Source organism: Streptomyces sp. NPDC031111, from assembly GCF_055570675.1.
Window position 1 is genome coordinate 221171 of sequence record NZ_JBVIGS010000002.1, and the last position, 111110, is coordinate 332280.

Below are 111110 nucleotides of genomic sequence, written 5' to 3' on the forward strand. Positions count from 1 at the left end.
CCGGCGCCCCGGGGGCCGGAGGCCCTCGCCGTACCCGCTCGGCGTCCGAGGGTTCGGTGAGCCAGTCGGCCGCGCCTGAGTCCCCGGCCGAGCCCTCGTCCGCGGAGGGCTCCGCGAGCCAGGCGGGGGAGGCGCGCCCCGACGCGGCCGGTACCCCGGCGCGTCGGACGCGCACCGCGTCCGAGGGTTCCGCGGGTCGGCGTGCCGAGGCGCCGGACGCGCCCACGGGAGCGGGAGGCCAGTCCGCCCCTGCCCCCACCGAGGGCCGACGCGACCGTAAGCCCCCGGCGGCTCCCCGCAGCGCGGACGCCCCCTGGCACCACGCCCGTCCCGCCTTCGACCGGCCCGAAGCGGCGGCCGATACCGAGCCGGCCGCCGACGAGGCGGAAACGCCGTCGGCTCCCGAGCCCGGTCCGGAGCCCGGACGCGGCGCCGGACCGGCCGTCGAGGCCGATTCCGAAGCCGCCCCCGGCCCTGGGTCGGCGTCCGAGCGCGGCCCGAATCCGGAGGCCGGTCCGGACCCTGACGCCGAAGTGGCCCCCGAGCCCCGCTCGGACCCCGGCTCGGAGCCCGACCGCGGCGACCCCGAGAACCCCACCCCCGAAGACCCCTCAGGAGGCCCGCGGTGAACGACGTGCTGGACGTCGCCCTGCGACTCCTGGTCGTGTTCGTCGTCTTCCTCACCTTCCCCCTGATCGTGGGTCAGACCGAGCACAAGGTGATGGCCCACATGCAGGGCCGCCTCGGCCCGATGTACGCCGGCGGCTTCCACGGCTGGGCCCAGCTCATCGCCGACGGCGTGAAGTTCGCGCAGAAGGAGGACGTGGTCCCGGCCGGCGCGGACCGCCGTATCTTCCAGCTCGCCCCCGCCGTCGCCCTCCTGCCGTACCTCCTCGTGCTGCTCGCCATCCCGATCGGCCCGGGCGAGGGCGCGGTCGGGCAGGTGCTGGACGCCGGCGTGTTCTTCGTCCTCGCCGTCATGGGCGTGGGCGTCCTCGGCTCGCTCATGGCCGGCTGGGCCTCCGCCAACAAGTTCTCCCTCCTCGGCGGCCTGCGCACCGCCGCACAGCTCCTCGCCTACGAACTCCCGATGCTGCTCACCGCCGCCTCCGTGGCGATGGCGGCCGGCACGGTCTCCCTCATCGGCATCCTCGACGCCTTCGAGTGGTGGTGGCTGCCCTGGCAGATCACCGGCGCGCTCGTCTTCTTCGTCGCCGGCCTCGCCGAACTCCAGCGCCCGCCCTTCGACATGCCGGTCGCCGACTCGGAGATCATCTTCGGCGCGTACACCGAGTACACCGGCCTGCGCTTCGCCCTCTTCCTCCTCGCCGAGTACGCCGGAATCGTCATCCTGTGCGGCCTGACCACCGTCCTCTTCCTGGGCGGCTGGCACGGCCCCTGGGGCGCCGACGGACTCGGCTGGGTCTGGACCCTGCTGAAGACCGCGATCCTCGCCTTCCTCGTCATCTGGCTCCGCGTCACCTATCCCCGCCTGCGCGAGGACCAGCTCCAGAAGCTCTCCTGGACCCTCCTCGTCCCCCTCTCCCTCGCTCAGATCGCCCTCACCGGCATCGTCAAGGTGGTGTTCCTGTAATGGCCCCCATCCCCGGCTCCGGCCTGGCCAAGGGCCTGGCCGTCACCCTGCGGACGATGACGAAGAAGTCCGTCACCGACCAGTACCCGGACACCCAGCCCGACCTCCCGCCCCGCACCCGCGGAGTGATCGGCCTGTTCGAGGAGAACTGCACGGTCTGCATGCTGTGCGCCCGCGAGTGCCCGGACTGGTGCATCTACATCGACTCCCACAAGGAGACCGTCCCGGCGGCGACCCCCGGCGGCCGCGAACGCAGCCGCAATGTCCTCGACCGGTTCGCCATCGACTTCGCCCTGTGCATGTACTGCGGTATCTGCATCGAGGTGTGTCCTTTCGACGCCCTGTTCTGGTCCCCCGAGTTCGAGTACGCCGAGACCGACATCCGCGACCTCACCCACGAACGCGACAAGCTCCGCGAGTGGATGTGGACCGTGCCGGCCCCGCCCGCCCTCGACCCCGGTGCCGAGGAACCGAAGGAACTCGCCGCCGCCCGCAAGACCGCCGACAAGCTGGCCGCCGCCCAGGCCGAACCGCAGGAGGAGGATTCGTGACCCTCGCCGCAGCCGCAGGAACGGCCGCGCACGCCACGACCACCGCCGCCGGAACGCACGGCTTCCTCTCCCCGACGGGCGTGGAGATCGCCTTCCTCCTCGTCGGCCTGGTCACCCTCGGGGCCGCCGTCATCACCGTCACCACCCGGCAGCTGGTGCACGCCGCCCTGTGGCTGGTGGTGGCCCTCGGTGGCCTCGCCGTCGAATACCTCCTGCTCACCGCCGAGTTCATCGCCTGGGTGCAGGTCCTCATCTACGTCGGTTCCGTCGTCGTCCTCCTCCTGTTCGGGCTCATGCTCACCAGGGCCCCCATCGGCCGCTCACCGGACGCCGACTCCGGCAACCGCTGGGTCGCCCTCGCCGTGGCCGTGGCCGCCGCGGCCGCCCTGGTGTGGGTGGTCGTGGACGCCTTCCGGACCACCTGGATCGACCTGGACGGCGCCCCCGCGGGCTCCACCGACGTGACCGGCGCCAGCCTCTTCCAGCACTGGGTCCTCCCCTTCGAGGCCCTCTCCGTCCTCCTCCTCGCCGCCCTGGTCGGCGCGATCGTCCTGTCCCGCAAGGCCAAGGCCGACACCGCGGCCGGCGCGGCGGACACCCGGCGCGACACGGAAGGGGCCCGCTGATGCACCTCGCCTATCCCGCCGTTCTGTCCGCCCTCCTCTTCTGCACCGGCCTGTACGGCGTCCTCGCCCGCCGCAACGCGATCCTCGTCCTGATGTCGGTCGAGCTGATGCTCAACGCCGTCAACCTGAACCTGGTCGCCTTCGACGTCTGGCTCAGCCGGACCGCCGAGGACACCCTGCACTCCGGGCAGGCCCTCACCCTGTTCACCATCGCCATCGCCGCCGCCGAGATCGGCATCGGCCTGGCGATCGTCCTCGCCGTGTACCGCAACCGCGGCACCTCGGACATCGACAAGCTTCGCGACACCGCCGAGGGCCACGACCCCGACGACCCCGACGGCGACGTCACCGGCCGCGAAGCCCCCGCGCCCCGGACGGCCGGCGAGAAGGCTGAGGCCACCGCGTGACCACGACCACCCTCGCCGTCCTCGTCCCCCTCCTTCCCTTCCTCGGCGCACTCGCCGGGCTGCTCCTGGGCCGCACCGCCCCCGGCTTCGTCCGCCCGCTCGCCGTCCTGCCGACACTCGTCTCCCTCGCACTGGCCGCCACGGTCGCCTGGCGCCAGGGCGGGGAACAGGCGGTCGACGCGGCCACCGAACTCACGCCCACCGGCTCGGTCCCGATCGAACTCGCCCTGCACATCGACGGCTTCGCCGCCCTCACCGCCGTCCTGGTCGGCGTGGTCGCCACCTGCGTACAGATCTACTCGACGGGCTACCTGCGCGACGACCCGCGCTACCCCTCCTACGCCGCCCTCGTCTCCCTGTTCACCTCCGCGATGCTCCTGGTCGTCTACTCCGGCGACCTGATGGTGCTGCTGGTCGGCTGGGAAGTCATGGGCATCTGTTCCTACTTCCTCGTCGGCCACTACTGGGAGACCCCCGAGGCCCGCGCCGCCTCCCTGAAGGCCTTCCTGGTCACCAAGCTCGGCGACGTCCCCTTCCTCATCGGCCTGTTCGCCCTGGCCACCGAAGCCGGGTCCTTCCGCATCACCCGCGTCCTCGGCGCCGTCGCGAACGGCGGCATCGAACACCCCACGCTGATCGCCCTGCTGCTCCTGGCGGGCGTGGCCGGCAAGTCGGCGCAGTTCCCGCTGCACACCTGGCTCCCCGACGCGATGGCGGGCCCGACCCCCGTCTCCGCGCTGATCCACGCCGCGACCATGGTCGCCGCCGGTGTCTACTTCATCGCCCGTCTCCTTCCGCTCTTCGAGGCCTCGCAGGCCGCGATGGTCGTCCTCGCCGTCATGGCCGCCGTCACCATGACCGGCTCGGCGCTGGCCGCGCTCGCCCAGGACGACATCAAGCGCGTCCTCGCCTACTCGACGATCGGCCAGCTCGGCTACATGACCGGCGCCCTCGCCGTCGCCGACCGCGGCGCCGCCGTCTTCCACCTCCTGTCCCACGGCGCCTTCAAGGCGCTGCTGTTCCTCGCGGCCGGCGTGATCATCCACGCCGCCGGCACCAACTCGCTGGCCGCCATGTCCCGCATGGGCCATCTGCGGGACCGCGTCCCCGACGCCTACTGGACGATGACCGTGGCGCTCCTCGCGCTCGCCGCGATCCCGCCGTTCAGCGGCTTCTTCTCCAAGGAGGCCGTCCTCGGGGTCGCCGAGCACGTCGTCACCGGCCACACCGAGCACACCCCCGCCGCGGCGGGCTGGCTCGTCCTCCTCGCCGGTCTGCTCACCGCCCTGCTCACCGCCGCGTACGCGATGCGCCTGTGGCTGCTGGCCTTCCGCGGCCACGGCACCGAAGCGCCCGACCACGGCAGGCAGCCGCTGACGATGACCGTGGTGCTGTGGGTGCTCGCCGTCCCGTCCCTCGTACTCGGCGGGTTCGCGTTCCGCGTCCTGCCCGACTGGTTCGACGGCCACGACCTGACCCCGACGCTCACCACCTCCGTGCTCGGCACGGGCGTGGCCCTGGTCGGCGGCATCATCACCTACGCCACCTGGCGGCACACCACCGCGCACGCCGCCCGCGTCCCCCTCGGCGCCGTCGCCGCCCACCCCGAGGGCGATGCAGGACTGGTCGAGGCGGAGGCCATCGCGAGCCACGAACCGGCCTACGGCGACATCGCGTACGCACCCGATCCGTCGGATCCCGGGCGGCTGCTCCTCGGCCCGCTGCACCGCCACGCGGCGGCCGGCTTCCACCTGGACGCCGTCTACTCGGCCCTCTTCGTCCGCCCCGTCCGGGCCGGCGCGAGCCTCGTGCGGTTCCTCGACCGCGAGGTCGTCGAGACCTACGTACGCGGCGCGGGCACGCTGCCCCGCTGGCTCGGCGCCGCCGTACGACGGGGCCAGACCGGCAATGTGCAGACCTACGTGAGCGCGCTGCTCGCCGGCACCGTCGTCCTCGCGGTCGCCGCCGTCCTCGTCGCCACGGGAGCGTGAGCAGGCGTGATCGATATCAACGAGTCCGTGATGCAGATCCTTCTGGCGTTCCTTGTCGTCGGCCCGCTCCTCGGCGCCGCCGCCGCTCTCCTGCCGGCCCCGCCCGGACTGAAGGGGAAGTCACCCGAGCAGGCCGTGCTCCGCCACGGCGTGACCGTCACCGGCGCGATCCTCGCCGCGGCGATCGTCCTCGCGCTCGGCTTCGACCACGACCAGCCGTCGAAGATGCAGGCCACGACCGACATCAGCTGGATTCCCGCACTCGACGTGCGGATCCACCTCGGCACCGACGGCATTTCCCTCCCCCTTCTCGTCCTGACCGCGCTGCTGACCTTCCTCTGCGCGCTCCACTCGTACTTCAAGCCGCCCGCGGGACCGTCCCCGAAGGCCTTCGTCGCCCTGCTGCTCGTCCTCGAGTCCGGCACCCTCGCGACCTTCGCCGTCCTCGACCTGATCCTGTTCTTCCTCGCCTTCGAGATGGTCCTCATCCCGATGTACTTCCTCATCGCCCGCTGGGGCGGCGAGGGCCGGGCCGAGGCCGCCTGGAGGTTCATCCTCTACACGCTGCTCGGCTCCGTGGTCATGCTGCTCGGCCTGCTCCTGATCGGAATCGAGGCGGGCACATTCGACATGGTGGCACTCGCCACTGACAACGGCCGGTCGCTGACCACATCCGTGCAGGTCATCGCCGTTCTGGCGATCGGGATCGGGCTCGCGGTGAAGACCCCGATGTGGCCGCTGCACAGCTGGCTGCCCGACGCCCACACCGCCGCGCCGACCGTCGGCTCGGTCCTGCTGGCCGGTGTCCTGCTGAAGATGGGTACGTACGGGTTCGTCCGGATCCTGCTGCCCGCCGCGCCGGACGGCTTCCGCACCTTCGCGCCCTACCTCGCCGCCTTCGCCGTCGTCGGGATCATCTACGGATCCCTCGCCTGCCTGGCCCTCGCCAAGCAGGGCGCGAAGGGCGACCTCAAGCGCCTCATCGCCTACTCCTCCGTCGGTCACATGGGCTTCGTCCTCCTCGGCATCGCCACCATGACCCCGACCGGCGTCAACGGCGCCCTGTTCGCCAACATCGCCCACGGCCTCATCACCGGCCTGCTCTTCTTCCTGGTCGGAGCCCTCAAGGACCGCACCGGCAGCACCGACCTCGACACCCTCGCCGAACAGACCGGCGCCGCCCTCTACGGCAAGGCCCCCCGCCTCGGCGGACTGCTCGCCTTCGCCGCCGTCGCCTCCCTCGGCCTGCCCGGCCTGGCCGGATTCTGGGGCGAGATGCTGGCGCTGTTCGGCGCCTTCGACCCCGCCGCCGGCCTCAGCCGCCCCGCCTTCCTCACCTTCATGGCGATCGGCGCCTTCGGCACCCTGCTGACCGCCGCCTACCTGCTGATCGTGGTCCGCAGGGTCTGCATGGGCGCCGCACCCCAGGACGCCCCGAAACTCACCGACGTGCGCTCCTACGAGTTCGCGGCCTGGACCCCGCTCGTCGTCCTCACCGTCGTCGCCGGGCTGTGGCCCCGGGCCCTCCTCGGGCTGACCGACCCGGCCGTGCAGCAGCTCCTCGCAGGAGGCACCCGATGAGCTCCCTCGTCCAGTCCGTCGACTGGCTGGCCATCGCGCCGCCCACCATCGCGGCGGTCGTCGGACTCGTCGTGCTCGTCGCCGACCTCTTCGTGAGCGACGCCAGGAAGCCGCTGCTCGGCTGGCTCTCGGTGGCCGGACTCGCCGCCGCCACGCTGATGCTGCTGCCCCTCCTCGACGCCGACCGCAGCACGTTCTGCCTGGTCGGCGACGCCGGCGTGTGCAGTTACACCGCCGACCGGTTCACCCTGGCCATCCAGTTCCTGGTCCTCGGCGGCGCCCTCCTGGCCGCCCTCCTGTCGGTCACCGCCCTCAAGGACGCGGGGAAACGGCTCCCGGAGGGCGAGTACTGGTTCCTGTTCCTCTCCTCCGCGGCCGGCGCCGCCCTCCTGCCCGCCTCCCGCGACCTCGCGACCCTCATCGTCGCCCTGGAGGTCGCCTCCCTGCCGGCCTTCGCCCTGGTCGGCCTGCGGCACGGCGACCGCAGGTCCTCCGAAGCGGCCCTCAAGTTCTTCCTCTCCTCCGTCACCGCGACGGCGGTCAGCCTGCTCGGCGTCAGCTTCGTCTACGCCGCCACCGGGACCCTCCACCTCACCCTGATCGCCGAACGCGTCCAGAACGTCGACGGACAGCTCCACACCCTCACCCAGACCGGCGTCGTCCTCACCCTCGTCGGCTTCGCCTTCAAGACCGCCGCCGTCCCCTTCCACTTCTGGGTCCCCGACACCTACGTCGGAGCACCCCTGCCGATCGCCGCCTACCTGTCGGTCATCGGCAAGGCCGTCGGCTTCACCGGCCTCGTCCTCGTCACCGTCGTCGCCCTCCCGTCGTACGCCGACGTCTGGGGACCCGCGCTCGCCGCCCTCGCCGCGCTCACCATGACCGTCGGCAATGTCGGCGCCCTCCGGCAGCAGGCCACGCGCGCGTACAGCGCGGTACGGCTCCTCGCCTGGTCGTCCGTCGGCCAGGCCGGCTACCTCCTGGTGCCGATCGCCGCCGCCGCGTACTCCGGCGACGCCGAGAAGTCGGTCGGCTCCACCGTCGCCTACGCCCTCATGTACGGCGCGGTGAACCTGGGCGCGTTCGCGGTGGCCGCACTCGTCGGCCGCGCGCACCGGCTCAACCGCGTCGCCGACTACCGCGGCCTGTACGCCTCCAGCCCGCTCACCGCGCTCCTCCTGGGCTTCTTCCTGCTCTGCCTCGCCGGACTCCCGCCGGGCATCATCGGCCTCTTCGCCAAGGTCACCGTGTTCTCCGCGGCCGTGGACGCCGGACTCGGCTGGCTCGCCGTCGTCATGGCCGTCAACGTCGTCATCGCGCTGGTCTACTACCTCCAGTGGACGGCCCTGCTGTTCCGCGCCCCCGAGGGCGAACCGGTCGAGCACCGACTCCCCGCCCCCGTCACCGCCGCGATGGCACTGACCGGCGTCCTCGGCATCGCCCTGTCCGGCGCCCCCCAGCTGGTCCTGCGCTTCACCGACACCGGACTCTTCTGACCCCCGGGCACGGGCCCGTTCCGGCACGCGCGCGTGCCGCCCCCGGCCCGCTCGGGGCGGCCGTCACCCGGACGGTTGACACGCGCCACCGCGCGCACAAGGGAACTAGTGCCCGTCGCCTGGCGTTGACCGGTACGGGAGGGTCCACTGGACGTGACACCACGAGACCAGTGGGCAGCGCAGGTCAGAAGGAAGATCAGCAAGCAAGGGTCCCCCTGAAGCACGATTTGGAGGGCGTACCGTGCACCGCCGGCACAACGGGCTCAGGACCGCAGTCCTCCTCGGGGGACTGTCCGCACTCATCATCGTCATCGGCAGCTTCTTCGGCCGCATGGGGCTCGTCGTCGCCGTCCTGATCGCCCTGGGCACCAACGCGTACGCGTACTGGAACAGCGACAAGCTGGCCCTGCGCGCGATGCGCGCCCGACCGGTGAGCGAGTTCGAGGCCCCGGGCCTGTACCGCATGGTCCGCGAGCTCTCCACCCAGGCCCGTCAGCCCATGCCCCGCCTGTACATCTCCCCGACGGAGGCCCCCAACGCCTTCGCCACCGGCCGCAACCCGCGCAACGCCGCCGTGTGCTGCACCGAAGGCATCCTGCGCCTGCTCGACGAGCGGGAACTGCGCGGTGTCATCGGCCACGAGCTCAGCCACGTCTACAACCGCGACATCCTGATCTCCTCGGTCGCCGGCGCCCTCGCCTCCGTGATCATGTTCCTGGTCAACTTCGCCTGGCTGATCCCGATCGGCCGCTCGGACGACGACGACGGCCCCGGCATCCTCGGCATGCTGCTGATCATGATCCTGGGGCCGCTCGCCGCGTCCCTCATCCAGTTGGCCATCAGCCGCTCCCGGGAGTACGAGGCCGACGCCGCCGGCGCCCAGCTCACCGGCGACCCGCTCGCCCTCGCCGGTGCCCTGCGCAAACTGGAACACGGAACCAAGCAGCTCCCGCTGCCCCCCGAGCCCCGCATCGAGACGGCCAGCCACATGATGATCGCCAACCCGTTCCGGCCGGGCCAAGGGCTCTCGAAGATGTTCTCCACCCACCCGCCGATGACGGAACGCATCGCCCGGCTCGAGAAGATGGCAGGTCACCAGTGAAGACCATCCTGAATCTCATATGGCTCGTCTTCAGCGGATTCTGGCTGTTCCTCGGCTATCTGCTGGCAGGCCTGCTGTTGTGCGTCACGATCATCGGTATCCCCTTCGGCGTGGCCGCGTTCCGTATCGGTGTCTACGCCCTGTGGCCCTTCGGGTACACGACGGTGGAGCGCCGGAGCGCGGGAGCGCCGTCCTTCGTCGCCAACGTGCTGTGGCTGCTCCTCGCGGGGTGGTGGCTGGCGCTCGGCCACATCATCACCGGGATCGCCCTGTGCGTGACGATCATCGGAATCCCGCTGGGGATCGCCAACTTCAAGCTGATCCCGGTGTCGCTGGTCCCGCTGGGTCGGGAGATCGTGCGGACGGACCGGCCCTTCACCGACACGGCGCGCTGGTAGGGCGGAGGCCGGCCCCGCCGGTCACGTCCGGACCCCGGCGTTGTCCACAACCCGGGAGTTGTCCACAGGCCCGCACGACTGTCAGTGGCGGCCCGCATGATGAACCCATGACCGAGCACGAGCAGTTGCTGACACAGGTGGCGGACAAGGCCCGCGACACCCGCCCGTGGGGCTGGCCCTCCCTCCCCGACCCCGTCGACGCGGCCACACTGGCACGCGCCGAGGCCACGCTGGGCTTCGCCCTGCCACCCCTGCTCGCCGAGCTCTACCTGCGCATAGCCGACGGCGGCTTCGGTCCCGAGTACGGTCTGCTGCCCCTCATGGACAGCGCGCCCTCCGGTGAACCCGCCGCCGTGGCCCAGTACCTCGCCAACCGCGCGAGCGGCCGTGAGGACCCCGACTGGGCCTGGCCCGAGGGGGTGCTGCCGATATCCCACTGGGGCTGCGGCATGTACGCCTGCGTCGACTGCCGCTCACCCCGGGCCACCGTCCTCCTCTTCGAACCCAACCCGGGCGACCCCGACCTCGCTTGGTACGTCGACGCCCCCGCCCTCACGGACTGGCTCCACTCCTGGATCCGGGGCACGGGCTGGTACGAGGAGGAGAACGAGGGGACGGACCTGGCCCCCTGGACCGGCTTCCGCGGACCCGCGACACCGGCACCCGCGCCGACACCCATACCGGCGCCCTGACCGCGCCCGCCGCGCCCGAGGACCCCGCAACCCGCGCCACCCGCCACGGCTACCGGCTGCCGCCGGCCGCCCTCGACCGCCGCACACCGTAGGCCACCGCACCCAGCAGCAGCACGCCCGCGCCCACGGCCACCGAGATCCACGGCAGCGAGAACGCCAGCACCAGGCACCCGGCGAGTCCCACCGCCGGCACCAGCCGCACAGCCGGCCGCGAATCCAGCGTCCAGGCCGAAGCGTTGGCCACCGCGTAGTACGTCAGCACACCGAAGGAGGAGAAACCGATCGCACCCCGCACATCCACCGTGGCGGCCAGGACGGCGACCACCGCGCCCACCGCCAGCTCCGCCCGGTGCGGCACCTGGAACCGCGGATGCACGGCGGCGAGGGCACCCGGGAGATGCCGGTCCCGGGCCATGGCCAGCGTCGTCCGCGAGACCCCCAGGATCAGGGCGAGCAGCGAACCCAGCGCGGCCACCGCCGCACCCACCCGCACCACCGGCACGAGCCCGGGCATCCCAGCGGCCCGCACCGCGTCCGCCAGCGGCGCGGTGGCGTCACCCAGCCCCGTCGACCCCAGTACCGAGACGACAGCCACCGCGACAGCCGCGTACACCACCAGCGCGATGCCGAGGGCCAGCGGGATCGCCCGTGGGATGGTGCGTGCCGGATCCCTGACCTCCTCGCCGAGGGTCGCGATACGGGCGTACCCGGCGAAGGCGAAGAACAGCAGACCGGCCGCCTGAAGCACCCCGCCGGCCCCGCCCGAGAGCCCGATGTCCAGCCGTCCGGCATCGGCCCGCCCCGACGTCAGACACACGACCACCACGGAAGCGAGGACAGCCAGGACCACGGACACGATCGCCCGCGTCAGCCAGGCGGACTTCTGGACACCGCCGTAGTTGACCGCGGTCAGCGCCACCACCGCGGCGACCGCCACGGCGTGCGCCTGCCCCGGCCAGACGTACGCGCCCACGGTGAGCGCCATCGCCGCGCAGGAGGCGGTCTTCCCGACCACGAACGCCCAGCCCGCGAGGTAACCCCAGAAGTCCCCGAGCCGCTCGCGCCCGTACACGTACGTGCCGCCCGAGGCCGGGTACAGGGCGGCCAGGCGCGCCGACGACGTGGCGTTGCAGTAGGCGACCACCGCGGCCACCGCCAGACCGAGGAGCAGCCCGGAACCGGCCGCCTGCGCGGCGGGGGCCAGGGCGGCGAAGATCCCGGCGCCGACCATCGAGCCGAGACCGATGACCACGGCGTCACCGACGCCGAGCGTGCGCCGCAACTCGGCACCGGACTTCTGTGTCATGGCGTCGCACCCTACCGGCCGAGTGCAACCGCCACGTGTACGGGTGACGTCTGTCAAGGTTGCGGGAACAGCGGGAAAGGGCAGGTGCACGGCATGACGATCATCAGCTGGATCATCCTGGGACTGTTGGCCGGAGCGATAGCCAAGTTCCTGCTGCCGGGCCGCGACCCGGGCGGCCTCATCGGCACGACCCTCATCGGCGTCGCCGGCGCGTTCATCGGCGGCTGGATATCCGCCCGTTGGCTCGACCACCCGATCAGCAAGGACTTCTACGACGGCACCACCTGGGTCGCCGCGATCGGCGGCTCGCTGGTCCTCCTGATCGCCTACCGCATCCTGTTCGGCCACTCGCGCGACTGACGCGGGGGGTGGGCACCGCCCGGGTGCCCACCCCCTCTCGTCCTCTCGTCCGCGTCCGGCCTACCGGTAGTTCACGAACTGCAGTGCGAAGTCGAAGTCCTTGCCCTTGAGCAGCGCGATGACGGCCTGAAGGTCGTCGCGGCTCTTGGAGCTGACCCGCAGCTCGTCGCCCTGCACCTGGGCCTTCACACCCTTCGGGCCCTCATCGCGGATGATCTTCGCGACCTTCTTCGCGTTGTCCTGGGAGATGCCCTCCTCGATCGACGCGAAGATCTTGTACTCCTTGCCCGAGAGCTGGGGCTCACCCGCGTCCAGGGCCTTCAGGGAGATGCCCCGCTTGATCAGCTTGGACTGGAAGACGTCGAGGACAGCCTTCACCCGGTCCTCGGAGTTCGCCTCCATGAGGATCTTCTCCCCGGACCACGAGATCGAGGCACCCACGCCCTTGAAGTCGTAGCGCTGCGAGATCTCCTTGGCGGTCTGGTTGAGGGCGTTGTCGACCTCCTGCCGCTCGACCTTCGAGACGATGTCGAAACTGGAGTCGGCCATGTCCTGTGGCTCCTTGTATCGGGGTGCGTATCGGGCTGCGCACCGGATGCGTACCGGCGTACGTGAGGCGGCCACCGGGCCCGGCGTCGGTCCCGGGCCGCATCCGGTCCAGCCTAGTCACCCCCCGGCCTCCCGGTGGCGATCAATCGGGTGGCGAAGCACCCCTGTCCATCGGGTATTGTTTACGTCGTTGCCACGGAGCACCGCCGAAAGGCGGTTCGAGGGCAGCAACCCCGGCGGTGTGCCCGAGCGGCCAAAGGGAGCAGACTGTAAATCTGCCGGCTCAGCCTTCCCAGGTTCGAATCCTGGCGCCGCCACACTGGGGAAGACCCCCTCCGGACTGCGGAAGCAGTGCGGAGGGGGTCTCTTCGTGTCCGCGGGTGCTTGCTGTTCGGGGGCGGAAGGGCCGGGGCACACTGACCTCATGTCGTCCCGTCGTCGCCCCTGCCCCGAGTGCCGTCGTGAGATCGCCGTCGTCGCCGGGCGGTACGCGCGGCACGACCCGCCCGGCGCGCGGGGGAGCGGGGAACTGACCTCCTGCCCCGGGTCGCGCAGGCACGCCCCGCTGGGGGCGGAACAGCCCTCGCTGGACGGGTACGTGGTGCCCGAGTTCCCGGGGCAGATGCCGCTGTTCTAGCGGCTGCGGCGCGATTCAGCCGCCGGCCACCGACTTCACCGCCACCGACACCGGTGCGGGTCCGCTGATCAGCTCCAGGGTCAGGCCGGCCGTCGCCGGGGTGTCCACCAGTTCCGCCAGCACGGCGGCCACGTCGTCGCGCGGGACCGGGCCGCGGCCCGTGTGGGCCTCCAGGCGGACCAGACCGGTCCCCGCGTCATTGGTGAGCTGTCCCGGCCTCAGGACCGTCCAGTCCAGGGCGTCCAGACCACGCACGTACGCGTCCGCCTCACCCTTGGCGCGCAGATACACGTCGAAGACCTCGTCGCCCTCGTGGGCCGGGTCCGCGCCCATGGACGACACGATCACGAAACGCCGTACGCCCGCGCGGACCGCCGCGTCGGCGAAGAGGACCGCCGCGGCCTTGTCCACCGTCTCCTTGCGGCCCGCGCCGCTGCCCGGACCGGCGCCCGCCGCGAACACCGCCGCGTCCGCGCCCTCCAGCCGCTCCGCGACCTCCTCCACCGACGCCGACTCCAGGTCGAGCACGACCGGTTCGGCTCCCAGCCGGCGCAGTTCGTCGGCCTGTTCGGGCTTGCGGATGATGCCCGCCGCCTCGTCCCCGCGCGCGGCGAGCAGCCGCTCCAGCCGTAGCGCGATCTGACCATGACCACCAGCGATGACAATGCGCATGCCTCCGACCGTACGCCGGGGCGACCTGATCCGCCGCGCAACGCCCTCGGGTCCCACCCGCCGTTACGCTGGCCCCCGCCCCTGCCGCGGCAGACCCGGTTCCACCTCCACCTCCACCTCGACCTCCGCCGCCGAACCGCAGTACTCCCGCACCGCACTCGTCCGGGCCACCACCCGCCCCGCGTGCACCACGATGCGGCTGTACGCCAGCGACAGCGCCCCCGGGAGCCCGTCCCCGCGGACCGCCAGCAACTCGGCCGGGAACCCCGCCTCCACCCGTACCTCGGGCAGCCCCAGGGCCGCCCGCGCCGACGAACTCACCGCCGCGTAGGCGTCCTGGGCGGACAGCCCGTGCCGGGAGGCCAGCAGATACGCCGCCTCCAGCGGATCGCCCCGGCCCACCGCATTCGACACGTCCCGCAGGGCACCGCTCCCGGCGGCCACCCGCACTCCGGCCGAGCGCAGCAGCCGTACCGGAGCCACGCCCCGGCGGTCCACGGCGCCGCAGCCGCCCTGCGGCAGGCACACCACCGTCACCCCGGCCGCCGCGAGCCGGTCCGCGGTCCGCGCCGCCACCTCGGCGGGCAGCCGGGCGAGACCTCCGCACGGGCCGAGCGCCACCCCGGGCCGCAGCCCGCCCGCCATCGCCGTCAACCGGGCCAGGCGGGCCGGGTCGCCGGCGTCGGTGTGCAGGTCGACGGGGCAGCCGTGTTCGGCGGCGACCTCCAGCACCGCCTCCACATATCCCGTGGGGTCGGGGTCGAGATCCGGACAGCCGCCCACCACGGACGCGCCCATCTTCAGCGCGTCCCGCAGCACCGCGAGCCCGTCCGCCCCGGCCACCCCGGTCAGCACGCGCGGCATCGCCACCGTCGTCAGCTCCGCCAGCCCGCGCAGCGAGCGCCGCGCCCGCAGTACGGCGGTCAGCGCGCCGAGCCCGGCCACATCGCCCACCCGCACATGCGCCCGTAGGGCCGTGGCCCCGTGCCCGAGCTGGAGCAGCGCCGCCTCCGTCGCGCGGCGCCGCACGTCCCCGGGGTCGTGGGAGACGGGGCCGTCGTCGGTGGCGGACAGGGCCGTGTCCGCGTGGGCGTGGGGTTCGGCGGGGGCCGGCAGGAGCAGATAGCCGGTCAGGTCGACCCGGGTGCCGCACGCGCGCGTGCCGTCCGCCGTGAGACTGCCCGCCGTACCGACCGCCTCGATGCGCCCGCCTCCCAGCCGCACGTCCACGATCCGGCCGTCGGTGAGACGCGCACCCGACAGCAGCAGCGGGGCGGGGTCGGCCGGACCCGGGCCCGAGGACGAGGGCGGTCGGGCCGGTGGCTGCGGCCGGCTGTCGGGCATCGCGCTCCAGGGGCTCGGGCTGCGCACGGAGGGCAAGGTCACGCAGGCAAGATCACGCAGAGTGAGTCGAGCCTAGGCCGACGGCCCGCCCCTCGCCGGGAGGAGCCCAATAGTCGTACCGGCGTGGTCCCGCGCCGGAGACAGGGGGCCGAAACGGATTTGGGCGAACGGCGGCGGACCGTGTAATGTCTTCATCGCTCGCCCCAATAGCTCAGTCGGCAGAGCGTCTCCATGGTAAGGAGAAGGTCAACGGTTCGATTCCGTTTTGGGGCTCTGGTGTGTGAGGTTCCCGCCGCGAGGCGGGGCCCGATCGCATCAAAGCGGTGTAGCTCAGTCGGTAGAGCAAGCGGCTCATAATCGCTGTGTCACCGGTTCAAGTCCGGTCACCGCTACAGACAGTAGCCGATTGCGGGGTCGGTCCTTCGATCGGCTACTCTTCTTGCGTTAATACAGTCAATCCGTTCGTCAAGGAGCACTCACGTGGCTGCCACCGACGTCCGCCCGAAGATCACGCTGGCCTGCGTGGAGTGCAAGGAGCGGAACTACATCACCAAGAAGAACCGGCGTAACAACCCGGACCGTCTTGAGATGAAGAAGCACTGCCCGCGTTGCAACGCGCACACCGCGCACCGCGAAACGCGATAAAACAGGCTCGTACACGAGGCCGTCCCCCCACTCGGGGGGCGGCCTCGTGTCGTTTTGCCCACCGGCCGACCATGGTCAGGACCGGCCGCCCGCAGTCAGACACAGGAGGTGCCGCGCGCATGGCGCTCGACCAGTCCTTCGTGGGGCGGAGCTATCCGCCCACCGAGCCCTACGAGGTGGGCCGGGAGAAGATCCGCGAGTTCGCCGAAGCAGTGGGTGACAACAACCCGGCCTACACGGACGCGGAGGCCGCCAAGGCGCTGGGCCACCCCGATGTGATCGCCCCGCCGACCTTCGTGTTCGCCATCACCTTCAAGGCCGCCGGTCAGGTCATCGCCGACCCGCAGCTCGGCCTCGACTACAGCCGGGTGGTGCACGGCGACCAGAAGTTCTCCTACCACCGGCCGGTGCGCGCCGGCGACCGGCTCAGCGTCACCTCGACCATCGAGACGATCAGGTCGATGGCCGGGAACGAGGTGCTGGACATCCGGGGCGAGGTGCACGACCAGGCCGGCGAGCACGTCGTGACCGCCTGGACCAAGCTGGTCGCCCGCGCGGCAGAGGAGGCGTGAACACCACCATGACGGCGAAGATCTCCTACGCCGACGTCGAGGTCGGCACCGAGCTGCCCGCACAGACGTTCACCGTGACCCGGGCCACCCTCGTCCAGTACGCGGGCGCCTCCGGCGACTTCAACCCCATCCACTGGAACGAGAAGTTCGCCAAGGAGGTCGGCCTCCCCGACGTCATCGCGCACGGCATGTTCACCATGGCCGAGGCGATCCGCGTGGTGACCGACTGGGTGGGCGACCCCGGCGCCGTCGTCGAGTACGGCGTCCGCTTCACCCGTCCCGTCGTCGTCCCCAACGACGACCAGGGCGCCACCATAGAGGTCCGCGGCAAGGTCGCCGCCAAGCTCGACGACAACACGGTCCGCGTCGACCTCACCGCGATCCACGGCGGACAGAAGGTCCTCGGGATGTCGCGGGCGGTCGTCCGGCTGGGCTGACCCGAACCGGTCGGGGGAGGGGGCTGTCGGTGCCGTCTCGTAGTCTTGAGCGCGTGCAGGAACTCCACGACGCCCCCCTCGCCCCGCTGACCACCTTCCGGCTGGGCGGTCCCGCGACCCGGCTGGTCACCGCGACGACCGACGACGAGGTGATCGCCGTCGTCCGCGAGGCCGACGACAGCGGCACACCGCTGCTGATCATCGGCGGCGGCTCCAACCTGGTCATCGGCGACAAGGGCTTCGACGGCACCGCCCTCGTCGTCGCCACCAAGGGCTTCACCCTGGACGGCACGCGTCTGGAGCTGGCGGCAGGCGAGGTTTGGACCGACGCCGTCGCCCGCACCGTGGAGGCGGGCCTGGCCGGCGTCGAGTGCCTGGCCGGCATCCCCGGATCGGCGGGTGCCACGCCGATCCAGAACGTCGGGGCGTACGGCCAGGAGGTCTCCTCCACCATCACCGAGGTCGTCGCCTACGACCGCCGGGCCGGCGAGGCGGTCACCCTCGGCAACGAGGAGTGCGCCTTCTCGTACCGCCACAGCCGCTTCAAGGCCGACCCCGAGCGTTATGTCGTCCTGCGCGTCCGCTTCGAACTGGAGGACGCCGGCGGTCTCTCCGGTCCCGTCAAGTACGCGGAGACGGCCCGCGTCCTCGGTGTCGCGCCGGGCGACCGGGTGCCCCTGGCCACGGCCCGCGAGACGGTCCTGGGGCTGCGCGCCGGCAAGGGCATGGTCCTGGACCCCGACGACCACGACACCTGGTCGGCCGGTTCCTTCTTCACCAACCCGATCCTCGACGACGAGGCGTTCGCCGCGTTTCGCACGCGTGTGCGGGAGCGGCTCGGTGACGGGGTCGAGGCCCCCGCGTACCCGGCGGGCGAGGGCCACACCAAGACCTCCGCGGCCTGGCTGATCGACAAGGCCGGCTTCACCAAGGGGTACGGTCATGGGCCGGCCCGCATCTCCACGAAGCACACCCTCGCCCTCACCAACCGGGGCGACGCGACCACCGAGGACCTCCTGGCCCTCGCCCGCGAGGTCGTCGCGGGTGTGCGCGAGGCGTTCGGCATCACCCTGGTCAACGAACCGGTCACGGTGGGCGTGAGCCTCTAGGGGCCTCTCGGCGATCACGCCGGGCCCCGCGGGGCCGTGTCCGCGGCCCAGCAGCGAAATCCCCGTTGCCGCCCGGCGCGCGTGCCCGCGATCCTGGGGCCGTGAGGCCCACCGCATGCGCCTGAGACTGCGCCAGTTCCGTCCCCGTACGGGCCCGCGCGAGCACCGCGTCGTCCAGCCCCGGCACCCCCTGCGCCACACGTCCTTGCGCGCCCCGGAGCCCATCGGCCTGCTCCTCGGCGACCACGACGGACTGAACCGCCTCGCCGGCCTGTTCTCTTTCGCCGCCTACTCCCGCCACACGATCGTCCACGTGCCCCTGCGCGACGGCGTCCCACCCGACGAGGGCCACGGCGAACCGGTCGACCTCGTCCTGGCCCACCACTCCTACGGACTGCGCCCCAGCACGTGGCCCAGGCTGCGCCGCTCGCTGGGACCGGGCACGCCCCTGACCGTCCGGACCGACGAGGCGCGCACGGACCGCGACGCCGCAGCCTGGCGCCGACGCGCAGGACGCCCCGACCACCCGGACGAGCTGCGGCACACCCACCACGCACGCACGCTGTTCCTCTTCGGCAGCCGGGACGTCTTCGCCGAGGCCGCCATGTCCTGCGCCTACGCGGCGGGCTGGGGGCCGCGCCAGAAGGGCGTCGCCCAGGGCCGGGCGGCCCTCGTGACGGGGATCCCGGGCCTGACGCAGCAGCCCGGCGGCGGACACCCGCACGAGATCCTGCTCTGCTTCAAGCCGTATCCGCCCTACGCCCACTTCAAGCGGCCGGGGTGACCCGGGGCGGGCGGAGTGACGCTCCCGGCGCTCGCGCGGTGCCTCCCCCACTCTTACCTCCCGCTCGAGCGGGAGGTACCCCCACCGCCCACCCTCCCCCACTCTCGGCTTCGCTCGAGCGGGAGGTACCCCCGTCGCCCTGGGGGTACCTCCCAGGCCCTTGAGGCACTGGGGGAGGCACGACTGCCCGCAGCTACGTGGTGAGCCAGGCGTCCACGCCTGACAGGAGCTTCGCCTTCACGTCCTCCGGGGCCGCCGAGCCGCGTACCGACTGGCGGGCCAGTTCCGCCAGCTCCGCGTCCGTGAAGCCGTGGTGGAGGCGGGCCAGTTCGTACTGGGCCGCCAGGCGGGAGCCGAAGAGGAGGGGGTCGTCCGCGCCGAGGGCCAGGGGGACCCCCGCCTCGAACAGGGTGCGCAGGGGGACGTCCTCCGGTTTGTCGTACACGCCCAGCGCCACGTTCGAGGACGGGCACACCTCGCAGGTCACCTGGCGGTCCGCGAGCCGCTGCAACAGCCGCGGGTCCTCCGCCGCCCGCACGCCGTGCCCGATCCGGTGAGCCTCCAGGTCGTCCAGGCAGTCCCGCACCGACGCCGGCCCCGTCAGCTCGCCCCCGTGCGGCGCGGACAGCAGCCCGCCGTCCCGGGCGATCGCGAACGCCCGGTCGAAGTCGCGGGCCATCCCACGCCGCTCGTCGTTGGAGAGCCCGAACCCGACGATCCCCCGGTCGGCGTACCGCACCGCCAGCCGGGCCAGCGTGCGCGCGTCCAGGGGATGCTTCATCCGGTTCGCGGCCACCAGCACCCGCATGCCGATCCCGGTGTCCCGGGCCGCCGTGTCCACAGCGTCCAGGATGATCTCCAGCGCCGGGATCAGCCCGCCCAGCCGGGGCGCGTACGACGTCGGGTCCACCTGGATCTCCAGCCAGCCCGAGCCGTCCCGCAGGTCCTCCTCCGCCGCCTCCCGCACCAGCCGCTGGATGTCCTCGGGCTCCCGCAGGCACGAGCGCGCGGCGTCGTACAGCCGCTGGAAACGGAACCAGCCCCGCTCGTCCGTGGCCCGCAGCCTCGGCGGCTCCCCGCTGGTCAGCGCGTCGGTCAGCGCCTCGGGCAGGCGCACGCCGTACTTGTCGGCCAGTTCCAGCAGGGTGGTGGGCCGCATGGACCCGGTGAAGTGCAGGTGCAGATGGGCTTTCGGCAGCTCAGAGACATCACGTACACGCTCCATTCGCCGATCCTGCCGCACGCCCCCGCCGTCCCGGTAGCGCTTTCCCCTTTCGTGGTCTTGCTCGCACAAACGAACAGGGGCGCCCGGAGTCAATCCGGGCGCCCCTGGAGCAAGGAGAGGTCAGTCCCGTGCCTCCGCCAGCAGCTTCTGGATCCGGCTCACGCCCTCGACGAGGTCCTCGTCGCCCAGCGCGTACGACAGCCGCAGATAGCCCGGCGTACCGAACGCCTCACCGGGCACCACCGCGACCTCGGCCTCCTCCAGGATGAGCGCCGCCAGCTCGACCGAGTCCTGCGGCCGCTTGCCCCGGATCTCCTTGCCGATCAGCGCCTTCACCGAGGGGTAGGCGTAGAACGCGCCCTCCGGCTCCGGGCAGACCACGCCGTCGATCTCGTTGAGCATCCGGACGATGGTCTTCCGCCGGCGGTCGAAGGCCTCGCGCATCGTCGCGACCGCGTCCAGGTCGCCGGAGACGGCGGCGAGAGCGGCCGCCTGGGCGACGTTGGAGACGTTGGAGGTGGCGTGCGACTGGAGGTTGGTCGCGGCCTTCACCACGTCCTTCGGGCCGATGACCCAGCCGACCCGCCAGCCCGTCATCGCGTACGTCTTCGCCACACCGTTGACCACGATGCACTTGTCGCGCAGCTCGGGCAGGAGCGCCGGCAGCGACACGGAGACGGCGTCGCCGTAGACCAGGTGCTCGTAGATCTCGTCGGTCAGCACCCACAGGCCGTGCTCGACGGCCCAGCGGCCGATCGCCTCGGTCTCGGCCTCGCCGTAGACCGCGCCGGTCGGGTTGGAGGGGGAGACGAAGAGGACGACCTTCGTCTTCTCCGTGCGGGCCGCCTCCAGCTGCTCCACGCTCACGCGGTAGCCGGTCGTCTCGTCGGCGACGACCTCGACCGGGACACCGCCGGCCAGCCGGATCGACTCGGGGTACGTCGTCCAGTAAGGCGCCGGGACGATGACCTCGTCGCCCGGGTCGAGGATCGCGGCGAAGGCCTCGTAGATGGCCTGCTTGCCGCCGTTGGTGACCAGGATCTGGGACGGGTCGACCTCGTAGCCGGAGTCGCGCAGCGTCTTGGCGGCGATGGCGGTCTTCAGCTCCGGCAGACCGCCGGCCGGCGTGTAGCGGTGGTACTTGGGGTTCTTGCAGGCCTCGATCGCGGCCTCGACGATGTAGTCCGGCGTAGGGAAGTCCGGCTCACCGGCGCCGAAGCCGATCACCGGCCGCCCGGCGGCCTTCAGTGCCTTGGCCTTGGCGTCCACGGCGAGGGTGGCCGACTCGGAGATGGCGCCGACTCGGGCGGAGACCCGGCGCTCGGTGGGAGGGGTTGCAGCGCTCATGGGGCCCATCGTTTCAGACCGGAAACCCACGCGGCACGGGGGTTTCACAGACTGAACAGGACCGGGCAAACCACTGAACACCAGTCCGGATCGACCCCGGCGGGGCCATGTGGCCAGGACGATCTTCCGCCGTTGTGCCACCGGGGTGATCCGTCGCGGCCACTTTCTGTTCGACGCCCGGCCCAGGAACACGTACACTCTCACCTCGTTGGCCTTCAGCGGCCCGCGATCAGCCGGTGCACACCAAGCATCCGGTTGGATGCGGTACGTTGGGGGACACACAAAGGGTCGTAGCTCAATTGGTAGAGCACTGGTCTCCAAAACCAGCGGTTGGGGGTTCAAGTCCCTCCGGCCCTGCTACACACACCTTCGCCAGGATGTGTGCGCATGTACGTACAGCAATGCACCGCCGTGCGGCTCAGACCGGGCGCGGCACGGCCACGACCCGGAATCAGGTGAGGACGAGTGACGGACGCCGTGGGCTCCATCGACATGCCTGATGCCCAGGACGAAGCGCCGGATTCCAAGAAGACCCGCAAGGGCGGCAAGCGGGCCAAGAAGGGTCCGCTGAAGCGCCTCGCGCTCTTCTACCGCCAGATCGTCGCGGAGCTCCGCAAGGTTGTCTGGCCGACCCGCAACCAGCTGACGTCGTACACGACCGCAGTGATCATCTTCGTCGTGCTGATGATCGGCCTGATCACCCTGATCGACTATGGCCTCAGCCACGCCGCCAAGTACGTCTTCGGCTGAGCCGAGAGCGAAGAGCGCCGAGGTACCCGGCGCTCCTTTCGCATGTTCCACCCCTATGTATCCAGGAAGAAGCAGCCACCGTGTCTGACCCGAACGTGAACGACGCCGTCGAGCCTTACGGCGAAGGGGCCGAGTCCGCCGAGGACGCGCTCGCCGCCGTCGAGGGCGCGGACGTCGAGGACACCGAGGCCTCCGCCGAGGCCGAGGCTGCCGGCACCACCGAGGACGAGACCGCCGAGGCGGACGAGACCGAGGAGGCCGCGGAAGCGGCCGAGGAGGAGCCCGAGGACGACCGCGACCCCGTCGAGAAGCTCCGCGAGGAACTGCGGACGCTGCCCGGCGAGTGGTACGTCATCCACACCTACGCGGGCTACGAGAACCGGGTGAAGACCAACCTGGAGCAGCGCGCCGTCTCGCTGAACGTCGAGGACTACATCTTCCAGGCCGAGGTGCCGCAGGAAGAGGTCGTCCAGATCAAGAACGGCGACCGCAAGACGATCAAGCAGAACAAGCTCCCGGGTTACGTCCTGGTCCGCATGGACCTGACGAACGAGTCCTGGGGCGTCGTCCGCAACACCCCCGGTGTCACCGGCTTCGTGGGCAACGCCTACGACCCGTACCCGCTGACGCTGGACGAGATCGTCAAGATGCTCGCCCCGGAGGCCGAGGAGAAGGCCGCCCGCGAGGCCGCGGAGGCCGAGGGCAAGCCCGCTCCGCAGCGCAAGGTCGAGGTCCAGGTGCTGGACTTCGAGGTCGGCGACTCGGTCACCGTCACCGACGGTCCGTTCGCCACGCTCCAGGCGACCATCAACGAGATCAACCCCGACTCCAAGAAGGTCAAGGGCCTGGTGGAGATCTTCGGCCGCGAGACGCCGGTCGAGCTCTCCTTCGACCAGATCCAGAAGAACTAGCCCTTCTGGCACACAGCGTCCGAGCAGGTCGGGTGAACGGTCGCACGTTCGCCTGACCTGCTCGGTTTTTGGCCGCGCATCCATACCCGTTATCGTTGTGCGGTATGCCTGCGTCCGGGTTGTCCCCCTGACGCGGGCAGGACCCGAATCGAAAGGACCCGGAGAGCCATGCCTCCCAAGAAGAAGAAGGTCACGGGGCTCATCAAGCTCCAGATCCAGGCCGGTGCCGCGAACCCGGCCCCGCCGGTCGGCCCCGCGCTGGGTCAGCACGGCGTGAACATCATGGAGTTCTGCAAGGCCTACAACGCCGCGACCGAGTCGCAGCGCGGCTGGGTCATCCCGGTGGAGATCACGGTCTACGAGGACCGTTCCTTCACCTTCATCACCAAGACCCCGCCGGCCGCCAAGATGATCCTCAAGGCCGCGGGCGTGGAGAAGGGCTCCGGCGAGCCGCACAAGACCAAGGTCGCGAAGATCACGCGTGACCAGGTCCGTGAGATCGCCACCACCAAGATGCCCGACCTCAACGCCAACGACCTGGACGCCGCCGAGAAGATCATCGCCGGCACCGCCCGTTCCATGGGCGTCACGGTCGAGGGCTGACCTCCACCCCCGTAAGCCAAGCAGTAGTGGAAGGGCCGGCTCGGCCCGGACCACGACTCCTCAGATTCCACAGGAGCTTTCAGTGAGCAAGCGCAGCAAGTCTCTCCGCGCTGCGGACGCCAAGATCGACCGGGAGAAGCTGTACGCCCCGCTCGAGGCCGTCCGTCTCGCCAAGGAGACGTCCACGACCAAGTTCGACGGCACCGTCGAGGTCGCCTTCCGTCTGGGTGTCGACCCGCGCAAGGCCGACCAGATGGTCCGTGGCACCGTGAACCTCCCGCACGGCACCGGTAAGACCGCCCGGGTCCTGGTCTTCGCGACCGGTGACCGTGCCGAGGCCGCGCGTGCCGCGGGCGCCGACATCGTCGGCGCCGACGAGCTGATCGACGAGGTGTCGAAGGGCCGTCTGGACTTCGACGCCGTCGTCGCCACCCCGGACCTCATGGGCAAGGTCGGCCGCCTCGGCCGTGTGCTCGGTCCCCGTGGTCTGATGCCGAACCCCAAGACCGGCACCGTGACCCCGGACGTCACCAAGGCCGTCAACGACATCAAGGGCGGCAAGATCGAGTTCCGCGTCGACAAGCACTCGAACCTGCACTTCATCATCGGCAAGACGTCGTTCGACGACACCAAGCTGGTGGAGAACTACGCCGCGGCGCTGGAGGAGATCCTCCGTCTGAAGCCGTCCGCCGCCAAGGGCCGCTACATCAAGAAGGCCGCCATCACCACCACGATGGGCCCCGGCATTCCGCTCGACTCCAACCGCACCCGCAACCTCCTCGTCGAGGAGGACCCGGCCGCCGTCTGAGCCGGGCGGGCCTGACAACCGGCCCGTGCATGCTGTGAAAACCGGTCCCGTGCCCTCAACGAAGGCGCGGGGCCGGTTTTTTGTTACGCCAGTGTCAGTCGGGTGGGTTACGGTTCCTTTGCATTCACAGACGTAGCACAGCGAACAACCAGGGGTGGGATTCATGGGCATGGCCGCATGGAAGCGCGCGGGTGTCTCTCTGACGGCCGCGGCCGTCGTCGTGGGCCTCGCGGGCTGTCAGGACGGTGACGGGGGCGGGAAGAAGAAGGCCGCCGACTCGTCCGAGTCCAAGGTCCAGACGCAGAACCAGGCGACCGAGGTGCTCCAGGCCGCCTTCAAGAAGACCTCGGAGGCCAAGTCCTCCAAGGTCCGGATGACCATGACGATGCCGGCCGGGGTGGACGGCGGCGGCACCATGGAGATGTCCGGCGTACAGGGCTGGGACCCGGCCGTGATGGACGTCACGATGAAGGGCTCCATGCTCACGGCGGGCGACCCGGAGGCTCCCGAGCAGGTCCGCATGATCATGCTCGACAACGTCATGTACATGGACATGGGGGCGGCGCAGGCCGCCGAGATGGACGGCAAGCGCTGGATGAAGATGGACTTCGCCGCCATCGCCGAGGCGTCCGGTGACGCCGAGATGCAGAAGCAGATGACCGGTGGCCTGGAGAACATGAACCAGGACCCGGCACAGCAGCTCGCGCTGCTGCTCGAGTCGCCGAACCTGAAGCACGTGGGCCCGGAGAAGGTCGGCGGCGTCCAGGCGCAGCACTACAAGGGCACCCTGAGCTTCGAGGAGATGCTCGACGCCAACAAGAACACCGACAGCCTGCTCTCCGCGGAGGAGCGCGAGAAGCTGATCGCCAACGTCGAGAAGACGGGGCTGAAGGGCTACGACACCGAGGTCTGGGTCAACGAGGACAACTACCCGGTCCGGATGGTCGTCGGCATGCAGATGCCGCAGGGCACGATGAAGATGACGGCCGACTACTCCGACTACGGTGCCAAGGCCGACGTCGAGGCGCCGGCGGCGAAGGACACCTTCGACCTCATGGAGATGCTGGAGGGCCTGGAGGAGCTGGGCGCCGACTCCGAGGCCGGTCTCGGAGCATGACGCCTCCGGGGCTCCGATGCCCCGGCTCGGCCGATTTGCCTGACGCCGATCCGTTCGCGTACTCTTCCACGGAAGCCAAAGACCGCTGGTCGTTGCCGTGCGCTCGTCAGAGGGCGCGGTGGCCGAAGGATCCGCTGAACTGCGGACGACCCGCGCAGGTGTCAGTGGAAGAGTTCCCGGAGCTCGCTGCCGCGAGTACGCGAGTGACCGGTTGAGCTACGCCCCGTGCGCCTGCGCCCGGGGCGTTTCGTTTTCCCCAGTCCTCCTTCGGGTCCGCGCGGTCCGAATCACCCGGAAGGAGGCCGAGGCTCTATGGCGAGGCCCGACAAGGCTGCCGCGGTTGCCGAGCTGACGGACAAGTTCCGCAGCTCCAACGCCGCCGTGCTGACCGAGTACCGCGGTCTCACCGTGGCGCAGCTCAAGACGCTGCGCCGTTCGCTCGGTGAGAACGCCCAGTACGCCGTGGTGAAGAACACGCTGACCAAGATTGCGGCCAACGAGGCCGGGATCACGCTCGACGACCAGCTCTTCGCTGGCCCGACGGCTGTCGCCTTCGTCACCGGTGACCCGGTGGAGTCGGCGAAGGGTCTTCGTGACTTCGCCAAGGACAACCCGAATCTCGTCATCAAGGGCGGTGTCCTTGACGGCAAGGCGATGTCCGCCGACGAGATCAAGAAGCTTGCGGACCTCGAGTCCCGCGAGGTTCTGCTCGCCAAGCTGGCGGGCGCTTTCAAGGGCAAGCAGACGCAGACTGCTCAGCTCCTCCAGGCGCTCCCGTCGAAGCTCGTCCGCACCGTGGACGCGCTCCGTGCCAAGCAGGCCGAGCAGGGCGGTGCCGAGTAATTCGGCTCGCTTTCCGATCCTCGCCGCGTGAACCGCACGCAGTGAGGGTCGATGCGGGCCCGACGTACGCCCGCCTCACCCCGTACATCCGGCACCTGCCGATTTAGTGGAAGGACCGCCATCATGGCGAAGCTCAGCCAGGAAGACCTGCTCGCGCAGTTCGAGGAGATGACCCTCATCGAGCTCTCCGAGTTCGTGAAGGCCTTCGAGGAGAAGTTCGACGTCACCGCCGCCGCCGCGGTCGCCGCCGTCGCCGCCCCGGGCGCCCCGGGTGCCCCGGCCGAGGCCGAGGCCGAGAAGGACGAGTTCGACGTCATCCTCACCGGCGCCGGCGACAAGAAGATCCAGGTCATCAAGGTCGTGCGTGAGCTGACCTCCCTGGGTCTGAAGGAGGCCAAGGACCTCGTCGACGGCACCCCGAAGCCGGTCCTCGAGAAGGTCAACAAGGAGACCGCCGACAAGGCCGCCGAGTCCCTCAAGGGCGCCGGCGCCTCCGTCGAGGTCAAGTAAGACCTTCCGGGTCCCACAGGGCCCCCTGCGCGTCCCCAGGGACGTGTAACGCTCAAGCGCTGAGGAGCGATCATCCATCCGGGTGGTCGCTCTTCGGCGTATCGGGGGGTCCGGCGGCGGCTGCCTTGCACGCGTGACGGCGAGGGGTATGGTGATCTTCGTTGTGCCTCCCGGGGGCCGCGAGGATCGGCCTGGTGGCAGGCGGTTCCGGCAAGGGGGGCCTTGACGAACCGCACGCAGCGCGCAATTCTCAGGACGCGTCGTCACAAGGATCCGAATCCGAGGCATGGATCGACGGCAAAGAGGGCAGTATCAACGTGCGTTGAGGGCAGCGCCTTGTCGCAGGAGTTGAGAACAACGAGGGCCTCCACCGGTCTCGTAAACCGGCATTGGACATCAGTGTGCCAAGTGGCTACACTGACCCTTTGCGCTGCCTGTTAGCTGTCCCCTGCCCGTCACCAGGGGCATGCCCTCACTCGAGCATTGACGACTAGATCATCTCTGACCTGGGATGTCTGTCTCTCTGCCCAGTGGGGGGCCGGTACGCGCGTAGTGAGTCCGAGCCCTCGGAAGGACCCCCTCTTGGCCGCCTCGCGCAACGCCTCGACCGCGAATACGAACAACGGCGCCAGCACCGCCCCGCTGCGCATCTCCTTTGCAAAGATCAAGGAGCCTCTCGAGGTTCCGAACCTGCTCGCGCTGCAGACCGAGAGCTTCGACTGGCTGCTCGGCAACACCGCCTGGCAGAGTCGGGTCGAGGAGGCTCTCGAGAACGGGCAGGACGTCCCCACCAAGTCCGGTCTGGAGGAGATCTTCGAAGAGATCTCCCCGATCGAGGACTTCTCCGGGTCGATGTCCCTGACCTTCCGTGACCACCGCTTCGAGCCGCCGAAGAACTCCATCGACGAGTGCAAGGAGCGCGACTTCACGTACGCGGCCCCGCTCTTCGTCACCGCCGAGTTCACCAACAACGAGACCGGCGAGATCAAGTCCCAGACCGTCTTCATGGGCGACTTCCCGCTCATGACGAACAAGGGCACCTTCGTCATCAACGGCACCGAGCGTGTCGTGGTGTCCCAGCTCGTCCGCTCGCCCGGTGTCTACTTCGACTCCAGCATCGACAAGACGTCCGACAAGGACATCTTCTCCGCCAAGATCATCCCCTCCCGGGGTGCCTGGCTGGAGATGGAGATCGACAAGCGCGACATGGTCGGCGTCCGCATCGACCGCAAGCGCAAGCAGTCCGTGACCGTCCTCCTGAAGGCGCTCGGCTGGACCACCGAGCAGATCCTCGAGGAGTTCGGCGAGTACGAGTCCATGCGCGCCACCCTGGAGAAGGACCACACCCAGGGCCAGGACGACGCGCTGCTCGACATCTACCGCAAGCTCCGTCCGGGCGAGCCCCCCACGCGTGAGGCCGCGCAGACCCTGCTCGAGAACCTCTACTTCAACCCCAAGCGCTACGACCTCGCCAAGGTCGGCCGCTACAAGGTGAACAAGAAGCTCGGCGGGGACGAGCCGCTGGACGCCGGTGTGCTCACCACCGACGACATCATCGCTACCATCAAGTACCTGGTGAAGCTGCACGCCGGCGAGACCGAGACGGTCGGCGAGTCCGGTCGCTCGATCATGGTCGAGACCGACGACATCGACCACTTCGGCAACCGTCGCATCCGTAACGTCGGCGAGCTGATCCAGAACCAGGTCCGTACGGGTCTCGCCCGTATGGAGCGCGTCGTGCGCGAGCGCATGACCACCCAGGACGTCGAGGCGATCACGCCGCAGACCCTGATCAACATCCGGCCGGTCGTCGCCTCCATCAAGGAGTTCTTCGGCACCAGCCAGCTGTCCCAGTTCATGGACCAGAACAACCCGCTGTCGGGCCTGACGCACAAGCGTCGTCTCAACGCCCTCGGCCCGGGTGGTCTCTCCCGTGAGCGGGCCGGCTTCGAGGTCCGTGACGTGCACCCGTCGCACTACGGCCGCATGTGCCCGATCGAGACGCCGGAAGGCCCGAACATCGGTCTGATCGGCTCGCTCGCCTCGTACGGCCGGATCAACCCCTTCGGCTTCATCGAGACGCCGTACCGCAAGGTCGTCGAGGGCCAGGTCACCGACGAGGTCGACTACCTGACCGCCGACGAGGAGGACCGCTTCGTCATCGCGCAGGCCAACGCCCCGCTCAACGACGAGCTGCGGTTCGTGGAGAACCGGATCCTGGTCCGCCGCCGTGGCGGCGAGGTCGACTACGTCCCCGGTGACGACGTCGACTACATGGACGTCTCGCCGCGCCAGATGGTGTCGGTCGCGACCGCCATGATCCCGTTCCTCGAGCACGACGACGCCAACCGTGCCCTCATGGGCGCGAACATGATGCGCCAGGCCGTGCCGCTCATCAAGAGCGAGTCCCCGCTCGTCGGCACCGGCATGGAGTACCGCTCCGCCGTCGACGCCGGCGACGTGGTCAAGGCCGAGAAGGACGGTGTGGTCCAGGAGGTCTCCGCGGACTACATCACCACCGCCAACGACGACGGCACGTACATCACGTACCGCCTGGCCAAGTTCTCCCGGTCCAACCAGGGCACCTCGGTCAACCAGAAGGTCATCGTCAACGAGGGCGACCGGATCATCACCGGCCAGGTCCTCGCCGACGGTCCCGCCACGCAGAACGGCGAGATGGCGCTCGGCAAGAACCTGCTGGTCGCGTTCATGCCGTGGGAGGGTCACAACTACGAGGACGCGATCATCCTGTCGCAGCGCCTCGTGCAGGACGACGTCCTCTCCTCGATCCACATCGAGGAGCACGAGGTCGACGCCCGTGACACCAAGCTCGGCCCCGAGGAGATCACCCGGGACATCCCGAACGTCTCCGAGGAGGTCCTCGCCGACCTCGACGAGCGCGGCATCATCCGTATCGGTGCCGAGGTCATCGCCGGTGACATCCTCGTCGGCAAGGTCACGCCCAAGGGTGAGACCGAGCTGACGCCCGAGGAGCGCCTGCTCCGCGCGATCTTCGGTGAGAAGGCCCGTGAGGTCCGTGACACCTCGCTGAAGGTGCCGCACGGCGAGACCGGCAAGGTCATCGGCGTGCGCGTCTTCGACCGCGAGGAGGGCGACGAGCTTCCCCCCGGTGTGAACCAGCTGGTGCGCGTCTACGTCGCGCAGAAGCGCAAGATCACCGACGGTGACAAGCTCGCCGGCCGTCACGGCAACAAGGGCGTCATCTCCAAGATCCTGCCCATCGAGGACATGCCGTTCCTCGAGGACGGGACCCCGGTCGACATCATCCTCAACCCGCTGGGTGTGCCGTCCCGAATGAACCCGGGACAGGTCCTGGAGATCCACCTCGGCTGGCTCGCCAGCCGCGGCTGGGACGTCTCCGGCCTTGCGGAGGAGTGGGCCGAGCGGCTCCAGGCGATCGGCGCCGACAAGGTCGAGCCCGGCACCAACGTGGCCACCCCGGTCTTCGACGGTGCGCGTGAGGACGAGCTCGCGGGTCTGCTCCAGCACACCATCCCGAACCGCGACGGCGAGCGCATGGTGCTCCCGACCGGCAAGGCGCGGCTGTTCGACGGCCGCAGCGGTGAGCCGTTCCCGGACCCGATCTCGGTCGGCTACATGTACATCCTGAAGCTGCACCACCTGGTCGACGACAAGCTGCACGCCCGTTCGACCGGTCCGTACTCCATGATCACCCAGCAGCCGCTGGGTGGTAAGGCTCAGTTCGGTGGCCAGCGGTTCGGCGAGATGGAGGTGTGGGCACTCGAGGCGTACGGCGCCGCCTACGCGCTCCAGGAGCTGCTGACCATCAAGTCCGACGACGTCACCGGCCGCGTGAAGGTCTACGAGGCCATCGTCAAGGGCGAGAACATCCCCGAGCCCGGCATCCCCGAGTCCTTCAAGGTCCTCATCAAGGAGATGCAGTCCCTGTGCCTGAACGTGGAGGTGCTGTCCAGCGACGGTATGTCCATCGAGATGCGTGACACCGACGAGGACGTCTTCCGCGCTGCGGAGGAGCTCGGCATCGACCTGTCCCGGCGCGAGCCGAGCAGCGTCGAAGAGGTCTGACGGGAGTGGGGTGGCCCGGTGAACTCCGGGCCGCCCGCCCCAGGACCCCCGTTTCAGACCCCAAGACTTACGACCCTGAGAGGGATTGACGCATAGTGCTCGACGTCAACTTCTTCGACGAGCTCCGGATCGGCCTGGCCACCGCGGACGACATCCGTCAGTGGAGCCACGGCGAGGTCAAGAAGCCCGAGACCATCAACTACCGCACCCTCAAGCCCGAAAAGGACGGACTCTTCTGCGAGAAGATCTTCGGTCCGACCCGGGACTGGGAGTGCTACTGCGGCAAGTACAAGCGCGTCCGCTTCAAGGGCATCATCTGTGAGCGCTGCGGCGTCGAGGTCACGCGCGCCAAGGTGCGCCGTGAGCGGATGGGCCACATCGAGCTGGCCGCCCCCGTCACGCACATCTGGTACTTCAAGGGCGTTCCGTCGCGGCTGGGCTACCTGCTCGACCTCGCCCCGAAGGACCTGGAGAAGGTCATCTACTTCGCGGCGTACATGATCACGTACGTCGACGAGGAGCGCCGCACCCGCGACCTGCCCTCGCTGGAGGCCCACGTCTCCGTCGAGCGCCAGCAGATCGAGAACCGCCGGGACGCCGACCTGGAGGCCCGCGCCAAGAAGCTCGAGACCGACCTGGCCGAGCTGGAGGCCGAGGGCGCCAAGGCCGATGTGCGCCGCAAGGTGCGCGAGGGTGCCGAGCGTGAGATGAAGCAGCTGCGCGACCGCGCGCAGCGCGAGATCGACCGCCTCGACGAGGTGTGGAACCGGTTCAAGAACCTCAAGGTCCAGGACCTCGAGGGCGACGAGCTGCTCTACCGCGAGCTGCGCGACCGCTTCGGCACGTACTTCGACGGCTCGATGGGTGCCGCGGCGCTCCAGAAGCGCCTGGAGTCCTTCGACCTCGACGAGGAGGCCGAGAAGCTCCGCGAGATCATCCGTACCGGCAAGGGCCAGAAGAAGACCCGTGCGCTCAAGCGCCTCAAGGTCGTCTCCGCGTTCCTGCAGACCAGCAACAGCCCCAAGGGCATGGTGCTCGACTGCGTGCCGGTCATCCCGCCGGACCTGCGTCCGATGGTGCAGCTGGACGGTGGCCGCTTCGCGACCTCCGACCTGAACGACCTGTACCGCCGTGTCATCAACCGCAACAACCGCCTGAAGCGGCTTCTCGACCTCGGCGCGCCCGAGATCATCGTGAACAACGAGAAGCGCATGCTCCAGGAGGCCGTGGACGCGCTCTTCGACAACGGCCGTCGTGGCCGTCCGGTGACCGGTCCCGGTAACCGCCCGCTGAAGTCCCTCAGCGACATGCTGAAGGGCAAGCAGGGCCGCTTCCGTCAGAACCTGCTCGGTAAGCGTGTGGACTACTCCGCGCGTTCCGTGATCGTCGTCGGTCCGCAGCTGAAGCTGCACCAGTGCGGTCTGCCGAAGGCGATGGCGCTGGAGCTCTTCAAGCCGTTCGTGATGAAGCGCCTGGTCGACCTGAACCACGCGCAGAACATCAAGAGCGCCAAGCGCATGGTCGAGCGCGGCCGCACGGTCGTGTACGACGTGCTGGAAGAGGTCATCGCGGAGCACCCGGTCCTGCTGAACCGTGCGCCCACGCTGCACCGCCTCGGCATCCAGGCCTTCGAGCCGCAGCTGGTCGAGGGCAAGGCCATCCAGATCCACCCGCTCGTCTGCACCGCGTTCAACGCGGACTTCGACGGTGACCAGATGGCCGTGCACCTGCCGCTGTCCGCGGAGGCGCAGGCCGAGGCCCGCATCCTGATGCTGTCCTCGAACAACATCCTCAAGCCGGCCGACGGCCGTCCGGTGACGATGCCGACCCAGGACATGGTCCTCGGTCTGTTCTTCCTCACCACCGACGGCGAGATGCGCGACCTCAAGGGCGAGGGCCGTTCCTTCGCCTCGGTCGCGGAGGCGATCATGGCCTTCGACGCGGGCGAGCTGTCGCTCCAGTCGAAGATCGACATCCGCTTCCCGGTGGGCACCATCCCGCCGCGCGGCTGGACCCCGCCGGCGCGCGAGGAGGGTGAGCCCGAGTGGCAGCAGGGTGACAGCTTCCGGCTGAACACCACGCTGGGCCGCGCGCTCTTCAACGAGCTGCTGCCCGAGGACTACCCGTTCGTCGACTACGAGGTCGGCAAGAAGCAGCTCTCGGAGATCGTCAACGACCTCGCCGAGCGCTACCCCAAGGTCATCGTGGCGGCGACGCTCGACAACCTGAAGGCGTCCGGCTTCTACTGGGCCACCCGTTCCGGCGTGACCGTGGCCATCTCCGACGTCGTCGTTCCCGAGGCGAAGAAGGAGATCGTCAAGGGCTACGAGGCGCAGGACGAGAAGGTCCAGAAGCAGTACGAGCGCGGTCTGATCACCAAGGACGAGCGCACGCAGGAGCTCATCGCGATCTGGACCAAGGCGACCAACGAGGTCGCCGAGGCGATGAACGACAACTTCCCGAAGACCAACCCGATCTTCATGATGGTGAACTCGGGCGCACGAGGCAACATGATGCAGATGCGTCAGATCGCCGGTATGCGTGGTCTGGTGTCGAACGCGAAGAACGAGACGATCCCGCGTCCGATCAAGGCGTCGTTCCGTGAGGGCCTGTCCGTGCTGGAGTACTTCATCTCCACGCACGGTGCCCGTAAGGGTCTGGCGGACACCGCTCTGCGTACCGCCGACTCGGGTTACCTCACCCGTCGTCTGGTCGACGTCTCCCAGGACGTCATCATTCGCGAGGAGGACTGCGGCACCGACCGCGGTCTGCGCCTCAAGATCGCGAGCCGGGACGAGGCGGGCGTGCTCCGCAAGGAGGGCGATGTCGAGACCTCCGTGTACGCGCGCTGCCTCGCCGAGGACATCGTGGTCGACGGCCAGGTGCTGGCCCCGGCCGGCACCGACCTGGGCGACGTCCTCATCGAGGAGCTCGTCTCCCGCGGCGTCGAGGAGGTCAAGACCCGCTCGGTCCTGACCTGCGAGTCCGCCGTCGGCACCTGCGCGATGTGCTACGGCCGTTCGCTGGCCACCGGCAAGCTGGTCGACATCGGTGAGGCGGTCGGCATCATCGCCGCCCAGTCCATCGGTGAGCCCGGCACCCAGCTGACGATGCGTACCTTCCACACCGGTGGTGTGGCCGGTGACGACATCACCCAGGGTCTGCCGCGTGTCGTCGAGCTCTTCGAGGCCCGTACCCCGAAGGGTGTCGCCCCGATCTCCGAGGCCTCCGGCCGCGTGCGGATCGAGGAGACCGAGAAGACGAAGAAGCTCGTCGTCACCCCGGACGACGGCAGCGACGAGACGGCGTACCCGATCTCGAAGCGCGCCAAGGTCCTGGTCGGCGAGGGCGACCACGTCGAGGTGGGCCAGCAGCTCACGGTGGGTGCCACCAACCCGCACGACGTGCTGCGCATCCTGGGTCAGCGTGCCGTCCAGGTCCACCTGGTCGGCGAGGTCCAGAAGGTCTACAACTCGCAGGGCGTGTCGATCCACGACAAGCACATCGAGATCATCATCCGGCAGATGCTGCGCCGTGTGACGATCATCGAGTCGGGCGACGCCGAGCTGCTGCCCGGCGAGCTGGTCGAGCGTTCGAAGTTCGAGACCGAGAACCGTCGTGTGGTCCAGGAGGGCGGTCACCCGGCCTCCGGTCGTCCGCAGCTGATGGGTATCACCAAGGCCTCGCTGGCGACGGAGTCCTGGCTGTCGGCCGCCTCCTTCCAGGAGACGACCCGAGTGCTGACGGACGCGGCGATCAACGCCAAGTCCGACAGCCTCATCGGCCTCAAGGAGAACGTCATCATCGGTAAGCTCATCCCGGCCGGTACGGGTCTGTCCCGTTACCGCAACATCCGGGTCGAGCCGACCGAGGAGGCCAAGGCCGCGATGTACTCGGCCGTCGGCTACGACGACATCGACTACTCGCCGTTCGGCACGGGCTCCGGCCAGGCCGTTCCGCTGGAGGACTACGACTACGGTCCGTACAACCAGTAAGGCGTACGTCTGAAGCACTGAGGGGCGGTCACTCCGTACGGGGTGGCCGCCCCTCGGCGTTGCCCGGTGCCGAACCCGTGCCGGATCGTCCGCCCGAGCGCATCATGGAGGGACCCGGATCGACGGGGGAGATGGTGCTCGGTGTCGTATTCGCCGTATCCGCAGGGGCAGCCCTGGCAGCGAGGGCCCGGTGTGCCCCAGCCCTGGGGCGGGCAGCCGTGGGGCGGGCAGGTCGCCGCCCCGTCGATGCGCGCCTCGCACGCCGACCGGGAGCGGGCCGTGGACGTCCTGAGAGCCGGATACGGCGAGGGACGGCTGGAGAAGCCCGAGTTCGACCGGAGGGTCGCGCGGGCGTACGAGGCCCGTACGGTGGGGGAGCTGGCGCTGCTGGTGGCCGACCTGCCGCAGGGGCCCGTACCGCACGCCGCGCCCGCCGTTCCGGCGGTGTTCCTGCCGGCGCCCCGGGTGCGGGTGAACGGCAAGGCGGTCGCCTCCGCCGTGTGCGGCGGGCTCTGCCTGCTCACCTTCGGGCTCACCGGCATTCCGGCGGTGATCCTGGGGCACGCGGCGCGGGCGGAGATCGCCCGCACGGGTGAGGAGGGCGACGGACTGGCCCTGACCGGCCTGGCGCTCGGCTGGCTGGCGAACGGCGCGTGGGCGGTTCTGATGCTGCTGTCGTTCGCGCTGGCGCTGGCTTCCGGTTGACAATGGAAGATCATTGGCGGGTTACGTATTTGACGCGGCGCGCATGGTCATGCGGGTCGGCCCCATTTGTTTTGACCGCAGCGAATGCGATAGGTACGCTCAGACCTTGTGCCTGGGGTGTGCCCTGGCCCTCGTGCGTGCCATCACACCGCACCGGGGCTGAGTAACGGCCACCGCAATCCGCGCTTCTTTCTGCCTTGCGGTGGAAGTCCGCGGCATTCGACACACCCGACCGCGTGGGTCGGCGACGTTCCAGGTTAGCTGTACCCATCGGCACACAGAAACCGGAGAAGTAGTGCCTACGATCCAGCAGCTGGTCCGCAAGGGCCGGCAGGACAAGGTCGAGAAGAACAAGACGCCCGCACTCGAGGGTTCCCCTCAGCGCCGTGGCGTCTGCACGCGTGTGTTCACGACCACCCCGAAGAAGCCGAACTCGGCCCTGCGTAAGGTCGCGCGTGTGCGTCTGACCAGCGGCATCGAGGTCACGGCCTACATTCCGGGTGAGGGACACAACCTGCAGGAGCACTCCATCGTGCTCGTGCGCGGCGGCCGTGTGAAGGACCTGCCGGGTGTTCGCTACAAGATCATCCGCGGTTCCCTCGACACCCAGGGTGTCAAGAACCGCAAGCAGGCTCGCAGCCGTTACGGCGCCAAGAAGGAGAAGTAAGAATGCCTCGTAAGGGCCCCGCCCCGAAGCGCCCGGTCATCATCGACCCGGTCTACGGTTCTCCTCTGGTGACCTCCCTGATCAACAAGGTGCTGCTGAACGGCAAGCGCTCCACCGCCGAGCGCATCGTCTACGGCGCCATGGAGGGTCTGCGCGAGAAGACCGGCAACGACCCGGTCATCACGCTCAAGCGCGCTCTCGAGAACATCAAGCCGACCCTCGAGGTCAAGTCCCGCCGTGTCGGTGGCGCCACCTACCAGGTGCCGGTCGAGGTCAAGCCCGGCCGTGCCAACACCCTGGCGCTGCGCTGGCTGGTCGGTTACTCCCGCGCCCGTCGCGAGAAGACCATGACCGAGCGTCTGCTCAACGAGCTCCTCGACGCCAGCAACGGCCTGGGTGCCGCTGTGAAGAAGCGCGAGGACACGCACAAGATGGCCGAGTCCAACAAGGCCTTCGCGCACTACCGCTGGTAGTCGCAGACCCCATCGAGACCGAGAGAAGACTGAAGCCTTATGGCTACCACTTCGCTTGACCTGGCCAGGGTCCGCAACATCGGGATCATGGCCCACATCGACGCGGGCAAGACGACCACCACCGAGCGGATCCTGTTCTACACCGGCGTTTCGTACAAGATCGGTGAGGTCCACGACGGCGCTGCCACCATGGACTGGATGGAGCAGGAGCAGGAGCGTGGCATCACGATCACGTCTGCTGCGACCACCTGTCACTGGCCGCTCGAGGACAACGACTACACGATCAACATCATCGACACCCCGGGGCACGTCGACTTCACCGTCGAGGTGGAGCGTTCCCTGCGTGTGCTCGACGGTGCCGTGACCGTGTTCGACGGTGTCGCCGGTGTCGAGCCGCAGTCCGAGACGGTGTGGCGTCAGGCCGACCGTTACGGCGTGCCCCGCATCTGCTTCGTCAACAAGCTGGACCGTACCGGCGCCGAGTTCCACCGTTGCGTGGACATGATCTCGGACCGCCTGGGCGCCCAGCCGCTCGTCATGCAGCTCCCGATCGGTGCCGAGGCCGACTTCAAGGGCGTCGTGGACCTGGTCCGCATGAAGGCGCTCGTGTGGTCCGCCGAGGCGGCCAAGGGCGAGATGTACGACGTCGTCGACATCCCGGCCACGCACACCGAGGCCGCCGAGGAGTGGCGCGGCAAGCTGGTCGAGGCCGTCGCGGAGAACGACGAAGAGATCATGGAGCTGTTCCTGGAGGGCCAGGAGCCCACCGAGGAGCAGCTGTACGCCGCGATCCGTCGCATCACCATCGCGTCCGGCAAGTCCAGCGACACCACGGTCACCCCGGTGTTCTGCGGCACCGCGTTCAAGAACAAGGGCGTCCAGCCCCTGCTCGACGCGGTCGTGCGCTACCTGCCGACCCCGCTCGACGTCGAGGCCATCGAGGGCCACGACCCGAAGGACGCCGAGACCGTCGTCAAGCGGAAGCCGTCCGAGGACGAGCCGCTCGCCGCGCTGGCCTTCAAGATCATGAGCGACCCGCACCTCGGCAAGCTCACCTTCGTCCGGGTCTACTCGGGCCGCCTGGAGTCCGGCACCGCGGTGCTGAACTCCGTCAAGGGCAAGAAGGAGCGCATCGGCAAGATCTACCGCATGCACGCCAACAAGCGTGAGGAGATCGAGTCGGTGGGCGCCGGCGACATCGTCGCCGTCATGGGTCTGAAGCAGACCACCACCGGTGAGACGCTGTCCGACGACAAGAGCCCGGTCATCCTGGAGTCCATGGACTTCCCGGCGCCGGTCATCCAGGTCGCCATCGAGCCCAAGTCGAAGGGCGACCAGGAGAAGCTGGGCGTCGCGATCCAGCGTCTGGCCGAGGAGGACCCGTCCTTCCAGGTCCACTCGGACGAGGAGACGGGCCAGACCATCATCGGTGGTATGGGCGAGCTGCACCTCGAGGTGCTGGTCGACCGTATGCGCCGTGAGTTCAAGGTCGAGGCCAACGTCGGCAAGCCGCAGGTCGCCTACCGTGAGACGATTCGCAAGACCGTCGAGCGCGTGGACTACACCCACAAGAAGCAGACCGGTGGTACCGGTCAGTTCGCCAAGGTGCAGATCGCGATCGAGCCGATCGAGGGCGGCGACGCCTCGTACGAGTTCGTGAACAAGGTGACCGGTGGCCGCATCCCGAAGGAGTACATCCCTTCGGTGGACGCCGGTGCCCAGGAGGCCATGCAGTTCGGCATCCTGGCCGGCTACGAGATGACGGGCGTCCGCGTCACGCTCATCGACGGTGGCTACCACGAGGTCGACTCCTCCGAGCTCGCGTTCAAGATCGCCGGTTCGCAGGCCTTCAAGGAGGCCGCGCGCAAGGCTTCGCCCGTGCTCCTGGAGCCGATGATGGCCGTCGAGGTCACCACGCCCGAGGACTACATGGGTGAGGTCATCGGCGACATCAACTCCCGCCGTGGCCAGATCCAGGCCATGGAGGAGCGGGCCGGTGCCCGCGTCGTGAAGGGTCTCGTGCCCCTCTCGGAGATGTTCGGTTACGTCGGCGACCTGCGCAGCAAGACGTCCGGCCGCGCCAGCTACTCCATGCAGTTCGACTCCTACGCCGAGGTTCCGCGGAACGTCGCCGAGGAGATCATCGCGAAGGCCAAGGGCGAGTAACGGACTCCGTTTAACGGACCCCGTTCACACGCTTTAGGCTTGACCCCGGAGCCTGCAGGGGACATTCCGCCGCCACCCCGGCGGAATGTCCCGGGCCCGGGTTTCCCAGCAAAGATCACCTGGCGCCGATGAGTAAGGCGTACAGAACCACTCCACAGGAGGACCCCAGTGGCGAAGGCGAAGTTCGAGCGGACTAAGCCGCACGTCAACATCGGCACCATCGGTCACATCGACCACGGTAAGACGACCCTCACGGCCGCCATTACCAAGGTGCTGCACGACGCGTACCCGGACCTGAACGAGGCCTCGGCCTTCGACCAGATCGACAAGGCTCCCGAAGAGCGCCAGCGCGGTATCACCATCTCCATCGCGCACGTCGAGTACCAGACCGAGACGCGTCACTACGCCCACGTCGACTGCCCCGGTCACGCGGACTACATCAAGAACATGATCACGGGTGCGGCGCAGATGGACGGCGCCATCCTCGTGGTCGCCGCCACCGACGGCCCGATGCCGCAGACCAAGGAGCACGTGCTCCTGGCCCGCCAGGTCGGCGTTCCCTACATCGTCGTCGCCCTGAACAAGGCGGACATGGTGGACGACGAGGAGATCCTGGAGCTCGTCGAGCTCGAGGTCCGTGAGCTCCTCTCCGAGTACGAGTTCCCGGGCGACGACGTTCCGGTCGTCAAGGTCTCCGCTCTGAAGGCCCTCGAGGGCGACAAGGAGTGGGGCAACTCCGTCCTCGAGCTGATGAAGGCCGTGGACGAGTCCATCCCGGAGCCCGAGCGCGACGTCGACAAGCCGTTCCTGATGCCGATCGAGGACGTCTTCACGATCACCGGTCGTGGCACCGTCGTCACCGGTCGTATCGAGCGCGGTATCCTCAAGGTCAACGAGACCGTCGACATCATCGGCATCAAGACCGAGAAGACCACCACCACGGTCACCGGTATCGAGATGTTCCGCAAGCTGCTCGACGAGGGCCAGGCCGGTGAGAACGTCGGTCTGCTGCTCCGCGGCATCAAGCGCGAGGACGTCGAGCGCGGCCAGGTCATCATCAAGCCCGGTTCGGTCACCCCGCACACCGAGTTCGAGGCCCAGGCCTACATCCTGTCGAAGGACGAGGGTGGCCGCCACACCCCGTTCTTCAACAACTACCGCCCGCAGTTCTACTTCCGTACGACGGACGTGACCGGCGTCGTGACCCTCCCCGAGGGCACCGAGATGGTCATGCCGGGTGACAACACCGAGATGAAGGTGGAGCTCATCCAGCCCGTCGCCATGGAGGAGGGCCTGAAGTTCGCCATCCGTGAGGGTGGCCGGACCGTGGGCGCCGGCCAGGTCACCAAGATCAACAAGTGAGCTTGCTGATCTGACCTGGTAGCTCCTGCTGCGAGCACCTGAGAGGGCCCGCACGACTTCGGTCGTGCGGGCCCTTTCGTTGTGCGGGTGCTCGTTGCCGTCAACTGCGGTGCCGGGGAGGTCGTTCGTTCGCGTGAACGGACCGGCATATGTGGGCGGCGTATGCCATTCCGCCCGTACGTTCGCCGCATGGTCAGCTCATCCCATGAGGCCCTGCACCGGATCTTCCAAGAGGTCCCGGGTCTCTTCGCGCGCGTCGCCAGAAACCTCGGCGCCGCCTTCCCCCCACCCCTCTCCACGGTCGAGCTCTCCACCGACCTCACGGAGACCCGGCCGTTGGAGCGCCGGGTGGACACGCTGCTGCGGATGGACACCGAGGACGGCAGTTTCCTCCTCGCGGTCGAGTCACAGGGCGAACCGGACCCGCGCAAGCCCGCGAGCTGGGCGTACTACCTCTCGTACGCGTACGCCAAGTACCGCATCCCGCCGGTGCTCCTGGTCGTCTGCGCGGACCGGGGGACCGCCGCGTGGGCAGCCCGGCAGTTCGACATCGGCCCCCGGCAGTGGCCCACGCTCAGCTTGCGTCCCCTCGTCCTGGGGCCCGACGACGTACCGGTGATCGACAGCCCCGACGAGGCCGCCCGCGACATCCCGCTCACGGTCCTGTCGGCTGCGCTGCACAGCCGTGACCCGGAGGCCGATGCCATACTGGCCGCACTGGCAAAGGCACTCAAGGGCTTGTCGGCCGACGACGAGGAATCGGCAGTCTTCTTCATCGAACTCACGGAACAAGGCCTCGGCAAGACGCCGGCCGCGGACATCTGGAGGCACCTCATGGCCGTCGACCTTTCCTTCTTCCAGTCGCAGACCGCCCAGAAGCTTCGGGCCGAGGGCGAGGAGAAGGGCCGGGAAGAGGGCCGGGCAGAGGGCCGGGCGGAAGCTGTTCTGGTTCTGCTGGGTCACCGGAGCGTCGAGGTCAGCGAAGAGGACCGGGAGCGCATCGTCGGCTGCGGCGACCCTGACGTACTGGACCTGTGGCTCACGAGGGCCCTGACCGCGAAGTCGACGGCGGAGGTCTTCGCGTCGGTCGGTGAGACGGGGCTTGCGGACTGATGGACCTTTCCTTCTTCCAGTCGCAGACTGCCCAGCAGCTTCGAGCCGAGGGGCGGGCCGAGGGGCGGGCGGAGGCCGTACTGCTTCTGCTGGCTCATCGGGGTGTCGAGGTCACAGAAGGAGACCGGGAGCGCATCGTCGGCTGCGGCGACCCTGACTTGCTGAGTCATTGGTTCAAGCGGGCCCTCACCGCCACGTCGGCGGCCGGCGTATTCGACGGCGAGCCGGTCTGAGGTACTCGGCGTGCAGCATGGACCGGCCCCGGGCGCGCGGTCAGGTGCGTGCCCGGGGCCGGTCCGGTTCCCCCCGTTGGGATGGTCAGGTGTGGGTCAGACGCGCTGCCAGAGGGCCGGGACGTTCGAAGGCTCCCAGCCCACCTGGGCCTGGTGGCCCTGGAGGCAGCGGTAGGTGGCGCCGCCGTAGGTGACCGTGTCGCCCGGCTGGTAGACGGTGCCGGCCGCCCAGGTGCCGCCCGGCTCCTCCTCCCCGGGCGGCTCCTCGCCGCCGCCGTTCGTCTTCAGGGTGAGGCCGTAGTTCTGGAGCAGCGGGTTGATCGGCTGGAAGAAGGTCGTACCGCCGCTGCTGCAGTTGCCCGAGCCGCCCGAGGTGACGCCCTGCGCCTGGCTGCCGGAGATGTACGAGCCGCCCGAGTCGCCGGGTTCGGCGCACACCGAGGTCTGGGTCACGCCGGAGATGGTGCCCTCGGGGTAGGTCACGCTGGTGTTCAGCACCTGGATGTTGCCGCAGTGCCAGCCGGTGGTGGAGCCGGAGCGGCACACCGACGCGCCGACCGTGGCCTGGGTGGAGCCGGTGACCTGGACGTTCTGGCCGCCGGAGCCCTTCACGTAAGGAGTCGCCGTCCACTGGGAGTTGGTGGCCACCCACGCCATGTCCCGGCCCGGGAAGATCGAGCCCTGGAAGGTGCCCTGGGCCACCCGGTTGTGGCCGCTCGTGCTGTTGCCGGTCCGGCCGCAGTGGCCGGCCGTGGCGTAGCCCTGCTGGGTGCCCTTGGTGACGGGGAAGCCGATCGAGCAGCGGCCGCTGTTGTTGATGTAGTACGCCTCGCCGCCGCGCAGGTCGTACAGCGCGCGGGGCCGGTCGGCCGTCTTCTCGATCCGGGTGAGGGAGCTGTCGACGCCGGCCGCCGACAGCAGGGCGCGGGCCGCGGAGGGGCGTATCGCCTGGACGGTCACCGTGTTCGTGCGGACGTCGACGTACCAGACCGGGGCGTCGGTGGTGTCGTTCCGCTGTGCCGCCCGGTCCACGCGGGCCTTGGCGGCATCCAGGTCGGCCAGGGAGTGGCGTACGACGCTGGCCTTGGCGCCCCGCGCCTCGATGGCCCGTACGTCGGCGGTGTCGGTCGTCGCCACCGTGAGCGTGCCGGACTCGGCGCCGCTCACCCAGGCGCCCGCGAAGTCGGAGCCCAGCGCGGCGCGGAGGCGGCCGGCGGTGGCGCCCGCCTCCGCCTCGTTCGCCAGGCGGCGTTCCGCCTGCGCCCGGTCCAGTCCGAGGTCGCGTTCCATGGCCTTGAGGAGCGCGGGCGGGGCGGCGTCCGTGCGCAGTGCCTGTGCCGCCGAGGTGGTCGGCTCCGCGCTCGCGGAGCCGCTGAGCCCGGCCACGAGCAGGGCGGCCGTCGCCGCGACGGCGGCACCCACGGCTCTGGTGCGTCGGGGGAGGTGTCGATGGGGCATGGGGCATCTCCTCGGTTCGGTGGGGAGGTGCCGAAACCGTAGGGAGGGGCGACCGGGCGTCGTAAGACGTCGGTCGGCCCCCTCCCCGGTGTTATGGAACGGGTTTGGCGGCGAGCCACTCCGTGTAGCTGTCGCTGCGCGCCGCGACGCCCGCGTGGGCCATCCGGGCCTGTTCGAGGACGGTGGCGGCGGTCTCCGCCCGCTGGGTCACCCGGTGCCAGCCCAGCAGATGCCGCCAGGTCAGCGGGGTGCCCTTGAGCGGCCGGGTGATGATCCCGGGCGTGGTCGGGAAGGTCGCCCGGCACAGCCCGACCGCCCGGCCGACCTGCACCAGATGGACCAGCGACGAGGTGTCAGTCTCGTACATGCGGCGCGGGGTGAATCCGGCGCGGGCGCAGGCCGCCGTGAAGCAGTCCCCGAAGCAGCCGTCGCCGGGTACGCAGGCCCACTCCTCACCGGCCAGCTCGGTCAGTTCGACCTCGCCCGGGCGGGCGAGCGGGTGGCCCTCCGGCACCATGACGAACACCGGGTCGACCGCGACCTCCTGCCAGACCAGCCCCTCCGCGCTGGGCGGCGCGGCGGAGCCGCACGTCCCCGCGAGGGCGAAGTCCAGGCGCCCCTCGGTCAGCAGTTCGGCCAGCTCTCGCTCGGACCAGGAGGTGCAGGTGGTCACCCGGGCGTCGGGCGCCTTGTCCGCCAGCCGGTCCACCAGGGCGCCCAGCAGGGGGCCGTGGGTGCCGCCCAGCCGGAAGCACGCCGTGGCGCGCGGAGCCCTCGCGAAGCGGGCCGCCTCCTGCTGTAACTCCGTCACCGCGGGCAGGACGATCCGGCTGCGTTCCAGGACGAGTTCGCCCAGTGCGGTGGCCCGCACCCCGTGCCGGCCGCGCTCGAACAGCTCCCCGCCCAGGGCGCGTTCGATCCGTTTGAGCTGTGCGCTCAGCGCGGGCTGGGCGAGCCCGAGCGCTGTCGCCGCCCTGGTCAGGCTGCCGGCGTCGGCAATCGCCCGGATCGTCTTCAGATGCCGCAACTCCAGCTCCATGAGGGGAGCTTGCGGCTTGGGAGGGGCAGGGGCAAGAGGTTGGTACGGACCTCTGTCCGCGGCCCTGGCGTCGGTGCGCGCGGCCGGGTGTCAGTGCGGGCGGCGCAGCCCGTCGACGAGGACGCCGGCCAGTCGGCGCGCGTCGTAATCGGGGTCGCTCTCCGCGCCGATGCAGAGGTTTCCGACGCCGCGCATGAGGGTGAGGGCGTCGACGTCGTCGCGGATGCCGTCGGCGGTGACCGCGGCGTCGAGCAGCTGGGCGCAGACCGGCACGAGGCGGTCGAGGAAGTAGACGTGCAGCGCTTCGAAGCCGGATTGGTCGGAGCGCAGGACGGCCGCCAGTCCGTGCTTGGTGACCAGGAAGTCGACGAAGAGGTCGATCCACTGCCGCAGGGCCGCGTGCGGGGTCGCGGCGGAGGCCAGGAGGGCCGGGCCGGCCTCGGCGCAGGCTTCGACCTGGTGCCGGTAGACGGCGATGATCAGGTCGGACCGGGTCGGGAAGTGGCGGTAGAGGGTGCCAAGACCCACGCCGGCCCGGGACGCGATGTCGCGCACCGGGGCGTCCACGCCCGACGCGACGAAGGCCGCGACGGCCGCCTCGAGCAGCGTCTCCTTGTTGCGCCGGGCGTCCTTCCGCCGTGACGGGGCCCCGTGCCCGCCGACCTCGTCGCTCTGGTTCACCGCGTTGTTCCTCCACCTCTCGCGCGCTCCCGCATGGTCTCACGCACGCCGGCGCACGCCTACTTGCCAAAACGGAACAGTGTTCCGTATCGTTCCGGGTGTACCGGAACGTTGTTCCGTTTCTACCCGTGAGGAGACACTGCCATGCAGTACCGCACTTTGGGCCGCACCGGCGTACAGGTCAGCACCCTCGCGCTCGGCGCGATGAACTTCGGCGCGATCGGCCGCACCACCCAGGACGAGGCCACCGCCATCGTCGACGCGGCCCTGGAGGCCGGCGTCAATCTCATCGACACCGCCGACTGGTACGGCGGCGGCGAGTCGGAGGAGATGGTCGGCAAGGCCATCGCCGGCCGCCGCGACGACATCGTGCTGGCCACGAAGGCGACGATGCCGATGGGGGAGCGCAACCGTCAGGGCGGCTCGCGCCGCTGGCTGGTCACCGCGCTGGACGACAGCCTGCGGCGACTCGGTGTCGATCACGTCGACCTCTACCAGATGCACCGCTGGGACCCGACCACCAGCGACGAGGAGACTTTGTCGGCCCTGACCGACCTCCAACGCGCCGGAAAGATCCGCTACTTCGGATCCTCCACCTTCCCCGCGTACCGCATCGTGCAGGCCCAGTGGGCCGCCCGCGAGCTGCGTCTGAGCCGGTACGTCACCGAGCAGCCCAGCTACTCGATCCTTCAGCGCGGTGTCGAGGCCCACGTCCTGCCCGTGACCGAGGAGTACGGGCTCGGCGTGCTGGTGTGGAGCCCGCTGGCCTCGGGCTGGCTGTCGGGCGCGGTCCGCAGGGGACGGGACATCACCACGCACCGATCGGCGGTCCTGCCGGACCGCTTCGACCTCTCCCAGCCCGCCAACCGGACCAGGATCGACGCCGTCGAGCGGCTGGCCGCGGTCGCCGACGAGGCCGGGCTGACGATGATCCAGCTGGCCCTCGGCTTCGTGACCGCGCACCCCGGCGTGACCGCCGCACTCATAGGTCCGCGCACGCCGGAGCACCTGCGGGCGCAGCTCGCCGCCGCCGACACCGTGCTCTCCGTCGACGTACTCGACGCGATCGACGAGATCGTCGCCCCCGGCGTCGACCTGGCCGCGCACGAGAAGCACGACACCCCGCCCGCGCTGCTCGACGCGTCGTTGCGCCGCCGCTGACCGCCCGGAGGACCACGGCCCATGTCAGCCCCACCCGCACCCCGACCCCGTTTCGGGATCATGACCGCCCCCTCGCAGGTCGACTACCAGGACATCCTGCGCGTCTGGAGTGAGGCGGACGCGGTCCCGGAGATCGAGCACGCCTGGCTGTTCGACCACCTCATGCCCATCTTCGGCGACCCGAACGGGCCCACCTACGAGGGCTGGACGCTGCTCTCGGCCCTCGCGGCGCAGACCCGGCGGCTGCGGCTCGGTGTGATGGTGACCAGCAACCGGTTCCGGCCGCCCGCGCTGCTCGCCAAGATCGCCACGACCGTCGACATAGTCTCCGGCGGACGGCTCGACTTCGGCATCGGCGTCGGCTCCCGCCCGAACCCGCCCCAGGCCTGGCGCGAGTACCCGGCGCACGGCCTGCCCTTCCAGCCCCCGGCGCAGGCGGTGGAGAGCCTCGCCGAAGCCTGCACGGTGATCCGGCGGCTGTGGACCGAGAAGGAACCCTTCGACTTCCACGGCACCCACCACCGACTCACCGGGGCGTTCGGCAGCCCCAAGCCCGTGCAGCGGCCGCACCCGCCGATCCTCATCGGCGGACGCTCCTTCGCGACGCTGCGCGTGGTCGCCGAGCACGCGGACCTGTGGAACATCCCCGGCGGCGACATCGACGACGTGGTGCGGCGCAGCGTCCTGCTGGACCGCTACTGCGCGGACATCGGCCGCGACCCGGCCTCGATCGTCCGGTCGATCCACCTGCCCGTCGACTACGACAGGCCGGGGGCCGTGCGGGAGGCGATCGAGGAGGCGGTCGACGCGGGCTTCGGGCACATCGTCCTCGGCTTGGGGGCGCCGTACCCCGAGGGCGTCGCGCGATGGGTCGCCGACGAGCTCATCGGGACGTCGTAAGGGACGAGTTCACCGGGACGTCGTAAAAAACGGCGGCGCGCACGGGTATTGACGCGCCGCTCGGCCAGACCTTACGGTCCGCCCATCCCTAATGTTTCGGAGTGTGTTTCGAAACATTCGAGAATCGATGGGAATGAGACTCCCCGCATGAGATCCATTCGTTTCGCCACCGTGGCCCTCGCCACCGCCGCCCTCACCGTGCCGCTCATGACGGGCTCGGCCGCCGCCGACCCGTCGGCCGGCCGGGAGGCCGCGCCGCACTCCAACGCCAAGTTCGACCGGCTGCGTGCGGCCGCCCCCGAGGGCTTCGTCGTGGGCACCGCCGTGGCAGGCGGCGGCCACCACCTGGAGCAGGACTACCCGGACCCCTTCACGTACGACAAGGAGTACCGGAAGGTCCTGGGACGCCAGTTCAGCTCGGTGTCCCCCGAGAACCAGATGAAGTGGGACTACATCCACCCCGAGCGCGACCGCTACGACTTCGGCCAGGCCGACGCCATCGTCGAGTTCGCCAAGCGCAACAAGCAGGTCGTACGCGGCCACACCCTGCTGTGGCACAGCCAGAACCCGGCGTGGCTGGAGCAGGGCGACTTTTCCAAGGAGGAGCTGCGCTCGATCCTGCGCGAGCACATCACCACCGTCGTCGGCCGCTACGCCGGCAAGATCCAGCAGTGGGACGTTGCCAACGAGATCTTCGACGACCAGGGCAACCTGCGCACCCAGGACAACATCTGGATCCGTGAACTGGGTCCGGGCATCGTCGCCGACGCCTTCCGGTGGGCCCACGAGGCCGACCCCAAGGCGAAGTTGTTCTTCAACGACTACAACGTCGAGGGCCTCAACGCGAAGAGCAACGCCTACTACGCCCTCATCCAGGATCTGCTCGAGCAGGGCGTGCCCGTGGACGGCTTCTCCGTGCAGGGCCACCTGAGCACGCGTTACGGCTTCCCGGGCGACCTGAAGGACAACCTGGCCCGGTTCGACGCGCTCGGCCTGGAGACCGCCGTCACCGAGCTGGACGTCCGCATGGACCTGCCGGAGAGCGGTGTGCCCACGGCGGAGCAGGAGCAGAAGCAGGCCGACTACTACCAGCGGACGCTCGAGGCGTGCCTGGCCGTCGACGGCTGCAACTCCTTCACCATCTGGGGCTTCACCGACAAGTACTCGTGGGTGCCGGTGTTCTTCGAGGGGGAGGGCTTCGCGAACGTCATGACCGACGACTACGACCGCAAGCCCGCGTTCTACGCCCTCCGGGACACGCTGAAGGAAGCCCGTCACGGCAACTGAGAGAAGAAGCGCCGGTAGCCACCGGCCCCCGCCCCCGGACCGGCAGCTCGCGCCCGGTCCGGGGGCGTTCGCCGTTTCAGAACCCCAGATAGGTGATCTGGAGGATGTACACCCGCTCACTGCGTACAACGATCTGATAGGTGAACATTCCGCCGCGAACGGTGATGTCGCCGCCCTTCGGGTCGTCCTCGTCATACGCGCGGCCGTGCAAGAACCGTGCTTCGGCCGCCCTGACCAGTTCGGCTGCCTTGTACTCCACTTCGGCCAGGAAAGCGGTCGGGGCTGTACGGGCGGCTTGCTCCGCGCCGAAGGCGTACTCCCACGCCCAGCTCAAGCGTGTACTGCCTTCATGGCCTCGTCCAGGACCGCGGTCAGCTCCCGCAGGGCCTCCCGGGCGGTCGCCGCGTCCTCGTGCTCCAGGTTGCCCCTGGCGCGGGCGTGACGGGCGGCGAGGTCGGGGCGGCGGGCGATCTCGATGTCGCGCGCCCAGGTGAGGACCCAGCTTCGTACAGGACTGAGGGACTGCCACTCCACGGCCTTGGCGAAGGCATCGTCCTTGGTCCGCTGCATCTCCGGGAGGCGTCCCGGGTCGACCACGGCCAGGGCGGCCCGCAGGGCGTCCGGGGTCTGCTCGGGGCGGGGAACCAGCTCGTGTCCGTGGTCGGCCTGCGTGCTCATGGAGTCCTCCCGGGAGTGCACTGGCCAGGGTAGTCGTCCGGGGCGGCTGGGGTACTCGGGCGCGAACATCGTGGTGTCCTTCCTCCGCTCAGTGAGGAGATGAAGCGGCCGGGCGGCAGGCGCGGCAGAGGGTTTCGGGTTCGGGGGCGCGGAAGGCGTGGTCGCAGCCGTCGCAGTTGCGCAGGGGGTGGCGGGGCGGTGGTGGGGGGTCGGCCGGGGTTCGGTACGGGGGTGGGGGTGGGAGTTGTGCGGTGAGGCGGTGGGCGAGGAGGGCGGCCGGGCGGTGCAGGGGTTCGTCCGGTAGGTCGGTGGTGAGGGCGTGGCGTAGGGCGGTGGGGGTGACCTCGCGTTCCAGCCAGGCGATGACTCCGGGCGTCAGGTGCTCGGTGTCGGTGGCTGAGAGCAGGAGGCGGGGGTCGTGGCGGCGCAGGCCGGTGAGGAGTTCGGTGGCCTGCTGGTGGAGTGCGGTGGCTGCGGCGCGGGTGGGCTGGGGGACGGCGGGGAGGGCCTTGCGGGGGCGGGGCCGGGGTGTGCGTTCCCTCGGCGGCCGGGGCTGCGGGGTGGGGCAGTCGGTGTCGGCCGGCTCGCGGCGGTGTCCCGGCTGGTTGCAGGAGACGGTGCGGGTGATGATGCGGCCGGTGGCGGTGCGGACGCGTTCGCGGCGGAGGTAGCCGTGGGCTTCCAGTTCGCGCAGGGCGGCGGCGATGCGGGTGGGGCCTTCGGGGAAGCGTGCGGCGAGGCTCTTGATGTCGGCGCCGGCGCCGGTGGGCAGCGACTGGATGTGGCAGCCGAGGCCGATCGCCAGGAGCGACAGCTCCTTGTGCTGGGTGAGGTGGTTGCCGATCACCACGAAGCGGGTGGTGTGGCGGGTGTTCTCGTGGATGATGCCGCCGCCGGTGTGGTGACGCGATCGGGTCGGATTGCCGGCGGTGGCTGACTGGGCGCGCGAGGGCGCGCTAGGGTTTTGCGTATCCATCGGGAAGGTCCAGCTTCCTGGGTGGTCAGGCCCTCGCACTGGGACGGCAATCCCGGCGGGGGCCGAAGTCTTTTTGTGGTTCTGTGCGCTGAGCGTAGAGGCGTTGGGGGTTCGAAAATCCAGCTGAGCCCGTGATGTTCACCCGCCCGAGTGATCGGCCTCCTCGGGCGGGAGGGGTGGGGCTTGGTGGGGTTCTTTCCCCCCGAGTTCTTGTTTGGGAAGGCGCCGACGGCACCGGAGCCTCAGGACGTGGGTTCCGGTGCCGTAAGGCGTAGTTCGGCCCAGACGACCTTGCGCGGGAAGCGGTCCTCGGTCACACCCCAGCGGTCCGCGAGCGCGTCCACGAGGAGCAGGCCCCGGCCCGACTCGGTGTCGGGGGAGGGCGGTTGGAGCTGGGGCAGGCGTTCGCCCCGTGTGTCGGTGACCTCGATACGGAGTGTGTGGTCCACCACGTAGAACTCAAGACGGAAGTCCCGGCCCGGGACACGGCCGTGGGTGACGGCGTTGGCCGCCAGTTCGGCCACGACATGGCGTGCCGCCTCCGAGTCGTACCCCCAGTCGCGGAGGTGGGCGTCCGCGAGGAGACGGGCGAGGCGGGCACTGCGCGGGGTGGCGGACAGCAGCACGCTGAAGTGGGGGAAGGGGCTGGTCGGTTGAGCCGTGATGCCGGCGGTTTCCTGATGCACGGCAATCAGAGTGATGGCTCACATCCGTCGCCATGCGTGATTATGGAGGTGCGTGCCGTGACTGTCGGTGATGTGCCCGAGGCTGTCGGCGTTGTCGGCTCGACTGTGTGAGAGCGCCGTCTCTGCGCGCCGCGTCTGCCCAAGATCACATGCGGAGCGGTGGGGCCGGGGGATCGCCCGTCCAGTCGGCGGCCGGCCAGCACCTAGTTGGTGCATCGCCCTTCACGATTCAACTTCCGGCAGCAACCCGCACCAGGGGCCTCAGCCGCGGCGCGCTAACCGACGGCGGGAAGCGCGGCCGCTCGAAGGTGTGAATTGTACGTTCAGCCTGCACTGGGGTTCATGTCGCGATCTAGCGTGAGTGGTGGTGGATCTCCCTATGTGTGGTGACTGTCCGCTGGTTGTCCGGTGCTGTCCGGGCTGTCGGGGTGGTTGGTACGGGTAGGGCGCCGCGGTACGGCGCGGGACGACGGAGGGGTGCGGCATGTCTGTGGACGGTGAGGCGGTACGGCTCAAGGGGGAGGCGGACGAGCCGGGGTGGGAAGTGGATCCGGATGATGAATGGGGCGTCGCCGTCATCACCACGGTGGGGCGGCAGTTGAAGCTGCGGCGCGAGGCGGCGGGGTTGCGGGCCGGCCAGTTCGGGGCGGCGATCGGGTACGGGGAGGACCTTGTCTACAAGGTCGAGGGCGGGAAGCGGATCCCTCAGCGGGAGTATCTGGACAGGGCCGACGAGGTGTTGGGGGCGGGTGGGTTGCTCTCGGCGGCTTGGGAGGACGTGAAGAGGGTCCGGTATCCGAAGAGCGTGCGGGCACTGGCGGAGCTTGAGGCCAAGGCGGTCGAGCTGGGGGTGTACGTCGGCCTCAGCATCCATGGGTTGTTGCAGACGCCGGAGCATGCGCGGGCCTTGTTCGACGCATGGCAGCCGCCGTACTCGGAGGAGGAGGCGGAGGGCCTGGTCGCTGCTCGGATGGCCCGAAAGTCGATCTTCGAGCGGTCTCCGGCTCCGGCTCTCAGCTTCGTCCTGGAAGAGGCGACGCTGCAACGGCGCGTCGGGGGCACAATGGTGTGGCGACGGCAGCTCGAACACCTGCTGGAGGTAGGGCGGTTGCGTAACGTCACCTTGCAGGTGATGCCTACCAGCGCGGGAGCTCACCCGGGGTTGGACGGCAGAATCGAGGTGTTGAAGTTCGTCGACGGCGCTGCGGCAGGCCGTTCCGACGGTGCTTTCGGCGGCCGACCGACCTTCGATCCGAAGCAGCTGCGGATCCTTGAGCTGCGATATGGGACGATCCGGGCGCAGGCTCTCACCCCTCGGGAGTCGCTGGCCTTCATCGAGCAACTGCTGGGAGAGACATGATCCGCAAGGCTTCTGCCGGGGACGCTTTCGAGCTGGTCTGGTTCAAGAGCAGCTACAGCGACGGCCCTGATGGCAACTCCTGCGTGGAGATCGCGATAGCGCCCCGCACCGTCCACGTCCGCGACTCCAAGGACCTCGCAGGCCCTCGGCTCGCCCTCACGCCGGACGCGTGGGCGAGCTTCGTGACGTACGCGTCGCGGCGCTGACCTCCTCCGGACTCCGTGCGCCCCGTCCAGATAGCGGACAATCCGGCCCGGCCCTTGGTGTCGCGTTAACACAGGAGTAACACTGGGAGGGTCGGCCGGCCTGTCGTATACGAGCGGGGCGGCCGCTGTCCTGCGCGCGGCAACGGCGCCGAGCGCCCATCACCGGTCCCCGTACCGGTGTCAGCCGCGCCAGAGAGGGACCACGTGAGCACACTGTCCGACCCCAAGGCCTCGCTCGACCTGCTGCGTGTCGAGATCGAGCGTCGGAATCCGGCGGAACCCGAGTTCCACCAGGCCGCACGCGAGGTACTGGAGACCCTCGCCCCGGTGCTCGCGGCGCGCCCCGAGTACGCCGAGCCGGGGCTCGTCGCGCGGCTGGTCGAGCCGGAGCGGCAGATCATGTTCCGGGTGCCGTGGCAGGACGACAACGGGCGGGTTCACGTCAACCGGGGCTTCCGGATCGAATACAACAGCGCCCTCGGCCCCTACAAGGGCGGACTGCGTTTCCACCCCTCCGTGAACCTGGGGATCATCAAGTTCCTCGGCTTCGAGCAGATCTTCAAGAACGCGCTGACCGGGCTCGGCATCGGCGGCGGCAAGGGCGGCAGCGACTTCGACCCGCAGGGCCGCAGCGACGCGGAGGTCATGCGCTTCTGCCAGTCGTTCATGACCGAGCTGTACCGGCACATCGGTGAGTACACCGACATCCCGGCCGGCGACATCGGCGTAGGCGCCCGCGAGATCGGCTACCTGTTCGGCCAGTACCGGCGGATCACCAACCGCTGGGAGGGCGGCGTACTGACCGGCAAGAGCGCCGGCTGGGGCGGCTCGCTGATCCGTCCGGAGGCGACCGGGTACGGCAACGTGCTGTTCGCGGAGGCCATGCTGCGCGCCCGCGGCGAGGACCTGGAGGGGCAGACCGCGGTCGTCTCCGGCTCCGGCAACGTCGCGATCCACACCATCCAGAAGCTGGTCGCCCTCGGGGCCAACCCGGTCACCTGCTCCGACTCCGGCGGCTATGTCGTCGACGAGAAGGGCATCGACCTCGATCTGCTGCGTCAGATCAAGGAGGTGGAGCGGGGCCGGGTGAGCACGTACGCCGAGCGTCGGGGCGCCTCCGCGCGGTTCGTGCCCGGCGGGCGGGTGTGGGAGGTCCCGGCGGACGTCGCCCTCCCGTCGGCCACGCAGAACGAGCTGAACGCGGACGACGCCGCCACCCTCATCCGCAACGGCGTGAAGGCGGTCTCCGAGGGCGCGAACATGCCGACGACGCCCGAGGCCGTCGACCTGCTCCAGCAGGCCGGCGTCGCCTTCGGCCCCGGCAAGGCGGCCAACGCCGGCGGGGTCGCGGTCAGCGCGCTGGAGATGACGCAGAACGCCTCGCGCACCGCGTGGAAGGCCGACCAGGTCGAGAACGAGCTGGCCAGGATCATGACCGACATCCACACCACCTGCGCCGAGACCGCCGAGCGCTACGGCGCCCCCGGCGACTACGTGACCGGCGCGAACATCGCCGGTTTCGAGCGGGTGGCGGACGCGATGCTCGCGCAGGGCGTCATCTGACGCGGACCCGCCGCGTCACGGTGTGGGGATGCCGGCCGGGCGGGCCGGGCGTCCGAAGCGGGCGGGGACGCCCGGTGAGTACAGCACGCTCACCGGCTCCCCGGCCGGCCTCGGCAGACCGGCCGCGGTGACCAGGTCCTCCTCGCACTCCACCAGCTCGGCCCGGTGCAGGGGCCAGCGCGGATGGGCGTTGGGCAGGTACATCGACCGCCCGAAGAACGCGCCGTGCATGCCCCAGCGGGCGGTGAGGAAGTGCTCCAGCGCGGTCGGCTCCTCGATCGGCGCGCCCCGCCGTACGGTGATACGACAGCCGGCGCCGCGCGGTCCGGGCCAGCGCCGGGAACCGGTGTACCTCACCGTCTCGCCGTCGAGGTGGTCGACGCGCATCCGGGACCACAGGTACGGCATCCGGAACCCGAGCCGGCCCACCGCCACCGGGATCAGCCGGGAGGCGTCCAGGGAGAGGAAGACGACCCCGCGCCGCCCGAGGGCATCCACCGAGTAGAGACGGACGTTGGTCTCCGGGAAGTTCCCCAGATACGGCACACCGGGCAGGCGCAGCCAGCCCACCCTGTGCATCCGGAACGCGACGAGACCGACGTACGTGACACCGTCCAGGGTGTCGGGCACCGTGCCCGGCGGCAGCAGACCGGCCACCTCCGCCGGGTCCACCGCCCAGTGCAGGAACGTCAGGTCCAGCCACGACTGGGTGAGCAGCGGCCGCGCGATCGCCTCCGGCGGGTCGGGCGTTATGGGCTGCGGGGACGGTGGTGTCGGCGGCACCGAGCCAGTATCGCGGAGCGCGCGGACCGCCGTACGGCACCGCGGGCGAACGTGGCGGACACCACGGTCCACCACCCCACATGGCCCTGCCGATCCCAAGACCCCCGCCCGTCTCGCAAGTTGGTTCGTTTCCCGTGCAACTCTTCGGCCCCCTCGATGGTCTCTTCTGTGCTCTCGACCCGCCGCGCTCTCTGGAGGAGCCTCGTGCGCACTCGTACCCTGCTGACGTCTGCTGTCATGCTCGCCTCAGGACTCACACCGCTCGCGGCGACAGCGGCCCACGGGGCGGCGGGCACCCCGGGTGACATCAACAAGGACGGCTACCGCGATGTCGTCGTCTCGGCGCCGGACGCCACGGTCGCGGGCCGCGCCAAGGCCGGTGCCGTGATCGTCATGTACGGCACGGCCCGCGGCATCGACACCACCAGACGCACCGTCGTGACGCAGAACTCCACAGGCATCCCTGGCAGCGCCGAGGCGGGCGACCGCTTCGGCGCTTCCGTCGTCGTGCACGACCTGAACGCGGACGGGTACGCCGACATGGTCGTGGGCGCACCGGGCGAGGAGGTCTCCGGGGACGTGGGCGGCGGGTCGGTCACGGTCGTCTGGGGCACCGCCTCCGGCCCGACCAGGGCGAAGACGGTCGCCGACCCCTGGCCGAACTCCCACGACGCCTACGGCAGGACGCTGTCCGTGGCCACCCACAACTCCCTCAACCCGGTGAACGACGGCAAGCTCTCGATCGCCATCGGCGCCAACGACGGGGAGGTGACCTTCATGCCGGCGGACCTGTCCGGGCAGGTCGGCACCAGCGGCACCGGCACCCCCTTCAACCCGGGGCACGGCATCGTCGCCCTGACCGCGGTCGACATCCCCAACACCGACAACGACCGGCTGATGATCCACGGCCGCGGCACCTCCGACGGCGGGTGGGGGTACGACGGACAGGGCGACGACCCCGGAACCTGGATCACCACCCCCGGAGACTTCGACGACAGCGCCCTTCCCGCCGGGACCGTCTCCGCCGTCGGCAACCTGGACGGCAACGGCTCGCCCGACCTCGTCATCGGCAACCCGGAGGACCCCGCGCAGAGCCCCGGCACCTCGCTCGGCGGACGGGTCACCGTCTACTACGACGCCGCGTACGGCTCCCCGAGCCGAGTCCAGACCATCAGCCAGGACACCGCGGGCGTGCCCGGTGCCGGTGAGGCGGGCGACCGCTTCGGTGCCTCGGTCGCGATCGGCGACACCGACAAGGACGGGCGGGCCGACCTGGTGATCGGCACCCCGGGGGAGAACAGCGGCACCGGGGCCGTCATGGTCGTACGCGGCACCAGCGGTCCGCTGGACACCGCCCACGCCCGCGACTGGACGCAGAACAGCGGCGGCGTCCCCGGCGCGTCCGAGAAGGGCGACGCGTTCGGCAGCGCCGTGCGGCTCGTCGACACCAACAAGGACGGCTACGCCGACTCGCTGATCGGCGCACCGGGCGAGAACGGCGGCGCGGGCTCCGTGTGGTCCCTGCGCGGCTCGGCCGCGTCCGTCACGGCGACCGGGGCGGTCACCTTCGGCGTCGGCGGTGCGGGGCTCGGCTCGGCGGGAGCCGCCCGCCTCGGCGGGGTGGTGACCGGCCCGTGACCCCCGCACGCTCTCCCCGCGCCCTCACGTCGTCCCCGCAGGCCCTCACTCCCGGAGCCGTCATGCCCACCTCCAGCACCCAGCCCGCCCGGTCCGCCTCGCCCGCCCCGGGCACCGCCGGATCCCGCCGCCTCGCCGCCGCCGTCGCGGTCGGGGCCGCCGCCGCCCTCACCGCCGTGGTCCTGCCCGCCCACCCCGCGGTGGCCGCCGCGCCCTACCGCGGCGCCAACACGGCCGCCGTCCAGGACGACTTCAACGGCGACGGCTACCGCGATCTGGCCGTGGGCGCTCCCGGCGCGTCCAACGGCTCGGTCGACGCGGCGGGCGCCGTCGTCGTGCTCTACGGCTCCGCGAACGGTGTCGCGGCCTCCCGCCGCACGGTGATCACCCAGGCGACCAGCGGGGTACCGGGCGTGTCCGAGGAGTGGGACCGCTTCGGCACGGCGGTCGCCTCCGCCGACCTCGACCGCGACGGCTACGCCGATCTGCTGGTCGGCACCCCCGGGGAGGCGGCGGGCACCATGTGGGGGACCGGCTCGCTCACCGTGGTGTGGGGCGGTTCCACCGGGCTGAAGGGCGGCGCCTCGATCCCGACGCCCACCGGCCTGGACGAGGGCTGCGGCTTCGCGTCCGGCGTCGCCGCGGGCGACGTCACCGGCGACGGCGCCCCCGACCTCGGCGTCACCGGCCACTGCGGCGGGACCACCTACACGGGCCCCTTCACCCGCACCGGGACCCCTGCTCGCAGGGCGTTCGTGAACGCGCTCGGCACCAACCGGGGCGTCGTCATCGGCGACGTCGACGGGGACGGAACGGCCGAGCGGTTCTGGCTGCCCGGCCCCACCAGCGGAGACGTCAGCGGACCCGTCCACCTCGACAACGGCGACGGCACGTACACCGAACTCCCGCTCGCCGACGGCCTGTCCGGGAAGATCGGTGACATCAACGGAGACGGATACGGCGACCTCGTCACCGGCGTCCCCTACGACGCCTCGCTGATGCCCGGGGACACCCCCGCCCACCGCGGCGGCGAGATCCAGGTCCTCTACGGCAGCGCGCAGGGCATCACCACCGGCCAGCAGCCCCAGGTCATCCACCAGGACACCACGTCGGTGCCGGGCGGGGGCGAGGACGGCGACCTGTTCGGCTTCTCCCTCGGCGTCGGGGACACCAACGGCGACAAGTACGCGGACGTCCTCGTCGGCAGCCACGCGGAAGCCGTCGGTTCCGTCGGCCACGCGGGCTCGGTGACGCTGTTGCGCGGATCGTCCAAAGGGCTGACCACGACCGGTTCCACGGGCTACACGCAGAACACGAGCGGCGTGCCCGGCGCCGCCGAGGCGGGCGACATGTTCGGCGCCTCCACCCACCTCGTGGACCTGAACAAGGACGGCCGCGCCGAGACCGTCGTCGGCGCTCCCGGCGAGAACTCCGACGGACTGGTGTGGATCGCCCGGGGCTCCACCACCGGTCCGGTCGCGAGCGGCTCGACCGTCATCGGTGGCACCTCGGCGGGAGCGACCCGCCGCTACGCCGACGTCGACTTCGGCGAGGCCCTGCCCGGCGCCCGCTCCACGGTGTAGGGCCGGCCGGTCCAGCCCGGCGGCCGGGGGAGTGGCACGATGGCGGCACTGGTGGCCGGCGGCAGCCAGGTCCTCGACCTCGCGGACTCTTCACGTCGACGTTCCGATTCGTGGACCGCCGGCCGCGGGGGCCGGTGAACGGGGAAGGGGAGGAGCATGGACGCGGAGGACACGACTCGGCGGCTGCGGGCGATCGTCGGTGAACTGTCGGACCGGTTCTACGAACGTGCCGACGTCGTACGGACGTTGGTGGTGACGCTGCTGGCCGGTCAGCATTCGCTGGTGCTCGGCCCGCCCGGGACGGCGAAGTCCGAGATGGCACGGGAGCTCACGGGCCGCATCGACGGCGCGGCCTACTGGGAGATCCTGCTGTCGAAGTTCACCGCGCCGACGCGCATGTTCGGCCCCATCGACGTCGCCGCGCTGGCCCGGGGCGAGTACCGCCAGGTCTACGACGGCCGCGCCACGACCGCCCACGTCGCGTTCATCGACGAGATCTTCAAGTGCTCCACGGCGGCCCTGAACGAGACCCTGGGCTACCTCAACGAGCGGATCTACCACCCCGAGAACGGCGGCGAACCGATCCGCTGCCCCCTCATCGGGGCCATCACCGCGAGCAACGAACTGCCCAGCGGGGAGGACTCCGCCGCGATCTACGACCGGCTGCTGGTGCGGATCGAGGTCGGCTACCTGGAGGACCCGTCGAACTTCGCCGCACTGGTCCGCTCCGCCGTCCACCGCCCGGAGCCACCGGCCCGCACCACGGTCGAGCTGGCCGCGCTGCGGCACGCCGTGACCGAGGGCGTCCCGGCCGTGGAGGTCCCCGACGCGATCGTGGACGCGGTGTGCACGCTGCGGGCCGCCCTGCGCCGCAAGGAACTCGTCGCCTCCGACCGCCGCTGGCGGCAGGCGGTGGGCCTGCTCCAGGCGTCCGCGTTCCTCGACGGGCGTACGGCGGTCGCCGAGACCGACCTGTCGGTGCTGACCCATGTGCTGTGGGACTCCCCGGCGCAGCGACCGACCGTCGAGCGCGAGGTGCTGCACCTGGTCAACCCCGACGCCAAGGAGGCGCTCGACCTGGCCGACACCATCGACGAGCTGGAGGCCCAGCTCGACGCCATGGCCGGGCAGTCCCGGGAGGCGCTGAGCGAGTGGGTCATCAAGAAGGCCCACCACCAGCTCGCCATGGCCGGGAAGCGGCTGGAGCAGCTGAGAGCCGAGGCGGTGGCCGCCGGCCGCTCCACCACCGCCATCGACCGCGTCTCCGGCCGCCGCCGCGCCGTCCGCGCCCGCGTCCTCACCGAGGCCCTCGGCGTGGACGCGAGCACGGTGCAGGCCCAGCTCTGAGCGGCACCATGAGCGGGATGGGCGGCGGGCTGGACGGCGGGCTGAACGGCGGGCCGGACGGCAGGATGGACAGCGGGCTGGACGAGCTGGCGACCCGGGCCGGGAGGTGGCTGGCCCTCTCCGCCGCCGCCCCCGAACGGCACACCGCGGCCGTCGTCGCGGACCGGTTCGACCGGATCACCTGGCGCGACACCTACGAGCAGTCGGCCGCGCTGCGCGAACTGGCCGCGGAGCTGGGCGACCGCCACGACCACACCGCCGACCTCCTGACGGACGTGTACCTCGCCGCGTACAAGGCCGGTCCGCGGCTGCGGGAGCCCGCCGCGATGGACCCGTCCCGGCTGGTCAACCACCAGATCGTCGCCGCGCTGCTGGAGTCACCGGGGTTCACCGAGCTGCGCCGGGAGACGGCCGGGGACCCCTACGCCGCCGCCATGGCCGTACTCGCCCAGGCCGGCGCGCTGCGCGGGCTGCTGGAGCGCGCCCGGGACGCGCAGGAACGGGGCGACGAGGCGAAGCGGGCCCAGCGGGCCGCCGAGGACGCGGCGACCGCGGTCGGCGAGGCGCTCCAGCAGGCCGCCGACGAGGCCGACGAGGACGGCACCGTACCGGCGCCGGCCGCCGACGCCGTACAGCGGGCGATCGAGTCCGCCCGGTCGGCGGAGGCCGCAGCCCAGCAGGCCGCCGGGTCCGCCGCGACGGCCGTCCCCGGTCTGCGCGCCACCGTACGGACCGCCGCCGCGAAGGCCGCCGAGGCCGTCCGGCAGGAGGCCGCGCTGATGCGGGCCTGGGGCGTCGGAGCCGGTGAACTGGAGCGGATGCCGTTCGCCGAACGGGCCCGGCTCGCCGAGCGGCTGCGCACCGGCCGCCTCGCCCAGTGGGCCGACCTGATCGGACGCTTCCGGCAGATGGCCGACGGCGAACGCGCCCGCAAGGTGGAGAACGCCACCGGGGAACTGGTCGGCGTCACACTCGGCGACGACCTCTCCCGCGTCATCCCCTCCGAGCTCGCCAACCTCGGCCTGCCGGAGCTGCGCGCGGTGTTCGCCGCCCGCTACGCCGCCGGGGAGCTGATGCTCTACGACAGCCAGGGCGAGCAGACCACCGGCAAGGGCGCCGTCATCGCCTGCGTGGACACCTCGCACTCCATGTACGAGGAGGGGCCCGGCGGAATCACCCGGGAGGCGTGGTCCAAGGCGTGCGCCCTGGCCCTGCTGGACCAGGCCCGCGAGGCGGGGCGCGACTTCGTCGGCATCCTCTTCTCCGCCCCCGGCAAGCTCCAGGTCTTCCGCTTCCCGGCGGACCAGCCCACCGGCCTCGACCTCACCGTCGACTTCGCGGAGACCTTCCTCGGCGGCGGCACCAGCTACCAGACCCCGCTGTCCGCCGCCGCCGACCTGCTGGAAGCGGAATTCGACGACACCGCCCGCGCCCGCGGCGACATCGTGATGATCACCGACGACGACTGCGGCGTCACCGAGAAGTGGATGCGCGAGTGGAACGACACCAAGCGCCGGCTGGACTTCCGGGTCTTCGGCGTGGTGATCGGCGCCCCGCGCGCCGCCGCGGCCGACTCGGTCCTGGAGGCCCTGTGCGACAACCTCCGCCTCATCGAGGACCTCACCGACGTCCACGCCGCCGCGGACCTCTTCCGTGTGATCTGACGACCGGCGGCCTTCCCATGAGGGACGGTGCGGCGCCGCGTTTGATCCCGGACGCCTCCGGGGTACTCTCTTCGGCTCGATTGGCCAGCCCGCCGCCCTCTGTGGCAGACTGTCCGAGTTGCTCGGTCGAGTGTTGATGCTGCGCGCCTCCCGCCGGGAGGACCGGAAGCGAGTCCCACAGTACTCGTCGTCCCTGATCAGGGGCGGACGTACGGGAATCTTCCGGGAAGCGTGGGCGCGGCACCGGCCAGGCGCCCGGTGGGTTTTTCGCCCCTGGTCCGCGGTTCTGGTAGGGCCGTGTCAATCCCGCAGGGATGTTCGAACAAGGGACATTCATGTCAGCGGGAGTGCGACACGCCCGACCGCGTGGGTCGGAGGACGGGAGTTGGAACACCGGGTTCCAGAGCGTAAAGAGAGACAGGACTACGAAGTAGCCATGGCGGGACAGAAGATCCGCATCCGGCTCAAGGCCTACGACCACGAGGTCATCGACAGCTCGGCGAAGAAGATCGTCGAGACGGTGACCCGCACTGGTGCGTCGGTCGCGGGCCCGGTGCCGCTGCCCACTGAGAAGAACGTGTACTGCGTCATCAAGTCGCCGCACAAGTACAAGGACTCGCGCGAGCACTTCGAGATGCGCACGCACAAGCGCCTGATCGACATCCTCGACCCGACCCCCAAGACCGTTGACTCTCTGATGCGACTCGACCTCCCGGCCGGTGTCGACATCGAGATCAAGCTCTGAAGGCCGGTGATCTGAGAATGGCTAAGCAGATCAAGGGCATCCTGGGCGAGAAGCTCGGCATGACGCAGGTGTGGGACGAGAACAACCGTGTTGTTCCGGTCACCGTCGTCAAGGCCGGCCCCAACGTCGTCACCCAGGTCCGCACGAACGACGTCGACGGCTACGAGTCGGTCCAGATCGCCTTCGGCGAGATCGACCCGCGCAAGGTGAACAAGCCCCTCAAGGGCCACTTCGCCAAGGCCGACGTCACCCCCCGTCGTCACCTCGTCGAGATCCGCACCGCGGACGCCTCCGAGTACACGCTGGGCCAGGAAGTCACCGCTGAGGTCTTCGAGTCGGGCGTGAAGGTCGACGTCACCGGCAAGAGCAAGGGCAAGGGCTTCGCCGGTGTCATGAAGCGTCACAACTTCAAGGGCCTCGGCGCCGGACACGGCACCCAGCGCAAGCACCGCTCGCCCGGTTCCATCGGTGGCTGCGCCACCCCGGGTCGTGTGTTCAAGGGCCTGCGCATGGCGGGTCGTATGGGCAACGAGCGGGTCACCACCCAGAACCTGACCGTCCACGCCGTTGACGCGGAGAAGGGTCTGCTGCTCATCAAGGGCGCGGTTCCCGGTCCGAACGGCGGCCTCGTCCTGGTCCGCACCGCGGCCAAGGGGGCCTGAGGTAACCGATGAGCACTGTTGACATCCTTTCGCCGGCGGGCGACAAGGCCGGTACCGTCGAGCTCCCCGCGGAGATCTTCGACGTCGAGAAGGTCAGCATCCCGCTGATCCACCAGGTCGTCGTCGCGCAGCTGGCCGCTGCCCGCCAGGGCACCCACAAGACCAAGACCCGTGGCGAGGTCCGTGGTGGCGGCAAGAAGCCGTACCGCCAGAAGGGCACCGGCCGCGCCCGTCAGGGCTCGACCCGCGCGCCGCAGTTCGCCGGTGGTGGCGTCGTGCACGGTCCCGTGCCGCGCGACTACTCGCAGCGCACCCCCAAGAAGATGAAGGCTGCCGCCCTGCGTCACGCCCTCACCGACCGGGCGCGCCACAACCGCATTCACGTCGTCTCCGGCGTGATCGAGGGCGAGACCCCCTCCACGAAGGCCGCCAAGACGCTGTTCGGCAAGATCTCGGAGCGCAAGAACCTGCTCCTGGTCGTCGACCGCGCCGACGAGGCCGCGTGGCTGTCCGCCCGCAACCTGCCCCAGGTCCACATCCTGGAGCCGGGCCAGCTGAACACGTACGACGTTCTCGTCTCGGACGACGTGGTCTTCACCAAGGCCGCTTTCGAGTCCTTCGTCGCCGGCCCGAACAAGGCCAACGACAACGAAGGGAGCGAGGTCTGATGGCTGCCCGTCACCCCTCCATCGCCTCCAAGGCGGCCAAGAAGGCCAAGGCCGCGCGCGTCGCCAAGGCGCGCCGTCACGAGGCCGAAGGCAAGAACACCGTCGTCACCCCGGCGAGCAAGGCGTACACGGACCCCCGTGACGTCCTGCTGAAGCCGGTCGTGTCGGAGAAGAGCTACGCGCTCATCGACGAGAACAAGTACACGTTCATCGTCGACCCCAACGCGAACAAGACCCAGATCAAGCAGGCCGTCCAGGCGGTCTTCGAGGTCAAGGTCACCGGGGTCAACACGATCAACCGCATCGGCAAGCGCAAGCGCACCCGCACCGGCTTCGGCCAGCGCGCGGCGACCAAGCGCGCGATCGTGACCCTCGCCGAGGGCGACCGTATCGACATCTTCGGCGGTCCGACCGCGTAAGCGGTCAGGATCGTTCGATATCGGACGAGGACTGAGAAATGGGTATCCGCAAGTACAAGCCGACGACTCCGGGCCGTCGTGGCTCCAGCGTCGCCGACTTCGTCGAGGTCACGCGGTCCACGCCGGAGAAGTCGCTGGTCCGTCCCCTGCACAGCAAGGGCGGCCGTAACAATTCCGGTCGTGTGACCGTCCGCCACCAGGGCGGTGGCCACAAGCGCGCCTACCGAGTGATCGACTTCCGTCGTCACGACAAGGACGGCGTGCCGGCGAAGGTCGCGCACATCGAGTACGACCCCAACCGCACCGCGCGCATCGCGCTCCTGCACTACGCGGACGGCGAGAAGCGCTACATTCTCGCGCCGCGTGGCCTGAGCCAGGGCGACCGCGTCGAGAACGGTCCCGGGGCCGACATCAAGCCGGGCAACAACCTGGCCCTCCGCAACATCCCGGTCGGTACCACGATCCACGCGATCGAGCTCCGTCCCGGTGGCGGTGCCAAGTTCGCCCGCTCCGCCGGTGCCTCCGTTCAGCTGCTCGCGAAGGAGGGCTCGATGGCCCACCTGCGCATGCCGTCCGGAGAGATCCGCCTGGTCGACCAGCGCTGCCGCGCCACGGTCGGCGAGGTCGGCAACGCCGAGCAGTCGAACATCAACTGGGGCAAGGCCGGCCGTAAGCGGTGGCTGGGCGTCCGCCCGACCGTCCGTGGTGTCGTCATGAACCCGGTCGACCACCCGCACGGTGGTGGTGAGGGCCGTACCTCCGGTGGCCGCCACCCCGTGTCCCCGTGGGGCAAGAAGGAAGGCCGTACTCGTTCGCCCAAGAAGGCGTCGAACAAGTACATCGTCCGCCGCCGCAAGACGAACAAGAAGCGCTAAGGACGGGTTGAGATGCCTCGTAGCTTGAAGAAGGGACCCTTCGTCGACGACCACCTGATCAAGAAGGTGGACGTCCAGAACGAAGCCGGTACCAAGAACGTCATCAAGACCTGGTCCCGCCGCTCGATGATCGTCCCGGCGATGCTGGGCCACACGATCGCGGTGCACAACGGCAAGACCCACATCCCGGTGTTTGTCACCGAGTCCATGGTCGGCCACAAGCTCGGCGAGTTCTCGCCGACGCGCACCTTCCGGGGTCACGTCAAGGACGACCGGAAGTCGAAGCGCCGCTAGTCAGCGGGGTGGATTGACCATGACAAACACTGAAGGGACAACCATGGAAGCCAGGGCCCAGGCGCGGTACATCCGCGTCACGCCCATGAAGGCCCGCCGCGTGGTGGACCTCATCCGTGGCATGGACGCCACGGAGGCTCAGGCGGTCCTGCGTTTCGCCCCGCAGGCCGCGAGCGTGCCGGTCGGCAAGGTGCTGGACAGCGCCATCGCCAACGCCGCGCACAACTACGACCACACCGACGCCGACAGCCTCTACATCTCCGAGGCGTACGTCGACGAGGGCCCGACCCTGAAGCGGTTCCGTCCGCGCGCCCAGGGCCGCGCCTACCGGATCCGCAAGCGGACCAGCCACATCACCGTGGTCGTCAGCAGCAAGGAAGGAACCCGGTAATGGGCCAGAAGGTAAACCCGCACGGGTTCCGGCTCGGTGTCACGACCGACTTCAAGTCGCGTTGGTACGCCGACAAGCTGTACAAGGACTACGTCAAGGAAGACGTCGCCATCCGTCGGATGATGACGTCCGGCATGGAGCGCGCCGGCATCTCGAAGGTGGAGATCGAGCGCACCCGTGACCGCGTGCGTGTGGACATCCACACCGCCCGTCCCGGCATCGTCATCGGCCGCCGCGGCGCCGAGGCCGACCGCATCCGCGGTGACCTGGAGAAGCTGACCGGCAAGCAGGTCCAGCTGAACATCCTCGAGGTCAAGAGCCCCGAGACGGACGCTCAGCTGGTGGCCCAGGCCGTCGCCGAGCAGCTCTCCTCCCGCGTCTCCTTCCGTCGTGCCATGCGCAAGAGCATGCAGGGCACGATGAAGGCCGGCGCCAAGGGCATCAAGATCCAGTGCGGTGGCCGCCTCGGTGGCGCCGAGATGTCCCGCTCGGAGTTCTACCGCGAGGGCCGTGTGCCCCTGCACACGCTCCGTGCGAACGTGGACTACGGCTTCTTCGAGGCCAAGACGACCTTCGGCCGCATCGGTGTGAAGGTCTGGATCTACAAGGGCGACGTCAAGAACATCGCCGAGGTCCGCGCCGAGAACGCCGCTGCCCGTGCGGGTAACCGCCCGGCCCGCGGTGGCGCCGACCGCCCGGCCCGTGGTGGCCGTGGTGGCGAGCGTGGCGGTCGCGGCCGCAAGCCGCAGCAGGCTCCCGCTGCCGAGGCCCCCAAGGCCGAGGCTCCGGCTGCCGCTCCGGCTGAGAGCACCGGAACGGAGGCCTGACCGACATGCTGATCCCCCGTAGGGTCAAGCACCGCAAGCAGCACCACCCGAAGCGCCGTGGTATGGCCAAGGGCGGTACGACGGTTGCGTTCGGCGAGTACGGCATCCAGGCCCTCACGCCGGCGTACGTGACCAACCGCCAGATCGAGGCGGCCCGTATCGCGATGACCCGCCACATCAAGCGTGGTGGCAAGGTCTGGATCAACATCTACCCGGACCGCCCGCTCACGAAGAAGCCGGCCGAGACCCGCATGGGTTCCGGTAAGGGTTCTCCGGAGTGGTGGATCGCGAACGTGCACCCGGGTCGGGTCATGTTCGAGCTGTCCTACCCCAACGAGAAGATCGCCCGTGAGGCGCTGACCCGTGCGGCCCACAAGCTGCCGATGAAGTGCCGGATCGTCAAGCGCGAGGCAGGTGAAGCGTGATGTCGGCCGGTACCAAGGCGTCCGAGCTGCGCGAGCTGGGCAACGAGGAGCTTCTCGCGAAGCTTCGCGAGGCCAAGGAAGAGCTGTTCAACCTCCGCTTCCAGGCGGCGACCGGTCAGCTCGAGAACCATGGCCGTCTGAAGGCGGTCCGCAAGGACATCGCGCGGATCTACACCCTGATGCGCGAGCGTGAGCTGGGCATCGAAACGGTGGAGAACGCCTGATGAGCGAGAACAACGTGACTGAGACGAACACTGAGGCTCGGGGCTTCCGCAAGACCCGTGAGGGCATCGTCGTCAGCGACAAGATGGACAAGACCGTCGTCGTCGCCGTCGAGGACCGCAAGAAGCACGCGCTGTACGGCAAGGTCATCCGCAGCACGAGCAAGCTCAAGGCGCACGACGAGCAGAACGCCGCCGGCGTCGGCGACCGCGTCCTCCTGATGGAGACCCGGCCGCTGTCCGCCACGAAGCACTGGCGCGTCGTCGAGATCCTCGAGAAGGCCAAGTAGGTAATTCCCGCAAGGGAATTCCAACAAGTACGCCTGCGGGCAAACCCGCAGGACAGTTCCGCCAGGCTCCGGGGGCCGTTCGCCTGAACGGCCCCCGGGGAACCGGCAGACAAACAGGAGATAGACGTGATCCAGCAGGAGTCGCGACTGCGTGTCGCCGACAACACTGGTGCGAAGGAAATCCTTTGCATCCGTGTGCTCGGTGGCTCCGGTCGCCGCTACGCGGGCATCGGTGACGTCATCGTCGCCACCGTCAAGGACGCGATCCCCGGTGGCAACGTGAAGAAGGGTGACGTCGTCAAGGCGGTCATCGTTCGCACCGTCAAGGAGCGCCGCCGTCCGGACGGCTCGTACATCCGCTTCGACGAGAACGCCGCCGTCATTCTGAAGAACGACGGCGACCCTCGTGGCACCCGTATCTTCGGCCCCGTGGGCCGTGAGCTGCGCGAGAAGAAGTTCATGAAGATCATCTCCCTCGCGCCGGAGGTGCTGTGAGCATGAAGATCAAGAAGGGCGACCTGGTCCAGGTCATCACCGGTAAGGACAAGGGCAAGCAGGGCAAGGTCATCGCGGCCTTCCCCCGCGAGGACCGTGTCCTGGTCGAGGGTGTCAACCGGGTCAAGAAGCACACCAAGGCCGGGCCGACCGCTCGCGGTTCGCAGGCCGGCGGCATCGTCACCACCGAGGCGCCGATCCACGTCTCCAACGTCCAGCTGGTCGTGGAGAAGGACGGCAAGAAGGTCGTGACCCGCGTCGGTTACCGCTTCGACGACGAAGGCAACAAGATCCGCGTTGCCAAGCGGACGGGTGAGGACATCTGATGGCTACCACCACTGCTCCGCGTCTGAAGACGAAGTACCGCGAGGAGATCGCGGGCAAGCTGCGTGAGGAGTTCTCCTACGAGAACGTCATGCAGGTTCCCGGCCTCGTCAAGATCGTGGTCAACATGGGTGTGGGCGACGCCGCCCGCGACTCCAAGCTGATCGAGGGCGCCATCCGCGACCTCACCACGATCACCGGTCAGAAGCCGGCCGTCACCAAGGCCCGCAAGTCCATCGCGCAGTTCAAGCTGCGCGAGGGCCAGCCGATCGGTGCCCACGTCACGCTCCGTGGCGACCGCATGTGGGAGTTCCTGGACCGCACCCTGTCGCTCGCGCTGCCGCGCATCCGCGACTTCCGCGGCCTGTCCCCGAAGCAGTTCGACGGCCGTGGCAACTACACCTTCGGTCTCACGGAGCAGGTCATGTTCCACGAGATCGACCAGGACAAGATCGACCGCGTCCGGGGTATGGACATCACCGTGGTGACCACGGCGACCAACGACGCTGAGGGCCGCGCGCTCCTTCGTCACCTCGGCTTCCCGTTCAAGGAGGCGTGAGCGAGATGGCGAAGAAGGCTCTGATCGCTAAGGCTGCTCGCAAGCCCAAGTTCGGTGTGCGTGGCTACACCCGCTGCCAGCGCTGCGGCCGCCCGCACTCCGTCTACCGCAAGTTCGGCCTGTGCCGCGTGTGCCTTCGTGAGATGGCTCACCGTGGCGAGCTGCCGGGCGTGACCAAGAGCTCCTGGTAGTCCCGGTAATTCCGGACTCCCAGGGCTCTCGGTAAGCAATGGGAACGGCAGGACGCCCACTCCGCATGGCTTAGGCTTGCAGGGTTGGGCACCTGCCGTGCCCGTACGACTTACTACGCCGTAGGTCCACCGCGCCGCACCCGTCCCGTCTCGGATCGGGGAGAGGGATGGCGCACCAGGAAACCCCGGCGAGAGAGGCCGAAGGCCAATTCATGACCATGACTGATCCGATCGCAGACATGCTCACGCGTCTGCGGAACGCGAACTCGGCGTACCACGACTCCGTGGCGATGCCGCACTCGAAGATCAAGTCGCACATCGCGGAGATCCTCCAGCAGGAGGGCTTCATCACGGGCTGGAAGGTCGAGGACGCCGAGGTCGGCAAGAACCTCGTCCTGGAGCTGAAGTTCGGCCCCAACCGTGAGCGCTCCATCGCGGGCATCAAGCGGATCTCCAAGCCCGGTCTCCGGGTGTACGCGAAGTCCACCAACCTGCCGAAGGTGCTCGGCGGCCTCGGCGTGGCGATCATCTCCACGTCGCACGGGCTCCTCACCGACAAGCAGGCCGGCAAGAAGGGCGTGGGTGGGGAAGTCCTCGCCTACGTCTGGTAGCGGAAGGGAACGGAGGAAACAGCTATGTCGCGCATCGGCAAGCTCCCCATCGCGGTTCCCGCCGGCGTGGACGTCACCATCGACGGCCGTACGGTCTCGGTCAAGGGCCCCAAGGGCTCGCTGACCCACACCGTCGTGGCGCCGATCGAGATCGCCAAGGGTGAGGACGGCGTTCTGAACGTCACCCGCCCCAACGACGAGCGTCAGAACAAGGCCCTGCACGGCCTGTCCCGCACGCTGGTGGCGAACATGATCACCGGCGTGACCCAGGGTTACGTGAAGAAGCTCGAGATCAGCGGTGTCGGTTACCGCGTTGTCGCCAAGGGTTCGAACCTGGAGTTCTCCCTCGGCTACAGCCACCCGATCCTGGTCGAGGCCCCCGAGGGCATCACCTTCAAGGTGGAGGCCCCGACCCGTTTCTCGGTCGAGGGCATCGACAAGCAGAAGGTCGGCGAGGTTGCGGCCAACATCCGCAAGCTGCGCAAGCCCGACCCGTACAAGGCCAAGGGCGTCAAGTACGAGGGCGAAGTCATCCGCCGCAAGGTCGGAAAGGCGGGTAAGTAAGCCATGGCATACGGGCAGAAGATCCTGAAGGGCGACGCCTACAAGCGCGCCGCGATCAAGCGCCGTCACATCCGGATCCGCAAGCGGATCAACGGTACGGCGGAGCGTCCCCGTCTGGTCGTGACCCGCTCCAACCGTCACATCGTGGCGCAGGTGATCGACGACCTGAAGGGTCACACCCTGGCGTCGGCGTCCACCCTGGACGCGTCGGTCCGTGGTGGCGAGGGCGACAAGTCCGCGCAGGCCAAGCAGGTCGGTGCCCTGGTCGCCGAGCGTGCCAAGGCCGCCGGTGTCGAGGCCGTCGTGTTCGACCGTGGTGGCAACCAGTACGCCGGGCGCATCGCCGCCCTGGCGGACGCCGCCCGCGAAGCCGGGCTCAAGTTCTGAGCCGCTTGTAGCTAGCGGAAAGAGAGAGGTAATCCAATGGCTGGACCCCAGCGCCGCGGTGGCGGTGCCGGTGGCGGCGAGCGGCGGGACCGGAAGGGCCGTGACGGCGGCGCAGCTGCCGCCGAGAAGACCGCGTACGTTGAGCGCGTTGTCGCGATCAACCGCGTCGCCAAGGTTGTGAAGGGTGGTCGTCGCTTCAGCTTCACCGCGCTGGTCGTGGTGGGCGACGGTGACGGCACCGTGGGTGTCGGATACGGCAAGGCCAAGGAGGTGCCGGCCGCCATCGCCAAGGGCGTTGAGGAGGCCAAGAAGCACTTCTTCAAGGTCCCCCGCATCCAGGGCACCATCCCGCACCCCATCCAGGGTGAGAAGGCTGCCGGCGTCGTGCTGCTCAAGCCCGCGTCCCCGGGTACCGGTGTTATCGCCGGTGGTCCCGTGCGTGCCGTGCTCGAGTGCGCCGGTATCCACGACGTGCTGTCGAAGTCGCTCGGCTCCGACAACGCGATCAACATCGTGCACGCGACCGTGGAGGCCCTGAAGGGCCTGCAGCGTCCCGAGGAGATCGCGGCCCGCCGTGGTCTGCCCCTCGAGGACGTCGCCCCCGCGGCCCTGCTGCGTGCGCGTGCCGGGGCGGGTGTGTGATCATGGCGCAGCTCAAGATCACGCAGGTCAAGTCCTACATCGGCAGCAAGCAGAACCACCGTGACACCCTGCGTTCGCTTGGCCTGAAGAAGGTCAACGACGTGGTCGTCAAGGAGGACCGCCCCGAGTTCCGCGGCATGGTGCACACCGTCCGCCACCTCGTGACGGTCGAGGAGGTCGACTGATCATGGCGGAGCAGAACCCGCTCAAGATCCACAACCTCCGTCCCGCCCCCGGCGCCAAGACCGCCAAGACTCGTGTGGGTCGTGGTGAGGCGTCGAAGGGTAAGACGGCCGGTCGTGGTACGAAGGGCACCAAGGCCCGCTACCAGGTTCCGGAGCGCTTCGAGGGTGGCCAGATGCCGCTCCACATGCGCCTCCCGAAGCTGAAGGGCTTCAAGAACCCGTTCAAGACCGAGTTCCAGGTCGTCAACCTGGACAAGCTCGCCTCCCTCTACCCCGAGGGCGGGGAGGTCACGGTCGAGGACCTGGTCGCCAAGGGTGCCGTGCGCAAGAACAGCCTCGTCAAGGTCCTCGGCCAGGGCGAGATCTCCGTGGCGCTCCAGGTGACGGTCGACGCCGTCTCCGGTTCCGCCAAGGAGAAGATCACCGCCGCCGGCGGTACCGTCACCGAGCTCGTCTGACCCCGTCAGGTGTCTCAATGACGTAGATCGATCCCGACCGGGGATACCCCACAAATGGGGTATCCCCGGTTGGTCGTTCCTAGGGCGGCAGTCTCGCCGGTAAGGTGGCCTGCGCTGCCCAATTACCTCGGGCGCCCCATGCGGGGCACTCAGGGCGGCAGTTGACCGTTACGTATTCGTCCTTAGTCGGAATCTCAAGACCGTCACCCTTGACGCAGTTGCGCGGGGGGTCGCAGGAGGCACCGTGCTCACCGCGTTCGCCCGGGCGTTCAAGACGCCCGACCTGCGCAAGAAGCTGCTCTTCACGCTCGCCATCATCGTGGTGTACCGGATCGGTACGCACATCCCCATCCCGGGTGTCGACTACCGGAACGTCCAGACCTGTATCGACGCCGCCGAAGCCAACCAGGGCCTGTTCGGTCTGGTGAACATGTTCAGCGGCGGCGCGCTGCTCCAGATCACGATCTTCGCGCTGGGCATCATGCCGTACATCACGGCGAGCATCATCCTGCAACTGCTGACCGTGGTGATCCCGCGTCTGGAAGCCCTCAAGAAGGAGGGCCAGGCCGGTACGGCGAAGATCACGCAGTACACCCGTTATCTGACGGTCGCGCTGGCCATCCTCCAGGGCACCGGCCTGGTGGCCACTGCCCGCAGCGGCGCCCTGTTCCAGGGCTGCCCGGTTGCGAGCGAGATCGTCCCGGACCAGTCGATCTTCGTGACCATCACCATGGTCATCACCATGACCGCCGGTACGGCCGCCGTCATGTGGCTCGGCGAGCTCATCACCGACCGCGGCATCGGCAACGGCATGTCGATCCTGATGTTCATCTCGATCGCCGCCACCTTCCCGTCCGCCCTGTGGGCCATCAAGGAGCAGGGCAGCCTGGCGGACGGCTGGATCGAGTTCGGCACCGTCATCGCCGTGGGTCTGGTCATGGTCGGCCTGGTCGTCTTCGTCGAGCAGGCCCAGCGCCGGATCCCGGTGCAGTACGCGAAGCGCATGATCGGCCGCCGCTCCTACGGCGGCACGTCCACCTACATCCCGCTGAAGGTGAACCAGGCGGGTGTGATTCCCGTCATCTTCGCCTCGTCGCTGCTCTACATCCCGGCCCTGATCGCGCAGTTCTCGAGCGGTACCTCCGGGTGGAAGACCTGGATCGAGGCGCATCTGGTCCGCGGTGACCACCCGATTTACGTGTCCCTGTACTTCTTGCTCATCGTGTTCTTCGCGTTCTTCTACGTGGCGATCTCCTTCAACCCCGAGGAAGTCGCGGACAACATGAAGAAGTATGGTGGCTTCATCCCGGGCATCCGGGCTGGCCGACCGACCGCTGAGTACCTGAGCTACGTACTCAACCGGATCACCTGGCCGGGTTCGCTGTACTTGGGTCTGATCGCTCTCGTACCGACGATGGCGTTGGTTGGTTTCGGGGCAAACCAGAACTTCCCCTTCGGCGGGACCAGCATCCTGATCATCGTGGGTGTGGGTCTTGAGACGGTGAAGCAGATCGAGAGCCAGCTCCAGCAGCGCAATTACGAAGGGTTCCTCCGCTGATGCGAATCGTCCTCGTCGGGCCGCCGGGTGCCGGTAAGGGTACGCAGGCCACCCGCCTTGCCGAGAAACTGCGCATCCCGCACATCTCCACGGGCGACCTGTTCCGCGCCAACATCAGCCGGCAGACCGAGCTCGGGAAGCTCGCGAAGTCCTACATGGACGCCGGTAACCTCGTGCCCGACGAGGTCACCATCGCCATGGCCAAGGACCGCATGGAGCAGCCCGACGCCGAGGGCGGTTTCCTGCTGGACGGCTTCCCGCGCAATGTGTCGCAGGCCGAGGCGCTGGACGAGCTGCTTCAGACCGAGGGCATCAAGCTGGACGCGGTCCTCGACCTGGAGGCCCCCGAGGACGAGGTCGTCAAGCGGATCGCCGGCCGGCGCATCTGCCGCAAGGACTCCGCGCACGTGTTCCATGTGTCGTACAGCCCGCCGAAGCAGGAGGGTGTCTGCGACGTCTGTGGTGGTGAGCTGTACCAGCGTGACGACGACTCCGAGTCGACGGTGCGGACGCGGCTGGAGGTCTACCACACGCAGACCGAGCCGATCATCGACTACTACAAGGCGCAGGGGCTTGTCGTGACCATCTCCGCGATGGGGGCGGTCGACGAGGTCACCGGGCGGGCGCTGGAGGCGCTGAAGCGCGGGGAGTAGTTCTCTGTAGTACGTGGTTGCAGCCGCGGTTCCTTTGGAAAGGGGCCGCGGCTGTGGCTTGGCCGGGGGGTGGTCACGCAGCCCGGCGCTTACGGGGTGCCGCCCGCGCCCACCCTCCCCCACTCTCGGCTTCGCTTGAGCGGGGGCCCCATCGCCCCTGCGGCACGACTGCCCGCGGTTATCGTGGGAAGCGTTCGTATTCCTCGCTGGTCCAGAAAGGCCCTCGTCCCCATGGTGCAGATCAAGAGCCCTGAGCAGATCGCCAAGATGCGTGAGGCGGGGCTCGTCGTCGCCGCGATTCACGCGGCCACCCGTGAGGCCGCCGTGCCCGGGGCCACGACGAAGGATCTGGACCAGGTCGCCCGCAAGGTGCTCGCGGAGCACGACGCCAAGCCGAACTTCCTCGGCTACGGCGGCTTCCCCGCGACGATCTGCACCTCCGTCAACGAGGTCGTCGTCCACGGCATCCCCTCCGACGAGGTCGTCCTGAAGGACGGGGACGTCATCTCCATCGACTGCGGCGCGATCATCGACGGCTGGCACGGCGACGCCGCGTACACCGCGTTCGTCGGGTCCGGCCACTCCCCGGAGCTGATCGAGCTCTCCCGGGTGACCGAGGAGTCGATGTGGGCCGGTATCGCGGCCATGAAGCAGGGCAACCGGCTCGTCGACATCTCCCGCGCCGTCGAGACGTACATCCGCCGCCAGCCGAAGCCGGGCGGCGGCAAGTACGGGATCATCGAGGACTACGGCGGCCACGGCATCGGCACCGAGATGCACATGGACCCGCACCTGCTGAACTACGTCGACCGCAAGCGGGGCAAGGGCCCTAAGCTGGTCCCGGGCTTCTGCCTGGCCATCGAGCCGATGGTCTCCCTGGGCACCCCGAAGACGAAGGTCCTCTCCGACGACTGGACGGTCATCACCACCGACGGCACCTGGTCCTCCCACTGGGAGCACTCCGTGGCCCTGACGGAGCAGGGCCCCCTGGTCCTGACGGCCTCCGACGGCGGCAAGGCGAAGCTGGCGGAACTGGGGATCACGGCGGCTCCCGACCCGCTGGCGTGACCACGCCCGCTGCCGCGACCGCCGGTCGGAGGCCGGCGCAGCCGCCCGAAGCCTGTGAGGCGCCCCGGCGCCGAGCCCGCGGCGAGGACAAGCCGGCGGAGCCGGGGATCGCCGCGGCGCCGGATCCGGTCGGTTAAGGATCTCGGGCGTGGGGCAGGATCTCTCGATTCGTGTTTCCGGGTGCGCTGACGTAGACTGACTCGTCGGCTCTTGTGCACCCGCATGTCTGCATGTACTCACGGTGCACGCCAGAGTCGATCAAGGTAGTCGATTCGAAGGGCGAAGCGTGGCCAAGAAGCAAGGTGCCATCGAGATCGAGGGCACTGTCGTCGAGTCTCTTCCGAACGCCATGTTCAAGGTCGAGCTCCAGAACGGCCACCAGGTCCTGGCACACATCAGCGGCAAGATGCGTATGCACTACATCCGCATCCTCCCTGACGACCGGGTCGTGGTGGAGCTGTCTCCGTACGACCTGACGCGTGGCCGGATCGTCTACCGGTACAAGTAGATCTTGCCCGCGCCCCGGTTCGCCGGGGTGATGGCACTGACCCGGAGAACCTCACATCCCATGAAGGTCAAGCCGAGCGTCAAGAAGATCTGCGACAAGTGCAGGGTGATCCGCCGTCACGGCCGGGTCATGATCATTTGCGAGAACCCGCGCCACAAGCAGCGCCAGGGCTGACCGCAGCACGATCGACCCTCTGCGACTTTCCGCAGAAATTCGCGCGACGCGAGCAACACATGTTCATACGCAGGTCCCGAGCCCCTCGGCTCGACACCCCCGGCTCGGAGGCTGGGGACCCAGTTCGTACCTGGTACGGCGGCTGGGGTCCGGTCCTGTGGAAGACCTCCGACAATCAACTGGAGCCATTGAATGGCACGCGTTTCCGGTGTTGACATCCCGCGCGAAAAGCGCGTGGAGATCGCCCTCACCTACGTGTTCGGCATCGGCCGGACCCTTTCGCAGCAGACGCTGGCCGCCACCGGCGTCGACCCGAACACCCGCGTTCGCGACCTCTCCGAGGAGCAGCTCGTCGCGATCCGCGAGTACGTCGACAACAACATCAAGACCGAGGGTGACCTCCGTCGCGAGATCCAGGCCGACATCCGCCGCAAGGTCGAGATCGGCACCTACCAGGGTCTGCGTCACCGTCGCGGTCTGCCCGTCCGCGGTCAGCGCACCAGCACCAACGCGCGTACCCGCAAGGGCCCGCGTCGCGCCATCGCCGGCAAGAAGAAGCCGGGCAAGAAGTAGTCCTCAGCGGACTTCGCCGTCCAGCGGTCTTCGCTGTAGGACCGACCACCTCCCGTAGGAGTACAGATGCCCCCCAAGGGTCGTCAGGGCGCTGCCAAGAAGGTGCGCCGCAAGGAAAAGAAGAACGTCGCTCACGGCCACGCGCACATCAAGAGCACGTTCAACAACACCATCGTGTCGATCACGGACCCGTCCGGCAACGTGATCTCCTGGGCCTCCGCCGGCCACGTCGGCTTCAAGGGCTCCCGGAAGTCCACGCCGTTCGCCGCGCAGATGGCCGCCGAGTCGGCTGCCCGCCGCGCCCAGGAGCACGGCATGCGCAAGGTCGACGTGTTCGTCAAGGGCCCGGGCTCCGGTCGTGAGACCGCGATCCGCTCCCTCCAGGCCACGGGCCTCGAGGTCGGCTCCATCCAGGACGTCACCCCGACCCCGCACAACGGCTGCCGTCCGCCGAAGCGCCGCCGCGTCTGACGCACCGGCTCGGTCGGTCGGCTCCCTGCTGGGGGTGCGGGGGTCGCCCCCCGCAATGTCGCAGCACGGCTGCCGCCCGCCGAAGCGCCGCCGCGTCTGACGCCGCCGCGTCTGACGCACGGCCGCTTCGTTCGGCTTCGGGTTCCGGGCGGTACGGCTCGTAAGGGCCGTATCGCCCGTACCCTTGCAGTACCCGCACTTTTCACCGGGTGCGGTTTCCGTCGGACGTCAAATAGCGGGCGTCCACGAAAGAAGGATCTGATCCACACATGCTGATCGCTCAGCGTCCCTCGTTGACCGAAGAGGTCGTCGACGAATTCCGCTCCCGGTTCGTGATCGAGCCGCTGGAGCCGGGCTTCGGCTACACCCTCGGCAACTCGCTCCGCCGCACCCTCCTGTCGTCGATCCCCGGTGCCGCTGTCACCAGCATCCGCATCGACGGCGTCCTGCACGAGTTCACCACCGTGCCGGGCGTCAAGGAGGACGTCACCGACCTGATCCTCAACATCAAGCAGCTGGTCGTGTCGTCCGAGCACGACGAGCCCGTTGTGATGTACCTGCGCAAGCAGGGCCCGGGTCTGGTCACCGCCGCCGACATCGCGCCCCCGGCCGGTGTCGAGGTGCACAACCCCGACCTCGTCCTCGCCACGCTCAACGGCAAGGGCAAGCTGGAGATGGAGCTGACCGTCGAGCGCGGTCGCGGCTACGTCTCCGCCGTGCAGAACAAGCAGGTCGGTCAGGAGATCGGGCGCATCCCGGTCGACTCGATCTACTCGCCGGTTCTCAAGGTCACCTACAAGGTCGAGGCGACCCGTGTCGAGCAGCGCACCGACTTCGACAAGCTGATCGTCGACGTCGAGACCAAGCAGGCGATGCGTCCGCGTGACGCCATGGCCTCCGCCGGTAAGACCCTGGTCGAGCTGTTCGGTCTCGCCCGCGAGCTGAACATCGACGCCGAGGGCATCGACATGGGCCCGTCCCCCACGGACGCCGCCCTCGCCGCCGACCTGGCGCTGCCGATCGAGGAGCTGGAGCTCACCGTTCGGTCGTACAACTGCCTCAAGCGTGAGGGCATCCACTCCGTGGGTGAGCTCGTCGCTCGTTCCGAGGCGGACCTCCTGGACATCCGCAACTTCGGTGCGAAGTCCATTGACGAGGTCAAGGCGAAGCTGGCGGGTATGGGTCTCGCGCTGAAGGACTCGCCTCCCGGGTTCGACCCGACCGCTGCGGCGGACGCGTTCGGCGCGGACGACGACGCGGACGCGGGCTTCGTGGAGACCGAGCAGTACTAAGGGCTCGGGACCTTCGGTCCGTACTTGGCTGCCGGCCGGCTGTGGCTGGTCGCGCAGTTCCCCGCGCCCCTATGGGGCGCGGGGTCTCCGACAGACGACCGTCTGCTCGGATACTGACTCCGGTACCTGATACGGCCGGGGCAGACACCTAGGAGAAACACCATGCCGAGGCCCACCAAGGGTGCCCGTATGGGCGGCAGCGCCGCGCACGAGAAGCTGCTCCTCGCGAACCTCGCGAAGGCGCTGTTCGAGCACGGCCGCATCACCACCACCGAGGCGAAGGCGCGCAAGCTGCGTCCGTACGCCGAGCGTCTGGTCACCAAGGCGAAGAAGGGCGACCTTCACAACCGCCGTCAGGTGCTCCAGGTCATCACGGACAAGAGCATCGTCCACACGCTCTTCACCGAGATCGGCCCGCGGTACGAGAACCGTCCCGGTGGCTACACCCGCATCACCAAGATCGGTAACCGCCGTGGCGACAACGCGCCCATGGCCGTCATCGAGCTGGTCGAGGCGCTGACGGTGCAGCAGCAGGCCACCGGCGAGGCCGAGGCCGCCACGAAGCGTGCCGTCAAGGAGGACGCCCTCAAGAAGGACGAGGCCGTCGAGGCCAAGGCCGATGAGGCTTCCGCCGAGGAGTCGAAGGACGCGTAAGCGTTCTGCCGGGGGCTGTGTGGTGGCGGCTGCGGCTTCGTCGTGGCTTGTCGCGCAGTTCCCGGCGCCCCTTTGGGGCGCGTTGCGGGTCCGTTCCTTTCGAGGAGCGGGCCCGCTTTCGTGTCGGTGAGAGGATCTCTGTGTGAGTGACGAAGTGCAGCCGGGGTTCGTGCGGGTCCGACTCGACCTTTCCTACGACGGGACCGAGTTCTCCGGGTGGGCCAGGCAGGCCGGCGGGCGGCGGACCGTTCAGGGTGAGATCGAGGACGCCCTGCGGACCGTGACGCGGTCCGGCGGGACGACGTACGAACTGACCGTGGCGGGGCGCACCGACGCCGGAGTGCACGCCCGGGGTCAGGTCGCTCACGTCGATCTGCCGCGGGAGGTGTGGGCCGAGCACCACACCAAGCTGCTCAAGCGGCTCGCCGGGCGGCTGCCGAGGGACGTGAGGGTGTGGGCGCTGCGCGAGGCCCCGCCGGGCTTCAACGCCCGCTTCTCCGCGATCTGGCGCCGCTACGCCTACCGTTTCACCGACAACCCGGGCGGCGTCGACCCGCTGCTGCGCGGCCACGTCCTGTGGCACGACTGGCCGCTCGACGTCGACGCCATGAACGAGGCGGCCCGGGGGCTGCTGGGGGAGCACGACTTCGCCGCGTACTGCAAGCGGCGGGAGGGCGCGACGACCATCCGCACGCTCCAGGAGCTGAGCCTGGTGCGCGGCGAGGACGGCATCGTCACGGCGACCGTCCGGGCCGACGCGTTCTGCCACAACATGGTGCGCTCGCTGATCGGCGCGCTGCTGTTCGTCGGCGACGGCCACCGCCCGCCCGACTGGCCGGCGAAGGTGCTGGCGGCGGGCGTGAGGGACTCGGCCGTGCACGTCGTGCGCCCGCACGGGCTGACCCTGGAGGAGGTCGGCTACCCGGCCGACGAACTCCTCGCGGCCCGCAGCAAGGAGGCCCGCAGCAAGCGGACCCTGCCGACGGCCCGCTGCTGCTGAACCCGGTCGGGCCGCTCAGTCCTCCGCCCAGTCGGTGAGCAGCCCGGCCACGGCGGCCGCGGCCTCGTCGGCGTCACGGCCGTCCCCCCGGGCGCCGGGGGCCAGTTCCAGGTGGACGAAGGTCGCGTGCTGCCGCTCGGCGGCCCGGCCCTGGACGTTCGTCGTACCCTCCAGCGGGCAGCGCGCCGTCCAGCCCCGGCAGACCCGCAGGCCGTCCGACTCCATGCGGTCGGCCAGGGCGGACACCTCTCCGGGCGCGCTCTCCGCGGCGCCGGTGGACACGACGGCGTCGTACCGGTCCGTGGTGGACTCGGAGAATCCGTGCAGCTGGACGCCGGGCACCCCGCGCTTCTGGAGCTCCAGGACGATGCTGTGGAAGGCGCTGTCCTCGCGGTGGGCGACATCCGCGGCGTCGTCGTGTCCCGCCCTGCGGTGCGCGCCGGCCAGGACCAGCGCACCGCCCGGGGTGTCCTCCAGCAGGCGCACGCCGAGCGCCTCGGTGTCGCGGTCGGAGACGGGGTGCGGCACCTGCGCGTTCCAGCGGAGGCGGGAGTCCGCGTTCACATACAGCCGGCCCCATCGTGCGCTCTCGCCCGAGCCGGTGGCCGCGACCTCGTCGTAGCGGCGGCCGGAGTCGGTGTCGGTGAGCCGGGTGACACCGAGGCCGATCGGGGCGAGCAGCCGCTCGGCCTCGCGTGCGTCCCCCTCCAGCAAGTGCCCTACACCACGCGCCAGTTGTGCGCGCTGCTTGTCGTCGGGTGGTACGTAGGGGCCGTCGGGGTTCAGGTCCTCCGTGTACGACAGGACACGACCGCGCAGGTCGACCAGTTCCCGGGCCGTCGGTTCGGAGTCCTCGGCGGTGGGCTCGGAGGACTTCTGGCATCCCGTCAGAGCGAGGAGCAAACCGATCAGACCCAGAACATATACAAAGTGTGACTGTCTTGTAATGGTAAAGCCAGAGTTGCTTATGTGCGGCGTGTGAACATGTTTCGGTGACATTCCGTAAGTCTCTCCGTATGGGCCGTGCCGTGGCGATCCTGGTGGCCGCCGTGTCCCTCACCGCGGCCTGCGGTTCCGGGACGGTGGAGCCGCAGGCGAAGCCGGGTGGCCGCTCGTTCACCGTGGCCGCCTCGGGTGACATCCTCATCCACCCCGAGCTGGTCGAGCAGGCGGCCAAGGACGCCGAGGAGACCGGTGAGGGCGAGGAGGGGCTGGACTTCCGGCCGATGCTCGCCGGGGTGAAGCCGGTCATCAGCGCGGCCGACCTGGCGATCTGTCACATGGAGACGCCCGTCGGGAAGCCCAAGGGCCCCTTCGAGGGATACCCGGAATTCCTGGTTCCCCCGCAGATCCTGACAGCGATCAAGGATGTGGGGTACGACACCTGCTCCACGGCCTCCAACCACACCTACGACCACGGCATGAAGGGTGTACGGAACACCCTGAACGCCATGGACGAGCTGGAGCTCGGACACACCGGCTCCGCGCGCACGCCCGAGGAAGCGAAGAAGATCAACATCCGTGACGTCAACGGCGTCAAGGTCGCGCATCTGTCGTACTCCTGGGAGTCCTTCCTCAACCCCACGCCCGAGAGCAAGCGCTGGGCCTTCAACCGGAGCAGCACGGAGGAGATCAAGCAGGCCGAGAGCCGGGCCCGTGAGGAGGGGGCCGAGGTGGTGATCCTCTCGATCCACTGGGGCCTGGAGCACTACAACGAGCCGAGTGTGCCCCAGCTGGACCTGGCCGAGCGGATCACCGAGGAGACGGGCATCGATCTGGTGATCGGACACCACGCCCACGTGGTCCAGCCGATCCAGAAGGTCAACGGCACCTGGATCGCCTACGGCCTCGGCAACCAGGTGGCCCGCCACTCCTCCCCGACCGGGCTGACCGAGGAGGGGGCGATCGGCTGGTTCCAGTTCCGGGAGACGGCCGAGGGCTGGGACGTCACCGCCCGCTACCGCACCACGCTGATGGACATCCCGCCCGAGGTGGAGCCCGGCGAGAAGCTGCCCGAGGGCGCGGTCGAGGACCACCGGCTGGTGGACGTACGGGGCGTGCTGGACGAGCCCGGCGATCTCTCCGAGGAGCGGCTCGCCCGCTACCGGCTCGCGGAGGACCGTACCCGCGGCTTCCTCTACAACCGCGGTGCTCCGGGGGGCGACGGCCTGAAGCCGCTGTCCCTGGAGGAGTGACGAGCGCCACATACCTCTCCTTGCACTCAGAGCGCAACTTTTTCAGGGCTTATCAGTCTTTTGAGTGACGGCGTCGCACAACCGCGCGAGCGGTGTGTCCGGCGAGCGCTGGACACACCGCAGCAACCAAGGAAGAAGACCGGTGACATCGAGTCGTGCCGCGAACTCCGGGCGGACGGGGCGGCGCCGCAGCCGCAGACGTGCGGACATGCCGCTCCTGGGCGGCATCCGTCCCCCGATCGCAGTGCTCTGTCTGCTGATCGTCGCCCTGGCCGGTCTGACGGCGAAGGTCCTCGGACCCGGCGGTGACCCCGTGGTCCCCAAGGCCGTGCGGACGTCGCAGCAGCACTTCGCGGAGGACGGGGCCATCGCGCTCCGCGCCTCGATCGACGAGCGGGTCACGGACCTCCAGCGCACCGCCGCGGCGCTCAAGGAGGGGAAGCGGGTCGAGCCCGAGGACGTCCTGTCCGACCTGGGCAAGACGTACCAGAAGTGGACCGGCACCACGGTGCTGGACCTGGAGAGCGGGGACGTGCTCGCCGCACGCGGCGAAAGGATTCCGCTCGCCTGGCTCGACAAGGACGTCCTGACCGGGGAGCACGCCCTCAGCCCGCGCATGGTGCGGCTGGAGACCGGTGACGTCCGGCTGATGACGATGGCCGTCCTGGACTGGAAGGACCGGCCGCAGCAGCTGCTGATCGCCTCCAACAGCCTGTCCGTGCCGGCCATCAACCTCGGCCCGTTCCGCAGCATGGCCGTCGTGTCCCGGGACGGCGAGGTCCTCGCCACCGAGGGCTTCGAACAGTCCGAGGCCCTCAACTCCGATCAGGAGCGCGAGGAGCTCGAGTTCCTCCAGAAGCAGATGTCCCGGCTCTCCGACCAGGCCGCCGCCCGGACCGAGGAGCACCCCGTCAGCGCCAAGGAGCCCGGCTCCCACGGCTACCCGGGCGTCAGCGGGACCCTGCTGGGCGACGACTACAACGGCCGGGTCACCACCGCCGGATACGCCTCGCTCGCCTCCTCCGACCCGGAGGAGAAGGACAGCGTCGCCGCCGGCCTCGGGCTCACCGTGGTGGCCATGCTCCCCGTGGTCCAGCAGCAGAGCGCCGCCGACACCGGCCGGGAACTGTACGGACTGATCGCGGCCGGCGCCCTGATCGCGCTCGGCCTGCTGGCCGCGGCCGTGCTGTGGGCGGCCGTGCAGCGGCCGCTGCTGCGGCTCTTCCTGGAGTCCCGCCGACTCGCCCGGGGCGACCTCACCCGGCCCGTCTCGGTGCCCCGCTGGGGCGAGGCCGCCCGGATCGGCGCCGCCCTGGAACGCCTGCGGTCCCAGCTCAACGGTGCCGGCGAGGGGTCCGGCGCCGGGCGCGGCGGGGCCCGACTCGGCGTGCGCGTGCCGCTCGCGGTCACCGCCGTACTGCTGCTCCTGTGGTGCGTGCCCGTCGGCCTGCTGCTGAACCGCACCGACGGCTCGGTCAGCGTGCCCGCCACCATGGTCAACGACCAGCGCGACCGCACCGACCTGGTCGCCGACCGGGTCCGCCGGGCGCTGAACGAGGCCCAGGCCGACCTGGTCTCCACCTCTCGGCTGATCGACGCCGACGATCCCGACGCCACCGCCGACCTGCTCACCGACGCCCTGCGCGAGCACACCCGCTACCAGGCGCTGTACGTCGTGGACGACTCCGGCGAGGTCGTCGCCCGGGCCGGCGGCGACGCGCACGAGTGGAGCGACGACAAGGACCTTCCCCTGGTCCGGGTCTCCGGCAAGGGCGGCAAGAAGCCCGTGATCCAGGCCGGCGCGCCGGTGCCCGAGCACAAGGGCACCACCCTCGTCGGCGAGGTCCGCGTGGAGTTCCTGAACTCCCTGCTGAAGCGGCCCGGCCTCGGCGAGGTCCGGGTCGTCAACTCCGACGGCGACACCCTCGCCGCCAGTGACGGCTTCCTCGCCTTCGAGGACCTGCCGAACGACGCCCTGCCCGACCTGGTGCGGGCCGGCAACGTGCCGGTCGGCGCCGGGCCCGTCGAGAACGGCCTGCTCATCCGCGAGGGCGGCAGCGTCACCGTCGCAGCCGCGGCCCCCTTCTCCGGTGGCGGTGTCGCCTCCGACCTCGGCTGGACCGTCGTCAGCTGGCAGAACGCCAAGCACTTCCAGATCGCCGCCTACGAGCGCGAGGACCGCAGCGTGCTCGCCGGACTGCTCGGCCTCGCCGCGATCGTCGTCTGCCTCGGCTGGGTGTACCTGGTCGTCGCCCGGCCGCTGCGGGCCCTGGCCGCCAGTGCCGAGAAGCTCGCCGACGGCGACCTCAAGACCGTCCACTTCCCCCGCTACCAGGACGAGGTCGGGGCCGTCGTCCGGAGCCTCGAACTGATCCGCCAGCAGTTGCAGGCCCGCCGACAGAACCAGGCACGCCGGTCCACCGAGCCCCGGCTCGGCGCCGGAGGAAGGTGACCCCGCCGTGCTCTACCTGTACTTCGTCCTGCTGGTCGGCAGCCTGTTCCTGCTCGCCGCGGGCATCGTGGAGCAGCGCAGGCACTACGCCGCCCTGCACTCCATCCCGTCCCGCGTGCTCGTCAACGGCATCCGCGGCAAGTCCTCCATCACCCGGCTGTGCGCCGGCGCGCTGCGCGGCGGCGACCTGGTCACCGTGGCCAAGACGACCGGCACGGCCGCCCGCTTCATACACCCCGACGCCACCGAGGAGCCGGTCTACCGCAAGTTCGGCATCGCCAACGTCGTCGAGCAGATCGGCATCGTCCGCCGGGCCGCCACCTACCGCCCCGACGCCCTCGTCATCGAGTGCATGGCGGTCATGCCGGCCCTCCAGGAGGTCAACCAGAGCAAGCTGATCCGCTCCACGATCGGCGTGCTGTGCAACGTCCGCGAGGACCACCTCGCCGAGATGGGCCCCACCCTCGACGACGTGGCCCGCTCGCTGTGCCGCTCGATGCCCGAGGACGGCATCTGCGTCACCGCGGAGAAGGAGCGCTTCCACATCCTCCAGGAGGAGGCGGACGCCCGTAACTGCAAGCTGATCTACGCCGACCCCGAGATGGTCACCGACGAGGAGCTGCGCGGCTTCAGCTGGTTCACCTTCAAGGAGAACGTCGCGATCGCCCTCGTCGTCGCCGAGCTGCTCGGAGTGGAGCGCAAGGTCGCCCTCCAGGGCATGTACGACGCGCCGCCGGACCCGGGCGTCCTCTCCGTGGAGCGCTACGTCGCCCCCGACGGCAAGCGGGTGGCCTTCGCCAACGTCTTTGCGGCCAACGACCCCGAGTCGACGCTGATGAACATCAACCAGCTGCTCGACCTCGGCGCGATCCGGCGCCCGCTCAACGTCGTGATCAACTGCCGTCCGGACCGCGTGGAGCGCAACGGGCAGATGGGCGAGATCATCCCCGATCTCCAGCCGGACAACGTGTTCGTCATCGGGCACCCCTCCAAGAGCGCCATCGACGCCATCCCCGCCGAGTGGCGGGACCGGGCGGTCGACCTGGGCGGCGAGCGGCGGTCCGCCGACGAGTTCATGCCGGCCCTGCTCGGCCGCATGTCCGACGGTTCCTCCCTGGTCGCCATCGGCAACATCCACGGCCAGGGCGAGGAACTCCTGGAGTACCTGGCCGAACTCCCGGCGGACGACAGCGACACCGGCGACACCGCGCCGAGCCCGGCCACTCCGGCCCCGGTCCAGACCCAGCGCCTGGACCCGTACGCGTCCTACCCGACGGCGTACGAGGAGCGCTACCAGGCGTCGCAGACCCAGGAGATCCCGGTGGTCCGCATCCCGGCCCAGCCGACCGGGCCGTACGGACAGCACGGCGGGCAGGGACAGCAGGGGCAGCACCAGCACGAGCAGTACCAGCAGTACGGGCAGGGGCAGCAGTACGCCGCGGCCCCCGAGCCCTACCCGTACTACGACGACCCGTTCTTCGCCGACCCGCAACAGCCCCGCCACGACGGAACCCGGTATCCGACCGCCGAGGGCGGCGGACCGACCCCGCGCCACTGACCACCCGCGGGCCGCCCGCCACGCCCACCCCGTTCACCCGCCCGGAGACCCCGTTGACCACCGCCGCACTGACCCCCGAGATGGCCGCCCTGGGCATCGCCATAGGCCTGTTCTTCTCGCTGCTGTGCTACCTGACCACCAATCTGTCCCCCGGTGGCATGATCACGCCGGGCTGGATCGCGCTGACCCTCATCGAGGACCTCCAGCGCGCGGCCATGATGGTGGGCGTCACCGCGCTGACCTACGCGGGCACCAAGATCATGCAGCGGCTGGTGATCCTCTACGGCAAGCGGCTCTTCGCCGCGGTGGTGCTGCTGGGCGTGCTGCTCCAGGCCACGGTGATGATCGTGCTCTCGATCGAGTTCCCGCTGCTGTACGGCAACCAGACCCTCGGCTTCATCGTGCCCGGCCTGGTCGCCTACCAGATGGTGCGCCAGCCCAAGGGCGCCACCCTGCTGGCCACGGGCACCGTCTCCCTCATGGCGTACATCGTCGTCGCCGCCGGGCTGCTGCTCGGCGTCATGCCCACCGTCTGAGACCCACTGACCAATGACAACGGAGGAATGAACGGTGGCAGGGAAAGCGAAGAAGAAGTCGCGTCCGGTCGTCTCCGGACTCGTGGTGCTGGTGCTCGTCGCGACCTCCGGTTACCTCACCCTGGAACTGCGCAAGCAGGAGGAGCCGGGCGTCACGGAGGTCAAGAACGTCGGCGTCCTCGACGGGGGCGGCGACTCCGGCGGCAGCTCCAAGGAGAAGGGCGAGGCGCGCTGGTCCCGGCTGGAGAACCCCGCGCGCTCCGTCCTGCGCGACGGCAACGGCAGCATCCAGGCCGTCTTCACCGACGGGGCGCGCACCGCCACGCTGACCGGACCGGCGCGCACCTTCGAGGAGCCGACCTCGACGTCCTCCAAGGTCTCCACCACGGACTGGGTCCGGCTCATGCCCGAGGTGTGGGAGAAGGGCGCCGAGAAGGAGAAGTGGTTCAAGGAGTGGTACGCCGAGTACCGGGACAGCAAGGAGGACGACCTGTTCGCCTTCGCCTTCCAGTACGTGGCGGGCGCCCCGCAGAAGAAGGACGAGCAGGGCATCGCCTACGCCGGTGACGCGAACTTCGGGCCGCTGAACACCAGCGGCGCCGAGGGCGGCGACCTGCGCCTGGAGCAGTCCGACTTCTACGACTACCTCGGCGTCCAGTACCCGTTCCGGGACGGCACGATCGGCACCCCGGAGACCATGCGCGCCAAGTCCCTGGACTGCTCCGGCTTCATCCGCATGGTGCTCGGCTACCGCGCCCGCTACCCGCTGATGTCCTCGGACGACGCCGGCGACGGTCTGCCGCGCACCGCCAACGGCATGGCCCGCTCCAAGGAGGGCCTCGACGTGCTTCCGCTGACCGGGGTGTCGCCGGACGACCGGCCGTCCAACATTGACCAGCTCCAGCCCGGCGACCTGGTCTTCTTCAAGCTCGACGCCCGTACCAAGGACCGGCTCGACCACGTGGGCATGGTGCTCGGCTACGACACCGAGGGCCACCTGATCTTCGTGTCCAGCCGGGAGGAGGTCAACGGCCCGACCATCGGTGACATCGGCGGTGTCTCCCGACTGGACGGCAACGGCTACTACGCCAAGACGCTGCGCAGCGCCAAGCGGCTGTGACGTCCCGGCCGCGCGGCGGCGGCTACTCGTTCGCCGCCGCCGACGCCTGGGCCTCGCCGCGGCGGTGGATCTGGCGGAACGTGAACGTCTGGAGGTCGTCGCCCGTGGAGAAGACGGCCGTGTCCTTCGCCGTCACGTCCTTGCCGTTGGTGAAGCCGGCCAGGGTGAAGTAGGCGTAGCGGCCGTAGGAGTTGGTGGTCGAGCGGCAGACCGCGCCGGCGCAGAAGTCCTTCACGCCGCCGCCCGCCAGCGACTTCACGATGCTCTTCTTGTCGGCCTGCTGCTTGGCCTTCGTCGCCTGGGCCTCGGTGTCGAAGACGGCCACGCCGACCGTCACCGCCACGTTGTCCTTGGTGTAGGTGACCCGGATCAGGCGGGTGCAGTCGTTGTCGTCCAGCACCTTGGGGAGCGTGGCCTTCGCGGCCGAGGCGCAGTTCCCGGTGTCGGCCGTCGGGCCCTTCTTGTACACCGTCTCGCCCATGGTCAGCTGAGTGCCGGGGAAGAGGATGTCGGGGCTCAGCGGGGCCTTGTCCTTCTTCGCGCTGGCGATGAAGTCCTTCGGGTCCAGCGGGGGCGGGGCGCTCGTCGGGGCGAACGACGGGACCGTACCGCTGGCGCTCGGAATGTCGGCGGTGCCGGGCAGTTGGGAGGAGGCGCCCGGGGAGGCCTCACCGCTGCCGTTCGCCGAGACGACGGCGACCGCCACGGCCGTGCCTATCGCTACGGTGGCGAGCGCACCGCCGCCTATGAACAGCAGCCGGCGCCGCTTGGCGCGGGCCTCGGAGGCGTCGGCGAGCGCGGCCCAGTCGGGTGACTGGCCGGAGCCGCCGCTGTTCCAGGGCTGCTGCGAATTCGGTTTCCAGGGATCCCACTGCTGCTGAGGTCCCCCCTGCCCAAAACTCATGGGGCGCATCTTAGACGGGGCTTGGGGTGTGCTGGTCCCGGTCAACGGGCGCTGTAGGGCCTAGCGTTGCGCGCATGGTGACGGGCAAAAGCGACATCTCCGGGTGGTTGGTGCGACCCGCGAACCGGTATCTGTGGGCCGGACTCGTGGCGGTGCTGGGCGCGCTGACGGTGCATACGGTGCTGGTGACCTCGGACGGAGGGATGGACAACGCGATCGTCGTGGACGCCGCGCGGACCTGGCTGGACGGTGGTTCGCCGTACGACGACCGGCACTTCCTCTACTTCCCGAGCGCGGTCCTGGCCGCCGCCCCGCTGGCGCTGCTGCCGCGCTCCGTGCTGGACGTGCTGGTGCCGGTGGCGGTGGTCCTCGCCCTCGCCCTGGGCTGGGCCTGCGCCCTGCGGCTGCACCGCGTACCGCTGCGCAGCAGGCTCGCCGTCCTCGGGCTGCTGGGCCTCGCGGCCGGCTTCGCGCCGCTCGGGCAGCTGGTGCGGCTGGGCAACTGGACGGTGACGGCGGTGCTGGCGCTGCCGTTGTGCCTGCTGCTGGCGAGCCGGGGGCGGTGGGTCGCGGCGGGCGCGGTCATCGGGGTGGCCGTGGCGCTGAAGCCGCTGCTCGCGCCGATGGCGCTGCTGTTCCTCTTCGCGCGCCGGTGGCGGGCGCTGGCCGTGCTGGTGCTGATCCCCGCGGTCGCCTCGGTCTCGGCGGCGCTGCTGCTGCCCGACCCCACCGGCTTCCTCACCCGCACCCTGCCCTTCCTGCTGAGCGGCGACGACGCCTTCGTACGGCTCTACGAGGCCTCGCCGGCGGCGGTGCTTCCCCGGCTGGGCGTGCCGGAGGCCCCGGCCGTGCTGCTCGGGCTGCTCGCGGCCGCCGCCGGGGTGGTGTGCGCCCACCGGCGCTGGCGTGGGCCCGGCCCCGTGGCGCCGCGGCTGGCGGAGACGTCCGCGGCGCTGATGCTCTCCGCGTTCCTGGTCTCGCGGCCCTCCTACAACCACTACCTCCTGGTCGTGCTGCCGCTGCTGCTCGCCGGGCTGCCGTACGCGGGGGCGGTGGCGCGGCGGCCCTGGTTCTGGCTCGCCCTGGTGCCGCAGCTGCCGGGGGTGACCTGGCCGTGGCTGGAGTCGCCGCGGCGCCGCGCCTTCCGGGACGCGTTCACGCTGTGCGTGCTGGCGGTCACGGTCGCGGATCACTGCGTACGGGGGACGAAGGAGACGGAGGGCCCGCGCGAGGCGAGGGGGGAGCGGCGCGCGGCCGTAGAATCGGCGTAGTCCACCCGGGACGGGCTCGTTTTGACCCGTCCGGCCGAGGGTGGGTATCCTGCATGTTCGTTGTGTGTAGTGGCTTACTCATTCTCACGTGAGGGGCCCTTACACCGGTCCACCGGGCCGATGACCAGCGACCAGCACGCGGTTTGCGTCACCGCTGTGCGGTCAGGGCTGTCGTGATCGTCTTCGGTGACCTTGTCAGGACCATTCACTGAAGAAGCGAAGGCTACGAACCGTGCGTACGTACAGCCCCAAGCCCGGCGATGTGACGCGCCAGTGGCACGTCATCGACGCTCAGGACGTCGTCCTGGGCCGTCTGGCCTCCACTGCGGCCTCCATCCTGCGCGGCAAGCACAAGCCGATCTACGCGCCCCACGTCGACACCGGTGACTTCGTCATCATCATCAACGCGGACAAGGTGCACCTGTCCGGCAACAAGCGGACCCAGAAGATGGCGTACCGCCACTCGGGCTACCCGGGTGGTCTGCGCTCCGTCCGTTACGACGAGCTGCTCGACAAGAACCCCGAGAAGGCCATCGAGAAGGCCGTCAAGGGCATGCTTCCCAAGAACACCCTGGGCCGTCAGATGCTCTCGAAGCTGAAGGTCTACTCGGGCGACCAGCACCCGCACGCTGCCCAGCAGCCGGTGCCGTTCGAGATCACCCAGGTCGCGCAGTAAGTCCGGCCACCCCCTAAGACTGAACAGAATCTGAGGAGAATCGTGGCCGAGACCACTGCCGAGCAGCCGCTCGAAGAGCTTGACATCGACAGCTACACCACCGAGTCCGAGGTTCCCGTCGAGGGCGAGTACACCTCGGAGTCCATGGCCTCCCGCTTCGGCGAGCCCCAGCCGGCCGCCGGCCTGGGCCGTCGCAAGAACGCCATCGCCCGCGTCCGGATCGTCCCGGGCACCGGCAAGTGGAAGATCAACGGTCGCACCCTCGAGGACTACTTCCCGAACAAGGTGCACCAGCAGGAAGTCAACGAGCCCTTCAAGGTGCTCGAGCTCGAGGGTCGTTACGACGTCATCGCCCGCATCGCGGGTGGCGGTGTCTCCGGTCAGGCCGGTGCGCTCCGTCTGGGTGTCGCCCGTGCGCTGAACGAGGCGGACGTCGACAACAACCGCGGCCCGCTGAAGAAGGCCGGCTTCCTCAAGCGCGACGACCGTGCGGTCGAGCGCAAGAAGGCCGGTCTGAAGAAGGCCCGTAAGGCCCCGCAGTACAGCAAGCGCTGATCCCAGGCGCTCGCGCGTACTCCGAACGCCCCGGCGGCACGCCACAGTGCTGCCGGGGCGTTCGTTTATTCCTTGCCGTGGGCGTATAACGGCACAAGGCGCTCAAAGGCTAATGTGATCGGATGGTCGGGCGTGGTCGCGCATGGCCGGCATGGTCGCCGTGGCGCGTGTCCACGGGTGCGGAGCCGCACTCGCATCGCGACCGTCGAACACACCGCGGGCCCCGTCGGGGGCGGCTTTTGATACTGATGCTTCCTCAGGAGGACAAGTGGGACGACTCTTCGGCACGGACGGCGTGCGCGGTGTCGCCAACGCGGACCTGACGGCGGAGATGGCGCTCGGCCTGTCCGTCGCCGCCGCGCACGTACTGGCCGAGGCGGGCACGTTCGAAGGACACCGGCCCACGGCCGTGGTCGGACGTGATCCGCGCGCGTCCGGAGAGTTCCTGGAGGCCGCCGTCGTCGCGGGCCTCGCGAGCGCGGGCGTGGACGTCCTGCGGGTCGGCGTGCTGCCGACGCCGGCGGTGGCGTACCTCACCGGTGCGCTCGGCGCCGACCTGGGTGTGATGCTCTCGGCCAGCCACAACGCCATGCCGGACAACGGCATCAAGTTCTTCGCCCGGGGCGGGCACAAGCTCGCCGACGAGCTGGAGGACCGGATCGAGTCCGTGTACGAGGAGCACCGCACCGGCGCTCCGTGGGACCGGCCGACCGGCGCGGGGGTCGGTCGCGTGCGGGACTACGAGGAGGGGCTCGACAAGTACGTCGCCCATCTCGTGGGCGTTCTGCCGAACCGGCTGGACGGTCTGCGGATCGTCCTCGACGAGGCGCACGGTGCCGCCGCGAAGGTCTCGCCGGAGGCGTTTGTGCGGGCCGGGGCCGAGGTCGTCACCATCGGGGCCGATCCGGACGGGCTCAACATCAACGACGGCTGCGGGTCGACCCATCTGGACCAGCTGAAGGCCGCGGTCGTCGAGCACGGGGCGGCGCTGGGGATCGCGCACGACGGTGACGCCGACCGGTGCCTGGCCGTGGACCACACGGGGGCGGAGGTCGACGGCGACCAGATCCTCGCGGTGCTCGCGCTGGCGATGCGGGAGCGGTCCGCGTTGCGCTCCGACACGGTGGTGGCGACGGTGATGTCCAATCTGGGCTTCAAGCTCGCCATGGAGCGGGAGGGCATCCGGCTGGTGCAGACCGCCGTCGGTGACCGGTATGTGCTGGAGGAGATGAAGGAGCGGGACTACGCCCTCGGGGGCGAGCAGTCCGGGCATGTCATCATCCTCGACCACGCGACCACCGGGGACGGCACGCTGACCGGGCTGCTGCTGGCGGCGCGGGTCGCTCAGACCGGTCGTACGCTGCGGGAGCTGGCCTCCGTGATGGAGCGTCTTCCGCAGGTTCTCATCAATGTTCCGGACGTCGACAAGGGCCGCGTGAAGACGTCCGCGGAACTCGCGACTGCCGTCAGCGAGGCGGAGCGGGAACTGGGGGAGACGGGGCGCGTGCTGCTCCGGCCCTCCGGTACGGAGCCGCTGGTCCGTGTCATGGTCGAGGCGGCGGACATCGACCAGGCCCGCTCGGTGGCGAGCCGCCTGGCGGACGCGGTGAAGTCGGCGCTGGGGTAGTTCGGCGGGGGCGCCCACGGTCGGTGGGTGGGTCGGGGCCGGGTCGGGGGTGTCCGTCCTCGGACTGGCGCGCATCACGCTTCTTGGAGGGGCTGAGGGCGCGGACGCGCCAGCCACTGCGGGCGGCCACCCCCGCCCCGTCCCCTCCCCGCCGTCGGCGGCAATCCGCCGCCCGGGGTGCGGCCCCTACGCCGCATCCGCCGCAGTCAGCCGCCCGCGGCGCCTGCCGCCCCTCCGCGGTCAGCCGCCCGCGGCGCCCTCCGCGGTCAGCCGCCTGCCGCGTTCTCCGCGGGCAGTCGTGCCGCTGGGGCGGCACGGGTGGGCGCGACGGCACCCCGCAAGCGCCGGGCCGCGCGACCCACCCCCGGCCCGCACCAGCATGGGGCACCCGCACGGCGCCGGGACGTACAGATCGACCCCCGGTCCACCCGAGCGTGGGGCGCCCGTACGGCGCCGGGACGTACAGACCGACCCCCGGCCCACCCGAGCGTGGGGCACCCGTACCGCGCCGGGACGTACAGACCGACCCCCGGTCCACCCGAGCGTGGGGCGCCCGCACGGCGCCGCGTGCCCAGCGCACCGTCAACCCGTGCCATGCCGGCGCAGCCGCTCGTGCTGGCTCGCCCAGAACCGCTTCTGCGCCAGCAGCGTCCCCGTACCGGCCAGCGTGATGCCCAGCAGATTGAGCAGCAGCTGCTCGGACGATCCCCACGTCTGCACCGTGTCCCCATAGCTCAACGCCACCGCCGCATTCGCCGCGGCCGGCACCGTCGTCACCGAAATGGCCACCCCCACCAGCGCCCCGGACTTCGCGGACGTCAGCGACAGCGTGCCCGCCGCGCCCGCCAGTACCGCCACCACGAACGAGAACCAGTCGGGGGCGTACACGAAGCCGGTCTGCGGCCGCTCGGCCTCCAACTGCTCCTTGGTGAACAGCCCGACCGCGTCCATGAAGAGGCTGAATCCCACCGTCACCGCCATCGCCACCGCGAAGCCCACCAGCAGGGCGACCACCGCGCGCAGCGCGAGGCGCGGCCGGCGCTGCACGATCGATGTCGAGAGGCCCGCCAGCGGGCCGAACTCCGGGCCCACCGCCATCGCGCCCACGATCAGGATCGCGTTGTCCAGCACCACGCCGCAGGCCGCGATCATCGTCGCCAGCGTGAGGAACGCGAGATAGGTGACCGAGAGGGTCGACTCCTCGTGGGTCGCCTCGGTCAGGTGCTCCCACAGCACCGCGTCCGCGCTCTCGCCCGGCGCCTCCTCCTCCGCCTTCTCGGCCCGCTTCGACAGCGACAGGTCGATGTTCTCCACGGCGATGGAACCGGTCGTGTCCAGGCCCAGCCGCTGGAGCCCGCTGAGCAGATCGTCGCCGGCCTCCCGCGCCACGTCGCACATCACGACGTCCCCGGCGGGATTGCGGGCGGCACCCGGCAGCACACACAGGTGTGTCGTGCCGATCGTCCCCTCGATCAGTCGGACCACGTCGTCGGTCTTCTCGGCCGGCGTGATCAGGCGCAGGTGCAGCATGGCGGCAGCGTAGCGGTCACAGCTTGCGCAGGCTGAGGCGCTGGACCTTGTGGTCCGGCCCCTTGCGCAGCACCAGTGCGGCCCGGCCCCGGGTCGGGGCGATGTTCTCCACCAGGTTCGGCCTGTTGATGGTCCGCCACATCGTGCGGGCGTAGTCCAGGGCCTCCTCCTCGGAGACCTGGGTGTACTTGCGGAAGTACGAGGAGGGGTCCTGGAACGCGGTCTCCCGCAGCCGCTTGAAGCGGTTGAGGTACCAGCGCTCGATGTCCTCCGTGCGGGCGTCCACGTACACGCTGAAGTCGAAGTAGTCGGCGAGTCCGACGCGGGTACGGCCGTCCTTGCCGGGGAGGGCGGGCTGGAGGACGTTGAGCCCCTCGACGATCAGGATGTCCGGGCGGCGCACGGTGAGCTTCTCGCCCGGCACGATGTCGTAGATCAGGTGAGAGTAGACGGGGGCCGTGACCTCCGCCTTGCCGGCCTTGATGTCGGCGACGAAACGGGTCAGCGCGCGGCGGTCGTACGACTCGGGGAAACCCTTCCGCGACATCAGGCCCCTGGCCTGGAGCTCCTTCGTCGGCAGCAGGAAGCCGTCCGTCGTCACCAGTTCCACGCGCGGGTGCTCGGGCCAGCGGGAGAGCAGGGCGCGGAGCAGCCGGGCCACCGTGGACTTGCCGACCGCCACGGAGCCGGCGACCCCTATGACGAACGGGGTGCCGGACTGCGAGCCCTGTTCGCCGAGGAAGGTGTTCAGGGCGCCGCGCAGTCCGTCGGTGGCGCCGACGTAGAGATTGAGCAGCCGGGACAGCGGGAGGTAGATGTCCCGTACCTCGTCGAGGTCGATGACGTCACCGAGGCCGCGCAGCTGTTCGACCTCCGCCGCCGACAGGGGCAGCGGAGTCTTGTCGCGCAGCGCGCTCCACTCGGCACGGGTGAGGTCGACGTAGGGAGTCGCCTCCGGCCGCTGCCGGTGGGCGCTCCGGGGCATCGAGGAGACCGGAGAGATCACAGTCCATTGTTAACGGAGTTCGAACGGGGTGGGAGGTGGGCTGTGTCACGCTTGCCCGTTTCCAGTACTGACGGTAGATCACATAGGTGTCACGGTCAGATATCGGATAACTGTTCGAGGATTATCTGTGAGGCGGCTGTGCCTACAGTGCCGCATGTGTTGCGGATCCCTCCGCGCCTCCGAAGAAAGAGTTCCCCGTGAGAACCATCTCCGTCCGTCGTACCGCGCTCGCCGCCTCCGCCGCCGCGCTCGCCCTGCTCGCCACCGCCTGCGGTGGCTCCGGCGACGAGGGCAAGGCCGACGACGGCAAGGACAAGGCCGAATCGAGCCCCTCCGCCGCCGCGCCGGCGGCGGCCAAGGCGCTCACCGCCGCTGAGCTGGAGAAGGCCGCGCTGGCGCAGGCCGACGTCAAGACCGGCAAGGTCACCACCAAGATCCCGGCGAAGGACGACGTCGCGAAGGACCAGGTCTCGACGGACGACGAGGCCTGCCAGCCGCTCATCCACGCCCAGCTCGGGATCGCCCAGGGCGAGCCGGCGGCCGACGTGAAGCGCTCCTGGACCGGCCAGACGGAGACGCAGTCCGAGAACTCGGGCCCGGACGGCCAGGACATGACCAACGTCGACGTGAACAAGGTGATGCTGAACCTCGCCTCCTACGAGGACGGCGCGGCCGAGCAGGCGCTGGCGGGGCTGAAGACGGCCGCCGAGAAGTGCGCCGGCGGCTTCACCGCGACCGCGGCCGACGAGAAGACGCCGATCGCCGAAGTCACCACGACCGCCGCCCCCGAAGGCGGCGACGAGGCGGTCGCCTTCACCCTCGGCGTGCCGACCGGCAAGGCCAACGCGCCCCTGAAGGTCCTCGTGGTCCGCAAGGGCGCCACGCTCGCCTCCTTCAGCGCCGTCAACCTCTCCGCCATGGTCACCGGCGAGGACTTCGAGATCCCGGCGGAAGTCGTCGACGCTCAGCTCGGCAAGCTCGGCTGACCCACCCCGCGTTCCGTTCCCACCGGTGCTTCGTGCACCGGTGGGAATTTCCGATTTCGGGCACGGGGAGGCCCTTTCCGGCGTCTGACGGACCGTAGGCTGCCCGTCATGTGCGGAATCGTGGGATACGTGGGGCCTCAGTCGGCGCTGAGCGTCGTGACGGCCGGACTGAAGCGGCTGGAGTACCGGGGATACGACTCGGCGGGCGTCGCCGTGCTGGCGGACGGCGGTCTGGCCACCGCCAAGCGGGCCGGGAAACTCGTCAACCTCGAGAAGGAGTTGGCCGAGCGGCCGCTGCCCACCGGGACCACCGGCATCGGGCACACCCGCTGGGCCACACACGGCGGTCCGACGGACGCCAACGCCCACCCCCACCTCGACAACGCGGGCCGGGTCGCCGTCGTCCACAACGGCATCATCGAGAACTTCGCCGCCCTGCGCGAGGAGTTGGCCGAACGCGGGCACGAGCTCCACTCCGAGACGGACACCGAGGTCGTCGCCCATCTGCTCGCCGAGGAGTTCTCCTCCTGCGCCGATCTCGCGGAGGCGATGCGGCTGGTCTGCCGACGTCTGGAGGGCGCCTTCACCCTGGTCGCCGTGCACGCGGACGAGCCGGATGTGGTGGTGGGGGCGAGGCGGAACTCGCCGCTGGTGGTGGGCGTGGGGGAGGGGGAGTCCTTCCTCGCCTCGGACGTGGCCGCGTTCATCGCGCACACGCGGGACGCCATCGAGCTGGGCCAGGACCAGGTGGTCGAGCTGCGCAGGGACGCGGTGACGGTCACGGACTTCGACGGCGGCGCGGCCGACGTCCGCGAGTACCACGTCGACTGGGACGCGTCCGCCGCCGAGAAGGGCGGCTACGACTACTTCATGCTCAAGGAGATCGCCGAGCAGCCGAAGGCCGTCGCCGACACCCTGCTGGGCCGTATCGACGGGTCCGGGTCCCTGACGCTGGACGAGGTCCGGATTCCGGCGGGTGTGCTGCGCGAGGTCGACAAGGTCGTCATCGTCGCCTGCGGCACGGCCTTCCACGCCGGGCTGATCGCCAAGTACGCCATCGAGCACTGGACGCGGATTCCGTGCGAGGTGGAGCTCGCGAGCGAGTTCCGGTACCGGGACCCGATCCTCGATCAGCAGACGCTCGTCATCGCCATCTCCCAGTCCGGCGAGACCATGGACACCCTGATGGCGCTGCGGCACGCGCGGGAACAGGGCGCCAAGGTCCTGGCGATCTGCAACACCAACGGTTCGACGATCCCGCGCGAGTCGGACGCGGTGCTGTACACGCATGCCGGGCCCGAGGTCGCGGTCGCCTCGACCAAGGCGTTCCTGACCCAGCTGGTCGCCTGCTATCTGGTCGCGCTGTACCTGGGCCAGGTGCGGGGCACCAAGTGGGCCGACGAGATCCGTGCGGTGGTGCGGGACCTGTCGTCCATCGCCGGCGCGGTGGAGCGGGTGCTGGAGACCATGGAGCCGGTACGGGAGCTGGCGCGGTCGTTGGCGGGGAAGAACACGGTGCTGTTCCTGGGGCGGCACGTGGGTTATCCGGTGGCGCTGGAAGGGGCTCTGAAGCTGAAGGAGCTCGCCTACATGCACGCCGAGGGCTTCGCGGCGGGCGAGCTGAAGCACGGGCCGATCGCGTTGATCGAGGACGATCTTCCGGTGGTGGTGGTCGTGCCGTCGCCGAGGGGGCGGTCCGTCCTCCACGACAAGATCGTCTCCAATATCCAGGAGATCCGGGCGCGCGGTGCGCGGACGATCGTCATCGCGGAGGAGGGCGACGAGGCGGTGGCGCCGTACGCCGATCACCTGATCCGGATCCCGGTCACCCCGACGCTGCTCCAGCCGCTGGTGGCCACGGTGCCCTTGCAGGTCTTCGCGTGCGAGCTGGCGACGGCCCGGGGGAACGAGGTGGACCAGCCCCGCAACCTGGCGAAGTCGGTGACGGTGGAGTAGGCGGCAGTGGTGGGGGCGCACCCGTAAGGTGCCCGCATGAGCATCATCGGAGTCGGGATCGATGTCGCCGAGATCGAGCGGTTCGCGGAGTCGTTGGAGCGTACGCCCGCGCTGGCCCAGCGGCTGTTCCTGGAGAGCGAGTTGCGGTTGCCCAGCGGTGAGCGGCGGGGTGTCGCCTCGCTCGCCGCGCGGTTCGCCGCCAAGGAGGCGATCGCCAAGGCGCTCGGCGCGCCCGCGGGGCTGCACTGGACCGACGCCGAGGTGTGGTGCGAGGACAGTGGGCAGCCCCGGCTGCGGGTGACGGGCACGGTCGCGGCGCGCGCCGCCGAACTGGGCGTACGGTCCTGGCACGTGTCGCTCAGTCATGACGCCGGGGTGGCCTCGGCGGTCGTGATCGCGGAAGGGTGAGAGCGGTGGGCTCGGTGGCCTTCCCCGGGGTCGGGGTCGACCTGCCGGTCTGGGGTGACGCCTTCCTCGTCGCCGCCGCCGTCCTCACCGTCGTCTTCGCCCTCGTACGGCTGGTGCGGAACCGTCGTCGATGACGGCCATGCGTGATTCACGCGGACCGGGGTACACGCGGGGAGCCGGTGCCCCGAGCGGGCCGATCGAACAGGGAGGGCGAACAGTGACGTCGACGATGGCGCGGACGACCGACCGAGCTCAGACGGTGACCGAGCTGCCGGAGGTGTCCGAGCCCGGCCAGGTCGCGCCGCAGGACGCCCGTGAGCTGTCCAAGTTGTTCTTCCGGCAGCTGACGCTGCTGGAGGAGGGCACGCACGAGTACCAGTACGCGCGCAACACGCTGATCGAGATGAACATGTCCCTGGTCCGCTACGCGGCCGGCCGGTTCCGCAGCCGCGGTCCGGAGGAGATGGAGGACATCGTCCAGGTCGGCATGATCGGACTGATCAAGGCGATCGACCGGTTCGAGCTCTCCCGCGAGGTGGAGTTCACCTCCTTCGCGATCCCCTACATCGTCGGTGAGATCAAGCGGTTCTTCCGGGACACGTCCTGGTCCGTGCACGTCCCGCGCCGGCTCCAGGAGGCCCGGGTGCAGCTGGCCCGCGCCACCGAGGAGCTGCGCAGCCGGCTGGGCCGTACGCCCACGGTCGGTGAGCTCGCGCAGCTGATGAGCCTGACCGAGGACGAGGTGATCGAGGCGCGGATCGCCTCCAACGGCTACAACTCCTCCTCGCTGGACGCGACCATCGGCAGTGAGCCGGACGGTGAGAGCGTGCTGGCGGACTTCATCGGCTCCGAGGACGCCGCCCTGGAACTGGTCGAGGACTTCCACGCGCTGGCGCCGATGATCGCCGATCTCGACGAGCGTGAGCGGAAGATCGTCCACTGGAGGTTCGTGGAGGAGCTGACGCAGGCGGAGATCGGTGAGCGGCTCGGCTGCTCGCAGATGCATGTGTCGCGGCTTCTGTCGCGGACTCTGAAGCGGCTGCGGGCGGGGATGCTCGCCACGGAGTGAGGACTGAGGGGTGAGGGGTGAAGTGGGGTGCGGCGTGTGCCGCACCCCGTTTCGCTAGCAGATCGACTGGCTGCTGTTCACCAGGCGGTTGTTGCGGAACGTCGTGTTCTCGCCGCAGGGGCTCTCACGGATCGACGAGTCCGTCACCGTGAGGTTCTGGATGGTGATGTCCCTGTTGTTCGGGAACTCCGAACGTGCCGCCAGGCGGATCTCGCCGCCTCCGGTGACCGTGCCGCTCTGGGCGGCGAGGTTCACGTTGTAGCAGTTCTCGATGAGGATCGCGTTGTTGCCCGTGTGCGAGAGCGTGACCCTGTCGATGGTCGCGCCGCCGCTCTCCGACACGCAGAACACGCCCCGTCCGCCGCCCCGCGCGACGACCTCGCCCACACGGATGTTGGTGGAGTACGAGCTGCCGATGCGGCCGTTGCGGTTGGCCATGCGGAACGCGGCGTACCCGGTGCCCGTGCCCGCGTTCTCGGCGTCCACCCGGGAGACCGTGGCGTTGACGGTCTGGTTCAGCAGCAGGCCCGACTCGCCGACGTTGCGGGCGGTCACCGTGCCGATGGTGAGGCCGTCCACGCCGTACGTCTCCACGGCGTGGCTGGACGCGCCGGAGACGTAGACGTTGTCGATGCGCACGTTGCGCGTCCACTGGCTGGTGTCGCCGCGGTTGTCGATGCGCACGCCGAGGCCGCGCGAGAGACGCATGTCGATCTGGCCGAGGACGACGTTCTGCACGTTGCGCAGGAAGACGCCGTACAGCGGGGCGCCGGTGACGTTGAGGTGCTGCACCTCGATGTCCCGGGTGCCGCGGGAGTACACCGGGGCCTGGTCGCCGGAACCGCTTCCGGTGACGTTGATGGTGCCGCAGACGTCGAGGATCGTGTAGCTCGGCAAGGAGATGCGGGAACCGGCGGAGATCGAGCCCGAGCCGCGGACCACGACCCGTTCCTTGCTGGTGCGGCCGGAGGACAGGCTGCTGATCGCCGCCTGGACGGCCGCGCGCATGTCGCTGCCGGTGTACACGGTGCTGCTGCCGCGCCGGGCGGTCCAGGTGCTGCCGTTCAGTACGGCCTCGGCCTGGTACGAGCCGTCGCCGCAGGCTGCTGCGCGGGCGGGGGCGGGGGTGCTGCTCGTCGTGGCCGCGGTGGCGGGGGCCGTCAGGGTGCCTGTGGCGGTGAGGAGTGCGGTGGCGCCGGCTGCGGCGAGGAGTGCGGCTCTGCGTCCCATGGGTCCTCTGCTTCTGTCGTCGAACCGATTCGACTGAATCGATTCATCCGGTGGGGGGCGGAGAGTTTGGCAAGGGCATGGCAAGGAGTCAAGGGAACGGCTTGCGCGTTACGGGGGCCGGCCGGGTGATTGGGGGAGACTCGGACGCATGCGTACTGCGTACAGCGTGGAGACGGTCAGGACGGCGGAGCGGGAACTGATGGCGCGGCTGCCGGAGGGGGCGCTGATGCAGCGCGCCGCCGCCGGGCTCGCCGCGGCCTGCGCGGATGTGCTGGGGCGGGTGTACGGCAGCAGGGTCGTGCTGCTCGTCGGCAGCGGGGACAACGGCGGTGACGCGCTGTACGCCGGTGCCCGGCTCGCCCGGCGTGGCGCGGGCGTGAGCGCGGTGCTGCTCGCGCCGGAGCGCGCCCACGCCGGGGGGCTCGGCGCGTTGCGCCGGGCGGGGGGTCGGGCCGTGGGGACGGACGGGGCCGGGGAGCTGATCGAGCGGGCCGATCTCGTCGTCGACGGGATCGTCGGGATCGGTGGCAGCGGTGGGCTGCGTCCGGACGCGGTGCCGCTCGCCGACGCGGCCGAGAGGGCGCGGGCGGCCGTGGTCGCCGTCGATCTGCCGAGCGGGGTCGACGCCGACACCGGGGAGGTGCGGGGGAGGGCGGTCCGGGCGGATCTCACGGTGACGTTCGGGACGCACAAGCCGGGGCTGCTGATCGATCCGGCGCGGGAGTACGCGGGGTCGGTGCGGCTGGTCGACATCGGGCTGGAGCTGCCGGCGGAGCCGGACCTTGAGGCGTTGCAGCACGTGGACGTGGCCCGGCTGTTGCCGGTGCCGGCCACCGAGAGCGACAAGTACCGGCGTGGTGTCGTCGGCGTCGCGGCCGGTTCGGGCCGGTATCCCGGGGCCGCGGTGCTCGCGGTGGCGGGGGCGCTGCGGGGCGGGGCGGGGGCCGTGCGGTACGTCGGTCCCGCGGGGGACGCGGTGATCGCCCGCTTCCCCGAGACGCTGGTGTCGGACGGGGGGCCGAAGCACGCGGGGCGGGTGCAGGCGTGGGTGGTGGGGCCGGGGGCCGGGGACGACGCGGCGACGGTCGCGGAGGTGCTGGCGGCGGACGTGCCCGTGCTGATCGACGCGGACGGGCTGCGGCTGGCGGAGGCGTCGGCGGTACGGGCCCGACGGGCGCCGACCCTGATGACCCCGCACGCGGGGGAGGCCGCGGCGCTGCTCGGTGTCGAACGGCACGAGGTCGAGGGGGGCCGGCTGACCGCCGTGCGGGAGTTGGCGGGGAGGTACGGGGCGACGGTGCTGCTGAAGGGCTCCACGACGCTGATCGCCGACGCGGCCGGTGGGCCCGTTCGGGTGAACCCGACGGGTACGTCGTGGCTGGCCACGGCGGGAAGCGGGGACGTTCTGTCGGGGCTGGCGGGCTCACTGCTGGCGGCGGGGCTTCCGGCGGTGGACGCCGCGAGCGCGGCGGCGTACCTGCACGGCCTGGCGGGCCGCTTCGCGGCATCCGGCGCACCGGCGGGGGCGTACGACGTGGCATCGGAGATCGCCGGGGCTTGGCGAAGCGTCGTACGGGCGTGAGGTGGTGGGTGGGTCGGGGCCGGGTCGGGGGTGTCCGTCCTCGGACTGGCGCGAATCACGTTCCTTGGAGGGCTGAGGGCGCGGACGCGCCAGCCACTGCGGGCGGCCACCCCCGCCCCGTCCCCTCCGCGCCGTACGCGGCAATCCGCCGCCCGGGGTGCGGCCACTTCGTCCCGCCCTCCGCGACCAGCCGCATGCCGCACCCTCCCCGGGCACCCGTCTGCCGCACCCTCCCCGGGCACCCGCCTGGCGCCCCTCCGCGGGCAGCCGTCTGCCGCTCTCCGCGGGCAGTCGTGCCGCTGGGGCGGCACGGGTGGGCGCGACGGCACCCCGCAAGCGCCGGGCTGCGCGAACACCCCCCGGCCCGCACCCACGCCGGGGCACCCGTACCGCGCCGGGCCGCGCGACCAACCCCCGGCCCGCACCCACGCCGGGGCACCCGTACCGCGCCGGGCCGCGCGACCAACCCCCGGCCCGCACCGACGCGGAGCGCCCCGCAAGGCCCCGGGGCTGCCCAAGCCCCAACCAGCCCGAGCGCCTGCTCTGAGAGACTGGGCGGGATGAACGACACAGCTGCCCCGGGCACCGCGCACCTGCGAGCCCGCGCCGAGATCGACCTCGCCGCCGTGCGGGCCAACGTGCGCGCCCTGCGCGACCGCGCCCCCGGCGCCGCCTTCATGGCCGTCGTCAAGGCCGACGCGTACGGCCACGGCGCGGCCCCCTGCGCACGGGCGGCTGTCGACGCCGGAGCGACCTGGCTGGGCACCGCCACCCCCCAGGAGGCGCTCGCGCTGCGCGCGCCTGGCGCCGGGGTCCCGGCCGACGTACGCATCCTGTGCTGGCTGTGGACGCCCGGAGGGCCCTGGCGTGAGGCGATCGAGGCCGACCTCGACGTGTCCCTGAGCGGCAGATGGGCCCTGGACGAGGTCACCCGGGCCGCTCGCCTCGCCGGGCGGCCCGCGCGTGTCCAGCTCAAGGCCGACACCGGACTCGGCCGGGGCGGCTGCCAGCCCGGCGACGACTGGACGGAGCTGGTCGCCGGGGCGCTGCGGGCCGAGGCGGAAGGGCTGCTGCGCGTCACCGGCCTGTGGTCGCACTTCGCCTGCGCCGACGAACCCGGACACCCCTCCATCGCCGCCCAGCTCGCCCGGTTCCGCGAGATGGTCGCGTACGCGGAGGCCCAGGGGGCGCGCCCCGAGGTGCGGCACATCGCCAACTCGCCCGCCACCCTCACCCTGCCCGAGAGCCACTTCGACCTGGTCCGCCCCGGCATCGCGATGTACGGCATCTCGCCCAGCCCCGAGATCGGCACCCCCGCCGACTTCGGGCTGCGCCCCGCGATGACCCTCTCCGCCTCGCTGGCCCTGGTGAAGCACGTCCCCGGCGGTCACGGCGTCAGCTACGGCCACCACTACGTCACCCCGGGCACCACCACCCTCGGCCTCGTCCCCCTCGGCTACGCGGACGGCATCCCGCGCCACGCCTCCTCCGCAGGGCCCGTGCTGGTCGAGGGCAAGTGGCGGACGATCGCGGGCCGGGTCGCGATGGACCAGTTCGTCGTCGACCTGGGCGGGGACCAGCCGGCTCCGGGCGCCGAGGCCGTCCTCTTCGGGCCGGGCGACCGCGGTGAACCCACCGCCGAGGACTGGGCGCAGGCGGCCGGGACCATCGCGTACGAGATCGTCACCCGGATCGGAACCCGCGTCCCGCGCGTCCATGTCCACGACGGCAACGAGGGGAGCGCCACGTGAGCGAGGGCATCGCGGAGGCCGCCGGCGGCTGGCGCCGCGCCACCGGTGTCGCGGGCGTCGCGATAGGCGTGCTCGCCACCGGAGCCGCCGCGGGCGTCGCCATAGAGCGGATGACGGTCGGCCGGGGCATGCGGAAGAAGGCCCGCCTCGCCCTCGACTCCGCCGGACCGTACGGCGCGCTGCGCGGCACGCCGGGCAAGGCGTACGCCGATGACGGCACCGAGCTGTACTACGAGGCCGACGACGTCGACCCCGACCCGACCCCCGCCCGCCGGCGCCGGCTGTTCGGCCGCAAGGCCCCGGCCCCGGTCACCGTCGTCTTCAGCCACGGCTACTGCCTCAACCAGGACTCCTGGCACTTCCAGCGGGCCGCGCTGCGGGGCGTCGTCCGGACCGTGCACTGGGACCAGCGCAGCCACGGCCGGTCGGCGCGGGGCGCCGCGCAGGTGGAGCGGGGCGAGCCGGTCACCATCGAGCAGCTGGGCCGCGATCTGAAGGCCGTCATCGACGCCGCCGCGCCCGAGGGGCCGATCGTGCTGGTCGGTCACTCCATGGGCGGGATGACGGTGATGGCCCTCGCGGACCAGTACCCCGACCTGATCCGGGAGCGGGTCGTCGGCGTCGCCCTGGTCGGCACGTCGTCGGGTCGGCTCGGCGAGGTCAACTTCGGGCTCCCGGTGGCCGGCGTCAACGCGGTGCGGCGGGTGCTGCCGGGGGTGCTGAAGGCGCTGGGGCAGCGGGCCGCGCTGGTGGAGAAGGGGCGCCAGGCCACCGCGGACCTGTTCGCCGGGATCATCAAGCGGTACTCGTTCGCGTCCCGGGACGTGGACCCGGCGGTCGCCCGGTTCGCCGAGCGGATGATCGAGGGCACGCCGATCGACGTCGTCGCCGAGTACTACCCGGCGTTCAACGACCACGACAAGACCGAGGCGCTCGCCCACTTCGCTCCGCTGCCGGTGCTGGTGCTGGCCGGGGTGCAGGACCTGGTCACCCCCAGTGAGCACAGCGAGGCGATCGCCGATCTGCTGCCCGAGGCGGAACTCGTGCTGGTTCCGGACGCCGGGCACCTGGTGATGCTGGAGCACCCGGAGGTGGTCACCGACCGCCTCGCCGACCTGCTCACCCGGGCGGGCGCGGTGCCCGCAGGGGCTACGGTTGGAGGCTATGGAAGCAGCAGCACCGCACAACCCGGCTGAATCGACACCGAACTCCGTACGGCTGACCGTCGCCTCCCCCGAGCAGATGCGCGAACTGGGGCGCAGGCTGGCCAAGCTGCTGCGCGCCGGCGATCTGGTCCTGCTCTCGGGCGAGCTGGGCGCGGGCAAGACGACGCTGACCCGGGGGCTCGGCGAGGGCCTCGGCGTACGGGGCGCGGTCACCTCGCCGACGTTCGTGATCGCCCGCGTGCATCCGTCCCTGGGGGACGGTCCGCCGCTGGTCCACGTCGACGCGTACCGCCTGTCCGGCGGCCTGGACGAGATGGAGGACCTCGACCTCGACGTGTCGCTGCCGGAGTCGGTGATCGTCGTGGAGTGGGGCGAGGGCAAGGTCGAGGAGCTGACCGACGACCGGCTCCAGCTCGTCATCCACCGCGCGGTCGGCGACACCGCGGACGAGGTGCGCCAGGTGACCGTGACGGGTCTGGGCGAGCGCTGGGCGGCGACGGATCTGACCGTGCTGTCGGCCTGACCGGTTCGTTCACGGGTTCCGGGCATTCCGACAAGGCGTCGGCAAAGTGTTGCGTTCGGCGTCCCTGCCGTGGTCACATGGTATCCAGTTCGTGGTTAGGTCTACCTAACCACGCCCGCCCCCGACCTTCAGGAGGCGTCCATGTCGGCCACCCAGAGCGCCCGTGAGTCCACGGGGCAGTCGCCGTCGGTCTCCGGGGTGCCCATGCGGGATCTGCTCGCCGCCTGCGCCGCCGCCGCGGCGGTCTCCACTCCGCCCCGCGCTCCCGAGGTCCGAGGTGGCTCCGAGCCGGTGAAGGAGCACCGCGAGGCGGCCTAGTTCAGCGGGTCACGACGACCGTTCGGCCGATCGTCGCGAACCTCCACATCGCCTCGCCGTCGGCGCGGGTCTCGCGGATGCCGCCCGTCCGCTCCGCCGGGTCGAGCTGCGGCGCCGAACCGTCGACCGCCGCGCTGAACCCGATCGCCGTGCCCTCGACGGACGCGAACCGTACGACGTGCTCGACCGGGACGCCGTCCGATCCGGTGACCGCCCCGGACCGGGACGTGACCCGGTAGGTGCCCGGCTGCGGGTCCACCGTGCTGGGGATGACCCCGAAGCTGCGCCGCACCTTGCCGTCCTCCCCGACCAGCCAGACCCGGTCGTCGCCCAGCGAGTACACGACCCGTTCGCCCTGCCCCGACCGCGCGGGCAGGGCCGCGGGGTGCTCCTTGTCCTGCGGGATCTCGCGGAGGGTGCCGGACGCCCGCGGGCGCAGCTCGGCCGGGACGTTCACCGCCGCCTGGTGGCCGAGGTAGCCGATCGTCGCGAGGGCCGCCGCGGTCAGCCCCGTCACGATCGCCGCGCTGGTGCCTGCCACCGCCGTCACCTCTGTCCCGCTCTGCCCCGACATGTACGGTACGTCGCTGACGGTAGCAGTACGTGACCGGACGGCCCGTGCGGCCGTGCCCGGGGCGTGGGAGCCGTAGGCTGTTTGCGTGCTCTTGCTCGCTCTGGATACCGCCACCCCCGCCGTCACCGTCGCGCTGCACGACGGCCACGACGTCATCGCCTCGTCGAGCCAGGTGGACGCCCGCCGGCACGGCGAGCTGCTGCTCCCGGCGATCGACCGGGTGCTCGCCGAGGCAGGTCTGCGGCTGGACGCCGTGACCGGGATCGTCGTCGGCGTCGGGCCCGGCCCGTACACCGGGCTGCGGGTCGGCCTGATGACCGCGGACACCTTCGGGCTAGCGCTCGGCGTGCCCGTGCACGGTGTGTGCACGCTGGACGGCCTGGCCTACGCGTCCGACCTGGAGGGCCCCTTCGTCGTGGCGACCGACGCCCGCCGCAAGGAGGTCTACTGGGCGCGCTACGCCGACTCCCGCACCCGGCTCACCGAGCCCGCGGTGGACCGGCCCGCCGACATCGCCGAGCAGGTGAAGGGCCTGCCCGCGGTCGGCGCCGGCGCGCTGCTGTACCCGGACACCTTCCCCAAGGCGCACGAGCCCGAGCACGTGTCCGCCGCCGCCCTGGCCCGGCTGGCCGCCGAGCGGCTCGCGGCGGGCGAGGAGCTGTCCGCGCCCCGGCCGCTGTATCTGCGCCGGCCCGATGCCCAGGTTCCCAAGAACTACAAGGTGGTCACCCCCAAGTGACGGGATCCGAGACTGCCGTGCTGCGCGAGATGCGCTGGTGGGACATCGACTCCGTGCTGGAGCTGGAGCGGGATCTGTTCCCCGAGGACGCCTGGTCGCGCGGGATGTTCTGGTCCGAGCTGGCGCACGCGCGCGGGCCCGGGGCCACCCGGCGCTACGTCGTCGCCGAGGAGGGCGGCCGGATCGTCGGCTACGCGGGCCTGACCACCTCCGGTGCGGAGGCCGAGGACGGGGACGGCCGCAGTGCCCCGGCGGCCGACGTCCAGACCATCGCCGTCACCCGGGACCACTGGGGCACCGGCCTCGGCTCGCGGCTGCTGACCGAGCTGCTGAGGGCGGCGACCGCCTTCGAGTGCGCCGAGGTGCTGCTGGAGTGCCGGGTCGACAACGTGCGCGCCCAGAAGCTCTACGAGCGCTTCGGCTTCGAGACCATCGGCGTCAGGCGCGGCTACTACCAGCCGGGGAACGTGGACGCCCTGGTGATGCGGCTGACCGACCCGTCCACCTCTGTGAACCCGGGCGATCCCGGGAACGGCGTACAAGGAACCGAGATCAATGGCTGACGAACCCCTGGTCCTGGGGATCGAGACCTCCTGCGACGAGACCGGCGTCGGCGTCGTGCGCGGGACCACCCTGCTGGCGGACGCCGTCGCCTCCAGCGTCGACGAGCACGCCCGCTTCGGCGGTGTGGTCCCGGAGGTGGCGAGCCGCGCCCACCTGGAGGCGATGGTTCCCACCATCGACCGCGCGCTGAAGGAGGCGGGCGTGAGCGCCCGCGACCTCGACGGCATCGCCGTCACCGCGGGCCCCGGACTCGCCGGCGCGCTGCTGGTCGGCGTGTCGGCGGCCAAGGCGTACGCCTACGCGCTCGGCAAGCCCCTCTACGGCGTCAACCACCTCGCCTCGCACATCTGCGTCGACCAGCTGGAGCACGGCGCGCTGCCCGAGCCGACGATGGCGCTGCTGGTGTCGGGCGGGCATTCGTCGTTGCTGCTGTCCTCCGACATCACCTCCGACGTCCGCCCGATGGGCGCGACCATCGACGACGCGGCGGGCGAGGCGTTCGACAAGATCGCCCGCGTGCTGAACCTGGGCTTCCCCGGCGGCCCGGTCATCGACCGGTACGCCCGCGAGGGCGACCCGGACGCGATCGCGTTCCCGCGCGGTCTGACCGGCCCGCGCGACCCGGCGTACGACTTCTCCTTCTCCGGGCTGAAGACGGCCGTGGCCCGCTGGATCGAGGCGAAGCGGGCGGCGGGGGAGGAGGTGCCGGTGCGCGATGTGGCGGCCTCCTTCCAGGAGGCGGTGGTGGACGTGCTCACCCGCAAGGCCGTACGGGCCTGCAAGGACGAGGGCGTCGACCATCTGATGATCGGCGGTGGCGTGGCCGCCAACTCCCGGCTGCGGGCGCTGGCCCAGGAGCGCTGCGAGGCGGCCGGCATCCGGCTGCGCGTGCCCCGCCCCAAGCTGTGCACGGACAACGGCGCGATGGTGGCCGCGCTGGGCGCGGAGATGGTCGCCCGCAACCGGCCCGCCTCCGACTGGGACCTGTCGGCCGACTCGTCGCTGCCGGTGACCGACCCGCACGTACCCGGACACGACCACGTCCACGAGGTCAGCAAGGAGAACCTGTACTCGTGACCGTCGCGCTGATGTGGGAGGCCCGGGCGCTCCCCGGCCGGGCCGCCGATCTGCTGGCCTGGACCGAGGAGCGGGTCCGGGAACTGACGGAGCGCCCCCTGCGCCGCGAGACCTTCCGCGCCCCCGAGGACCGCGTCCTGGTCATCACCTGGTGGGACGCCCCCTACGACACGGACCTCCCCGAACTCCCGGAGCCGGAGGGCGACCTGATCGCCCGTCCGGTGCACCGCTGGCGCTTCGAGTCGCTCGGGAGCGTCTGACCCGACGCCTTCACGTCCTGTCCATGACCGACTGATTGCATTTACCGTTCCGGCGAACGGAATTCATCCTTCCTCCCCGAGTCGCGCCCTAGCTTGACGTGGCCACAGCAAGATCATGCTGGACGGGGGAGGGGCGGGATGGTTCGTCGTGCGCGCGGACGGCTGAGGGCGGGAAGATCCGTTGCGACGGTCGCGATCGGTGCGGCCATCGGGATGACGGTCGGACTGCTGCCACTGGGAGCCCTCCCCGCCATGGCGGGGACCCCGTCGGTCGCGCAGGTGGCCGGCGCGGCGGGGGACGCCGACGAACCGGCCGCCGCGGCCACCGAGGAGGAGGCGCTCGCGCGGGCCGAACGCCTCGGCCGGAGTGTCGAGGTGCTCTCGCTGCGCGGCGAGTCGAGCGAGGTGTACGCCACCCCCGGGGGCGACCTGGAGGCCCGCGAGTACCTGCGCCCGATCAGGACCCGGATCGACGGCGAATGGAAGGCCGTCGACACCGGCCTGGCTCCCGTCGGCGAGGGCCCGGACAAGGGCATGGTCGCGCCGAAGGCGGCCTCGGTCGGGCTGGCGTTCTCCGGCGGCGGCGACGGCCCGCTCGTGCGGCTGGAACAGGCCGGGCGGAGCCTGGAGCTGTCGTGGCCGGGCGACGTACCGGCACCCACCCTGGACGGTGACACCGCGACCTACCCCGACATCCTCCCGGACGTGGACCTGCGGCTCGCCGCGCGGCCCGAGGGCTTCACCCAGCTCCTCGTCGTGAAGTCGGCCCAGGCCGCCGCGAGCGAGGAACTCGACGAACTGCGGCTGCGGCTCGGCTCCCAGGGCCTGACCACCCGGGAGACCGCGAACGGCGGCCTGGAAGCGGTGGACGAGGGCGCGGGCGGCGTCGTGTTCGAGGCGCCCCGCCCCCTGATGTGGGACTCCAGCACGGGGCAGCGGGACGGCACGGAGGCGTCCGCGTCGGCCGCACGGCCCGCGGCGTTCTCCGCCGACACCTCCGGAGCCGAGGCCGCGGAGGCCGAACCCGGCGCCGCCGAGTCCGGCCGGCTCGCCCCCGTCGGCGTCGATGTGACGGCCGGCGGCGGCGAACTCGTCCTCACCCCCGACCAGGAGCTGCTCACCGGGGACGGCACGGTCTACCCGGTCTACATCGACCCCCAGTGGTACACGCCCCGCGCCACCTCCTGGACCATGGCGTCCCGGTACTGGGCGAGCTCTCCGCAGTGGAAGTTCAACGGCGACCCGGACGCGGGACTGGGCTACTGCGGCTGGGACTACTGCAAGCCGTACGACGTGAAGCGGCTCTTCTACCAGTTCCCGACGACCAAGTTCGCGGGCCGCAGCATCCTCTCCGCCGAGTTCGTCGTCCGTGAGACGCACGCTGCCTCCTGTCAGGCGCGTGAGGTGCAGATCTGGCGCACCAGGGGCATCAACTCCTCCACCACCTGGAACAGCCAGAACGCCGCCGGATTCTGGGCCGACCACCTCCAGACCCGCAGCTTCGCCCACGGCTACGACGGCTGCGCGTCGGCGGACGCCGAGTTCAACGTGAAGACGGCCGTGGCGCAGGCGGCGGCGAACAAGTGGTCGACCATCACCTTCGGGCTGCGCGCCACCAGCGAGGACGACCGCTACACCTGGAAGCGCTTCTCCGACGCCGGCTACCTGCGGGTCCAGTACAACCGCCCGCCGCCGAGGATCAGCACCTCCAAGCTCACCATGGACCCCGGTGGCGCCTGTGTGAACAACTCCGCCCCGGTACGGGTGAGGTCGCGGGCGACCGTGCGGGCCAGCGACGTGACCGACCCGGACAACGACCGGATCCAGGTGCAGTTCCGGGCGCTGTGGGACAGCGGCGACGGCTGGAAGCAGCGCTGGATCTCCGCCAGGAGCACCGACAAGGCGTCCGGCTCGGACTTCTCGATCCAACTGCCCACGACCGTCCCGCAGAACAAGCTCGTCGGCTGGCAGGCCCGCGCCTGGGACGGCGGCCAGTGGTCGCCGTGGAGTGCGGAGAACGCGCACAGCTGCCACTTCGTCTACGACACCTCCGTACCGGCCGGCCCGGCGATCAGCTCCGCGCAGTACCCGCGCTCCGACGACGCCGACCCGAACGATCCCTGGTGGGACGGGGTGGGCCGGTACGGCACCTTCACCGTCGACTCGTCCTCCACGGACGTCACCAAGTACTGGCTCGGCGTCAACGGGCAGCCCACCAGCGCCCGTACGCTCACCACCTCCGGCGGCGGCGCCAAGTCGGTGAAGATCATGCCGACGAAGACCGGAGTCAACTTCGTCACCGCCAAGGCCTTCGACGCCGCCGGCAACGGCTCGGAGACCCGCACCTACTACTTCCGGGTCCGCTCGGGCCAGCCCGACCGGCTGTCCTGGCAGTTCGACGAGGGCGCCGGCGCGAGCCAGGTCATGGGCGAGGGCGGCAAGTGGCCCGTCCCGCTGTACGGGGGCCTCACGCCCGGCGGCGAGGGCGACCAGGGAGGCGGCCTGACGCTGGACGGCACCGACGACTACGCGGC

118 protein-coding genes and 4 tRNA genes (1 of these 122 cut by a window edge) are annotated in these 111110 nt (G+C 70.1%); 102 read left to right on the forward strand and 20 right to left on the reverse strand.

Translation table 11 applies throughout. The features are described 5' to 3' along the window. Nucleotides 1-625: 625 nt before the first annotated feature. The 10 genes from ACZ470_RS04695 to ACZ470_RS04740 all read left to right on the forward strand — a co-directional run bounded on the left by ACZ470_RS04695 (nucleotide 626) and on the right by ACZ470_RS04740 (nucleotide 10438). Entirely contained in the window at nucleotides 626-1594 is a 969-nt protein-coding gene (locus ACZ470_RS04695) for a complex I subunit 1/NuoH family protein (RefSeq protein ID WP_468424415.1), read from the forward strand. Beyond that, nucleotides 1594-2145 carry a NuoI/complex I 23 kDa subunit family protein gene (locus tag ACZ470_RS04700; RefSeq protein WP_468424417.1) on the forward strand — a complete coding sequence of 184 codons (552 nt, stop codon included), beginning with the start codon at nucleotides 1594-1596 and terminating at the stop codon, nucleotides 2143-2145. The genes ACZ470_RS04695 and ACZ470_RS04700 overlap by 1 nt, the downstream gene beginning before the upstream one ends. Then, on the forward strand, nucleotides 2142-2771 hold the full coding sequence (locus tag ACZ470_RS04705; protein WP_468424419.1) for an NADH-quinone oxidoreductase subunit J family protein: 630 nt from the start codon (nucleotides 2142-2144) through the stop codon (nucleotides 2769-2771). The genes ACZ470_RS04700 and ACZ470_RS04705 overlap by 4 nt, the downstream gene beginning before the upstream one ends. Further along, nucleotides 2771-3178: an NADH-quinone oxidoreductase subunit NuoK gene (nuoK, locus tag ACZ470_RS04710; protein WP_468424421.1), complete on the forward strand. Its 408-nt coding sequence runs from the start codon at nucleotides 2771-2773 to the stop codon at nucleotides 3176-3178. The genes ACZ470_RS04705 and nuoK overlap by 1 nt, the downstream gene beginning before the upstream one ends. Beyond that, complete coding sequence (locus ACZ470_RS04715; RefSeq protein WP_468424423.1) at nucleotides 3175-5169, forward strand: NADH-quinone oxidoreductase subunit 5 family protein; 1995 nt, start codon at nucleotides 3175-3177, stop codon at nucleotides 5167-5169. The genes nuoK and ACZ470_RS04715 overlap by 4 nt, the downstream gene beginning before the upstream one ends. A 6-nt stretch (nucleotides 5170-5175) precedes the next feature. Then, nucleotides 5176-6750, forward strand: coding sequence for a complex I subunit 4 family protein (locus tag ACZ470_RS04720; protein WP_468424425.1), 1575 nt, complete (start codon nucleotides 5176-5178; stop codon nucleotides 6748-6750). Then, a complete protein-coding gene (locus ACZ470_RS04725; protein ID WP_468424427.1) occupies nucleotides 6747-8246 on the forward strand; it encodes an NADH-quinone oxidoreductase subunit N in 1500 nt (499 codons plus the stop codon). The genes ACZ470_RS04720 and ACZ470_RS04725 overlap by 4 nt, the downstream gene beginning before the upstream one ends. A gap of 241 nt (nucleotides 8247-8487) precedes the next feature. Then, nucleotides 8488-9348 carry a zinc metalloprotease HtpX gene (gene htpX, locus ACZ470_RS04730; protein WP_468424429.1) on the forward strand — a complete coding sequence of 287 codons (861 nt, stop codon included), beginning with the start codon at nucleotides 8488-8490 and terminating at the stop codon, nucleotides 9346-9348. Next, entirely contained in the window at nucleotides 9345-9746 is a 402-nt protein-coding gene (locus ACZ470_RS04735) for a YccF domain-containing protein (protein WP_468424431.1), read from the forward strand. The genes htpX and ACZ470_RS04735 overlap by 4 nt, the downstream gene beginning before the upstream one ends. A gap of 107 nt (nucleotides 9747-9853) precedes the next feature. Continuing rightward, the gene (locus tag ACZ470_RS04740) at nucleotides 9854-10438 is read left to right on the forward strand and encodes an SMI1/KNR4 family protein (RefSeq protein ID WP_468424433.1); all 585 of its coding nucleotides are present in this window, start codon (nucleotides 9854-9856) and stop codon (nucleotides 10436-10438) included. Between the two features lie 49 nt (nucleotides 10439-10487). On the opposite strand, the gene ACZ470_RS04745 is transcribed toward ACZ470_RS04740, so the two are convergent. Continuing rightward, the gene (locus tag ACZ470_RS04745) at nucleotides 10488-11744 is read right to left on the reverse strand and encodes an APC family permease (protein ID WP_468424435.1); all 1257 of its coding nucleotides are present in this window, start codon (nucleotides 11742-11744) and stop codon (nucleotides 10488-10490) included. Between the two features lie 93 nt (nucleotides 11745-11837). On the opposite strand from ACZ470_RS04745, the gene ACZ470_RS04750 reads away from it, so the two are divergent. Continuing rightward, nucleotides 11838-12104: a GlsB/YeaQ/YmgE family stress response membrane protein gene (locus ACZ470_RS04750; RefSeq protein ID WP_468424437.1), complete on the forward strand. Its 267-nt coding sequence runs from the start codon at nucleotides 11838-11840 to the stop codon at nucleotides 12102-12104. A gap of 60 nt (nucleotides 12105-12164) precedes the next feature. Here ACZ470_RS04750 and ACZ470_RS04755 read toward each other — a convergent pair whose 3' ends face one another. Beyond that, nucleotides 12165-12653 (reverse strand): YajQ family cyclic di-GMP-binding protein, encoded by a 489-nt coding sequence (locus tag ACZ470_RS04755; protein WP_024883143.1) that lies wholly within the window; start codon nucleotides 12651-12653, stop codon nucleotides 12165-12167. Nucleotides 12654-12888: 235 nt separating this feature from the next. Here ACZ470_RS04755 and ACZ470_RS04760 point away from each other — a divergent pair. Next, nucleotides 12889-12970 (forward strand) — tRNA-Tyr (locus tag ACZ470_RS04760). A gap of 107 nt (nucleotides 12971-13077) precedes the next feature. Then, entirely contained in the window at nucleotides 13078-13290 is a 213-nt protein-coding gene (locus ACZ470_RS04765; protein ID WP_468424439.1) for a hypothetical protein, read from the forward strand. Between the two features lie 15 nt (nucleotides 13291-13305). Here the strand turns inward: ACZ470_RS04765 and ACZ470_RS04770 are convergent, their stop codons facing one another. Continuing rightward, on the reverse strand, nucleotides 13306-13962 hold the full coding sequence (locus ACZ470_RS04770; protein WP_468424441.1) for an NAD(P)H-binding protein: 657 nt from the start codon (nucleotides 13960-13962) through the stop codon (nucleotides 13306-13308). Nucleotides 13963-14025: 63 nt separating this feature from the next. Continuing rightward, complete coding sequence (locus ACZ470_RS04775) at nucleotides 14026-15306, reverse strand: amidohydrolase family protein (RefSeq protein WP_468425179.1); 1281 nt, start codon at nucleotides 15304-15306, stop codon at nucleotides 14026-14028. 200 nt (nucleotides 15307-15506) lie between these two features. Between ACZ470_RS04775 and ACZ470_RS04780 the strand changes: the two genes are divergently transcribed. The 7 genes from ACZ470_RS04780 to ACZ470_RS04810 all read left to right on the forward strand — a co-directional run bounded on the left by ACZ470_RS04780 (nucleotide 15507) and on the right by ACZ470_RS04810 (nucleotide 18853). Beyond that, nucleotides 15507-15579: transfer RNA gene (locus tag ACZ470_RS04780), tRNA-Thr, on the forward strand. Between the two features lie 46 nt (nucleotides 15580-15625). Further along, nucleotides 15626-15698, forward strand: a tRNA-Met gene (locus ACZ470_RS04785). A gap of 88 nt (nucleotides 15699-15786) precedes the next feature. Next, on the forward strand, nucleotides 15787-15951 hold the full coding sequence (gene rpmG / locus ACZ470_RS04790; protein WP_003948671.1) for a 50S ribosomal protein L33: 165 nt from the start codon (nucleotides 15787-15789) through the stop codon (nucleotides 15949-15951). A 119-nt stretch (nucleotides 15952-16070) separates the two neighbouring features. Then, complete coding sequence (locus ACZ470_RS04795; protein WP_468424443.1) at nucleotides 16071-16523, forward strand: FAS1-like dehydratase domain-containing protein; 453 nt, start codon at nucleotides 16071-16073, stop codon at nucleotides 16521-16523. Between the two features lie 8 nt (nucleotides 16524-16531). Beyond that, nucleotides 16532-16960, forward strand: coding sequence for a MaoC family dehydratase (locus ACZ470_RS04800; protein ID WP_468425181.1), 429 nt, complete (start codon nucleotides 16532-16534; stop codon nucleotides 16958-16960). Between the two features lie 53 nt (nucleotides 16961-17013). Continuing rightward, nucleotides 17014-18069, forward strand: a complete 1056-nt coding sequence (locus ACZ470_RS04805; protein ID WP_468424444.1) for a UDP-N-acetylmuramate dehydrogenase — start codon at nucleotides 17014-17016, stop codon at nucleotides 18067-18069. 115 nt (nucleotides 18070-18184) lie between these two features. Next, the gene (locus tag ACZ470_RS04810; protein WP_468424446.1) at nucleotides 18185-18853 is read left to right on the forward strand and encodes a hypothetical protein; all 669 of its coding nucleotides are present in this window, start codon (nucleotides 18185-18187) and stop codon (nucleotides 18851-18853) included. A 193-nt stretch (nucleotides 18854-19046) separates the two neighbouring features. On the opposite strand, the gene ACZ470_RS04815 is transcribed toward ACZ470_RS04810, so the two are convergent. Beyond that, nucleotides 19047-20078 (reverse strand): adenosine deaminase, encoded by a 1032-nt coding sequence (locus ACZ470_RS04815; RefSeq protein WP_468424448.1) that lies wholly within the window; start codon nucleotides 20076-20078, stop codon nucleotides 19047-19049. A gap of 120 nt (nucleotides 20079-20198) precedes the next feature. Beyond that, on the reverse strand, nucleotides 20199-21425 hold the full coding sequence (locus ACZ470_RS04820; protein ID WP_468424450.1) for a pyridoxal phosphate-dependent aminotransferase: 1227 nt from the start codon (nucleotides 21423-21425) through the stop codon (nucleotides 20199-20201). Nucleotides 21426-21709: 284 nt separating this feature from the next. On the opposite strand from ACZ470_RS04820, the gene ACZ470_RS04825 reads away from it, so the two are divergent. The 17 genes from ACZ470_RS04825 to ACZ470_RS04905 all read left to right on the forward strand — a co-directional run bounded on the left by ACZ470_RS04825 (nucleotide 21710) and on the right by ACZ470_RS04905 (nucleotide 41749). Continuing rightward, nucleotides 21710-21782, forward strand: a tRNA-Trp gene (locus ACZ470_RS04825). A gap of 108 nt (nucleotides 21783-21890) precedes the next feature. Beyond that, nucleotides 21891-22175, forward strand: a complete 285-nt coding sequence (gene secE / locus ACZ470_RS04830) for a preprotein translocase subunit SecE (RefSeq protein WP_468424452.1) — start codon at nucleotides 21891-21893, stop codon at nucleotides 22173-22175. Between the two features lie 80 nt (nucleotides 22176-22255). Next, complete coding sequence (nusG, locus tag ACZ470_RS04835; protein WP_468424454.1) at nucleotides 22256-23086, forward strand: transcription termination/antitermination protein NusG; 831 nt, start codon at nucleotides 22256-22258, stop codon at nucleotides 23084-23086. A gap of 168 nt (nucleotides 23087-23254) precedes the next feature. Next, the gene (gene rplK, locus ACZ470_RS04840; RefSeq protein ID WP_006130605.1) at nucleotides 23255-23689 is read left to right on the forward strand and encodes a 50S ribosomal protein L11; all 435 of its coding nucleotides are present in this window, start codon (nucleotides 23255-23257) and stop codon (nucleotides 23687-23689) included. A gap of 82 nt (nucleotides 23690-23771) precedes the next feature. After that, on the forward strand, nucleotides 23772-24497 hold the full coding sequence (gene rplA / locus ACZ470_RS04845) for a 50S ribosomal protein L1 (RefSeq protein WP_004927356.1): 726 nt from the start codon (nucleotides 23772-23774) through the stop codon (nucleotides 24495-24497). 163 nt (nucleotides 24498-24660) lie between these two features. Continuing rightward, the gene (locus tag ACZ470_RS04850; RefSeq protein ID WP_468424456.1) at nucleotides 24661-25614 is read left to right on the forward strand and encodes an SCO4651 family lipoprotein; all 954 of its coding nucleotides are present in this window, start codon (nucleotides 24661-24663) and stop codon (nucleotides 25612-25614) included. Between the two features lie 312 nt (nucleotides 25615-25926). Continuing rightward, the gene (gene rplJ, locus ACZ470_RS04855) at nucleotides 25927-26457 is read left to right on the forward strand and encodes a 50S ribosomal protein L10 (protein WP_468424458.1); all 531 of its coding nucleotides are present in this window, start codon (nucleotides 25927-25929) and stop codon (nucleotides 26455-26457) included. A gap of 123 nt (nucleotides 26458-26580) precedes the next feature. After that, on the forward strand, nucleotides 26581-26967 hold the full coding sequence (rplL, locus tag ACZ470_RS04860) for a 50S ribosomal protein L7/L12 (RefSeq protein ID WP_468424460.1): 387 nt from the start codon (nucleotides 26581-26583) through the stop codon (nucleotides 26965-26967). A gap of 582 nt (nucleotides 26968-27549) precedes the next feature. Continuing rightward, the gene (gene rpoB, locus ACZ470_RS04865) at nucleotides 27550-31035 is read left to right on the forward strand and encodes a DNA-directed RNA polymerase subunit beta (RefSeq protein WP_468424462.1); all 3486 of its coding nucleotides are present in this window, start codon (nucleotides 27550-27552) and stop codon (nucleotides 31033-31035) included. Between the two features lie 95 nt (nucleotides 31036-31130). After that, nucleotides 31131-35030 (forward strand): DNA-directed RNA polymerase subunit beta', encoded by a 3900-nt coding sequence (locus tag ACZ470_RS04870; protein ID WP_468424464.1) that lies wholly within the window; start codon nucleotides 31131-31133, stop codon nucleotides 35028-35030. A gap of 141 nt (nucleotides 35031-35171) precedes the next feature. Further along, entirely contained in the window at nucleotides 35172-35735 is a 564-nt protein-coding gene (locus tag ACZ470_RS04875; RefSeq protein ID WP_468424466.1) for a DUF1707 and DUF4190 domain-containing protein, read from the forward strand. A gap of 295 nt (nucleotides 35736-36030) precedes the next feature. Beyond that, the gene (gene rpsL / locus ACZ470_RS04880) at nucleotides 36031-36402 is read left to right on the forward strand and encodes a 30S ribosomal protein S12 (protein ID WP_003948652.1); all 372 of its coding nucleotides are present in this window, start codon (nucleotides 36031-36033) and stop codon (nucleotides 36400-36402) included. A gap of 2 nt (nucleotides 36403-36404) precedes the next feature. After that, nucleotides 36405-36875 (forward strand): 30S ribosomal protein S7, encoded by a 471-nt coding sequence (gene rpsG / locus ACZ470_RS04885; protein ID WP_003998848.1) that lies wholly within the window; start codon nucleotides 36405-36407, stop codon nucleotides 36873-36875. A gap of 39 nt (nucleotides 36876-36914) precedes the next feature. Further along, nucleotides 36915-39041 (forward strand): elongation factor G, encoded by a 2127-nt coding sequence (fusA, locus tag ACZ470_RS04890; protein WP_468424467.1) that lies wholly within the window; start codon nucleotides 36915-36917, stop codon nucleotides 39039-39041. 168 nt (nucleotides 39042-39209) lie between these two features. Beyond that, nucleotides 39210-40403, forward strand: a complete 1194-nt coding sequence (tuf, locus tag ACZ470_RS04895) for an elongation factor Tu (protein ID WP_190166808.1) — start codon at nucleotides 39210-39212, stop codon at nucleotides 40401-40403. A 189-nt stretch (nucleotides 40404-40592) separates the two neighbouring features. Continuing rightward, on the forward strand, nucleotides 40593-41516 hold the full coding sequence (locus tag ACZ470_RS04900) for a hypothetical protein (RefSeq protein WP_468424469.1): 924 nt from the start codon (nucleotides 40593-40595) through the stop codon (nucleotides 41514-41516). Continuing rightward, nucleotides 41516-41749, forward strand: coding sequence for a hypothetical protein (locus tag ACZ470_RS04905; protein WP_468424471.1), 234 nt, complete (start codon nucleotides 41516-41518; stop codon nucleotides 41747-41749). Before ACZ470_RS04900 ends, ACZ470_RS04905 begins: the two co-directional genes overlap by 1 nt. A gap of 96 nt (nucleotides 41750-41845) precedes the next feature. Here the strand turns inward: ACZ470_RS04905 and ACZ470_RS04910 are convergent, their stop codons facing one another. The 3 genes from ACZ470_RS04910 to ACZ470_RS04920 form a co-directional block, all read right to left on the reverse strand. Beyond that, nucleotides 41846-43207: a carbohydrate-binding protein gene (locus ACZ470_RS04910; RefSeq protein ID WP_468424473.1), complete on the reverse strand. Its 1362-nt coding sequence runs from the start codon at nucleotides 43205-43207 to the stop codon at nucleotides 41846-41848. Between the two features lie 91 nt (nucleotides 43208-43298). Next, nucleotides 43299-44246 (reverse strand): LysR family transcriptional regulator, encoded by a 948-nt coding sequence (locus tag ACZ470_RS04915; RefSeq protein ID WP_468424475.1) that lies wholly within the window; start codon nucleotides 44244-44246, stop codon nucleotides 43299-43301. Nucleotides 44247-44336: 90 nt separating this feature from the next. Continuing rightward, on the reverse strand, nucleotides 44337-44927 hold the full coding sequence (locus tag ACZ470_RS04920) for a TetR/AcrR family transcriptional regulator (RefSeq protein ID WP_468424477.1): 591 nt from the start codon (nucleotides 44925-44927) through the stop codon (nucleotides 44337-44339). 144 nt (nucleotides 44928-45071) lie between these two features. Between ACZ470_RS04920 and ACZ470_RS04925 the strand changes: the two genes are divergently transcribed. From ACZ470_RS04925 to ACZ470_RS04935, 3 genes are all read left to right on the forward strand, one after another. Then, nucleotides 45072-46088: an aldo/keto reductase gene (locus ACZ470_RS04925; protein ID WP_468424479.1), complete on the forward strand. Its 1017-nt coding sequence runs from the start codon at nucleotides 45072-45074 to the stop codon at nucleotides 46086-46088. Nucleotides 46089-46148: 60 nt separating this feature from the next. Then, nucleotides 46149-46988: an LLM class flavin-dependent oxidoreductase gene (locus ACZ470_RS04930; protein WP_468424481.1), complete on the forward strand. Its 840-nt coding sequence runs from the start codon at nucleotides 46149-46151 to the stop codon at nucleotides 46986-46988. A gap of 147 nt (nucleotides 46989-47135) precedes the next feature. Further along, nucleotides 47136-48275, forward strand: coding sequence for an endo-1,4-beta-xylanase (locus ACZ470_RS04935; RefSeq protein ID WP_468424483.1), 1140 nt, complete (start codon nucleotides 47136-47138; stop codon nucleotides 48273-48275). 76 nt (nucleotides 48276-48351) lie between these two features. Here the strand turns inward: ACZ470_RS04935 and ACZ470_RS04940 are convergent, their stop codons facing one another. The 4 genes from ACZ470_RS04940 to ACZ470_RS04955 all read right to left on the reverse strand — a co-directional run bounded on the left by ACZ470_RS04940 (nucleotide 48352) and on the right by ACZ470_RS04955 (nucleotide 50615). Further along, nucleotides 48352-48609 carry a hypothetical protein gene (locus ACZ470_RS04940; protein WP_468424485.1) on the reverse strand — a complete coding sequence of 86 codons (258 nt, stop codon included), beginning with the start codon at nucleotides 48607-48609 and terminating at the stop codon, nucleotides 48352-48354. Then, entirely contained in the window at nucleotides 48606-48953 is a 348-nt protein-coding gene (locus tag ACZ470_RS04945) for a hypothetical protein (protein ID WP_468424487.1), read from the reverse strand. The genes ACZ470_RS04940 and ACZ470_RS04945 overlap by 4 nt, the downstream gene beginning before the upstream one ends. Nucleotides 48954-49041: 88 nt before the next feature. Beyond that, nucleotides 49042-49929 carry a helix-turn-helix domain-containing protein gene (locus ACZ470_RS04950; protein WP_468424488.1) on the reverse strand — a complete coding sequence of 296 codons (888 nt, stop codon included), beginning with the start codon at nucleotides 49927-49929 and terminating at the stop codon, nucleotides 49042-49044. A 242-nt stretch (nucleotides 49930-50171) separates the two neighbouring features. After that, complete coding sequence (locus ACZ470_RS04955) at nucleotides 50172-50615, reverse strand: ATP-binding protein (protein WP_468424490.1); 444 nt, start codon at nucleotides 50613-50615, stop codon at nucleotides 50172-50174. Nucleotides 50616-51099: 484 nt separating this feature from the next. On the opposite strand from ACZ470_RS04955, the gene ACZ470_RS04960 reads away from it, so the two are divergent. The 3 genes from ACZ470_RS04960 (at nucleotide 51100) to gdhA (ending at nucleotide 53744) form a co-directional block, all read left to right on the forward strand. Continuing rightward, the gene (locus ACZ470_RS04960; RefSeq protein ID WP_468424492.1) at nucleotides 51100-51975 is read left to right on the forward strand and encodes a helix-turn-helix domain-containing protein; all 876 of its coding nucleotides are present in this window, start codon (nucleotides 51100-51102) and stop codon (nucleotides 51973-51975) included. Beyond that, the gene (locus tag ACZ470_RS04965) at nucleotides 51972-52181 is read left to right on the forward strand and encodes a DUF397 domain-containing protein (protein ID WP_468424494.1); all 210 of its coding nucleotides are present in this window, start codon (nucleotides 51972-51974) and stop codon (nucleotides 52179-52181) included. Before ACZ470_RS04960 ends, ACZ470_RS04965 begins: the two co-directional genes overlap by 4 nt. A gap of 204 nt (nucleotides 52182-52385) precedes the next feature. Then, nucleotides 52386-53744, forward strand: a complete 1359-nt coding sequence (gene gdhA, locus ACZ470_RS04970; protein ID WP_468424496.1) for an NADP-specific glutamate dehydrogenase — start codon at nucleotides 52386-52388, stop codon at nucleotides 53742-53744. Between the two features lie 15 nt (nucleotides 53745-53759). Here gdhA and ACZ470_RS04975 read toward each other — a convergent pair whose 3' ends face one another. After that, nucleotides 53760-54527 carry a YqjF family protein gene (locus ACZ470_RS04975; RefSeq protein WP_468424498.1) on the reverse strand — a complete coding sequence of 256 codons (768 nt, stop codon included), beginning with the start codon at nucleotides 54525-54527 and terminating at the stop codon, nucleotides 53760-53762. Nucleotides 54528-54731: 204 nt separating this feature from the next. Between ACZ470_RS04975 and ACZ470_RS04980 the strand changes: the two genes are divergently transcribed. The 35 genes from ACZ470_RS04980 (at nucleotide 54732) to truA (ending at nucleotide 78943) form a co-directional block, all read left to right on the forward strand. Next, nucleotides 54732-56165: an integrin alpha gene (locus ACZ470_RS04980; protein ID WP_468424500.1), complete on the forward strand. Its 1434-nt coding sequence runs from the start codon at nucleotides 54732-54734 to the stop codon at nucleotides 56163-56165. Nucleotides 56166-56227: 62 nt separating this feature from the next. After that, nucleotides 56228-57748 carry a hypothetical protein gene (locus ACZ470_RS04985; RefSeq protein ID WP_468424502.1) on the forward strand — a complete coding sequence of 507 codons (1521 nt, stop codon included), beginning with the start codon at nucleotides 56228-56230 and terminating at the stop codon, nucleotides 57746-57748. 156 nt (nucleotides 57749-57904) lie between these two features. Then, nucleotides 57905-59095, forward strand: coding sequence for an AAA family ATPase (locus ACZ470_RS04990; RefSeq protein ID WP_468424504.1), 1191 nt, complete (start codon nucleotides 57905-57907; stop codon nucleotides 59093-59095). A 17-nt stretch (nucleotides 59096-59112) separates the two neighbouring features. Next, a complete protein-coding gene (locus tag ACZ470_RS04995) occupies nucleotides 59113-60759 on the forward strand; it encodes a vWA domain-containing protein (protein ID WP_468424506.1) in 1647 nt (548 codons plus the stop codon). A gap of 436 nt (nucleotides 60760-61195) precedes the next feature. Further along, on the forward strand, nucleotides 61196-61504 hold the full coding sequence (gene rpsJ, locus ACZ470_RS05000; protein ID WP_003948644.1) for a 30S ribosomal protein S10: 309 nt from the start codon (nucleotides 61196-61198) through the stop codon (nucleotides 61502-61504). A 17-nt stretch (nucleotides 61505-61521) separates the two neighbouring features. After that, the gene (gene rplC, locus ACZ470_RS05005) at nucleotides 61522-62166 is read left to right on the forward strand and encodes a 50S ribosomal protein L3 (protein ID WP_030046373.1); all 645 of its coding nucleotides are present in this window, start codon (nucleotides 61522-61524) and stop codon (nucleotides 62164-62166) included. An 8-nt stretch (nucleotides 62167-62174) separates the two neighbouring features. Further along, nucleotides 62175-62834: a 50S ribosomal protein L4 gene (rplD, locus tag ACZ470_RS05010; protein WP_468424508.1), complete on the forward strand. Its 660-nt coding sequence runs from the start codon at nucleotides 62175-62177 to the stop codon at nucleotides 62832-62834. Further along, nucleotides 62834-63253 (forward strand): 50S ribosomal protein L23, encoded by a 420-nt coding sequence (gene rplW / locus ACZ470_RS05015; RefSeq protein WP_073932758.1) that lies wholly within the window; start codon nucleotides 62834-62836, stop codon nucleotides 63251-63253. The genes rplD and rplW overlap by 1 nt, the downstream gene beginning before the upstream one ends. A gap of 38 nt (nucleotides 63254-63291) precedes the next feature. Next, on the forward strand, nucleotides 63292-64128 hold the full coding sequence (gene rplB / locus ACZ470_RS05020) for a 50S ribosomal protein L2 (RefSeq protein WP_468424510.1): 837 nt from the start codon (nucleotides 63292-63294) through the stop codon (nucleotides 64126-64128). Between the two features lie 12 nt (nucleotides 64129-64140). After that, nucleotides 64141-64422 (forward strand): 30S ribosomal protein S19, encoded by a 282-nt coding sequence (rpsS, locus tag ACZ470_RS05025; RefSeq protein WP_003948639.1) that lies wholly within the window; start codon nucleotides 64141-64143, stop codon nucleotides 64420-64422. Between the two features lie 43 nt (nucleotides 64423-64465). Then, nucleotides 64466-64813 (forward strand): 50S ribosomal protein L22, encoded by a 348-nt coding sequence (gene rplV, locus ACZ470_RS05030; RefSeq protein WP_019329637.1) that lies wholly within the window; start codon nucleotides 64466-64468, stop codon nucleotides 64811-64813. Continuing rightward, on the forward strand, nucleotides 64813-65640 hold the full coding sequence (rpsC, locus tag ACZ470_RS05035; protein ID WP_037929573.1) for a 30S ribosomal protein S3: 828 nt from the start codon (nucleotides 64813-64815) through the stop codon (nucleotides 65638-65640). The genes rplV and rpsC overlap by 1 nt, the downstream gene beginning before the upstream one ends. Nucleotides 65641-65645: 5 nt before the next feature. Continuing rightward, nucleotides 65646-66065, forward strand: coding sequence for a 50S ribosomal protein L16 (rplP, locus tag ACZ470_RS05040; RefSeq protein ID WP_007443989.1), 420 nt, complete (start codon nucleotides 65646-65648; stop codon nucleotides 66063-66065). Beyond that, entirely contained in the window at nucleotides 66065-66289 is a 225-nt protein-coding gene (gene rpmC, locus ACZ470_RS05045) for a 50S ribosomal protein L29 (RefSeq protein WP_007494763.1), read from the forward strand. The genes rplP and rpmC overlap by 1 nt, the downstream gene beginning before the upstream one ends. Beyond that, nucleotides 66289-66576 (forward strand): 30S ribosomal protein S17, encoded by a 288-nt coding sequence (gene rpsQ / locus ACZ470_RS05050; RefSeq protein ID WP_006130775.1) that lies wholly within the window; start codon nucleotides 66289-66291, stop codon nucleotides 66574-66576. Before rpmC ends, rpsQ begins: the two co-directional genes overlap by 1 nt. A gap of 126 nt (nucleotides 66577-66702) precedes the next feature. Then, nucleotides 66703-67071, forward strand: coding sequence for a 50S ribosomal protein L14 (gene rplN / locus ACZ470_RS05055; RefSeq protein ID WP_003998823.1), 369 nt, complete (start codon nucleotides 66703-66705; stop codon nucleotides 67069-67071). A gap of 2 nt (nucleotides 67072-67073) precedes the next feature. Next, complete coding sequence (rplX, locus tag ACZ470_RS05060) at nucleotides 67074-67397, forward strand: 50S ribosomal protein L24 (RefSeq protein ID WP_010036713.1); 324 nt, start codon at nucleotides 67074-67076, stop codon at nucleotides 67395-67397. After that, a complete protein-coding gene (gene rplE / locus ACZ470_RS05065) occupies nucleotides 67397-67954 on the forward strand; it encodes a 50S ribosomal protein L5 (RefSeq protein ID WP_468424512.1) in 558 nt (185 codons plus the stop codon). Before rplX ends, rplE begins: the two co-directional genes overlap by 1 nt. Nucleotides 67955-67959: 5 nt before the next feature. Next, nucleotides 67960-68145, forward strand: coding sequence for a type Z 30S ribosomal protein S14 (locus tag ACZ470_RS05070; RefSeq protein ID WP_003948630.1), 186 nt, complete (start codon nucleotides 67960-67962; stop codon nucleotides 68143-68145). Between the two features lie 212 nt (nucleotides 68146-68357). Further along, nucleotides 68358-68756: a 30S ribosomal protein S8 gene (gene rpsH, locus ACZ470_RS05075; protein WP_004984520.1), complete on the forward strand. Its 399-nt coding sequence runs from the start codon at nucleotides 68358-68360 to the stop codon at nucleotides 68754-68756. Nucleotides 68757-68780: 24 nt separating this feature from the next. Next, nucleotides 68781-69320 (forward strand): 50S ribosomal protein L6, encoded by a 540-nt coding sequence (gene rplF, locus ACZ470_RS05080; protein WP_356310423.1) that lies wholly within the window; start codon nucleotides 68781-68783, stop codon nucleotides 69318-69320. A gap of 3 nt (nucleotides 69321-69323) precedes the next feature. Further along, complete coding sequence (gene rplR / locus ACZ470_RS05085) at nucleotides 69324-69707, forward strand: 50S ribosomal protein L18 (protein ID WP_134040835.1); 384 nt, start codon at nucleotides 69324-69326, stop codon at nucleotides 69705-69707. Nucleotides 69708-69743: 36 nt separating this feature from the next. Further along, nucleotides 69744-70349: a 30S ribosomal protein S5 gene (gene rpsE / locus ACZ470_RS05090; RefSeq protein WP_004984517.1), complete on the forward strand. Its 606-nt coding sequence runs from the start codon at nucleotides 69744-69746 to the stop codon at nucleotides 70347-70349. 2 nt (nucleotides 70350-70351) lie between these two features. Further along, nucleotides 70352-70534 carry a 50S ribosomal protein L30 gene (rpmD, locus tag ACZ470_RS05095; protein ID WP_004984515.1) on the forward strand — a complete coding sequence of 61 codons (183 nt, stop codon included), beginning with the start codon at nucleotides 70352-70354 and terminating at the stop codon, nucleotides 70532-70534. A 2-nt stretch (nucleotides 70535-70536) separates the two neighbouring features. Further along, on the forward strand, nucleotides 70537-70992 hold the full coding sequence (gene rplO, locus ACZ470_RS05100; RefSeq protein ID WP_004927223.1) for a 50S ribosomal protein L15: 456 nt from the start codon (nucleotides 70537-70539) through the stop codon (nucleotides 70990-70992). A 244-nt stretch (nucleotides 70993-71236) separates the two neighbouring features. Next, nucleotides 71237-72550, forward strand: a complete 1314-nt coding sequence (secY, locus tag ACZ470_RS05105) for a preprotein translocase subunit SecY (protein ID WP_468424515.1) — start codon at nucleotides 71237-71239, stop codon at nucleotides 72548-72550. Continuing rightward, nucleotides 72550-73203, forward strand: coding sequence for an adenylate kinase (locus tag ACZ470_RS05110; protein WP_468424517.1), 654 nt, complete (start codon nucleotides 72550-72552; stop codon nucleotides 73201-73203). The genes secY and ACZ470_RS05110 overlap by 1 nt, the downstream gene beginning before the upstream one ends. Before the next feature lie 231 nt (nucleotides 73204-73434). Next, on the forward strand, nucleotides 73435-74271 hold the full coding sequence (map, locus tag ACZ470_RS05115) for a type I methionyl aminopeptidase (RefSeq protein WP_468424519.1): 837 nt from the start codon (nucleotides 73435-73437) through the stop codon (nucleotides 74269-74271). Between the two features lie 286 nt (nucleotides 74272-74557). Then, nucleotides 74558-74779: a translation initiation factor IF-1 gene (infA, locus tag ACZ470_RS05120; RefSeq protein WP_003948620.1), complete on the forward strand. Its 222-nt coding sequence runs from the start codon at nucleotides 74558-74560 to the stop codon at nucleotides 74777-74779. A gap of 60 nt (nucleotides 74780-74839) precedes the next feature. Next, the gene (rpmJ, locus tag ACZ470_RS05125) at nucleotides 74840-74953 is read left to right on the forward strand and encodes a 50S ribosomal protein L36 (protein ID WP_004984509.1); all 114 of its coding nucleotides are present in this window, start codon (nucleotides 74840-74842) and stop codon (nucleotides 74951-74953) included. Nucleotides 74954-75145: 192 nt separating this feature from the next. Continuing rightward, on the forward strand, nucleotides 75146-75526 hold the full coding sequence (gene rpsM / locus ACZ470_RS05130; RefSeq protein WP_004984507.1) for a 30S ribosomal protein S13: 381 nt from the start codon (nucleotides 75146-75148) through the stop codon (nucleotides 75524-75526). Between the two features lie 66 nt (nucleotides 75527-75592). Next, a complete protein-coding gene (gene rpsK / locus ACZ470_RS05135; RefSeq protein WP_003956432.1) occupies nucleotides 75593-75997 on the forward strand; it encodes a 30S ribosomal protein S11 in 405 nt (134 codons plus the stop codon). 269 nt (nucleotides 75998-76266) lie between these two features. Continuing rightward, nucleotides 76267-77289: a DNA-directed RNA polymerase subunit alpha gene (locus tag ACZ470_RS05140; RefSeq protein WP_003966937.1), complete on the forward strand. Its 1023-nt coding sequence runs from the start codon at nucleotides 76267-76269 to the stop codon at nucleotides 77287-77289. A gap of 162 nt (nucleotides 77290-77451) precedes the next feature. After that, nucleotides 77452-77943 carry a 50S ribosomal protein L17 gene (rplQ, locus tag ACZ470_RS05145; RefSeq protein ID WP_468424521.1) on the forward strand — a complete coding sequence of 164 codons (492 nt, stop codon included), beginning with the start codon at nucleotides 77452-77454 and terminating at the stop codon, nucleotides 77941-77943. A 142-nt stretch (nucleotides 77944-78085) separates the two neighbouring features. Then, nucleotides 78086-78943 carry a tRNA pseudouridine(38-40) synthase TruA gene (gene truA / locus ACZ470_RS05150; protein ID WP_468424523.1) on the forward strand — a complete coding sequence of 286 codons (858 nt, stop codon included), beginning with the start codon at nucleotides 78086-78088 and terminating at the stop codon, nucleotides 78941-78943. 15 nt (nucleotides 78944-78958) lie between these two features. Here the strand turns inward: truA and ACZ470_RS05155 are convergent, their stop codons facing one another. Next, on the reverse strand, nucleotides 78959-79846 hold the full coding sequence (locus ACZ470_RS05155) for a hypothetical protein (protein WP_468424524.1): 888 nt from the start codon (nucleotides 79844-79846) through the stop codon (nucleotides 78959-78961). 113 nt (nucleotides 79847-79959) lie between these two features. Between ACZ470_RS05155 and ACZ470_RS05160 the strand changes: the two genes are divergently transcribed. The 5 genes from ACZ470_RS05160 (at nucleotide 79960) to ACZ470_RS05180 (ending at nucleotide 86804) form a co-directional block, all read left to right on the forward strand. After that, nucleotides 79960-81138 (forward strand): CapA family protein, encoded by a 1179-nt coding sequence (locus tag ACZ470_RS05160; RefSeq protein WP_468424526.1) that lies wholly within the window; start codon nucleotides 79960-79962, stop codon nucleotides 81136-81138. A 208-nt stretch (nucleotides 81139-81346) separates the two neighbouring features. Further along, nucleotides 81347-83590 carry a HAMP domain-containing protein gene (locus tag ACZ470_RS05165; protein ID WP_468425183.1) on the forward strand — a complete coding sequence of 748 codons (2244 nt, stop codon included), beginning with the start codon at nucleotides 81347-81349 and terminating at the stop codon, nucleotides 83588-83590. A gap of 7 nt (nucleotides 83591-83597) precedes the next feature. Next, complete coding sequence (gene pgsB, locus ACZ470_RS05170) at nucleotides 83598-85148, forward strand: poly-gamma-glutamate synthase PgsB (protein ID WP_468424527.1); 1551 nt, start codon at nucleotides 83598-83600, stop codon at nucleotides 85146-85148. A 53-nt stretch (nucleotides 85149-85201) separates the two neighbouring features. Continuing rightward, nucleotides 85202-85684, forward strand: a complete 483-nt coding sequence (locus ACZ470_RS05175) for a poly-gamma-glutamate biosynthesis protein PgsC/CapC (protein ID WP_184761006.1) — start codon at nucleotides 85202-85204, stop codon at nucleotides 85682-85684. A gap of 34 nt (nucleotides 85685-85718) precedes the next feature. After that, nucleotides 85719-86804, forward strand: coding sequence for a C40 family peptidase (locus ACZ470_RS05180; RefSeq protein WP_468424529.1), 1086 nt, complete (start codon nucleotides 85719-85721; stop codon nucleotides 86802-86804). A 22-nt stretch (nucleotides 86805-86826) separates the two neighbouring features. On the opposite strand, the gene ACZ470_RS05185 is transcribed toward ACZ470_RS05180, so the two are convergent. Then, nucleotides 86827-87708: a hypothetical protein gene (locus tag ACZ470_RS05185; protein WP_468424531.1), complete on the reverse strand. Its 882-nt coding sequence runs from the start codon at nucleotides 87706-87708 to the stop codon at nucleotides 86827-86829. A 74-nt stretch (nucleotides 87709-87782) separates the two neighbouring features. Here ACZ470_RS05185 and ACZ470_RS05190 point away from each other — a divergent pair, with 74 nt between their 5' ends. From ACZ470_RS05190 to glmM, 4 genes are all read left to right on the forward strand, one after another. Then, nucleotides 87783-88979, forward strand: a complete 1197-nt coding sequence (locus ACZ470_RS05190) for a glycosyltransferase family 87 protein (RefSeq protein WP_468424533.1) — start codon at nucleotides 87783-87785, stop codon at nucleotides 88977-88979. 232 nt (nucleotides 88980-89211) lie between these two features. Beyond that, the gene (gene rplM, locus ACZ470_RS05195) at nucleotides 89212-89655 is read left to right on the forward strand and encodes a 50S ribosomal protein L13 (protein WP_004927173.1); all 444 of its coding nucleotides are present in this window, start codon (nucleotides 89212-89214) and stop codon (nucleotides 89653-89655) included. Nucleotides 89656-89697: 42 nt separating this feature from the next. After that, nucleotides 89698-90210, forward strand: coding sequence for a 30S ribosomal protein S9 (rpsI, locus tag ACZ470_RS05200; RefSeq protein ID WP_004927169.1), 513 nt, complete (start codon nucleotides 89698-89700; stop codon nucleotides 90208-90210). A 268-nt stretch (nucleotides 90211-90478) separates the two neighbouring features. Next, nucleotides 90479-91837, forward strand: a complete 1359-nt coding sequence (glmM, locus tag ACZ470_RS05205; RefSeq protein WP_468424536.1) for a phosphoglucosamine mutase — start codon at nucleotides 90479-90481, stop codon at nucleotides 91835-91837. A 582-nt stretch (nucleotides 91838-92419) separates the two neighbouring features. Here glmM and ACZ470_RS05210 read toward each other — a convergent pair. Beyond that, nucleotides 92420-93367 (reverse strand): DUF389 domain-containing protein, encoded by a 948-nt coding sequence (locus ACZ470_RS05210; RefSeq protein WP_468424538.1) that lies wholly within the window; start codon nucleotides 93365-93367, stop codon nucleotides 92420-92422. Between the two features lie 16 nt (nucleotides 93368-93383). Next, a complete protein-coding gene (gene coaA, locus ACZ470_RS05215; RefSeq protein ID WP_468424539.1) occupies nucleotides 93384-94352 on the reverse strand; it encodes a type I pantothenate kinase in 969 nt (322 codons plus the stop codon). A 218-nt stretch (nucleotides 94353-94570) separates the two neighbouring features. On the opposite strand from coaA, the gene ACZ470_RS05220 reads away from it, so the two are divergent. The 5 genes from ACZ470_RS05220 to ACZ470_RS05240 all read left to right on the forward strand — a co-directional run bounded on the left by ACZ470_RS05220 (nucleotide 94571) and on the right by ACZ470_RS05240 (nucleotide 98792). Next, nucleotides 94571-95359 carry a hypothetical protein gene (locus ACZ470_RS05220; protein ID WP_468424541.1) on the forward strand — a complete coding sequence of 263 codons (789 nt, stop codon included), beginning with the start codon at nucleotides 94571-94573 and terminating at the stop codon, nucleotides 95357-95359. Between the two features lie 108 nt (nucleotides 95360-95467). Next, nucleotides 95468-97315, forward strand: coding sequence for a glutamine--fructose-6-phosphate transaminase (isomerizing) (gene glmS, locus ACZ470_RS05225; protein ID WP_468424543.1), 1848 nt, complete (start codon nucleotides 95468-95470; stop codon nucleotides 97313-97315). Between the two features lie 36 nt (nucleotides 97316-97351). Continuing rightward, complete coding sequence (locus ACZ470_RS05230; RefSeq protein WP_468424545.1) at nucleotides 97352-97723, forward strand: holo-ACP synthase; 372 nt, start codon at nucleotides 97352-97354, stop codon at nucleotides 97721-97723. 5 nt (nucleotides 97724-97728) lie between these two features. Then, the gene (locus tag ACZ470_RS05235; protein WP_468424547.1) at nucleotides 97729-97857 is read left to right on the forward strand and encodes a hypothetical protein; all 129 of its coding nucleotides are present in this window, start codon (nucleotides 97729-97731) and stop codon (nucleotides 97855-97857) included. A 95-nt stretch (nucleotides 97858-97952) separates the two neighbouring features. Beyond that, nucleotides 97953-98792 carry an RNA polymerase sigma factor SigF gene (locus tag ACZ470_RS05240; RefSeq protein WP_468425184.1) on the forward strand — a complete coding sequence of 280 codons (840 nt, stop codon included), beginning with the start codon at nucleotides 97953-97955 and terminating at the stop codon, nucleotides 98790-98792. A gap of 54 nt (nucleotides 98793-98846) precedes the next feature. Here ACZ470_RS05240 and ACZ470_RS05245 read toward each other — a convergent pair whose 3' ends face one another. Further along, nucleotides 98847-100022 (reverse strand): hypothetical protein, encoded by a 1176-nt coding sequence (locus ACZ470_RS05245; protein ID WP_468424549.1) that lies wholly within the window; start codon nucleotides 100020-100022, stop codon nucleotides 98847-98849. A gap of 148 nt (nucleotides 100023-100170) precedes the next feature. On the opposite strand from ACZ470_RS05245, the gene ACZ470_RS05250 reads away from it, so the two are divergent. From ACZ470_RS05250 to ACZ470_RS05270, 5 genes are all read left to right on the forward strand, one after another. Beyond that, nucleotides 100171-101604 carry an NAD(P)H-hydrate dehydratase gene (locus ACZ470_RS05250; RefSeq protein WP_468424551.1) on the forward strand — a complete coding sequence of 478 codons (1434 nt, stop codon included), beginning with the start codon at nucleotides 100171-100173 and terminating at the stop codon, nucleotides 101602-101604. Between the two features lie 560 nt (nucleotides 101605-102164). After that, nucleotides 102165-103355: an alanine racemase gene (gene alr, locus ACZ470_RS05255; RefSeq protein WP_468424552.1), complete on the forward strand. Its 1191-nt coding sequence runs from the start codon at nucleotides 102165-102167 to the stop codon at nucleotides 103353-103355. Then, the gene (locus tag ACZ470_RS05260; protein ID WP_468424554.1) at nucleotides 103352-104551 is read left to right on the forward strand and encodes an alpha/beta fold hydrolase; all 1200 of its coding nucleotides are present in this window, start codon (nucleotides 103352-103354) and stop codon (nucleotides 104549-104551) included. The genes alr and ACZ470_RS05260 overlap by 4 nt, the downstream gene beginning before the upstream one ends. Next, nucleotides 104520-105044, forward strand: a complete 525-nt coding sequence (gene tsaE, locus ACZ470_RS05265; RefSeq protein ID WP_468424556.1) for a tRNA (adenosine(37)-N6)-threonylcarbamoyltransferase complex ATPase subunit type 1 TsaE — start codon at nucleotides 104520-104522, stop codon at nucleotides 105042-105044. Before ACZ470_RS05260 ends, tsaE begins: the two co-directional genes overlap by 32 nt. 141 nt (nucleotides 105045-105185) lie before the next feature. Beyond that, entirely contained in the window at nucleotides 105186-105362 is a 177-nt protein-coding gene (locus ACZ470_RS05270; protein WP_468424558.1) for a hypothetical protein, read from the forward strand. 1 nt (nucleotide 105363) lies between these two features. On the opposite strand, the gene ACZ470_RS05275 is transcribed toward ACZ470_RS05270, so the two are convergent. Further along, a complete protein-coding gene (locus ACZ470_RS05275; protein ID WP_468424560.1) occupies nucleotides 105364-105903 on the reverse strand; it encodes a hypothetical protein in 540 nt (179 codons plus the stop codon). A 118-nt stretch (nucleotides 105904-106021) separates the two neighbouring features. Here ACZ470_RS05275 and tsaB point away from each other — a divergent pair, with 118 nt between their 5' ends. The 5 genes from tsaB to ACZ470_RS05300 form a co-directional block, all read left to right on the forward strand. Continuing rightward, nucleotides 106022-106675 (forward strand): tRNA (adenosine(37)-N6)-threonylcarbamoyltransferase complex dimerization subunit type 1 TsaB, encoded by a 654-nt coding sequence (gene tsaB / locus ACZ470_RS05280; RefSeq protein ID WP_468424562.1) that lies wholly within the window; start codon nucleotides 106022-106024, stop codon nucleotides 106673-106675. Next, nucleotides 106672-107238: a ribosomal protein S18-alanine N-acetyltransferase gene (gene rimI / locus ACZ470_RS05285; protein WP_468424564.1), complete on the forward strand. Its 567-nt coding sequence runs from the start codon at nucleotides 106672-106674 to the stop codon at nucleotides 107236-107238. The genes tsaB and rimI overlap by 4 nt, the downstream gene beginning before the upstream one ends. Then, the gene (gene tsaD / locus ACZ470_RS05290) at nucleotides 107231-108316 is read left to right on the forward strand and encodes a tRNA (adenosine(37)-N6)-threonylcarbamoyltransferase complex transferase subunit TsaD (protein WP_468424566.1); all 1086 of its coding nucleotides are present in this window, start codon (nucleotides 107231-107233) and stop codon (nucleotides 108314-108316) included. The genes rimI and tsaD overlap by 8 nt, the downstream gene beginning before the upstream one ends. After that, nucleotides 108313-108576, forward strand: coding sequence for a hypothetical protein (locus ACZ470_RS05295; RefSeq protein ID WP_468424568.1), 264 nt, complete (start codon nucleotides 108313-108315; stop codon nucleotides 108574-108576). The genes tsaD and ACZ470_RS05295 overlap by 4 nt, the downstream gene beginning before the upstream one ends. Before the next feature lie 213 nt (nucleotides 108577-108789). Next, nucleotides 108790-111110, forward strand: the 5' portion of a protein-coding gene (locus ACZ470_RS05300) for a LamG-like jellyroll fold domain-containing protein (RefSeq protein WP_468424569.1). It continues 1951 nt past the right edge of the window; 2321 of the gene's 4272 nt are visible here — the first part of the coding sequence; its start codon is at nucleotides 108790-108792; its stop codon lies off the right edge, out of view.

Bases quoted from the DNA above. Each gene is read 5' to 3' on its own strand.
- ACZ470_RS04700 (WP_468424417.1), top strand. From the start codon at position 1,594: ATGGCCCCCATCCCCGGCTCCGGCCTGGCCAAGGGCCTGGCCGTCACC.
- nuoK (WP_468424421.1), top strand. From the start codon at position 2,771: ATGCACCTCGCCTATCCCGCCGTTCTGTCCGCCCTCCTCTTCTGCACC.
- ACZ470_RS04725 (WP_468424427.1), top strand. From the start codon at position 6,747: ATGAGCTCCCTCGTCCAGTCCGTCGACTGGCTGGCCATCGCGCCGCCC.
- ACZ470_RS04740 (WP_468424433.1), top strand. From the start codon at position 9,854: ATGACCGAGCACGAGCAGTTGCTGACACAGGTGGCGGACAAGGCCCGC.
- ACZ470_RS04745 (WP_468424435.1), bottom strand. From the start codon at position 11,744: ATGACACAGAAGTCCGGTGCCGAGTTGCGGCGCACGCTCGGCGTCGGT.
- ACZ470_RS04750 (WP_468424437.1), top strand. From the start codon at position 11,838: ATGACGATCATCAGCTGGATCATCCTGGGACTGTTGGCCGGAGCGATA.
- ACZ470_RS04755 (WP_024883143.1), bottom strand. From the start codon at position 12,653: ATGGCCGACTCCAGTTTCGACATCGTCTCGAAGGTCGAGCGGCAGGAG.
- ACZ470_RS04765 (WP_468424439.1), top strand. From the start codon at position 13,078: ATGTCGTCCCGTCGTCGCCCCTGCCCCGAGTGCCGTCGTGAGATCGCC.
- ACZ470_RS04770 (WP_468424441.1), bottom strand. From the start codon at position 13,962: ATGCGCATTGTCATCGCTGGTGGTCATGGTCAGATCGCGCTACGGCTG.
- ACZ470_RS04775 (WP_468425179.1), bottom strand. From the start codon at position 15,306: ATGCCCGACAGCCGGCCGCAGCCACCGGCCCGACCGCCCTCGTCCTCG.
- ACZ470_RS04795 (WP_468424443.1), top strand. From the start codon at position 16,071: ATGGCGCTCGACCAGTCCTTCGTGGGGCGGAGCTATCCGCCCACCGAG.
- ACZ470_RS04800 (WP_468425181.1), top strand. From the start codon at position 16,532: ATGACGGCGAAGATCTCCTACGCCGACGTCGAGGTCGGCACCGAGCTG.
- ACZ470_RS04810 (WP_468424446.1), top strand. From the start codon at position 18,185: ATGCGCCTGAGACTGCGCCAGTTCCGTCCCCGTACGGGCCCGCGCGAG.
- ACZ470_RS04815 (WP_468424448.1), bottom strand. From the start codon at position 20,078: ATGGAGCGTGTACGTGATGTCTCTGAGCTGCCGAAAGCCCATCTGCAC.
- ACZ470_RS04820 (WP_468424450.1), bottom strand. From the start codon at position 21,425: ATGAGCGCTGCAACCCCTCCCACCGAGCGCCGGGTCTCCGCCCGAGTC.
- rplK (WP_006130605.1), top strand. From the start codon at position 23,255: ATGCCTCCCAAGAAGAAGAAGGTCACGGGGCTCATCAAGCTCCAGATC.
- ACZ470_RS04850 (WP_468424456.1), top strand. From the start codon at position 24,661: ATGGGCATGGCCGCATGGAAGCGCGCGGGTGTCTCTCTGACGGCCGCG.
- rplJ (WP_468424458.1), top strand. From the start codon at position 25,927: ATGGCGAGGCCCGACAAGGCTGCCGCGGTTGCCGAGCTGACGGACAAG.
- rplL (WP_468424460.1), top strand. From the start codon at position 26,581: ATGGCGAAGCTCAGCCAGGAAGACCTGCTCGCGCAGTTCGAGGAGATG.
- rpsG (WP_003998848.1), top strand. From the start codon at position 36,405: ATGCCTCGTAAGGGCCCCGCCCCGAAGCGCCCGGTCATCATCGACCCG.
- fusA (WP_468424467.1), top strand. From the start codon at position 36,915: ATGGCTACCACTTCGCTTGACCTGGCCAGGGTCCGCAACATCGGGATC.
- ACZ470_RS04900 (WP_468424469.1), top strand. From the start codon at position 40,593: ATGGTCAGCTCATCCCATGAGGCCCTGCACCGGATCTTCCAAGAGGTC.
- ACZ470_RS04905 (WP_468424471.1), top strand. From the start codon at position 41,516: ATGGACCTTTCCTTCTTCCAGTCGCAGACTGCCCAGCAGCTTCGAGCC.
- ACZ470_RS04910 (WP_468424473.1), bottom strand. From the start codon at position 43,207: ATGCCCCATCGACACCTCCCCCGACGCACCAGAGCCGTGGGTGCCGCC.
- ACZ470_RS04915 (WP_468424475.1), bottom strand. From the start codon at position 44,246: ATGGAGCTGGAGTTGCGGCATCTGAAGACGATCCGGGCGATTGCCGAC.
- ACZ470_RS04925 (WP_468424479.1), top strand. From the start codon at position 45,072: ATGCAGTACCGCACTTTGGGCCGCACCGGCGTACAGGTCAGCACCCTC.
- ACZ470_RS04930 (WP_468424481.1), top strand. From the start codon at position 46,149: ATGACCGCCCCCTCGCAGGTCGACTACCAGGACATCCTGCGCGTCTGG.
- ACZ470_RS04935 (WP_468424483.1), top strand. From the start codon at position 47,136: ATGAGATCCATTCGTTTCGCCACCGTGGCCCTCGCCACCGCCGCCCTC.
- ACZ470_RS04945 (WP_468424487.1), bottom strand. From the start codon at position 48,953: ATGAGCACGCAGGCCGACCACGGACACGAGCTGGTTCCCCGCCCCGAG.
- ACZ470_RS04950 (WP_468424488.1), bottom strand. From the start codon at position 49,929: ATGGATACGCAAAACCCTAGCGCGCCCTCGCGCGCCCAGTCAGCCACC.
- ACZ470_RS04960 (WP_468424492.1), top strand. From the start codon at position 51,100: ATGTCTGTGGACGGTGAGGCGGTACGGCTCAAGGGGGAGGCGGACGAG.
- ACZ470_RS04965 (WP_468424494.1), top strand. From the start codon at position 51,972: ATGATCCGCAAGGCTTCTGCCGGGGACGCTTTCGAGCTGGTCTGGTTC.
- ACZ470_RS04985 (WP_468424502.1), top strand. From the start codon at position 56,228: ATGCCCACCTCCAGCACCCAGCCCGCCCGGTCCGCCTCGCCCGCCCCG.
- ACZ470_RS04990 (WP_468424504.1), top strand. From the start codon at position 57,905: ATGGACGCGGAGGACACGACTCGGCGGCTGCGGGCGATCGTCGGTGAA.
- ACZ470_RS04995 (WP_468424506.1), top strand. From the start codon at position 59,113: ATGGGCGGCGGGCTGGACGGCGGGCTGAACGGCGGGCCGGACGGCAGG.
- rpsJ (WP_003948644.1), top strand. From the start codon at position 61,196: ATGGCGGGACAGAAGATCCGCATCCGGCTCAAGGCCTACGACCACGAG.
- rplC (WP_030046373.1), top strand. From the start codon at position 61,522: ATGGCTAAGCAGATCAAGGGCATCCTGGGCGAGAAGCTCGGCATGACG.
- rplD (WP_468424508.1), top strand. From the start codon at position 62,175: ATGAGCACTGTTGACATCCTTTCGCCGGCGGGCGACAAGGCCGGTACC.
- rplW (WP_073932758.1), top strand. From the start codon at position 62,834: ATGGCTGCCCGTCACCCCTCCATCGCCTCCAAGGCGGCCAAGAAGGCC.
- rplB (WP_468424510.1), top strand. From the start codon at position 63,292: ATGGGTATCCGCAAGTACAAGCCGACGACTCCGGGCCGTCGTGGCTCC.
- rpsS (WP_003948639.1), top strand. From the start codon at position 64,141: ATGCCTCGTAGCTTGAAGAAGGGACCCTTCGTCGACGACCACCTGATC.
- rplV (WP_019329637.1), top strand. From the start codon at position 64,466: ATGGAAGCCAGGGCCCAGGCGCGGTACATCCGCGTCACGCCCATGAAG.
- rpsC (WP_037929573.1), top strand. From the start codon at position 64,813: ATGGGCCAGAAGGTAAACCCGCACGGGTTCCGGCTCGGTGTCACGACC.
- rplP (WP_007443989.1), top strand. From the start codon at position 65,646: ATGCTGATCCCCCGTAGGGTCAAGCACCGCAAGCAGCACCACCCGAAG.
- rpmC (WP_007494763.1), top strand. From the start codon at position 66,065: ATGTCGGCCGGTACCAAGGCGTCCGAGCTGCGCGAGCTGGGCAACGAG.
- rpsQ (WP_006130775.1), top strand. From the start codon at position 66,289: ATGAGCGAGAACAACGTGACTGAGACGAACACTGAGGCTCGGGGCTTC.
- rplX (WP_010036713.1), top strand. From the start codon at position 67,074: ATGAAGATCAAGAAGGGCGACCTGGTCCAGGTCATCACCGGTAAGGAC.
- rplE (WP_468424512.1), top strand. From the start codon at position 67,397: ATGGCTACCACCACTGCTCCGCGTCTGAAGACGAAGTACCGCGAGGAG.
- ACZ470_RS05070 (WP_003948630.1), top strand. From the start codon at position 67,960: ATGGCGAAGAAGGCTCTGATCGCTAAGGCTGCTCGCAAGCCCAAGTTC.
- rpsH (WP_004984520.1), top strand. From the start codon at position 68,358: ATGACCATGACTGATCCGATCGCAGACATGCTCACGCGTCTGCGGAAC.
- rplF (WP_356310423.1), top strand. From the start codon at position 68,781: ATGTCGCGCATCGGCAAGCTCCCCATCGCGGTTCCCGCCGGCGTGGAC.
- rplR (WP_134040835.1), top strand. From the start codon at position 69,324: ATGGCATACGGGCAGAAGATCCTGAAGGGCGACGCCTACAAGCGCGCC.
- rpsE (WP_004984517.1), top strand. From the start codon at position 69,744: ATGGCTGGACCCCAGCGCCGCGGTGGCGGTGCCGGTGGCGGCGAGCGG.
- rpmD (WP_004984515.1), top strand. From the start codon at position 70,352: ATGGCGCAGCTCAAGATCACGCAGGTCAAGTCCTACATCGGCAGCAAG.
- rplO (WP_004927223.1), top strand. From the start codon at position 70,537: ATGGCGGAGCAGAACCCGCTCAAGATCCACAACCTCCGTCCCGCCCCC.
- ACZ470_RS05110 (WP_468424517.1), top strand. From the start codon at position 72,550: ATGCGAATCGTCCTCGTCGGGCCGCCGGGTGCCGGTAAGGGTACGCAG.
- map (WP_468424519.1), top strand. From the start codon at position 73,435: ATGGTGCAGATCAAGAGCCCTGAGCAGATCGCCAAGATGCGTGAGGCG.
- rpmJ (WP_004984509.1), top strand. From the start codon at position 74,840: ATGAAGGTCAAGCCGAGCGTCAAGAAGATCTGCGACAAGTGCAGGGTG.
- rpsM (WP_004984507.1), top strand. From the start codon at position 75,146: ATGGCACGCGTTTCCGGTGTTGACATCCCGCGCGAAAAGCGCGTGGAG.
- rpsK (WP_003956432.1), top strand. From the start codon at position 75,593: ATGCCCCCCAAGGGTCGTCAGGGCGCTGCCAAGAAGGTGCGCCGCAAG.
- ACZ470_RS05140 (WP_003966937.1), top strand. From the start codon at position 76,267: ATGCTGATCGCTCAGCGTCCCTCGTTGACCGAAGAGGTCGTCGACGAA.
- rplQ (WP_468424521.1), top strand. From the start codon at position 77,452: ATGCCGAGGCCCACCAAGGGTGCCCGTATGGGCGGCAGCGCCGCGCAC.
- ACZ470_RS05160 (WP_468424526.1), top strand. From the start codon at position 79,960: ATGGGCCGTGCCGTGGCGATCCTGGTGGCCGCCGTGTCCCTCACCGCG.
- ACZ470_RS05165 (WP_468425183.1), top strand. From the start codon at position 81,347: ATGCCGCTCCTGGGCGGCATCCGTCCCCCGATCGCAGTGCTCTGTCTG.
- ACZ470_RS05185 (WP_468424531.1), bottom strand. From the start codon at position 87,708: ATGAGTTTTGGGCAGGGGGGACCTCAGCAGCAGTGGGATCCCTGGAAA.
- ACZ470_RS05190 (WP_468424533.1), top strand. From the start codon at position 87,783: ATGGTGACGGGCAAAAGCGACATCTCCGGGTGGTTGGTGCGACCCGCG.
- ACZ470_RS05210 (WP_468424538.1), bottom strand. From the start codon at position 93,367: ATGCTGCACCTGCGCCTGATCACGCCGGCCGAGAAGACCGACGACGTG.
- coaA (WP_468424539.1), bottom strand. From the start codon at position 94,352: ATGCCCCGGAGCGCCCACCGGCAGCGGCCGGAGGCGACTCCCTACGTC.
- glmS (WP_468424543.1), top strand. From the start codon at position 95,468: ATGTGCGGAATCGTGGGATACGTGGGGCCTCAGTCGGCGCTGAGCGTC.
- ACZ470_RS05230 (WP_468424545.1), top strand. From the start codon at position 97,352: ATGAGCATCATCGGAGTCGGGATCGATGTCGCCGAGATCGAGCGGTTC.
- ACZ470_RS05240 (WP_468425184.1), top strand. From the start codon at position 97,953: ATGGCGCGGACGACCGACCGAGCTCAGACGGTGACCGAGCTGCCGGAG.
- ACZ470_RS05245 (WP_468424549.1), bottom strand. From the start codon at position 100,022: ATGGGACGCAGAGCCGCACTCCTCGCCGCAGCCGGCGCCACCGCACTC.
- ACZ470_RS05250 (WP_468424551.1), top strand. From the start codon at position 100,171: ATGCGTACTGCGTACAGCGTGGAGACGGTCAGGACGGCGGAGCGGGAA.
- alr (WP_468424552.1), top strand. From the start codon at position 102,165: ATGAACGACACAGCTGCCCCGGGCACCGCGCACCTGCGAGCCCGCGCC.
- tsaE (WP_468424556.1), top strand. From the start codon at position 104,520: ATGGAAGCAGCAGCACCGCACAACCCGGCTGAATCGACACCGAACTCC.
- ACZ470_RS05270 (WP_468424558.1), top strand. From the start codon at position 105,186: ATGTCGGCCACCCAGAGCGCCCGTGAGTCCACGGGGCAGTCGCCGTCG.
- tsaD (WP_468424566.1), top strand. From the start codon at position 107,231: ATGGCTGACGAACCCCTGGTCCTGGGGATCGAGACCTCCTGCGACGAG.